This is a genomic window from Natronolimnobius sp. AArcel1 (assembly GCF_011043775.1).
Lineage (GTDB): Archaea > Halobacteriota > Halobacteria > Halobacteriales > Natrialbaceae > Natronolimnobius.
Genome location: NZ_JAAKXY010000004.1, coordinates 114,313 through 224,797 on the forward strand (window position 1 = coordinate 114,313; position 110,485 = coordinate 224,797).

The following is a 110,485-nucleotide window of genomic DNA, read 5'->3' on the forward strand; positions in this document are numbered from 1 at the left end:
CTCTTTCAGGGGCTGGGTTTCGACACGCTTTTGGACCGTGCTGGAAAGGGTCGCACAATGACCGAAACTGACGCACTGTACGCCGTGTCGCCGCTGGACGGCCGCTACAGTGGCCGGACCGCACCGCTGTCGCCCTATACGAGCGAAGCCGCCCTCATGCGCGCTCGCGTCCGCGTCGAAGTCGAGTACCTGATCGCACTCGCAGACCTCGAGGCCACGCCCCTTGAGATCGATCTCGAAGAGCGCGAACACCTCCGTGGACTGTACAAGCACTTCGCCGAAGAGGATGCCCAGTTAGTCAAGAAACTCGAGACAGAGGGTCACGCCGAGTTCGATGCGACGAACCACGACGTAAAAGCGGTGGAGTACTTCATCCGGCACAATCTCGGCGACGAAAGCGACGCGTCGGCCTGGATTCACTTCGGGTTGACCAGCGAGGACGTGAACAATCTCGCCCACCGGTTGCTCGTCCGTGACGCCGTCTCGGAAGTGCTCCTACCGGAACTGTACGAGTTGCAAGACACCCTCGCCGACATGGCCCGCGAACACCGCGACCTGCCGATGCTCGCCCGGACTCACGGACAGCCCGCGACGCCGACCACGTTCGGCAAGGAATTGGCCGTCTACGCTTCCCGTCTCGGGCGTGCAACCGGTCGCATCAAGACAGCAGCCGACGATCTGCGCGGCAAACTCGGCGGCGCATCTGGAACGTACGCCGCCCACGTCGCGGCGTATCCGGACGTCGACTGGCAGGCCTTCGCCGAGTCGTTCATCACCGAGGGACTCAGCCTCGAGTTCGAGCCACTGACGACGCAGGTCAACCCGTGTGACGACCTCGCGGCCGTCTTCGACGCCTTCCGCGGCGCGAACGACGTCCTCCTTGATCTCGATCTGGATATGTGGCTCTACGTCTCGGATCGCTACCTCGGCCAGGAAGCAGTCGAAGGCGAAACCGGCTCCTCGACGATGCCCCACAAGGTCAACCCTATCGACTTCGAAAACAGCGAAGGCAACCTCTCGAAGGCGAACTCGGATCTGACGTTCCTCGCCGACTACGTCACTACCTCGAGGCTCCAGCGCGACCTTTCGGACTCGACCGTCAAGCGCAACATCGGCTCGGCATTCGCTCACTGCCTGATCGGCTACACCAAGGCCGCGACCGGTCTCTCGAAGGTCGTCCCCAACGAACACGTCATGCGCGACGACCTCGAGTCGACCCCCGTAATCATCGGCGAGGCCGTCCAGACGATCCTCCGGCGCGAAGGCCAGGAAGACGCCTACGAGCAGGTCAAAGCCCTCACGCGCGGAAAGTCGGTTACGCTCGCGGACTTCCGAGAGCTGTTCGACGACCTCGAGGTCGACGAATCGGTTCGTGAAGAACTTCGCGAGTTGACGCCGACCGGGTATACGGGCGTCGCAGACGAACTGGTCGACGACGCGTAAGCGGTTATTCCGTCAAAAGACGGCTCTATTAGATTCCGAGCGACTCGAGCGTTGACTCGAGCGTATCTGCTGCCGTCTCAATATCCGACAGTCGAACGTACTCGCGTTCGGCGTGCGCAACCCCGCCCTCGTCGTCCGAGAGCACGCCCGGGCCGAAGACGACGGTGGGCGCGTGGGTCGCAAAGAAGCCGGCTTCGGTCGCCGCACCAAACGGACGCACCTCGCCGCCGCTTTCGTCTGCCAGCGTCTGCACCAGCGGATCGTCTGACTCCGTCACGAACGCCTTCGGGAACGGTGTGTCGGGGCGGATGAGGTCGACTGACGCCTCGAGCGCATCCGGAACGCGTTCCTCGAGATACTCCTGCAGCGCCCCCTGGAACGATTCGCTCGTCTCCGGTGGGACGCTGCGCCGGTCGAACGTGAGCGTTGTCGCGTCGGGAACGCGATTTGGCGCTTCACCGGCCTCGAGCATCGTCGCCGTCAGCTTCGGTTCGCCAAGGACGTCGTCTGCGCCTGGGCCTGCATCGTCGTCGTAGCTCCGAAGCGCCTCGAGCACGCTCGAGAGCCCGAAAACGGCGTTTCGGTCGGCGGGCACTTTTGCGGCGTGGCCGCTCTCTCCGTCGATCGTGATCGTCCCCTCGCACTGGCCTCGAGCGGCAATGCAGACGTCGAGATCGGTCGGCTCGCCGACGATGAACCTGTCTGCAGCGGGAGCCAGCGACTCCTCGAGTCCCGCCGCGCCAGTCATCAGCGTCTCCTCGTCGGTGGTGATCGCAAGCGTCAGTGTCCCGGCCTCGGGCTCGACACGCAGAAACGCGGCGAGCAGGGCCGCAAGTGGTCCCTTCGCGTCGCACGCACCGCGTCCGCGGACGATGTCGCCCTCGCGTTCGTAGGGGACGTGCGGAGCGACGGTGTCGATGTGGGTGTTCAGGACGATGTGCGGGCCGTCAGCGTTGCCGTGGCCGCGTGTTGCGAGCACGTTTCCGAGATTGTCGACTTCGGGCTCGAGGCCGGCGTCCTCGAGCGTGTCGACCAGCAGATCACGCATTTCGGTCACGTCCTCGTGTGAGGGCGTCGAGACGGCGTCGGCGTGGAACTGGGCGATATCGAACGCCATTACTGCTCGAGTCGCGTCACGTCCTCGAGTGTCTCTCGACGGCGTCCAATGCGCGCCTCGCCGTCCTCGAGGACGACCTCGGCTGGCTTTGGCTGCGAGTGGAACTGATTCGCGAGTTCGTAGCCGTAGGAGCCGGCGTTGCCGATTGCGAGGATATCGTTGCGCTCCGGTCGCGCAATCGGTCGGTCGTGGGCGAAGACGTCCGCGCTGGTACAGACCGGGCCGCCGACGGTAACCTCGAGCGGCTCGCGGCCGGGCGCGCTGACGTTCAGCATCGGGTGGTAAGACCCGAACATCGCCGGGCGGATCAGCGTCGAGAGACTGGCGTCGACGCCGACGACGGTCGTGTCGGGTGCCTCCTTGATCGTGTTGACTTCCGAGAGGATCAGCCCCGCGTCGGCGACGATGTATCGGCCGGGCTCGAGTTTGAGTTGTGCCTCGAGGTCGCCGACGGCGTCGCGGACCATGTTTGACGTTTTTGTGAGGTCGAGCGGCTGTTCGTCCTCGCGGTAGGGAACGCCGTAACCGCCGCCGATATCGACGAATTCGAGGTCGTCGTCGCCGACGCGGCGGGCCATGTCGCCGATGCGCTCGATTGCTCGGCAGTGGTCCTCGAGGTCGTCGGTCAGAACGCCGCTGCCGGCGTGGGCATGAATCCCGACGAGGTCGAAGTCCTCGCGCACGCGGTCTGCGACCTCGGGAACGCGCTCGTAGGGAATCCCGAACTTCGCGTCCGCGCCGGTTGCGACCTTCTCGTGGTGACCCGTTCCGATACCCGGATTGATTCGGATGGCGATTCGGCCGTCGTAGCCGCGTTCGTTGAGGCGCTCGAGCGTGTCGAGCGCGCCGATGGTGATCGTCAGTCCAGGGTTTTCCGCCCCTAACTCTGCGGCGTAATCGAGGTCGTGTGCGGGTGGGTTGACCGCCGTGTACTGGAGTTCGTTCGGATCCGCGCCTGCCTCAATCGAGCGCTGGAGTTCTCCCCAGGCAGCACACTCGATGGTGCCGCCGGCCTCGAGGACGGCCTCGAGCACCGCCTTTCCAGTGTGAGCCTTCGCGGCGTACATGACGTGTGCGTCCGGAAACGCGTTCGAAAAGCGGGTATAGTTCGCTTTCACGCGATCGAGATCCATCACATACAGCGGCGTGTCGTACTCGGAAGCGAGATCCTCGAGTTGCTCGAGGTCCCAGTCGTCGAGCCGGCGGACAGCCAGTGACTCGGCGTTGTCGGTCATTACCCGCTTCAAGTGACCGCGAGGATTCAAGCGTTTGGGTTCGGAGTTGTGCGTCCGCCGTCTCAGAGTGTGTGGGGATGATACCGTCACCTGTGTCCTCGAGTTTGTCACAGTCGCCCGGTTAGTGAACCAGAAACAGAATTAAGTAATTCGGAGTGGAAGTATTACCCATGTCAAGTAATACTACCGGCGAAGAGCGTATTGTCTCTGTCACCGAAAAAGGACAGGCGACGATTCCGAAGCAACTCCGGGAGAAACACGGGATTCCTGCACCAGGGCGGGTCAAATTCGTCGAGAACGAAGACGGAGAAATCGTTGTTCATCCGGTGGGTTCAATGCGCGAGTTCCGCGGCCTCGAGCGCGACGGCAGCGAGGACCAGCCTGCAACAGCAGTTCTTCGCGAGGAACGCGACCGTGACAAACAGCGAGCGGATGACCTCGTCGAGCGCTTTTCCAGCGAGTCAGAGGACGCATGACAGAGACGATTGTGTTCGATACGGAGCCGCTCATTGCCTACTTGGACGACGAGCCAGGGAGTGATACTGTCGAAACGTGGATCGACCGCGTTGCCGCCGGTGAGGTTGAGGGGTATATCAGTCCAGTAACGAAAACAGAGGTTCTCTACGTTGGTTCTCGGGTTGGGTTCCGTCCTGGGGCTGTCCGGGCAAGCCTCGAGCGTCTCGAAGAGTTGGGGGTCTCAGTCTCCGATCCGCGCGAGTGTTGGGACAGTGCAGCAGCCCTCAAAGAAGCGTACACGATGGCACTCGGCGATGCATATGCCCTTGCAACAGCTGATACTGTGGATGGGGCACTTCTCGTCGGTGCCGACGATGATTTCGATGATGTAGACGCCGACATCGTACGGTTCCGCGACGAGCCAGCGTAACGACTCGTCGAATCACCAGCGTGGAATATATTGGACCGAAACGAAACGTGGTGGTCGTTATTCGCGCAGCGCGTCTTCTCGCTCGGTCGCCTCGAGCGTCTCTTCTTCGACATCAGTCGCGACGACGGCAGGCTTGAACGCACCGCCCTCGAAGAGGTCGTGATCGCTGACGGAGGATTCGACGAAGCGCGTGAACGCACGGCGGTTTGCGGGCAGTTCGCCGTAAATGACCTCTTCCTCGACAAGGTCGTAGACCGGAATTCGCGGCGTCAGCAGCGTGTTCTCGCCGACGATGCTGTTTTCGCCGACGACGAATCCAGAGGTGACGCGACAGCCAGCGCCGAGCGAGACGTTGTCCTCGACGATGACCGGGGCGGACTCGACGGGCTCGAGGACACCGCCGATGAGCGTGTTCGCGCCGAGTTTGACGTTCTCACCGATCTGGGCGCAGGAACCGACCGTATCACAGGAGTCGACGAGCGTGCCGTCGCCGACGTACGCGCCGATGTTGACGAAGCTCGGGCTCATCATAATGCAATCAGAACCGAGGTACGCACCGCGGCGGACGGCCGTCCCATTCGGTGTGTTTCGGGTGCCACGCTCGCCCAAGTCCTCGGTCTCTCGGAGCGGGAGCACATCGTAGTGCTCGACGCCGCCGTACTCGAAGGCCTGATTCTCGCGCAGGCCGAAATTGAGCAGAATTCCTTGTTTGACCCACTCGTTGGCCCCCCACTCGCCACCGCGCTTTTCGGCTGCGCGGATGTCGCCGTCCTCGAGTGCGGACAAGAATGCCTCGAGCGTGGCGTGTTCGTCCTCGCCGGCGGACTGGGCGTCGACCTCGCCGTTCTGTTTGCGCTCCCACAGCGTCTCGATGTCGGTCTCGAGCGTACTCATGACTGTCCGAGGATGGCGGGTGCAGGGCTAAAATTCCATCCATTCGCGCCGACTCAATCGGCGAGGACGTCCGCGAAATCGTAGCTTCCGGGTTCGCGGTCGGCAAGCCAGACCGCCGCGTCGACTGCGCCAGCGGCGAAGACGCCGCGATCCTCGGCGCGATGGGTCAGTCGGACCTCCTCGTGATTGTCCGCGATGACAATTTCGTGCTCGCCGGTCACGTTCCCCGCTCGGAGAACATGGACGCCGATTTCGCCTTCCTCGCGCGGATCGAAGCCTTCGCGGCCGTGTTTCCGGCCGCTAAAGTCGCCATTCGCTTCGATCTCCTCGAGCAAGCGATTCGCCGTCCCGCTGGGTGCGTCGCGTTTCTGGTTGTGATGCGTCTCGACGAGTTCCACGTCGTAGCCCGCCAGATCCTGGACGGCGTCGCCGACGACGTTGACGAGCGCCTGGACGCCGCGGGCGAAGTTCGGCGCGTGAAGGAGCGGGGTGGCTTCGCTCGTCGCCTCGAGGTGCTCACGCTGGTCGTCGTCGAAACCCGTCGTGCCCGTAACGAACGCAACGCCCGCGTTGGCACAGGCCTGGGCGTACTCGAGGGCGGAGTCAGGACCGGTGAAATCGATCACGGCCGTCGGCTCGTACTCGTGGACGAGGTCCGCGAACTCGCGTGCGGGTTCGACAGCAATGCCATCGACCGTTGCGCCGTCGGGATCGCGATTCACCGCAAACGCGACCTCGCAGTCGTCGTGCTTGTCGACGGCGGCAATCACTTCCTGTCCCATCCGGCCCGTCGCGCCGGTGACGCCGATCCGAACCGTCATCGATCACCCTCCGCTCCGGCCGGGTCGGCGACCGCAGGCGACGAGTTCTCGAGCGCAGCGAGGACGGCCTCGAGATCGTCGCGATACTCCTCAGAGAGACGGGACAGCGGTGGGCGCATCCGAGCTGGACCGTAGCCGCGGATCTGCATGGCTTCCTTGACCGGGATCGGATTGGTCTCGACGAACAGTTCGCGGAACAGTGGTCCGAGTTCGTGGTGCAAGTTCTGTGCGCGCGCGTAGTCGCCGTCGAGTGCCGCACCGACCATCGCGCAGGTCCGTTCGGGTTCGATGTTCGCTGCAACGCTGATCGCGCCGGTCGCGCCGACCGAAATCATCGGCAGTGTGAGTGCGTCGTCGCCCGACAGCACTGCAAAGTCTTCGTCGGTCGTCCGCTCGGCGATTTCGCCGATCTGGCCGAGGTCGCCGCTTGCGGCCTTGTAGCCCGCGATGTTCTCGTGGCTGGCGAGTTCGACCGCTGTGTCCGGTTCGATATTCTGGCCCGTTCTCGAGGGCACGTTGTAGACGATCTGGGGTAGATCGACGGCGTCTGCGATTGTTTGGAAATGCTCGAGCAAGCCGCGCTGTTCGGGCTTGTTGTAGTACGGCGAGATGAGGAGCAGGCCGTCAGCGCCTGCGTCAGCCGCGCGCTCGGACAGCTCGAGCGCTTCGCGGGTGTTGTTCGAGCCGGTACCCGCGATGACGGGCACATCCTCAACGGCCTCGATGACTGCCTCGACGACACGGACGTGTTCGTCGTGAGTCAGCGTCGCCGATTCGCCGGTCGAGCCAACTGGAACAAGGCCGTCGACGCCGGCGGCCTCGAGGCGCTGGGCATCCGTCTGCAGTGTTTCGAAGTCGATCTGTTCGTCCTCGTCGAAGGGCGTACACATTGCTGGGAAGACGCCCTCGAAGTCGATTGGTGAACTCATGGTGATTGGGTGTATGTCGGTGGCCACCGACCGTTCGTGGGTGGTGTGTCGGTCAGCAGCCTGTAGTAGTTGTTGATCGGTCGTCGCGCCGAATCGCGCCCGGAACGGGGTGCCACGCCCGCACTGAGCACATCAGTTGCTGCGTTTCAGGCGTTTCGAAACGGCGGAAAAACGAGCGGCGTCGCTTACGATGGGGTCGACACGTAGGGAAGCGACGCGACGCATACTCGAGCAACGAACGGCCGGAAACTTAGCCGTTGTGACTTGGCGCAGTTGGTGCAAGCGAACGCAGGGAGATGAACTGGGCAACCAGCCTGTCAGTCGCGCCCGCCGGTTGCTCAGCAAAATCGTGAACAACCGTTATGCTCTGAGACAGCCTGTAGGATAGCGGTGAGTGAGATGTTGCAAGTAGATCCCAGAGACATTGTTCAGCACGAAATCGAGGCGGTCTGGAACGACGAGGACCTCGAGAAAATCGACGAACTCGTGGCCGAGGAGTTCGTTTACCACAACCCGATGGTCGCCGAGGAGGTGCGCGGTCCCGACGGCTATCGGCAGCTTGTCGAGGAGTTCCGCGGTGCGATGACTGATTTCCACATGGAGATTGACGCACAGATTGCAGACGATGATACTGGACTGGTCGCGACACGATTTCGCACAACTGGCACCCACGACCGAGACCTGATGGGCGTCGAGGCGACCGGCAACGAGATCGATGTGACGGGGATGCTGTTCGACCGCATCGAAGACGGCACACTCGTCGAACGATATGTCAACGACGACGCCTACGGCTTCATGCGCCAGCTCGGACTGATCGATCAGCACCCGTTCTGACCGCCGCAATCACCATTTTTCAGTAACCGATTTTGTGTGTCAGTTGGACACATACCGTGTCCGCTTCCCACGAGCTTTATACGTTTGAATACGAATTACCCACCGCACATGAATAATACCGGCCTTAAGCTTCGGATGGCAGTCGTCGGAACCATCCTCTTTGCGCTGTACTTTGGCGCAGCACTCGTCTTCGATGCGATGTTCCCTAACGTTGGCCTCCTGCCAATACTGGCGGTCAGCCTCGTTCTTCTCCCCGCCGCACAGTACAAAATCGGCAAATGGATGGCGCTTCGTGGCACCGAAGAGATGCCAGACGAAGGCCAATACCGTCAGATTCACCAGATGACCGAATCCCTCGCACGCGATATGGGCATGGACAAACCCAAACTCGTCGTGCAGGATATGGGCGTCCCGAACGCCTTCGCAACCGGCCGCCGCAGTGCCGGCGTCGTCTGCGTTTCGAACGAACTCATCCGACTGCTCGACCGTGACGAACTCGAGGGCGTCATCGCTCACGAGCTCGCCCATCTGGACAACCGCGATACGATCACGATGATCATCGGCCAGTCGATTGGAATGATCGTGAGCTACGCGGTCTTCTTCCTGCTTCGCGACGACAACAACTTCCTCGTCGCCTATGCAGGCTCCGTCGTCGCCCAGATGCTGACAATGATCTTCGTGATGGCCATCTCCCGGTACCGCGAGTACGTCGCCGACGACGACGCTCGCCAGTACATTGGCAGCGGCGAACCACTCGCCCGCGCCCTCGAGAAGATTTCCCGTGGCTCCGAAGGCCGCGAATCCCGCGTCGACGACAACGTCAGCGCGCTGTGCATCCTGAACGTCGACCGGAGCTTCCTGCAACAGATCTTCTCGACGCACCCACCGACGGAAAAGCGCATCGAGAAACTCCGCAGCTAACTCTCACGGGTCGCGTTTTTTCGTCAGCTTCGTTCGCCTTGAGGAGCGGCTGCCGTGTGACCGGAACGATGCGCATTTTTAACGCTGGCCATACCAACGTAGGCTATGACCGAGATTCACCCCGGCCAGCGCGTCGCCATGCTCGTGGATGCGCAAAATCTCTATCACACGGCACAGAGCCTCTACAGCCGAAATATCGACTATTCGTCCCTTCTCGAAAAGGGCGTCCAGAACCGAGAACTCACGCGCGCGATTGCGTACGTTATCCGCGCAGATTCGCCCGAAGAGGAGAGCTTCTTCGATGCGCTGGTCGATATCGGCTTTGAGACGAAGATCAAGGACATCAAGACGTTCGCCGATGGCTCGAAAAAGGCCGACTGGGACGTTGGGATGAGCCTGGATGCGGTGACGCTCGCGAATCACATCGATACGCTCGTGCTCTGTACGGGCGACGGCGACTTCTCTCGCTTGTGTTCACACCTGCGTCACGAAGGCGTCCGCGTCGAAGTAATGGCGTTTGAATCCTCAACTGCTGAAGAACTCATCGATGCGGCAGATTCCTTTATCGATCTAGGTGAGCGACACGAAACGTTCCTCCTATAATAGCTCGCACGTGGCGAGTACACCTACTTTTTGCGTGCGGTACACGCATCTCGAGCAGTCGCTGTCAACACGGCACCCGTCCCAACGAGCAGTGCTACCCCAGTGAGACCGGCAATGAGAGACGGATCGAGTGTTGACGAACCGAGGAACGCCAGCCCGCTGATCGCCAGGAGCCCAACCCCGAGGGCGATCTGTGTCAGATCCATTACGAACTCGAGTATACAGCCAGAGTATATAATGGCCATGATATTTGACTGAAAATGGTGCGAGTCGTCGTCCGAGCAGGTCGAAGGGCTTTCGACGCACCACACCAAAGCGAGGGCAATGACTGACGCCACCGACGGCAACGCGGGCCTGCCGGCGCTGCGGACGATTGCGGACTACCAGTTCGGCGCGGGTGCAGGGGAGGCACTCTTTCCCACGGCGGAAACCGACTCGCTCACGGTCAAACGCACCTCATCCGGCCGACCGCGACAGGTCCACGCCGATGCTGGCCGACTCGTCTCGTTCGGCACTGACGGGCGCTTTACCCTCGGTCTCGAGGGCGGCCGGCGCCTCAAAGCAGCCCTCGAGCATCCTGCGTACCGCATCGTCGTCGATGACGAGAGCGAACCGTTCGTCCGCGACGAGAAGAACGTCTTTTCGAAGTTCGTCCTCGAAGCGGGGTCCGAGATTCGGCCAGGCGATGAGGTGCTCGTCGTCCACGAACGTGGCGAGTTGATCGCAGTCGGCCGTGCGGAACTGGATGCCGCCGCAATCGGCGAGTTTGAGACCGGCGTGGCAGTCTTCGTTCGCGAAGGCGCGCCGGCGGAGTAGTGTGGTGACGGGAACTCGCAGTGTGAGCGCAGTTACGATGAGAGCGCGCCGGGAGAGTGTTTCCGTGAGACGGGATAATACCGAGCGACGAGTCCGGCGGCGACGGCAGCCCCACACAGTATGAGCGCGTCATCTGGCCGGCCAGTGAAGACACCACCAAGGGCGAGGACGCTGCCAAGGCCCAACAGCACGGGAACCGGTCTCGAAACGCGCGCTCGGATCGCAAGCGTTCCCGCGAGATAGAGCCCGCCGAGTACGATACCGGCCAGGACATCACCCGGGTAATGAACGCCAAGTGCAACTCGTGAGAGCGCAACAAGGACAATAATGGCCACGCAGACGGCGACCCGCTGTCGACGGGAGCCACGCGTGGAATCGACCGCGACGAGCCCCCAGAAGACGGTTGCAGCGATGGCGTGTCCGCTCGGGAAACTCGAGGAGGTAAAACCCAGTCCGAGGTCGTACAGTATTGAGAGCCCGGCAGGCAGGAGGTCGGGGCCAAACGGTGGATTGGTTGCAGGACGCGGGACCGAGAACAGCGGTTTGAGTGTCACGAAAATGCCGTAGCCGCCGATAACGATGCCAGACCACGTCATCGTCCGGCGGCGATCACCGAACAGCGACGCCCAGAGCAGCCCCGGGATCACGACGTAGACGCTCCCGAGAAACGAGATGATGAGCAATGCGACCGCTAGCCAGACCGGAATCGCATTCGTGAGTCCATCGACGACCGTGCCGTCGAATAGCATTATCTTCGCTAACGAGAACAACATCAAAAAAGACTGGAGTGACTTTCTCGTGTGGAAAATCCGCTTGACGATTTATACTGACAAACGTGATACCGTTGGCTATCGGTCGCTGCGAATGGTCGGCATACCGTTGTCCAGGTTGTGCCGCCGGAACCGCGCTCCAACTCCCTGATGACGCCCCCTCCACGAAGCAAGTGATGTCGACAACGACAGCCCTCCTCGAGTCCGTTCTGGCAGTTGTTCACCTCGTAGGTATGCCCGCATTGTTTGTCATCTTCGTGCTTAAGGGAGCGCTCATTGGGAAAGTGTTTCCGACAAGTGTGTTCCTCTCGGGATACGTTGCCGTGATCGGGCCGACCTACTGGGGAGCCGTCACTATCGTCGTGTTGGTAACGGTCGCTCACGTGCTCGGACAGGGAGCCATCTTCGCGGGAAGCAGACGCTACGGAAAGGATGTCCTCTCGATGCTGCCGTATCTTCCGTTCGATCCAGCGTCACAAACGTTCCAACGGGTCGAACAGTGGTTTCACCAGTATGGCGGTGTTGCCGTGTTCGTGACGAACGTTATTCCCTGGAGTCGCGGACTAATCGCAATCCCTGCGGGGGTGAGTTCGTATCCGAGCGGACGCTATCTCGTCCACGTTGGCACCTCAACACTGCTGTATCACGCCGTCTACGTTGCCGTCCCGCTCGTTGGACTCGCACTATTTGCATGACTGTCTCACTTCGGCGAATAGTCAGCGCGACAGACCGCAGGGTAAAAGGTTGCCGACCCCGACGTGTCGCGTATGTTTGGAGGAGGCGGCGGCGGACTCAATCCGCGCAAGATGGAACAGATGATGGAACAGATGGGTATCGACGTCGAGGATATCGACGCTGAAGAGGTCATTATCCGCACCGACGAGCACGACCTCGTCTTCAGCGACGCTGAAGTCACCAAGATGGACGCCCGCGGGCAGGAAACCTACCAGATCATCGGCTCGCCCGAAGAGGTTGAATCCGGTTCTGCCGGCGGCGCTGCAGGCGGCGAATCCGAAGATTCCGGCCCGTCGATCCCCGACGACGACGTCGACCTCGTCGCAACGCGTGCCGGCGTCAGCGAGGACGACGCCCGCGCCGCACTCGAGGACAACGACGGCGACCTCGCCGCGGCAGTCGAGGACCTCGAGTAATCCCGCACGTGACGGGACGCGATACTGACGACGACAGCGCCGGCGATAGCCTCGAGAGCGAGAGCGAACACGACGGTGACCGCGTTCCCGTCTTGCTCGTGCGCGGCGACCGCGAGTTTCTCGTCCAGCCCGGCGAGGAGATGGGCACCGACCTCGGCGTCCTCGAGGTTCCCGAAGATGTCCAAGCCGGCCAGACGCTCGAGACGCACCTCGATGAGGAGTTTCAGGTGCGACGACTTCGCGGCCCGGACCTCTTTCATCACTTCGAGCGCACCGGCGCGCCGATGGTCCCGCGCGATATCGGACTGGTGATCGGTGAGACCGGCATCGCCCGCGGCGACCGCGTACTCGACGCTGGCACCGGCACTGGCGTCCTCGCGGCCATGATGGCGCGTGCCGGTGCCGAGGTCGTCACCTACGAGCGAAAGGGCGACTTTGCCGATGTAGCGCGCGAAAACATGGACCTCGGCGGCGTTTCTGACACGGTGGACGTGCGAACTGGCGATCTGCTCGAGAATCTCGACGACCTCGAGTCGTCGTCGTTCGACGTGCTGACGCTTGATACGGGCGATGCCGACGATGCAATTGCCCACGCGCCAGACCTGCTGGTCGAGGGCGGTTTCGTCGCGGTCTACAGCCCGTTCATCGAGTCGACTCGCGCTGTCGTCGAGACGGCCCGCGAGGTCGGACTCGCGAATATCCGAACCCGCGAGACCATCCAGCGCGAGATGCAGTTCGACGACCGTGGCTCGAGGCCCTCGACGGCTCCCGTGGGTCATACGGGCTATCTGACGCTCGCGCGTAACGAGTAAGCGAGACCGTACCACAGGGACGACACTATTTTGACGCGGTCGCTCGAGTCAGTAGTCATACCAATGAACGCTCGAGGAACCGTCGACGGCATCTATATCGCGCCGGATTCCGGCGAACCGATGGAATCGGTCGACACCGTCGAGGCCGTCGCCGACCGTGGCCTCCGCGGGGACCGATACTTTCGAGAGCAGGGGCTGTACGACCGACGCGAGGATCTTCCGGAGGGGACTGGCGTCACGCTCATCGAAGCCGAAGCGCTCGAGGCAGCGATGCGCGACGAAGATACGGATGTAGAGCCACAGGAAACAAGGCGGAACATTCTGACGCGAGACGTGGCGCTGAATCACCTCATTGACCGCGAGTTTCGGGTCGGAGAGGCGACACTCGTCGGTGTCCGATTGTGCGAGCCCTGCAGTTACATGGAATCGCTCGCGGAGACGACGGGTGCCGTTGAGGCGCTGGTCCATCGCGGCGGGTTGAACGCCACCATCGTAGAGTCAGGCTCGATCACAGTTGACGATGAGATCGTCTTATAAGCGCCGACACGGTTGGCGTTCGTGGCAACCCGAGCGCCAGCAGAAACGGGTGTGATCGAATGGTGCGACCGCGCTACAGCAATTGGTAGCGTGGCGACCTCAATTATCGTCTTCGCGCCACTTGTGCTCGCACTCCGTACAGATGAAAAAGCGCGTCTCTGATTCGTCGGCCGAGCGAATCTGTTGCATGTACCAGTGGGCGCGGTCATTCTCACATTCCGGACAGAGCGCATCCGTTTCTGGTAGCGACGTCTCGCCAGAGGACTCGATGACCTCACTGGCTTCCTGGTCGTCCGTGACGGTGTACTGGTCTGCGTCGCCTTTCGGCTTCGTAAAGCCGCAACTGCCACACTCCCAGATGCCGCCGTCCGCTTTCATCATCGAACCGCACTCGTCGCAAAATTCCATTAGTATCCGGCCTACGTCGGCCGACGGACTTAAACGACGCGTTTGGTGACTCCCAGAGACCCTTGAGGAGCGACGAACTCACCGTTACGTACCGCCAATCGCCTCGAGAACGGCCGGGAGTTCCGTCACGAACGCCTCGACCTCGAGATAGCCGAGTCGAAGTCGCTCGAGCGCAAGCGTCCACTCCTCGTCGCTGTCCTCGTTGATATCGTCGAGTGTGCGCTCGAGACGGGTGTCAGTCCAGTCGCGGTCCTCGATGATGACGGTACAGAGGTGGTGGACGAGCAGATGGTCGCCGTCCGCCTCGAGGCGATTCTCGAGTGTCTCGTCGGCGCTCCGGGCGGCCTCGAGGACATCTTCGCCAGTAGTCTCGAACGAGGATCGGAGTGGATCGTCATTGTTGAGGGTAGCGAGCGAGGGCATGTCCGCGAATTCCTCGAGCGTGCGTACGACTGCGTCCCGTTCGGCGATGAGGCGAACTGCGAGTGCGATTCGACCGCGGCGGCGCTCGTCTGAGCCGTCTGATCTATCAAATTCAAACGGCGTCCAGATGTCGCGTGCGTAAGACGAACGCTCGTCGTCGTAGCTGAAGTCGATAGCATCGAGACGTGTCTCGAGGTCGTCTTCGAGCGATTCGTAGCGCGACTCGAGGGTGGGAGCGGCGTCGGTTGTGGTGTCGGCCTCGTCGTGGAGATGGGCCTCGAAGTGTTCGATATCCTCGAGCAGCGCCTCGACGACAAAGACAGGGATAGATGCTCGTGCCAACTCGTCTGCCCCAATCCAGTCTGTTCGATCGGGGTCCGCATCGGACCCGTGTGCGGAGTCACCACGCTCGAGTGCGCGCCGACCCGACGCGATTGTTGTCCGAACGCCCTCGAGGTAGTCGTCGAGGTCGCCGTAGGCGGCGACAGCCCACGGGAGGTCGTCTGCGTAGTACGTGATCGCTTCGCTGACGCGTTCGTACTCGTCTTCGACAGTATCGAGTTCGTCGACGACGTCATCAGTGTCTCGGTCATTGCGCTCAACCTGGGCGAACGCCAGCGCGTGACCTGCACTCCGCAACCCGTCTCGCAAGTCCTCGAGCAGCTCGAGTCGCTCGACCGGCGTGCGGTCACTGCTGTCTGCAAATCGGTCTGCAGCATCGGAGAGAGTGTCTTCAGCGGCCTCGAGTCGCGACTGTGCCCGCCGAACCTCACGCGGGAGGTCGTTCAGTTGATCCTCGAAGTCAGGCCATGCCGCTCGAGTCTCCGCGAGTAACTCCTCGAGATCGTCTCGAGCAGTCTCGAGATGCTCATCGCTAACGGTGAGCGTCGTTTCGGTCTCGAGGGTGGGCCGGTCGCGGTCGCGAGCAGTCCGAAGGGCGTCGCGGTCGTCCCAGCGTCGGAGTCGGCGACGCTGGTGGTAGCTGCCGAGACCGAGAAGACCGCCAATACTGCCGGCGGAGAGCAGGAGGGAACGTCGGTCCATTGACTCAATTGATCAGCAGGGCGTCATAAGTCTTGTTGATAGTCTGTTCTAAATCGTAACTCTTCCAAATATGAGTGTCTCGAGGCCCGAAACGAGCGTTTTCAGAAAGGATATACCGGGGTAGGCAGATGCTTCGACAGCCATCATGCACGCAAATCGTCGCACGTTCATTCGACGCTCGTCGGCCGCAACGGCCGGACTGTTCGGCGTCGCAGCCGCGACACCAACTGCGACTGCAGACGAGCCAGCCGACGACATGGCGCTCGTCGAGGGTCAACTCAGGTACGGCGAGAGTCCCGCCGGAGACGTCACCGTTGCGTTCGACGAGGACACGTCAACCGAAACGGCGAGCAACGGGCGCTACGACCAGGAACTCGAGCCCGGCACCTACACCGTCGCAGTCGACGAAGGCGGCTACGTCGCCGACACCGAGGAGATTGAACTCGAGGCCGGCGACACGACCAGCGTCACTTTCGACCTCGAGCGCGAGTGGGGACCCGAGGAGGGCGAAATCGAAGTCGCCATCGTCGAACCCGGCGGTGGCTCGACGCTCGAGTCTCGAGTGACAATTTTTGGCAACGGCGAGACACATAGCGTCGTCGCGCCGAACGGGCGACTCCCGGATGGCGAGCGTTGGACGACCGGATTGGTCGTCCCTGAGGGCTGGTGGGAGATTCACGTCGAAGGCGTCGAGGGCTACGGCGACGGCTACGAGGAGGTCTACGTCGAGGCAGGCGAGGATGTTCGCGCGCTGATCGACCTCGCAGAACAGCCACGGCCAATCTCCAAGACGGCACTCGTCTCGGGTGAGATAACTGATGAGGACGGCGACCCCGTCGACGATGCGACGGTGCGCCTGCGCGGCGAGCGCTCGACGCGCGTCGAGACGACCGACGAAGACGGCGAGTTCGACGCCAAACTCGAGCACGGTCAGTACACGCTCGATGTCTTTGCAGATGGGTACGACCGCGCCGAGACGGACGTTGTCGCCCGGTTCGGTCGCATGGTCGAACCAGAGATCACACTCGAAACAGACTAACGACGTCTCACGGCCGGTAAAAGTGTCAAGTTTCTACTACGCTATCCTTCGCCTTCCGACTGGAACGGCTCGCCGACCGCTTCGCGCGGCAAGACGTTGTGTAACTCTGTCTTGAGATCCTCAGGCGACTCGAACTGCTCGGTTTCGCTGCGTTCGACCAGCGAGCCAAGGTTTCGCTCGCCATCAGCGAGCAACAGGGTTGTCTCCGAAAACTCTTGGACAGCGTCGTCGTTCGACGCGGGATACTCGAGGTCCGTGAGGACGGTTTCGATGCGGCTCAGTTTGACATCGGTCATAGGAATCACTACGCCAGAAAGGGGCTTGTAACTCGTTGCCGATACAAGCGACAGTCCCCGTCGGAGACGTTTCTATTCGAAACTATAAACGGACGCGCCGATGCAGTAGGGATCGATGCGAAGACTGCTCGAGTGGCTTCGAACGCCGGTTAGCTGGACGAGTTGGCTGTTCGGGGTGCTCATCGCGCAGTTTGCCGTCGACCGCCGAGTACTTGCGCTGGCGTTTGCACGGATGGCCGACGGCATCGGCAACTCGTTTCTCATTATCGTTATCCCACTGTACGTGACGAGTGAGGCCGTCGGTGGACCGACGTTTGGCCTTTCGGAGGCGATGATCATCGGGATCATCCTCTCGCTGTTTGGGTTTCTCAACAGTAGCTTTCAGCCACTAACGGGGCGGCTCTCGGATCGAACGGGGCGACGAAAGCTGTTCATCCTGATTGGATTAGGTGGACTGGCAGTGACGAATCTCGCGTACGTATTAGCAGGGAGCTACATCTCGCTGGTCGTCATCCGTGGCTTGCAGGGGATCAGCGTCTCATTTATCATCCCCGCGTCGGTCGCGCTGGTGAACGAACTCGCGACGACGGGCGACCGCGGCGGCAATATGGGCGTCTACAACACGTTCCGACTGGTTGGCTTCGGCGCAGGCCCGGTCGCCGCCGGCGCGGTGGTCAATCTCGGCCCCTACACGCTCCCCGGTGGCCTGTCGATCACGGGCTTCGACGCGGCCTTCTATATCGCCGTCGTGACCGCCGCGCTCAGCTACCTGCTCGTAACCATCCTCATCACCGACCCCGACACGACGGACGCGACCGCAGGCGCAGACCTCTCGATTGACGTCTGGGACCGCTCGGGCTCGAAGGTCTTCGATCCCATCTTCACGCTCGGGCTTGCCTCGCTGTTTATGGCCGCCTCGATTGCCCTGTTTGCGACAATCCAGCCACAGGTGAACGAACGTCTCGGGCAGGGGGCGACCTGGTTTGGCCTGCAGTTTGCGGCGTTTATCGTCGCCCAGATCGTCTTGCAGACACCGATTGGTCGGGCCTGCGACCGGTTCGGACGGCGGCCGTTCATCGTCACCGGAATGGTAATTCTGGTGCCATCGACGCTGGTGCAAGGATTCATCCTGACTCCCGAGTCGATGTTTGTCGCACGGCTTGCTCAGGGTATCGCAGGCGCGATGGTGTTCGCGCCGGCACTCGCACTCGCTGGCGACCTCGCGCCCGAGGGTGAATCCGGCTCGAAACTCTCCGTGTTGACGATGGCCTTTGGCTTTGGGATCGCCATTGGGCCGTTCTCCTCGGGCGCGCTGATCGAGTACGGCTTCCACGTGCCGTTTATTTTCGGCACCGTTCTCGCAGCGATGGGGGCTGTTCTCGTGTATACGCAGGTCGAAGAGAGCCTCGAGTCAACGGAGCCGATTCCACTGCCGTTCGTCGGGAGTGACTGACCGACCGCAGGCAAGAGCGGCGAGGGACGCAACGCAAAAGTACTGTATCCACATACGATCCGACGATGACGCTTTCGGAGGAGGCCAAAGGACGCCTGGCAGACGTGGTGGAGCTACAGCCGACGAAAAATTCCGAGCTACAGGACCGGTGGGGGGTCGAAAGCGGGAGCGAGGTTCACCAGTATCTCGAGAACGAACTGAGCGATTACTACTTTCGCGACGATAACAGCCTGATCCGGGCAACCGCGGAGGCCAACGATCTCGTCGATGTCGAACCGGGTATCGAAAGCGACCCAGACGCAGATGGCGCGCCCTCGCGCATTCGCGTGCCGGAACTACAGGCCCAGATCGTCGACGTACTCGCCGGCCCCGAAGAGGAATCGGAGAGTGTCGTCTCCGTGCTCCACAGCCTCCGCGAGGCCTACGATGTCGACCCGTCGGCTGAAGATGTCCGCTCAGGCCTCCAGAGTCTCCGCCGGAAAGACGTGGTCGAAATCGAGTACCGAACCGTCCCCACGTTCCGCCTGGCTGTCGACCGCGACGACCTCGAGGTTGCCGTTTCCAACTGAGACCTCTTACCGCCAGTTCTGGTAGCCGCTACCAGTCGAGAGCTGGTTAGCGGCGGGTGTCTGGTCCTCTTATTCGTCAGGACTCGCGTCCGCACCCGCTGGGCCTGCCTCGAGAAGTTCTGCCGTTAGATATTCGACGAACCGGTCTGGGTGTTCGGCGTGTGGTAACTGCGTCGCGTAGTCGATGACGACCAGATCGAGATCCGCCGCTCGAGAGAGATCTCGTCCGTTGCGCAGTGGCACGAGTTCTGCGTCGCGTCCCCAGACGAGCGTCGTGTCGGTCTCGAGGGCGGCCAGTTCTGTCGCGAGGTCGAATTTGGGATCGAGCGTGCCGGACGCAAAGGAGGCTGGGGCGTAGCGAGCGCCCGGCTGATGGGCGCTATCCCAGGCGTAGGCGACTTCTGCGGCGTCGATTCGGTCACTGTCGTAGTAGCCATCCCGGTCGTAAAAGTACCGCAGCGAGGGTTTGCTTGCGAGCAGATTGAATAGCGTCGTGCCGAGAAGTGGCGACCGAACGAGCGTGCGCAGCCACGGGCGCTCATCGCCGGTATCGCCGGTCGGGCAGATCAAGACGAGATGGGCGAACTCGCTTTCGTCTTCACCTGCAGCGTCGACGGCGAACGCACCGGTCAGCGAGGAGGCGACGACGATTGGTGACTCGGTGACGTCGCCCGCGAAGTCACGGATGAACTCCGCATACAGCGTCGGCGAGTAGACAAGCGGCGGGCGATTCGAGCGCCCGAATCCGGGTAGGTCAACGGCGAACACGTGATAGTCTTCGGCCAATCGCTCGAATACAGGGCTGAACTCGTTGCTGCTCGCTCCCGCGTGGACGCCATGAAGCAAGAGCATATCTGGATCGCTCGGATCGCCGGCAACGGTGTATCGTGTCTCCATCCCACGCCAGCGATACGTTCGTTCGACACCCTCGAGCGGGTTCTCGAGGTCACCTGCGCGTTTCGAAAGGAGGCGATTGCCGACGACGGCCGCACCAACGCTTCCGACCGCTGCACCGAGGACTGTTCGGGCGTTCATACCACACAGTATGGCCGCGATGGCCTTAGAACTGCGGTCAGTATCCAGCGTGTGATAGTCAACGAGTCATCGTCGTGGCCGCCTCACCGCGAAGGCTCGTCACCCTCGAGTGTCGTCTCGCCGAGGTTGCCCTCGTGCTCGCTTCTGTCCTCACTGTCGAGGTCACCCTCGAGGTCGGCCTCCGCCAGACACGCCTCGAGGTCCTCGAGAACGGCATCGGCAATCGAGTAGGGATCGGTCTCGCCCGTCCGAACGGCGTCCGCGAGGGCGTCAATCCCACCCGTACGCTCGAGTTCGGCCTCGAGCAAGCTGTTGACGTCCTCCCGAAGAAGTGTCCGAATCTCCTCGGCGTGGCGCTTGCGAGCCAGTTCCGTGCGGGTGCCCGTCGACTCGAGGAACGCCCGATGGGCCGCGAGTTCCTCGAGAAACGCCTCAATGCCCTCGCCGCTCGTTGCGACGGTTTCGACAATTGGTGGCCGCCAGCCCTCCGCATCGTTTGCGTCGTCCGGAGTGCTGTCAGCAGCCACCGTCGCAACGCCGTGGTGCCCGGAGCCGACGGTGCTCGTTCCCTCGCCAAGGTGGATCATCTCCTCGAGTTCCTGGACCGTTCGGTCGGCCCCATCGCGGTCGGCCTTGTTGACCACGAACACATCTGCGATCTCGAGGATGCCGGCTTTCAGCGTCTGGATGTCGTCGCCCGAACCCGGCGGGACGAGGACGGCGACCGTCTCTGCCGTACGGACGATGTCGATTTCGTTCTGGCCAGCGCCGACGGTCTCGATGATGATCTTGTCCTTGCCGAAGGCGTCCATCGCCTTGACCGCGTCCGCGGTGGCAGTCGACAGGCCGCCAAGCGTCCCACGGGCGCTCATCGAGCGCACGAAGACGTCCATATCCCCGACTGTAGAGGCCATTCGAATCCGGTCACCGAGCACTGCACCGCCGGTAAACGGCGAGGATGGGTCAATCGCGATAATGCCGACCGTCTCGCCCCGGTCGCGATAGGTTTCCGCGAGTTTGTCCACCAGTGTCGACTTTCCCGCACCGGGGCTGCCCGTGATTCCGATCACGTCCGCCTCGCCCGTGTGGGGGTAGAGGTCAGAGACGAGGTCCCGATAGCCCGGCGCGCGATCCTCGATCTTCGAGATGACGCGGGCCAGCGCGCGATGTTCACCCGCGAGGAGCCCCTCGAGCAGTTCGGCGTGCACACTGGCGTCGTCAGCGCCGCTCATCGCTCGGGTGCGTTCTCCCGGACGAACGCGATGGTCTCTGCAATCGACGTGCCGGGGCCGAAAATCTGGGCGACGCCCGCCGACTCGAGCGCCGGACGATCTTCCTCGGGGATGACGCCGCCGACGAGGACGAGCGTATCCTCCTTTGCGCCGTACTCTGCCAGCCCGTCCATGATCTTGGGCACGAGCGTGTCGTGTGCGCCGGAGAGGATCGAAATCCCGAGCACGTCGACGTCCTCTTGGACCGCAGCCTGAACGATCTCCTCGGGCGCGTTGTGCAGCCCCGAGTAGACAACCTCGAAGCCAGCGTCTCGAAACGCTCGAGAGATGACGTGTGCGCCCCGGTCGTGGCCGTCGAGTCCGACCTTGGCGACGAGACACCGGATCGACGCCTCCTCCTGTTCGGTACTCATAGGCCCCTGTTCACCGCCCGCCCGTTTCACGTTAACGGACACCAGTACGGCTATGAAGCCGCACCCAGCATCAATGAAGGCAAGGTTACGGATTATTTCGTTGGACAAAGATATATTCCGTACGAGTCCGTACTACTGCTATGAAAGAACCGAGCCCAGAACTGACGGTTGACGCCGGCGAACGGGCGGAACCGCCGGATTTCGATGCGCTCGAGGATCCGGCCGACCTCATCCGCGGCGAGCGAACGCGCGACGATTTCTTCGATACGGTGCTCGGATTGGACAGTCCGGCGACGGTGAGCGATATCGCCGACCGTGCTGGGCACGGCGTCGATGCAGCGAGGGAGTATCTCGAGTGGTTCGCGCGGATGGGAATTGTGGCGCAGGTCACTGACTCACCGGCGACGTACGAGCGAAACGACGGCTATCTTCGCTGGCGTCGCGTCCAGCAACTCCAGAGCCAGTACACGGTCGATGAACTCCTGTCCGCACTCGAAACGGAGCGAGCAGCTGACGAAGAGTTCACCACAACGTTCGAGGTCGACTCACCGAGCGACATCTCGATTGCCGCATACGCATCAGCAACCGACCAGCCGGTTGCGGATGTCTGGGAGGAACTTTCATCGTGGCAGACGACCCGCCGCCGAATCGATCTCCTCGAGCGTGCGCTCACGACTGATTCCGGAACGGCTACCGACGAACGCACAGCCGTATGACCGAGCGCAGCGACGACACGTGGGATCGCGACGATAGCGGCGCGCCGGTCGATTTCGACCGATTAGAGACGATTGCAGATCGACTCGAGACGAGCGGGCGGTTCGAACGCGTCGACAGTCACCCCGCGTTCGCGCCGAATCGTGTGGTCTGTGTCTACGACTCGACGTTCTACCCACCCACCGTTGAGGCGGCTCGAGTCGAGTTCATCTGGTTCAAAAACGGCGATTTCACGATTCAGTATCACGAAGACCACAGTGCAGGGACGTTCGATCACCGATGGGATCGACATCCTTCCGATCACAACGCTCGAGAGCACATCCACCCGGGACCCGACGCACCGACGCCGGGAGTCGATACGTCCCATCCCGACGATTGGCGCGATGTCCTTACAGCGGTCCTGAAAGAGATCGAGGAGCGACAGCGAGCGTTCTGGACCGAGTAATCGAACCTACAACTCGACTCGAGTCCCCTCCTCTGCCGACTCGTACACCCCCTCGGCAATCTGGACATCGGTGAGCCCGTGTCGACCGTCTGGTGCAAGCTCCATCTCAGTCAGCACCGCGGTCGCGAAGTAATCGAACTCCTCGGTGACCTCGTGGGGCGCTGCAACAGTCCCCTCGAGGTGGCTCCCGTCGACGTCAATCGTCAGGTGACAGGCGTCGTCGACGCCGAAGACGGATTCGACGACGATCCGGCCCTCGGTCCCGGTGATTGCGAACCGACTCGCGCCGGCTGAATTGAAACTCGCGGTACACGAGGCTGTCACAGCATCGGGGAACTCGAGGTGGACAGCGACGTGTTCGTCGACGCCCTCGAAGGCGGGATGGGAGTTATCCGTCGTGCCGCGGACGGCGACCGGGTCGGCGTCGAGGACGTACCGGGCGGTGTTGATCGGATAGACGCCGATATCCATCAGCACAACGCCGCCAGCGAGGTCGGGATCGAGTCGCCACTGATCCGGCCCGCCGTGCTCGAGGACGTGAAAGGAGAACTCGCCATGAACCTGAACGGGGTTGCCGATGAGGCCGTCTGCGACCTTCCGGCGAATCCAGCGGATCGAACGCGCTGCCTGCATCCGGTAGGCCGTCATCAGCGGGACGCCCGCATCCTCGCAGACCTCGACCAAACGTGCGGCGCGGTCGGCATCCGCCTCGAGTGGCTTCTCACAGAGGACGGCCTTCTCGAGGTCGGCGGCGGCGGTTTCGACGTGCGGAAGGTGGAGCGCGTTCGGCGTGACGATATAGACTGCGTCGTAATCCTCGCTGCCGACGCCGTCGCCGTACTCCTCGTAGGTGAGCGCGTGTTCGGCGTCGAACTCGCGTGCGACCTCACTGGCCTTTTCAGCGGAGCCGCTGACGACCGCCGTCGTCTCGCAGTAGTCTGATTCCTCAATACACGGCAGCGCGGTGTTTCGTGCGAACCCGCCAAGACCGATGACTGCGAATCGCAGTGGTGCGTCCGCAACAGAACGGTCCCAGTCTCGCTCGAATCGCGCCGGGAGCTCGAGTGTCATAGAGACCACGTCAAGGCGTGCCATATTGTAGGCACCGAAAGCGGGTACTTACGTCCCGACGACAGGGTACAGAAATCGTGAATGTTTACTCGAATTGTACTCATGGTCGGTGGAAACCGGCAGCAGGCGTAGCCAGTAGCCGCTATTTTATACCCCGCGCGCCAGTTGCCACCGAGCACGACAATGGTAACCAGTGAACAACGAGAGAAGCTAACGAACTTCCACAGCGCCCTGCTCAACGACGTGACCGACGAGATGGGGATCAAAGACAACGTGATTCCCTGTACGCGTCTCGAGTCGCTGTGGTCGCGCGAACCCACGGTCGGCACGGCCCACCCAGCCCAGCGCGTTGAAATCGGCTACGAGAAAGAGGGCGACGACGACGAAGACGAAGGCTCTGAATTCTTCGACTATCTCGAGGCGACCGACCCCGGCGATTTCATCGTGATGGCCGCGCCCAAAGACACGGAGGTTGGCCTCTGGGGGGAACTCCTGAGTTCGATTGTGCAAGAAAACGGCGCGGAGGGTGCGCTCATCGACGGCCCAACGCGGGATTCGCGACTGATCGAAGAACACGAGTTCCCCGTCTGGGCGGAAGGCCACAGCGCCATCGAGTCGTTCGGCCGCGTCGCCTTCCAGGAGTACGGCGTCCCCGTCGAGGTCCACGACGTGACCATCAACCCCGGCGACGTCGTCTTCGCGGACTACGAATCAATCGTCGTCATCGACCCCGATGACCTCGAGCACGTCATCGACGAGGCTGAAGACGAACTCGAGACGGAGAACAAGGTTCGCTCGGACATCCGCGACGGCGATAGCGTCTACGAGGTCTGGGATCGGTACGGGACGCTCTGATCGCTTCGTTCGGGGGCGCTCGCACGACGTGCTGATGGCGAGGCCGGTGAGCCGCTGGCTTGTCCCGCACTGGAGAAAACGGCGACTGGTGCGGGTATGTGACGATTTATATGTTGGAACCCGACAGAGGGTGACATGGAACACGAGAGTGCGCCCCGCGATGTTGCGATTACAGATATCCAGACGACGACAATCGGCGAGACCTTCGAGTGGACGCTCGTCCGCATCTACACGGACGCAGGCGTCACCGGCACCGGCGAGATGGTCCTCGGCCCGAAAGCAGACGCCTACCTCCACGAGGTCAAACCGATCATCATCGGGAAGAACCCCGTCGACATCGACGCGCGCTGTACGGAACTGTTCGACTACCTCTCTTACCGCGGCGGGATCAACGGCATCGGCGTCACCGCGATTTCGGGGATCGATCTCGCGCTGCACGATCTCGCTGGGAAACTGCTCGAGGTGCCCGCTCACCAACTTCTCGGCGGGAAACACCGCGAGGACGTTCGCGTCTACTGTGACGTCCACGCGGGCGAGCACCTCCACGAGGCCGACGGCGAGCCTGACGAGGATCCCTACGATCCCGAAGCCTACGCTGGGGCGGCCGAAGCAGTCGTCGACGAAGGCTGGGACGCGATCAAGTTCGACCTCGACAGCCCCGACAAGCACGTTCAAGATCCGAAAAACAAGCACCTGAACGCTCGAGCAATCGACTTCCGCGCCTCCATCGTCGAGGCCGTCACCGAACGCGTCGGTGACCGCGCGGACATCGCCTTCGACTGCCACTGGAGCTGGACCGGCGACACCGTCCGCCGACTCGCCTCGGCTGTCGAAGACTACGACGTCTGGTGGCTCGAGGACACTGTCCCGCCGGAAAATCACGACGTACAGGAGTACGTCACCCACAACACGGACACTACCATCGCCGCGGGTGAGAACATCTACCGCGTTGAGGGCGCGCGCCAGTTAGTCGAGAATCAAGGCCTCGATATCATCCACCCTGACGTGCCCAAAAACGGCGGCATGCTCGAGACGAAAAAGATCGCGAACATCGCGAAAGCCTACTACATCCCGCTCGCGCTGCACAACGTCGCCTCGCCGGTCGGGACGATGGCCAGCGCCCACGTCGGCGCTTCAGCCTCGAACTTCCTCGCACTCGAGTACCACGCCCGCGACGTGGACTGGTGGGACGATGTGGTCGAAGAGGACATTCTCGAGCCGGGCCGGATCGAGGTGCCGGATGAGCCGGGTCTCGGCGTCGAAGTTGATCTCGACGTGGTTGCAGCGCATATGAAAGAAGGCGAGGAACTCATCGACGAAGCGTAGCCAGTCTCTGCATCGGTTTCGGTTATTACCAAAGCTTAATCCATTTGATGTTTTATCGGCGATAGTCACTATGGTCTCCCGCCGTCCCAACAGAAGTCGGCTTCAGTCGTCGGACTCGTTGACGGACTCGGTTTCGGTATCGTCCGCGTTCTCGTCTTCCGCATCGGACGAATCGTCACCCCTCGATTCCACCGCGGCGTCGTCGGGCGCGTCCTCCGTGTTTTCTTCGCCTGTAGGGCCGACGCAGCCGCCGAGTGATGCGGAAATGGCACCAGTGGCCGTAACGAGAAGTGTTCGACGGTTCATAGAACTCGAGTGATCGGTTTATTGATAAGTGCTTTCTGATTCCCAAGAGTGCGACCGCGTTGAGGGTCCATCGCCGAGTCAGGCATCGAAATTCTCGTCCCACTCGAGTCCGGTCCCCACTGCAGTCGCACCACCATCGACGAGGAGGTTCTCACCAGTAATGAACGACGCTTCGTCGGATGCAAGAAACAGGATCGCATCAGCGATTTCGCGTGGCTCGGCGGCTCGCTTCAGGATTCCCGGCCCGTCCGGGTTCGGGGTAGTCTCTTCCTCGAGCATGGCTTCAGCTTCGTCCTCGTCCTCTGGCAGGTGATAGTCGGTGACGACCCAGCCCGGCGAGACGGCGTTGACGCGGATGCCGTCGCTTGCGTGATCGCAGGCCATGTCCTTGGTCATCGCGACGACTGCGCCCTTCGTCGAGTCGTACTGTGCCCAGTCGGGTCGGGCGAGGCCCGCACCGACCGAGGCGACGTTGACGACCGCGCCGCCGTCGTCCATGAGCGGAATACAGTGTTTCGAGCAGAAGGCGACGCCCTTCTGGTTCACAGCGAGGATGCGGTCCCAACTTGCTTCGTCTGCCTCGGTGACCGGCATTGGATCGACGCGGATAGCCGCGTTGTTCACGAGGATGTCGACGCGGCCAAATCGGTCGGCGACCGTCGCCGCCATGGACTCGACTGCGGCTTCCGAACCGACGTCAGCCTCGAGACCCAGTGCTGTCTGACCCGTCGCATCGGTAACCTCCTCGGCTGTCGCCTGTGCTTCGTTGCCGTCTCGGTCGACCACGACGACCGTTGCGCCCTCCTCGGCGAGGCGATGGCAGGTCGCTTCACCGATGCCGCGTGCGCCGCCCGTGACGACCGCAACCGCGTTCGCAATACGTGCTGTCATAGCCGTCGCATCGCCCCCCGGAACCGTCATCCTTGGGGCACCGGCCGATACTGATCGGGCTTCCGAAGCGCCAATTCTTTGATAAGCGGCCACGATCCGTGAGAGAAAGTTCCCTGAACCAAAGGCTAAAGAGCGAAACGACCGAACATTCTCCCAATGACTATCGTTCGTCTATTGCGGAGGGATCTCTCGTGGGCGTTGAGATAAAAGAAACCAGGGTCACCGACGCCGAATACGAGGCAATGAAGCAGTTCGTCTTCGAGTATCTCGCGGCTAGCGTCGAGAAAGAAGAAGAAGGCGGGCGCATGCGCTGGTACCCGTGGCACTCCGCGGAGTACCGGCACAACCACATCCTCAACGTGGTCGACCTCTCCAAGGAGATCGCCCGCGAGGAAGGCGCAGACGTCGACGTCACCCGCGTCGCCGCCCTCTTTCACGACGTCGCGAAACTCGAGACCGACCAAGAGCTGCACGCCGAAGCTGGTGCTCGCGTCGCTCGTGAGTACCTCGAGTCCCGTGTCGACTACCCTGAATCGTTCATCACCCAGGTGTGTCGTGCGATTGAACAGCACTCCTATCAGGGCGACTTAAACGACGTCGCACTCGAGACGCAGTGTCTCATCGAGGCGGACATGCTCGATAAGGTCGGTGCGAACGGCACCGCGCTCATGCTGTTGCGGATGGGCTATGAAGCCCGCACGCACATGGACTCCAACGAGATGGTCGACCGCGTCCTCGAACGTGGCTACGACGCCGCCTCGCGCGTCCAGAGCGACACCGCCGAAGGAATCGCCCACCAGCGCCTCAAGCGCGTCAAGTGGTTCAGCGAGTGGCTCGAGGACGAAATCGCGGGCATGGGCTAACCGCCGAACCCGTAGTCACAACTGCCGACCAACGCATTTTGTTTTTTCACAGCAGCGAGAGGGTTCCAATACCGAGAAACAGCGCTCCGAAACCGGCGAGGACGACGCCACTGAGCGCAGCAATCACCGGCGCGAGCGCATCAACGCGGCGTCCGGCCGCAGCCAGCGCAGCCGGATACGCGATGATCCAGACCACGATGCCACCGAAAAAGCCAGTGATCAGCGCGGGCGACCCCGTCTCAACGACCAGCATGCCGCTAAGCGAGTCGCCGACGGTGGGAACGTGTGCGAAGACGTCGAGCGTCCCCGACTCGAGTAAGCCGACGCCGACGGTGAGCCAGAAGCCGATCTGGTAGGGGTTGGTCAGCGAGAGCGCGAACGTCTTGCGAAAGCCCTTGGAGGAGCCGTTGTTCTCGCCGATAAACGAGGCGGTCGACCGGGCGTCCTCGAGTGCGCCGATGGCGAAGTAGAGCATAAGCACGCCACCGATGAGATAGAGAATTGACCGGATCACCGGGATGCGGTCGATGACGGTGACGACGCCGGCAAGCACAAGGACGAAAAAGAGCACGTCTGCGAGCATCGCGCCGGCACCCGCCCAGAAGCCGGCCAGCCAGCCTCGGATGACGCTCTCTTCGGCAATAATGGCGTTCATCGGGCCCGGCGGGGCCGCAATCGCGAGTCCGAAGACGACGCCCGCAAGCGCCGTTGCAACGAGGGAAACAGACACGGTTCTCACCCTCGAGTCCGCACTCAGCGGGCAAAAGGACAGCGACCGCGCGGTCGCGCTTGCGAGTGACAGCGGTCCGTTTCAGTTTTCGACTTCGAGTTCCGGCTCGAGTTCGAGTCGCCGGCGGTGAGCGCTACGCCACTGTCTGTAGCCGTAATAGACGATTGCACAGACGATGCCGACGCCGACGGCAACCGATAGGCACAAAACGGCGATGAGCGGGTCGGAAAGCGACGCCATCGGTTCCTGTGGGAAGCGATCAGCAGCCTGTTGCTGTGCAGGCGAGAGGCCAGCGATGAACACGCGATAGGAGAGATACAGCGCGCTTGCGAGCCAGAGGAGGAAGACGCCCTGTGCGAGGAGCCAGCCCACTCGGTGGGTCGTCGGCGTCGGGTTCTCGACCTCGGTCATCTGCTCACCGTTCGGATCATGTCTCGCGGATGCTCATCCCGACCGGACCGTATGCTTTGTGGATTGCCCGGGGACTCTTTTCGCTGGACGATGTAGTGGTGGTATGACCGCTGTCACCGCGTCCCAGAATCACTGTGTACCTCGGAGGTGGCGTCGTGAATCGTCGTGAGGCCCTTGCCGGCGTCGCGAGCGTCGGCGTCCTCGGCGGAAGCGCCGTCGTGCTCTGGCGTGGACTGCCATTCGGGGAGGAGAGAGACATTCCATCCGAGTCAGCGACGGACTCCGCTGGGGACGACAGCGACGGCGACACCAGCGACTCGAGCGGCCCACTCGAACTCGAGACGCTCGAGGCACCGGGGAGCGAGTCGGGGACGCTGACGGTTCCGAACGACGGGCTGACACTCGCGATGTTCTTTTCGCCGGTCTGTTCGCGCTGTCGGTCGCTGATGCCGAACATGGCCGACGCACAGGAACGTCTCAGCGACCAGTACGGTGACGAACTCACCGTCGTCTCAGTGACGGGCCAGCAGTCGCCGGACCAGTTGCAAGAGTGGTGGGTCGACCACGACGGCGACTGGACGCTCGCCTACGATGACGGCCGTGACCTCACCAATCGCTACGATGTCGTCACCCACCCGGTCCTCATCGCCATCGACGACACCGGAGCCATCCAGTGGGAGGCAGAGGGCGTTCTCGAGGCCGACCGGATCGTCAGCAGCGTCGAGCGGGTCCTCGAGAGTGATTCAGATGCTGACACTGACGACGTTGTTTCAGATGCTGACGACGACGCCGGAGAAACTGAATCGGAAACCGATGGAAACGAGACTGATCACGAGCACTGACGGCGCCTACGGAAAATCAGCCCGTCTCAGGCTTCAGCCTGCCAGTTGCGAATCCGGTCCGCACTGACGCCGTCGACGCTCTCGGCGACGGCGTCGGGGTCGGCGTCGCTCAGATCAGACAAGCTCTCGATACCTGCCGCGACGAGCTTTTCGACGGTTTTTGCGCCGACGCCCTCGAGCGCCTCGAGATCAGAGCCGGAGTCGCTTTCGCGGGCCTGGAACTCCTGATAGTTACAGATCGGACAACCCAGTTCCCAGGGTTCGTCGCCGCTGTGGACCAGCAGTTCGGGGAGATCGTGTTCCTCGCAGCGCTCGTCGGTGACTTCGATGTCGCCGCGTCGAGGCAGCGGCAGAGAGTACTCGCAGTCGGGATAGCGCGTACAGCCGACGAGTCGAGAGCCACTCTGGAGGGTTTTGACGGCGAGTTCGCCGTCGTGTTCATCTCCGCAGTCTGGACACGCACCCAGAACAGGCCCTTCGCCCGCATCTTCGGCCTTACAGAGCGGGCAGCCGTGGACGAACGTCTGGCGACCCGCGAGCATCTTCACCTCGTTCAGGCCGTGCTCGTCGCACTCGTCCTCGAGGATGAGCGGCTTGCCAGTCGAGGGCAGCGGCAGGGTGTTCTCACAGTCGGGATAGCCGTCACAGCCGATGAAGTACGAGCCGTGGCGGCTGTTTCGCACGAGCAGGTCCTCGCCGCAGTCGGGACACGGCCCGAGTCGCTTGTCGTCTTTGAGCGACTTGCGCAGGTGATCGCCGATTTCGTCGCGCGACTCCGCGAGATTCGCGAAGATTTCTTCCAGCATCTCGCGAGATTCGTCGGTCACGTCCTCGAGTCCGGCCTCGCCGCTGGCGATGGCGTCCATGTCGGCCTCGAGTTGGGCCGTCATGCCCTCGCTGACGACGCGGTCGGCGTAGTTCTCCGCGGCGTCAACGACCGCCATCGCGAGTTTGGTGGGTCGCGGTGGATCACTCTCGATGTAGCCCCGGTCGTACAGTTTCTCGAGGGTGTTGTGCCTGGTCGAGTTATGAACGACGATACCACCTTCGATTGCAAAATTTGGTGCTGCATCGGAAACGGTAAGATCGTACACCGCTCCGTCGTAGTCACGCTCGCTTAGATCGGTGACTGTCGTCGACGACGGCAGGCCGAGGAGTGTCGCGTATATCGACGATTTGAAGCCGTCAGCGGTATATCGGAACGTCCTGTTTCCGTCGTGACTCCGATTGCTCCCCTCAATCTCGGTTTCAATATACTCGTCCTCCTTGAGTTCGGACACGGTGGTTTGTGCCAGCGGCTGTGAAATCTCGAGTTCGTCGGCAATTTCATCGGTCGTGAGCGCTCGATCGGCGAGCGTTGCAAGCAGTTCAGCTTTTCGCTCAGTAACGGGATATGCGCGCAGTGAATCGAGCCCGCGATGGAATTTCCAGTCACAAGAGATCGGAACGGTATCGAGGAACCGCTCGAGAGTGCGACGACCACGAATGTGTAGTTTGTGCTGGCCTGCGGCGAGTTTCGTTTCAATATCCAACGCCGAGAGCAGTTGTTGAACTGCGCCCAGCAAATCGTGATCGGTATTTGAGATAAACGCCTTCCGATCGGTGGAGAGGTGTCCTTCGTCGTCGAACAGCGCGCCAATAAACCACGGAGCGTATACCGTCGGAACGTTCGGTACACCGTCGGTTGATACCTCTTCGAGAACAACGTGGAGAATGCGACCGACCGCTGCGGGAACGTTCGCCTGATATCTCGTTTTATGATGGGTCTTCCGACCAGGTTGTTCGGTTATAGTGGGACGAACGCCGAACACGGACTCGATATCCGTGGCGAATCGCTCGATCAATCGACGGTCCGTGTTGTGGTACCGGATGTCGACGACGTTCTCGGTTTCGTCGACGTACACTGATCCGTCACCGAGCAGATTGCCAAGTAGTCGAGCGAGCGCGGGACTCCACTGAATCGGGAAGGGGTTCTCGAACGTAACGTCGTTGTTCAATCCGTGAAGCCCGTCGGGCTCAATGCCGAGTTCACCGAGAATCCACACGGGAACGTCCCGATGATCGTTCTCGAATTCGCTGATGTGGCTCCGATCGGCACCGACCGTTGCTGCAAGTTCACGCTGGGTCTGTCCAGTCCGTTCTCGATACGCGGCGAGCGCGTCGTTCGCACCGGTCCCATACAGTTTCGAATCGACGGTGCAGTTGGCAGCGAACGTCCCCCAACTGACGGCAACCGGCCCGTCGTCTGCTGCGTACTCCGTCGGGTCGCTGCGGACAGTAAGTAACTCCTCACCTGGTTCGATTGCTTTCGCAGGACGAACGTCGAATCCATCCTCGGTAGTGACGTACAGGGGATGATCGTCCGTCACCGAGAACGTTCCCGCTGGCGTCACGATATCGAGAACGCGTTCGTCGTCACCGAGCGGTCGCTCGCTTACGAGCGTCGTCTCTTGGTCTTCAACGAGACCGGTTTGTTCATTAAGCGACAGTGTCGTCGGTGTTTCCGATGTCGTCGCAATATTGGTATCGCCATCGGCCATGACGACCTGACCGCTCTCAAAGAGTTCCTGTACCGGTGAGCGAACGATTTCGACATCGGATCGATGGAGAACGGTCGTGTCCGCGGTGAGACATTTCGTCCCAATCCCCATGTCCTCCATGGTCTCGATGAGCCGCGACTGGCCGTATCGGCGAGGTGGCTGGGTCTCTTTGTCCTCGAGTTCGACATCGGTGAGTGCGAGTTCCTCGCCTTCGTCGACGTCAGGGACGTAGTTCTCGCTGGTGTTGAAGTACGGGTAGACGTCGTGGTAGCCGGCCTCGACGAGGCGTTTGCCGTTTGCCTTGAGCCGGCAGTCGGCGGCCTCGGAGACGACTTTGAGGTGCTCCCAAATCGCCGGATCAGCGACGGTCGCGTAGAATCGGCGAACGACCAGTTCGTACACTTCCCACTCGTCGTCGCTTACGTCGCCGCCGCGGGCAGGAATCTCGCCAGTCGGATGAATTGGCGGGTGGTCGGTCGTCTCCTCATCGCCCTCGGTTGGCTCGATTTCGTCGGCCTCGAGAAGATCCTCAGCAGATTCGCCGAGCGTCGGATGGCCGACGAAGTCATCGAGCAGTTCCTCGGGGTCGAGGTCGTCGGGGTAGACGGTGTTGTCGGTTCGCGGGTAGGTGATGTAGCCGGCGGTGTAGAGGTCCTCGGCGATGGACATCGCGCGCTGGGCGGAGTAGCCCAGTGAGCCGGCTGCGCGGATGAATTGAGTGGTGTTGAACGGCGTCGGTGGGTCGTCGGTCCGCGTACGGCGGTTGACGTCGACGACGGTCGCGGAATCGTTCTCGGAGAGTGTTTCGTAGACCTCCTTGGCAGTGGCTTCGTCCCAGACGCGCTCGGCCTCGTTGTCGTCTTCGTCGCGGTAGAAGTACTGGGATTCGAAGCTGGTCTCATCCTTATGCAGGTCGGCAAACAACTCCCAGTAGGACTCAGGATCGAACGCTTGAATCTCGCGTTCGCGGTCGACAATCAACTTGAGCGTCGGCGACTGCACCCGGCCGACGGAGATGAAGTCGTTGCCGAGTTGGCCGGCAGAGAGCGAGAGAAATCGCGTGAGTGCAGCGCCCCAGACGAGGTCGATAATCTGGCGTGCCTCGCCTGCGGCGGCGAGGTCGAAATCAAGCTCGTCAGGGTTGTTGAATGCGTCTTGGACCTCGTTTTCCGTGATCGAGGAGAACCGAACCCGTCGAATTGGGACATCTTCGTTGACCTCGCGGACGATCTCGTAGGCCTCCTTGCCGATGAGTTCGCCCTCGCGGTCGTAGTCTGTCGCAATCGTCGCCGTCGTCGCTTTGCGCGAGAGAATCCGCAACGTTGCGACGATGTTCTCTTTGGTCGCTTTCTTCTCGACGCTGGCGTCGATCAGTTCGACAGGTTCGACGTCGCGCCAGTCCGAATACTCCGATGGGAAATCGACACCGACGACGTGGCCCGACAGCCCCACGCAGCGTTTGCCACCCCACTCGTAGATGTTGACGCCGTTCTCGCGACTCGAGTCGTACGTCCCACCTGAGAGGATGTCTGCGATTCGTCGTGCAGCGTTTTCCTTCTCGGTGATGATCAGTTCCACAGCGACTCACCCCCGTGAGGGCAGGCCCCCGTCGTCGGCGCTGACACAGTCGGAAGCACTCGACGAGTCAGCGAACGCTCGATTCTCATTGTCGCCGGCTACGGCTGAAATGCTGATAATCCTTTCGCCGAGAAACCGCCCGACAGCGCGGGTGTGCGTGCGCTCGAGCGCGATTGCCCGTCGCGTGCGTCGCGCGATGGTGGCCGGGGATGGCCGAAGTCACAACCACTATACTCACCGGGTAGTGAAGTAGTGGCAATGCCGCAATCCGGCCCGACCCAGTCGCGTCTTGGCCTCCGCCAGGATGTCGACGAGGACGCCTTACTCGAGGGGATTGATCTTGACGCGGACGATATCGCGTGGCGAAAGCAGTTCATCGGCTTCGATGCAGACGACGAAGCCCGACTCGCCGCGCTGACGCCGACGTTTGACCGTCTCGCCGACGAGTTTGCTGGGGAGTTTTATAGCCATCTGACTGCACATGAGGAAACCAAAACTGTCCTCGGTCGGTCCGACCGGACGCTCGCCCAACTCGAGCGGACGCAGGCCGAGTACCTCCGAAGCCTCGGCGAATACGCCTACGACGAGGGGTCAGATCCCGGCTACGGTGCGGATTACTTCCGTCAGCGTGCAGTCATCGGCAAGCTTCACAGCATGCTCGAGATGCCGGCCAAGCAGTATATCGGCTCGTACATGCAGTATCACGAGCGATTGCTGTCGGAACTCTTTGCGCAGTTTCTCGCAGATATAGCAGACGACCTCGAGCCAGAGACGCACGACCGAATCGCAGCGCGAGCCGACGAGACGCTCGAGGATGCCCTGTCGGTGCTTCGCGTGACGAATCTCGATATGCAGGTCGCGATGGACACCTACCTCGAGAGCGAGGCCGAAGACGTCTGGACGAACGTTCTCGAAGAGATGCTCTCACCCGTGATCGCCATCGACACGGATGGCAAAATCGTCGCCTATAACGATGCGATGGCGGAGTTGACCGGCGTCACAGCATCCGAAGCGACCGAGATGGAACTGTGGGAACTGTTCCGAACCGACGAGAGCCACGACACGCGAGAAACCGCAATCGAACACGCGTTCGCAACCGAGGAACCGATCCGAGAACTCGAACTCGAGATTCTAACCCACACCGGGGAGACGCGAGAGGTCATCTGCTCGAACGCGCCGATGTACGACGAAGACGGCGACCTCATGGGGGCCGTTTCGGTCATGCGCGACGTGACCGATCTGCGCCAGACAGAACGCGAACTCGCAGCCGCCAGACAGCAGGTATCGACCGAGATCGGCACGCTCGCGACCGAACAGGAGACGACCGCGCGGGACATCGCCGAGACGATGGACGACCTCGAGTCGCGCGCAGCGACACAGGTCGAGATGGCCGAAGAGATGCAGACGGAACTGCAGGAGTACGGCGCGACGATGGAGCAAGTTGCCGCGAGCGCCGAGGAGGTCGCAAGCGCCGCCGACGAATCGAAACAGGTCGCGACGGCGGGCCTCGAGACCAGCGTTGAGGCCCAGGAAGGCATGACGGAGGTCGTCAAGACGGTCGACGAACTGATGGAGACCTCGACGACGCTTCGCAACCGGATGAAAGAAATCGACGACATCGTCGACGTGATCCGGGACGTGGCCGATCAGACGAACCTGCTTGCACTGAACGCGAACATCGAAGCTGCCCACGCCGGCGAGGCGGGCGATGGGTTCGCCGTCGTCGCGAACGAAGTCCAGTCACTCGCCGAAGAGACGAAAGAACACACGCATGAGATCACAACCCGCATCGAGACGATCCAAAATCAGACCGCCCGAACCGTTGCCGCCGCTCAGGAGACCAACGAGCGAGTCAGACGTGCAAATGCGGACATCGACGACGCCGTCGAGTCCTTCGAGGAAATCGCCGCCGTCGTCGACGAAGCCGCGACGGGCATCGAAGAAATCGCGACAGCAAACGATGAACAGGTCGACAGCGTCGACGAGATGATCGCCCTCGCCGCGGAGTACGCCGCCCACTCCGAAGCCGCCCTCGAGTCCGCAGAAGAAACCGCGGCTATCGTCGACGATCAACTCGAGACGGCAGAACAGATTCGGGACCGGATCGAGGCCTTCGAGGCAGAACGCGAGCAGTAATTGTGGGGAGTGACGACGGCTCAAGAGCCAATCGGCAACCACTTTACGAGTGTTGGACTGAACTCCGCAGCCATGCGTGCGTCGTCCTCGGTAAAGGCATCCATCGCGATCAGTGAGAGTACGTAGACGCCGATGACGACCACTGGGAGCGCGACCACAACGAGGAGATCCGACTCGAGGACATAGACGATTGGCGCGCCAGCGATGCTCGCGGGGACGCCGGAAACGACAATTTTAGCGAAATCCCTGGTGAAGGGGTGGATGCCGTCGAGATAGTAAATTTCGGTGAGCGTGAGCAGTCCAACGAGGATGAGTGCGACCGCGGAGCCGATAGCTGCACCTTCCATGCCGAAGATGGGCACGAGCGTGATCGAGACGACGAAGTTCGCACCGAAGAGGACAACGGTGTTGACGAAGACAAAGCGAGAGTAGCCCATTCCCTGCAAAAGCGAGCCGTCAGGGCCGCCAAAGGTGACGTTGAACAGGAACGCGCCACAGAGCAAGACAACAACAAGGTTGGCTGCGGCGTACTGGGGCGTGTAGAGGACAGCAAGGTAGGAACTCGCACCCAGCGAGAGGATAATCGTGATCGGTAGCGTAATGCCGGCGATCCAGCGAGCCATGATCCGGAATCGCTGTTCGACCAGGTCGATATCGTCTCGAGTTTCAGCAATCAGCGGCTTGAACACAGGCGACAGCGAGTTGAAGATGATCATCAGCCCGGAGCCGAGCATATAGCCAACGCGGTAGATCCCCACGTCGTCCGAATCGAGGAAGTAGCCAAGGACGAAGTAGTCAACGTTGCCCATCAGCACGAAGACGACGCTTGTCATCGCCAGCGGCACCGAGTAGATCACGAGCGGCTTCGGCGCGACCAACTCGAGGTCGGCTGTGAGAAGGCTCCAGGCTTTCGAGACGAAAATGGCTGCGCCGATTGTGATCGCGACGAAGAGGCCAATAACGTAGCCGCCGATAAGCCCAAGGAGACCAAAACCGGCGATCAGGAAGCCAGCGGTGACGGCGAACCGGACGATCGGCCGCACCAGATCACGCATGATGACGCGGTACTGGAGTTTCTTGATGCTGTAGTAGGAGGTGAGCAAGACGTTGTAGATCGCAAGCATCGGAATCGTCACCGACAGTAACAAGAGGGCAATCTGCATTGCCGGCTCCTGAAAGAGCGAGCCGATGAACCCGGAGCCAGCAGCGATGGCGAGTGCGACCAGCGAGGACGTGATAAGCACGGTCGCTGTCACCTGGACGATGACGCCCTTTGCCTTCCCGTGTTCGCCCTCATCGAGATACTGCGGCACGAAATAGTCGATCGCAAGCGGTAATCCAAGATTCGCAAACACCTGCATGAACAGAATAACCGAGGTTGCAAGCACGAACAGCCCGTAGACAGAGGGGCTGACGAAGCGCGTCATCAGCATGACAATCGCGAAGCCGAAGACGCCGTTAACCACGTTTCCGATAAACGTGATACTGCCCTGTCGCGCAAGCGTCGTCACACCCTCGTCGTGGTCAGTCATGGCCCGATGGTCTCATTGCTGGCGTCCCGGACACACGTTCGTCGCCCGCCTGCACTCGAGCGTGGCGCAGTTCAACGCGACAACGCCACATCAGACACCTGTTGCTGGCTCGAGTTCGTACGTCGCCACGTCGGCCGCTCGCTCACCGTAGTGTGGAAACTCCACCTCGAAGGCCCACTCCTCACCAGAGGAGACATCGTCGTCGACGTTTTCGATGACGCTCTCGAGTTCGTCCCCGTCGGCGTCGTAGAAGGTTGCCCGGACCTCGACGTAGTACAACGTTCGCTCGCCGACGTTTCTGACGACGCCCCAGACCGTCACGCGTTCGTCGTCGGTTCCGGGGTCGTCGCGAACGAGGTCGTCCCAGATGATGTCGACATCGCCGGGTTCCGTAATCTCCTCGCCGTTGTCGTTGGTGACATACTCGAGACAGCCGGCTCCAGACGCAAGGCCGACCGGCCCGAGTGCGAGGAACGCACGACGATCCATCGGGCAGATGTAGGGCGGGGTGAGTCTTGAGGGTTCGGGACGCGGCGACTCCACGAGCACCGAAAGCGGGTTTGTTTTACACGCCCGACGAAAATCCCTGGTATGAAGTGTCGCCACTGTGCATCGCCGCTCGAGAAACCCGGGGACTTCTGTCTCGTCTGCCGGGAATGCAACACCGAAGCGGTGGTGCTCGAGGCGGGACGCGACCGGGCGACGCTGACGATGCTTTCGGGCGACGCCGAAGACGGCGGAGAGGACCACACCCATGGAACCCACAACGTGGACGACCCAGTCCTCGGCGAGACGACGATCACGACGACGCCGGAAGACGGCGAAAACGAGCCAGTCGAACTGCGGAATTTCGCGGGCTTGATCGGCGACGAAATCCGGCGAAAGCGACCCGATGAGGTCTATGCGGGCGGTGACCGAACGGTGATTCGAGCCGTCCGAGACGACATTCACCACTCGTTCTATCGCGTCGACGACGACGAACCAGTACAGGCAGTGCTCGAGCGCCGGAGTACGCGCGCACTCGATGTCGTCGACACCCCGCCCGTCGAGAAAATCGGCGGGAGCCACACGACGCTGATCGGCGGGCGAACCGGCATGCGTGCCATCCGGGCCGTTGCTGGCCACCCACACGTCAAGAAGGTCATCCCCGGGCCGATTGACGCGGGCGGCAAAGGCTCACAGTCCGGGATGCGCGCAAAAGTCACCCGCGCCGACAATGGCGGCAACGTTCGCATGCTTCTGCGAGACGGCTCGAGCGTGCAGGAAAACCGAATTGTGACGACGGCTCGCGACCGCGAGATGGGCGAACGGATTCGTGATGACCTCAACGATGTGCTCACTGAGGCGGACTTTCAGTAGGCCGCTGACGTTGCCGACGCAAGAATTGTCACGAGCCGATGAAAGAGACACTGTCTGCTGGTTGTCCTGCCCTTAGGAGGCTGGCTGTAATGAGATATAATTAGCTATGCTCGAGCGAGCAGATGCCGTCCTGGCCGTAATTCCGCTGCTTGCGATCAGTGGCGTGCTCGTCCGCGCACTCATTGGAGCGACCGGAGTCGCAACGGGTCTCCTCGCCGTCCCGCTCGCCCCAGTCGGCTACATTGCTGCGCTTGCGTTCGTCTTTCGAGAGCTACTGGCGGGTCCAGTCGCCAGACAAGCAGCCTAAGTGGAAGCAAATAGCACAAGCGAGACTCAACAGGTTTAAGAATCCGCTGGCGGTAGCTAGCGCTACTATGTCCCAGAAAGGAACTGTTGGGAGCGCAGGCCGCTTTGGCGCACGCTACGGCCGCGTCGCCCGCCGCCGTGTCAGCGAGGTTGAAGCCGACATGCAGAGCGCAGAAGTCGATGGCGACAGCGTCAAACGCGTCGGCACCGGCATCTGGAAAAACGAAGAGACCGGCGAAGTGTTCACCGGCGGTGCCTACCGCCCAGAGACCCCCGCCGGCCGCACCGTCAAGCGCTCGATTCGCGCTGCACTGGGCGAAGACGACTAATCCCCTCCCCTCTCACAACGCATGAGTTACAAATGCTCTCGCTGTAAACGCGACGTTCAGCTCGATGAGTACGGCGGCGTCCGCTGTCCGTACTGCGGGAACCGCGTCCTCCTGAAAGAACGCAGCCGCGACGTCAAGGAAGTCGGCGTCCAGTAAGGTGTCTTCTCACGACGCGACGCTCGAGTTCGAGTACGAAACTCCTGCTCGCGCCCGCCTCGTCGCCGATAGCATCGCGCGCGAAATCGGCGAAATCGACGACGAGCGCTCACAAACATCTCTCGAGCGTGCCGACTCAACACTATATATCCAGATTACCGCAGGCGACGTCATCGCCTTGCGCGCCGCGATGAACACCTGGTCAACCCTACTCGAGGTTGCAGAGCAAACGGCTTCGATTGGCGAGACAATTTGAGGTGCCCCGCCGCCGCGTCGTGGCGACTCCCTCGAGTCCGGTCTCGTATTCGACCCCGGAACACACAGGCCGAATCCTTCTTTCGAGAGACGCCGGACTGGAACCCGACATGGGTCGGGACGTTACCAGACGCGAGACACTCGTCGGAATCGGCAGCGCCGTCGCCGTTGGTGCCAGCACTCGCCCGGCGCGCGCCGAAACTGTGACCGAGGCTGACGCGAGTGACATCGTCGAACACGACCTCGAGACCGAGTATCCGACCTGTGTCTACAAGCGCGACGACGACGGCGAGTGGCGCGTCTCGATGCCGATCAACGTCCGCGTTCGCGTGCCCGGGGACCAACCCGCGCTGGCCGCAGTCGAGGCCGAATTTACTGGCGTTACGAATCTCGAGTGGACGCAACTGCTCCCGGACAGTCCAACGCGAGCGTGGGACGACCGTCGCGAGGAACTGGTCAAACCAGCACTCTCGGTTCGGCGGCCTCGACTTGGCGACGGCTGGGCGCACGTCCACGTCTGGCCCGTCGATGCAGAGCGAGCAGCGATCCACGCCCACCTCGACGTCTTCGACCTCAGTTCGTCGTACTTCCACCGTGGCGACGACTACGACGAGGCCGCTCGAGCGGTGAGCAGACAGTTCACAGACGAGGGAACAGCGAGTCTGAACCCAGCGGACTGGGATCTGCAAACACCGTACAGTATCGACTACGGCGTCGAGGATGAGCGACTCGAGCGCTGGGGTGAGACGGGTGACCGAAAGCTCGAACTCGGCTAACTGTGGTTGAGAAGTTGTGTCTTCACTCAGTTTTAAAATTAGCTGTGAACAGGCAGTTTGATCACTACATATGCGAATTGAACACGAACGTTCGCGCGAACGAGCGGTCCGAAGGACCCGGTAGTGAGCGCGATTCGCCGGTCTCGCTTCGCTCGACCGGCTTTTTGGCATGAACCTCTACTGAACGTGATTTCCACACAAGATGCTAACTGAAGACATTATTTTGCTACCCGCTGCTACCCAAACGAGCCAAGCGACGACTGCAAACTGCGATCTGTCTCACCGTCTCCCAGTTCGTAGCCGACCAGATCACGCATATCCACGGCGTAGGTCGTGCCGCCGTGCTCGAGCACAAGCACTCGGCCCTTGACACCGACGACAGTGCCCGACGCGAGCGTCTCCGCGACTGGCTGTGCCTCGAGGTCGAGGCCGTAGTCGAAGGAAAAGCGCTCGAGAACGTCAGGCTCGAGTGACTCGAGTGTTCGCTCCCATGCCTCGAGATCGACTGGACTCGCGAGCGAGGCGATTTTCGGGCCCGTTCGGACGCGATCCGTGAGCCGGGTTGCGAGTTCGGCCTCGAGTTCGCGGGCGATGCGGCCGTTCGAGACGGTGTGGATATGGGCTGCGCGGTCGGCTCCCTGCTCGCGCAGGCGGGTCTCGAGTCGCCATAGTTTGGTGACGCCGACTTTGAACGTGTCGGGGCCGAACGCGGCGATATAGACCGCGTGGTCCTCGTAACAGTCCATCTCGTCTTTCAGGCAGGTCCCGGTACAGCGCGCACAGACCCAGGTACTGGTGTGGTACTCGCAGTAGGGCGCTCGCGGTCGGTCACAGGCGATGTGTTCATCACCGTCGAGCGTGCCCGCACAGCGGCGCTCTGCGAGTGTGTAGGAGAGTTCGGTTCCCGCCTCGAGTGGCTGGCGCTCGATGCGCTCGCCGTCGGCGAGCACCAATGCGGACCCGCGACCGCTCGGCTCATAGCCAACGCATTGCACAGCCGACGTTCGGCCTAGACTGGGATATCGCTACCGGATACAGTGGCGCTGCAAAAAGCGAGCCACGCAAGAATGTGCTCGGCTCCGCCCCGTAAAGATCCATCCAGCGGAGACGTGGCTCGTTCCTCGAGTGGTCGCACGCGATACACTGCCCAGCCGTTCCACCAGTCTTGCTATCGTCCGGTGACGAATTGGTCTCCGAGGCCATGATATATAAAAACCGTCCATGACATACCCATGCATGCGTTCGGCCACGAGTTGCGCCCTGAGCCACGTATAGCGGCTGGTGCACTTGGAACCAGGATCACCGCAACTGACTTACAGCGGTCTCTCGACAGGCGAGTATGACACTCGAGGGAACACTCGAGACGACCGTGACAGCACGCGAGCCAGCACGTGTTTCGTTCGTATTTACCGTCACTAACACGGGCGCTGAGCCGGTCGAGATCCAGTTTACAGACGCAGCAAAAGCCGAGTTCATCGTGTACGAAAATGGGAGCGAACGCTGGCGTTTCACCGACGGCCGGGCGTTCATGCAACTGCTCAGTTCAGATCGACTCGAGCCAAACGCGTCGACGACCTACGACGGCGAGTGGGAGGACCCAGAGCCGGGCACCTACACCGCCATTGCCCAGTTGCGTGCGCAGGACACGACCTGTGAGGCCCGAACCGAGTTCAGCCTCGAGTAGTAACACTCGATACAACCAATAGCCACACTCGAGTGTAACCCAAAACGGAAGCGTCAGATTTGGCGGCGTCAGTGGGTATAAACCGACCGCAGCCAAACGGGTTTGCATGCAGGCGCTGGTTGTCGCGGCGCACGGATCGCACCTGAATCCGGATGCTTCGGACCCGACCTATGCCCACGCAGAGACCGTCCGCGAGACGGGCGCGTTCGACGAGGTCCGCGAAACGTTCTGGAAGGAAGAACCACACTTTCGCGAGGTCATCCGAACCCTCGAGTCCGAAGAAATCTTTGTCGTTCCGCTGTTCATCAGCGAGGGCTACTTCACCGAGCAGGTGATTCCTCGAGAATTACGACTCGAGGGCTGGGACCCCGAACAGTGGGACTCAGACGGGACGAGCGCGACGGAGGTAACGCTCGAGGTCGGTGACGCCGAGAAGACGGTCCACTACTGCGGGCCGGTCGGCACGCACGATGCGATGACGGACGTGATCGTCCAGCGTGCGGAGACGGTGACGGGCGATCCCGAGGTCAGCGAGGGAGTTGGCCTCGCGGTTGTCGGTCACGGCACCGACCGGAACGAAAACTCCGCGAAGGCAATCGAGTACCACACCGAGCGCATCCGGAAGCGCGACCGCTTCGATGCGGTCCAGGCATTGTATATGGACGAAGCACCCGAGGTCGACGACGTGACAGAGTACTTCGAAACGGACGATATCGTCGTCGTGCCCCTCTTTATTGCCGACGGCTATCACACCCAGGAAGACATTCCCGAGGACATGGGCCTCACACCGGACTACCGACTCGGCTGGGACGTCCCGAGCGAGGTCGACGGCCACCGCATCTGGTACGCCGGCGCGGTCGGCACTGAAGCGCTTCTCGCGGACGTCCTCCTCGAGCGCGCCTCCGACGCGGGCGCAACGCTTGGTGACGCACTCGAGCGCGTTCGACAGGAAACAATGCAGGGGGACGCCGGACCATCCGAGTCCAACTCGAGTCACGCGCAGACAAACGGAAAACCGGTGACCGACTCATGACGGCCCTCGAAACTGCCGTCGACGCACTCCTCGAGCGCGCGGAAGACAACTCAGTCACGTTCGATGGCCTCCGCCTCGGGTCCGATGGCGACGCCTACACGCTTTCGACGCCGACTATCGAACGAGACGGACTCGAGGCTGACGCCCTTCGCGACGTACTGACTGGTCTCGACGATCTCGAGCCATACGTGCGCAACTGGTACCACTGGCAGGTGCGAGTCGGCGCCAAGGGGACTGCCCGCCGCGCATTCTTGCGCTGGTGTGAGCGTGCGCCGCTTTCGGCCGATGAGATGCAGGTTGCCGACCCGGTCGATGAGTCGCCCACCCTCCCAAAACGAAACGCCGCCCTCGAGACCGGCATCGACCGTGAGTGGGGGCAACTGGCGATCACCGCCCGCTTTCTCGATACCACCGAGCCAACCGGCGAGCGCGTCTACGACTGTTGGCACGTCGAGGATGCCGACACCGCACTCGAGGCACTCGAGGTGTACGACGAGCCATCGGACGCGCGTGAGATCGCGACCAACGACGAAGACGGCCGCTATCGCCCGCTCAAAACCGCGCCAACTCTGCGATCGGGGTGGGCCTTTACCGGCCTCTCGGGGCGCGAACTGGTCGACACCATCGGCTTCATCTATCCGGCGACGATTGCCAACTGGCACCGCGAACAGCGCGGAAATCTCGACGTCGATCACTGGGTCGACACCGCCGAGCGCCAGACCGGCATCTACGACGTGATCGACGACCTGCCACGCGAGGCCGTCGACTGGCTGGCCGAGGCCTGCTGTGTCGACTCCCAGTGTCTGCGCCGACGCGAGTGGGAGTACGAGGCAGGCGACGACCTCGAGCCTGCCGGCGGTGACGGCCCGTTCCCCTGTCGAGAGCCCTGTTCGCTCGTCGTCGCAGCCGCCCGTAAATGGGCGATCCTCGAGTCTGAAACAGAGAAAACGTACGAACTCGAGTTGACGACAAGTGAGTACAATCAGCTTGCGGACCTCATCGATGCGGTCGCTGATGGCCGGGTTGATGACATCCGCGAGGCAGACGTCAACGACGGCGCAAATCGCTATCGCGCGCGGTACTTACGGGCAAAACGATTCGACGACGAGGGTGGACTCGACGCTCGAGAACGCTCCGAGTGAGTTAGCGAACTAACAGCGCAAGCGCCGTGACGACGCCACCGGCGACGACCAGTAAGCCGATCATCGCCGCCGGGCCGCCAATCGTCGCCGCCGTCGAGACGCCGATTCCGAGCGCGAGTATCCCGAGAACACCGAGCGCAAGCGTTCCCGGTTCGAGGCCAACGGAACCAGCGCGTTCGAGTGCCTGCTCGAGGGGTGACTGCTCGGACGTTGTCTCGGCTCGTGGCTTCGAAAACGACTCGTCGATATCGACCGTAGCCGGTTTTGGTTTGACGGTTACATCGATTGTCTCCGATTCGGATCCGTAGCCTGTCAGGACCTCGAGTTCGCCCTCGAGTGGCTCGTCGATGTCCGTTGCCGCGACCGAGACCGGGACCGTAAGCGTCTCATTGGCCTGCACGTAGTAGTTCGGTCCGTCAATCGAGACGATCTGTGAAAAGCGCCTGTCGCCGTTGAGTCGACAATGAACGTGTGCAGGGGCGTCGTGGCCCTGCAAATTGAGTGCAAACGAGCCGCGGGCCTCGACGGCAGGCATGTCTGTCTCGAGCGTGTCGGTGGCCTCGCGGTTGACGTGGACGGTGACTTCGGTCCGGGAGACGGGCACAGTCGATCAGGCTGGGGTTTCCTCGCGCATGTCAGGCGGCAGCAAGTTCGGGATGCCATCCTCGATCGGGTAGCGCTCGCCGCATTCCGTACAGACGAGCGTTCCCGAGACGATTTCCTCGTCATCGTCGTCGTACTCTGCGTCTTCGAGTTCCAACTCGTGTTTGTCCAGCGGACAGCGGAGGATCTCCAGCAACGACTCCTTCATACTACGTAGGCTGGCCGCATCCAGCAAAAGGTTTCGGGAACGCGCCGCGCGAAGAGCGTGGCGGCGGCCCGCGTGCGGTACTCGTGGTCGTGGCCGTCGCGTTACTCGTAGGGGTTCTCGACGACGACGGTTTCCTCGCGGCCCGGACCAACGCCAACCGCGTAGATCGGTGCCTCGAGTTCGTCGCTGAGATACTCGAGGTAGGTGCGGGCGTTTTCGGGGATCGCGTCGTAGCCCTCGGCGGCGACGGCGGCCCAGTCGACCTCGTCCCAGCCGTCGAACGTACGGAGATTCGCCTCGCAGCGGCCCCACTCCTCGGTTGTCGGGGGCATCGCAAGCAGTTCGTCGCCGTCGAGATCGTAGCTGTGGCCGACTTTCACTTCGTCCAGACCGGCAAGCACGTCGATGTGATTGACCGCGAGCCCGGTGAAGCCGTTGACGCGCGCGGAGTGGCGAAGCATTGGCATGTCGAGCCACCCGACGCGGCGTGGGCGGCCGGTGACGGTGCCGTACTCGCCGCCTTCCTCACGAATGTACGTCGCGAGTTCTTCGTTCTCGCCGTCGCCTTGTGTGTCGTAGCCGGGCGTGTCGCCTTCGACGCCGCCGAGTTCGGTCGGCAGCGGACCGCTGCCGACGCGCGTGAGGTAGGCCTTGACAATGCCGATGATCTCGCCGTCTGCGATGACGTTCGGGCTGAGGCCCGTCCCGACGGCCGCGCCGCCCGCGGTCGGGTTCGAGGACGTGACGTAGGGGTAGTTCCCGTGGTCGATGTCGATGATCGTCCCCTGTGCACCCTCGAACATGACGGTCTCGCCGCGTTCCATCGCGTCCGTAAGGAACGCGCTGGCGTTGACGGTCATGTTCTGGTCGGCGAGGCGCTCGCCGATTTCCGAGAACTCCTCGAAGAGTGCGTCGACATCGAACGCGTCCGGATCCTCGAGGTCCGAGACGTCTGCGCCGTAGACGTCCTCGATCAGCGCGCGCTTTTGAGGCACGACGTACTCGAGGCGCTCGCGCAGGACCTCGGGATCGAGGAGGTCACCGACGCGGACGCCGCGGCGGCCAGCTTTGTCCTCGTAGGTCGGGCCGATACCGCGGCCCGTCGTGCCGACTTCCTGGTCGTCCTCGCTCTTGACGTCTTCCTCGATGCCATCGAGAACGCGGTGAAACGGCAGGATGACGTGAGCGCGTTCGGCGACGCGGACGTCCGGAGAGAGTCCCTTCTCCTCGAGCGTCGAGATTTCGTCGAACAGCGTCCGTGGGTTGATTACACAGCCGTTGCCGAGGACGCCGATTTTCCCCCGAACGGCACCCGACGGCACGAGCGATAGTTTGTACTTCTCACCGTCGTGGACGACGGTATGTCCGGCGTTGTCGCCGCCTTGATAGCGGGCAACGACATCGGCAGCGTCGCCGTAGAGATCGACGACTCCACCCTTACCTTCGTCGCCGAGTTGCGACCCGACGATTGTGACGGTCATAACAGCGGCGGATTCTTGCCGTGTCGATAAACAGATTACGGTATCCCGGCCACTGCAGGCACCAGTCACATCTGCATATTCATGGGTGATGCTATCGTCACCCACTATAGCAGACAGCCACTATCCCCACTAGATTGTCCCCTCCACCTACGCTGTGTCACCCAACCCACCAGAGACGGCTCCAAATCGCAAGCCGGCACTCGAGTCGCCGGTAATACCGACTGGAACGGAATCGTTAACTACTCGCACAAACGAGTATCGCATTGTTCGTGGACTCATCTATCCTCGAGAGTAACATTTAAAAGGTGGAAAGACAAGTTAACAAATGCCATGATAGACCGACTTGAGAAGGAAGTCGATATGCTGGAACGACATCTGCAGGTCCTGAAGATGGTTATCGAAAACGAACCGATTGGGATCGTCAAGATGTCCAACGAGACCGGCTATCCACATCACAAGGTACGCTACTCGCTTCGCGTCCTCGAAGAAGAAAACCTCATCGAGCCCTCGAGTCAGGGTGCGATCAAGACCGAGCGCACCGTTGAATTCGTTGACGAACTCGACGGCAAACTCGATGACATCGTCGACAAGCTCGACGGCATGAAGATCGAAGACGTCGCCGAGATCGAAGGCTAATCGCTCGCGGGCACGCTATCCACAGACACCGCGTCGAGGATGTATGCACCGACGCCGCACTAGCGGCGCACTGAACTCTCTTTCCGCTTTCTCGCTCTGGTACCAATAGCGATCGCCAGTTGCGTTGATCGCACAAAATCACTCCCAACCGTGTCACAGCATCCAGTCCACAGTCACGAAACCGCGCTATCGACGTCGGAGAGGCGATTACAACTCTGGGACGTTCATGTGGAAGCCTTCCGATCGAGATTCGACGAGACAGAGGTGATACCCCTGCTTTCGCGAGAGGTTGACGTAGCTCAGCTTCGAGCCACGACTGAGCAGTCCGCTGCTCGTTGCCTGCTCCGTGACCTCGAGTGCGCCCGGTTCGAAGTAACTCGAGGTGACGGCCATCGACGCGGCGAGGTCGGGATAGTTCGCCTTGACCGCAGAGGCCGCTTCCTCGAGTTCGACGAGCGTCTCCTCGGTAACCGGTTCGCGCGAGTCATTCAGCGTGGCGAGTACGAGCGGATTGCCCATCTTGTCGAAGGCAACGACGTCGAACGTGACCTCGTCCGGCACGTCGTCGGTTTCGTCGTCCTCGAGTGAGATGGTCGCGTTCAGTTCGGCGCGGTCGATGCGCGGAATTGCGTCGTACAGATCAGCGAGCCCGCCCGCGTGGCCGGTGTCGCGAATTTCGTACAAGGCCATTTCGGTGAGCCAGTCGACGAACTGGTAGGCCATCGTGGAGTCGAGATACTCCTCGTACGGCGTGCCATCGACGGCGACAGCGTCCGCTTCGAACTCAGTATGTTGCTCGAGGCGGAGATTCGTCGCGACCTCATCACGGTCGGCCTCGCCGTCGTGAGCCATCTCGAGAGTGGGCTGGCTCTTGGAGACGTAGCGCACGAAGAGATTCGTTCCGGCCAACGCGCGATCAGGAGCGAGGTCAGTTGTACTGGAACTGCTCACACTCACGTCGTTGCTTGCCTCTAACTCGTCGATGCGAGCCTCGAGTCGGTCGACGGTTTCGACGAGTTCCTGATTCTGCTTGCGGAGTCGGTCTCGCTCGGAGACGAGTTCCTTGTTCTTCGATTCAAGCGCCTCTCGTTGCTCTTCGAGACGCTCAATACGGTCGGTGAGGCGCTCGAGACGCGAGTTGCGCTCACTTCTCGAGGGTGACTGGCTCGCTCTACTGGCAACCGATGTGTTAGACGTGTCAGGCCCAGTCTCGGCGCGACTCGAGCGCTGATCCTGGCGAGTCGTGTCCGCGTTCGACGGTGATGCACTGTTCGAGCGCTTACTCGGTGGCTGTGGCTCCTGTTCGGACGTGCCAGTGTCGGCTGTCGTCTGCGAACTGGACTGTGCTGTTCTGCTTGAGGCGCGTTGTGATCGGCGCGCTCGTGTACGGGCAGACGCTGACTCCGTCGCAACCGAGTTATCCGGATCGATCGACGGGATGCTCCGCGTCTCACGCCACTGCTCTTCTTCCTCGAATCGTTCCTCGAGTTGGGAGTCCTCCGTATCGGCTGCGTCAGCGTCGTCGGTGGTTGCAGTTGCATCAGACTCACTCGAGTCACTGTCGTCTGCCGTGCCGGCTGCGGGGGCTGTGACAGCCGATGTCCCAGTCGCACCAGTGTCGGTATCGGTGCTGGTGCGTGTACTGGTGTCGGTGTCAGCCTGCGTCTCCGTCGCCGATTCGGACTGCTCACTCCCAGCAGTGTCGACAGGAGTGTCACTGTCAGCGTCGTCGTCAGCCGCCGTGTCATCCTCGGTCCAGGAGATATCGTTCTGCTCGAGTTGTTCGGCAGCGGCTTCGACATCCGCAGGGTCAGGGCCCGAACTGCCGTCATCGCTCGAGTCGGTGTCCGACTCAGGAACTGCTGAGGCGGCCGAATTCGTCTCGGCATCGTCAGATGATGTTGACGGAGTAGCGTCGGTGTCGGCACTGGCGGGAACGTCGGTATCGACAGCGGACGGAGAGTCAGCGCTGAGTTCGGTCCCAGCATCTGCGTCGGTGATCCCCGACGAGGGGTCGTCGGTTGCAACCGCCTCGTCGTAGGCCGTCGTGATCCCGTCTGAGTCGTCCGCATCGTCAGCTTCTGAGGCCGTCCCCATCGCAGTGAGGTCCTCGAGGTCGGTCGCATCCGTCTCGACGGAGACGGCGTCCTCGCCACTCGAGACATCGATCGGTTCGACGGCGCTTTCGGTAGGATCAACACTCGGCTCCGGTGTTGGCTCGACCGTCCTCGAGTCGCTTGACTCAATACCGATGTCACCATCGTCAGCCGCTCCGGACGACGCCCCTGTGTCCGCAGCGGTCGTGCTTGCATCTGTGTCTGTCCCTTCCGACACGGGTGTCTCGTCTTCACTGCCAGGAACGTCGGTGACGGAAATGTCGACATCGATCACTTCGTAGATACCGACCTCGTCGCTGGCCTTCTCGAACGCCTCGTCACCGGTCACCAACCGGTTGGCGTTTCCGATATAGGCCGCGGCCATTCGCCGACCACCGTAGTAGACTGCGTAGTAGTCCCCGCTGAGGACGTTTTCGGCCAGTTCGATATAGCCCGTAAACGAGCCGTTTTGCAACGTCTGATCGACCTCGGCAAGCGACGTTTCGTTCGTATAGTACTGTGCCCGTGTCTCGCCCCCCTGTTCGTCCATCGCACAGAGAAGCGGTAGCGATGGATGTGGCGCCTGATACGCCGTTCCAGTTGCGCTTTCGAAGGCTTCAATCTCTCCGTCGACGACCCCGACGATCCGGCCATTAAGCATAAACAGCCAGGTTCGTCCTGCCGTCACAGCCCCGGAGAAGCCACTCGTAGCGAGATCCGAAAGTCCATCGTAACCGCCACTGAACGGGCGAGAATCCCATTGTTCGACGCGCTCCTGCGTGCGCGATTCCATAGTTCAACAAGCGGTAACTGAAACAAATACGTTTCGCCTAGTGTCGACACAACGTGAACGAATCACTAATCTTGAACAAACCGCCTCGAGACGGGTGAGAAAACGCCCTCGAGACACACTCGTGCTTAAATCTTCGACTCAGCGTCGTCGGCGAGTTCTTTCATCCGCTTGCCGATCCGGCCGGCACTCGAGAACTCGTCTTCACTCATGCCCTTTGCGAGTGCGTTGCCGAGGACGAAGACGGCGTGTTTGTGTTCGCTCTTGGATTTATGGACGTGCGATGGATCAACGTCGAGCTGACGATACGGCTCGAACAACTCCGCATCCACCTCCTCGCGATCGGCGAAGTACTCCATGATAATAACGAGTTCTTCGTGGAGCTCGAGGAGTTCGTCTTTGTGCATGGGAACGTGTACGAACGGTCTCGGCTTAAGGATTGTGTGCGTAGCACTCGCAAATCCGGTGCGTATCAACGCCAGACGTATTAGCAACAGCGATTACCGTGACGAAAAGACAGTGTGGACAGCGCTACTCGGCGACGGAAACGGAGCGGTCGCGCTGGCCGGCAGGGAACCACGCAAGTTCGTGGTCGGCGGTGACGCGGACGGCGACGCGTTCGTCTAAGTCGATCTGGTCGGAGTGGTTGTGCATGCATTCGATCGTCTCGCCGGAGTCGAGTTCGACGCGATAGAGGACGGTCGGGCCGAGATACCGCCGGTAGACGACGCGCCCGTTTGATTCGACATCAGCGGCGGAGACGGCGGTCACGTCATCCGGGCGAACGAGCAAGTCGATATCAGTCCCGTCGTATTCCGTGACGAGGCCGTTGACATCATCGCGGAGGACACGGCCAACGGCAGTTTCGACGTCGTCACCGCGAACCTCGCCCGAGAGGAAACTAGCGTGGCCGAGGAAGCCGGCGACGAACCGAGATTTTGGCTGCTGGAAGACGTGCTCTGGCGTGCCAATCTGTTCAATATCGCCGTCGTTCATGACGGCAACCCGGTCAGAAATTGACAATGCTTCCTCTTGATCGTGCGTGACCGAAATCGCGGTGACACCTGCTTCCTTGATGATGCGGCGTACCTCCTCGCGCATCTCGACGCGCAAGTCCACGTCGAGATTCGAAAACGGTTCATCGAGCAACAACATCGCCGGTTCAGGCGCGAGCGAACGAGCGAGCGCAACCCGCTGTTGCTGGCCACCAGATAACTCCTCAGGATAGCTCTCGCCTTGCTTTTCGAGGCCAACGAGGTCGAGTAACTCTGTCACGCGGGCGTCTTTCTCTGCATCGGACCAGCCCTGCAATCCAAAGGCGACATTCTCACGAGCGGTTAGGTGCGGGAACAGCGCGAATTCCTGAAAGACGACGCCGACGCCACGGTTTTCCGGTGGAACAAAGTGACCATCACCAGCAACAGCGTCTCCATCGAGTCGTACACAGCCAGCGTCTGGCTCCTCGAGGCCGGCGATGAGACGGAGTGTCGTTGTCTTTCCACAGCCCGATGGGCCGAGCAACGTCAGAATCTCGCCGTCGTGAACCGACAGCGAAAGGTCGGGAATAACCTCTTCGCTCCCGTATCGTTTTGCAATAGTCTCGAGTTCGAGGACGATGTCATTTGTGGTGGCACGCTCCGGCGTCGGTTCCTCGACCGTCGTTCTGAGTAGTTGCCCATTCGACATGATCGACCGCCGGCAGCCGCCATGCCGGCTTCTATTACTTTAGGACAGCCTAAAACACTTATAGCTGCCGGTCCCTTCCCACCCGCCGGGAGCTACAGTTCGACGCCGCTCGGGATCAGACTGTGCTGGCGCAACAGACTCCCCTCGTCGTCGTAGACAAGAAACGTCCGCTTGTCATAGGTGACAAACGGCTCGGACTCGTCCTCGAGCGTGATTTCGACATCGTAGCGGCCGTCGTCTTCGGAGACGTCCTCACCGTAGCCGCGAGCGGCGCGGATGAACGTCAACACGTCGTCCGCGTCCTCATTGAGTTCGAGAATAAACTCGCCAGTAATTCGATTTGTGACGCTGACCACGCCTGCTGTCTCGTCACCAAGTGGCTCTTGGAGGCGAAGCGCAACGTCAGTCTCGCTGGCCTCGAGAACGTTTCCGTCGTGGTCTGTCAGGCGCTCGCGAAGCATCGAAGTGGGGCCAGTGAACGCAATCGATACTGCAGGTTTGCGTGGCTCACCATTCGTTTCAACCCAGTCGACGTTATCCACATCTAATGTGAAGTGCTCGCGCCTCATTCCGTACAAACAAGTTAGCGCTCACACCGTATCAACGTAACGCACAACCTGACAGATTGTGGGATAGTTATTGACTCGAGGGATGTCACTGCCGCGGCGACGAGTCGCAAGTCACGCCAGCAAACGTCTCTGACCGTCTGATTTAAGATGGTTCAGTAAGGATATGCGACGAACGTACTGTCGTCTGTTCGTCGACATTCCTCACGATGGCACCACACACAGATTCAGACGCGGACGACGCAGCCAACTCCGAGAGTGAAAGCGGAGATGACACGGGTAGTACCGCCGAAACTGCGACCCAAAACGAACAGTCGGCCGAGCCAGGGCAATCAGCATCGACGACAACGACCGCTGGCACAGAACCAGGGACACCCAAAACGGGCGACACAGCCGACGAACCGACCGCGACACCCGCTGGCGTCTCCGCTGAGGAGCAGGCACCAGATCCAGACCCGAATTCGACGTTCGATACCGCCAAACGCGTGATTCGGCGCGTCCTCGAGACGCTCCGTGGCTCCGATATCGAGGTCAAAGAGTACAACCCCGACAGCCACGAGCCACTCATCGAATTCGACGGCATCGATGGCCTCGAGGAAGTCGAGCGCTACTGGGTCGACGCCCCGTTTTCGTTCGTGACAATCGGCTACGACTCCGAGCGCAGTCACCACCGATACCACGTGGTCGAACCGCGACTAACCGAGAGCGAGCGCCTGTTGCTCGAGACGCTCTTCGAAGACATCCGCGACCCGCTGTTGTATCGCGAGCAAGACGCCGATGCCGATGTTGAGGCGATTTTACAAGACACGATTCGTGAGTACCTCGAGCGCTATGGCGCAGAGATCGAGATGGCGACGTTCTATCGCCTGTTTTACTACATTCACCGGGATTTCCGTGGCTACGGTCGGCTGGATCCGATCATGCACGATCCACACGTCGAGGATATTTCGTGCGACGGCTACGAGTTGCCAATTTTTGTCTATCACGAGGGCTATACCGACATCGAGACGAATGTCTCGTTTGGGCCAGACGAACTCGATCAGTTCGTTGTGCGTCTCGCCCAGCACTCGGGTCGACATATCTCGATCGGTGATCCAATGGTCGAGACGACACTTCCCGATGGCTCGCGTGCCGAACTGGCTCTCGGCAGAGAGGTCACCCCGCGCGGCTCTGCATTCACCATCCGAAAGTACGCTGATGAGCCGTTTACGCCGGTCGATCTCATCGAGTACGGCACCTTCAGCATCGAGCAGATGGCCTATCTCTGGTTGGCAATCGAGCACAACAAGAGTCTCCTCTTTGCAGGTGGGACAGCCTCGGGGAAAACGACGAGCATGAACGCCATCTCGATGTTTATCCCGCCGCGTTCGAAGGTGTTGACCATCGAAGACACCCGCGAACTCCAACTGTATCACGACAACTGGCTCTCTTCGGTCACGCGCGAACGAATCCACGAAGGGACCGACGTGTCGATGTACGACCTACTCCGGTCAGCACTGCGACACCGCCCCGAATACATCGTCGTCGGCGAGGTCCGTGGCGAGGAAGCAATCACGCTCTTTCAGGCGATGAACACCGGCCACACGACCTACTCGACGATGCACGCCGACTCGGTCCAGACAGTGATCAACCGACTCGAGAACGAGCCAATCAACGTCCCGCGGCCGATGGTCCAGAGCCTCGATATTCTCTCCGTGCAGACGCTTACCCGTCTCGAGGATGGTCGCGTCCGCCGAAACAAAGTCATCGCCGAAATCGAGGGCATCGACCAGCGAACCGGCGAACTCGACTACTCAACGGCGTACACCTGGGACAACGATGGCGATGAGTTCCACTCGAGTGGCAGTCATGTCCTCGAGACAATCCGCAACGAGCGTGGCTGGTCACGAACCCAGTTACTGACCGAACTCAAGGATCGCGAACGGTTCCTCCAGTACCTCTGTGCGAACGACATCTCAGACTACCGGCGCTTTACCGCGCTCGTCAACGAGTACTACGTCGACCGCGAGAGCGTCCTCGAGACGATCGAGGACGCGGATGGAGCGCCGACAGACAACACAGCCGAACCGGGCAGCGATGAGCACGGTGGCGATGCCCACGGTGAGGACGAACGGCCAGAAGATGACGGACTCGAGGCTGAACGGGACGACCGAACCGAAGCTACCGACGATGGTGTCGGTGGTGGCGAGGAGACGACACCACACTGATGACGCCCGCAAGCGCTGTTCCGCTGGTACTCGCACTGGGGTGTCTCTCGCTGGTCATCGCCGCGAGATACCACGCCGGTATCGATCGGCTGTTGACGCGGGTGTCGGTCCGACTCTTCGGGGATTCGGTCGCCGAGTTCAAACACGAACAGCCAGATCGACAAGCCGCACTCCACGGCGCACAGATCCCAACAACCTACCGAGAGTACGGCGCAACCACGATTTTGTACGCAGCACTGATTGCACTCGCCGGGTCGATTCTCGGCATTTACCTTATTTGGGGGCTGTTGCTCCTCCTCGCAATTGATCCCGAAACCATGCGCGAGTCACTCCCCAGCGCGTTTGGCTTTCTCGCAAACCTCGGTGGCATTCCCACCCTCTCACTCGGCGAGTTGACCGCCCTATTAATCGTCTCTTGTCTTACGATTGGAGCCGTCGTCGGCGCTAGCGTCTACTGGCTCCGCTGGTGGTATCTATCCTACGTTGCCGACAACCGCGCTCGCCGAATCGACACCGCACTCCCCTCAACGGTCGCATTCATGTACGCCCTCTCGAGAAGTGGCATGGAATTCCCCAAAATCGTCCGTATCGTCGCCCAACAGGAGACCACGTACGGCGAAGCCGCAGCCGAGTTCGACGTCGCCGTCCGAAATATGGATGCGTTCGGTATGGACGCCATCACCGCCCTTCAGACGATGGGGCGGCGCTCTCCCAGCCCGAAGTTCCAGGAGTTCACCGAGAATCTGGTGAGTGTTCTCCAAAGCGGCCACAGCCTCGCTGATTTTCTCGAGGGGAAGTACCACGACTTTCAAGAGGAATCTGAATCCCAACAAGAACAAACCCTCGAGATGCTCGGGACGCTCGCCGAAGCCTACGTGACCGTCCTGGTCGCTGGCCCGCTGTTTCTCATCACGATTTTGGTCGTTATCGGCATTTCAGTCGGGGACACGCTCGAGCCACTGCAGGCGCTCATCTACGTCATCTTGCCGTTTGGAAACATCGCCTTTATCGTCTATCTGAGCATGGTCACCGATTCAATCACGCCGGGGACGGCCTCACCAACCGACTCCGCCAGGTCGACTTCCGGCCTTGACTCGCCGACGGCTGGCATTACGACACAGCCTCGTCCCCGGCCCGACGGCGGCCTCGCACACACAGCCGACACCGGACAGTCAAACGTCGAGCGCGTCCGCTACTACCAGCGATTCAAATACGCACGCAAGCGCCTCACCAGTCCGATTTCGACACTGCTCGAGCGGCCCACGCTGTCACTAGTCGTCACCGTGCCTATCGCACTCGGCGTTATCGCCTGGCGACTGCCTGCGGCGTTTACCGAAAGCGGCTTCGACGTGACCGTCATCGATGATGTGACCGCCGTCAGCGCGCTATTCGTCCTGACCGTCTTCGCGATCTTTTATGAACTCCATCGGCGACGACTCGAGGCAATCGAGGCGGCAGTGCCGGATCTGCTCGACCGACTTGCGAGCGTCAACGACGCGGGGATGTCGATCGTCTCCTCGATCAATCACGTCCGGGGCTCAGATCTGGGGCCGCTGGGCGAGGAACTCGATCGCGTCTGGGCAGATATCCAGTGGGGTGCCGACCTCCAATCTGCGCTCGGGCGCTTCGAGCGACGGGTCCGAACGCGTGCCACATCACGAGTCGTCACGCTTCTGACGGAGGCGATGAACGCGAGTGGCAACCTCGCGACCGTGTTGCGAATCGCCGGCCGCCAAGCCGCAGCTGACCGCCGACTCAAACGCAAGCGCAAGCAGTCGATGGTCGAGTACATGATCGTCGTCTACATCTCGTTTCTCGTCTTCCTATTCATCATTACCGTGCTCGCAGCGTATCTGCTGCCGAACCTGCCGACCGACCTCGATATGGGTGACGCTGCTGCTGGTGTCAGCGGACTCGAGGGACTGGGTGGCGAGGGTCTCGGCACGTTCACGACCGTGTTCTATCACGCGACGCTTGTCCAGGGCTTACTCTCCGGACTGATCGCCGGCCAGTTGAGCTCTGGCGATTTGCGTGCCGGTGCGAAACACGCCGCAGCGATGATCGGACTCTCCGTACTGCTATTCGCAGTCATCGTCTAACGGCGGCCTCGAGTGCGGGACGAACGCTTTTTCCAGTCCGGCCCTCGAGTATCGGTAATGTCTGAGGGCGAGGACTCGAGTGCGAACGAGCGAGCGAGCGAATCAGACGACGCCACGACTCAGTCGCGTGACAGCGTCCGCGAGACCTACGACCGGATTGCGACTCACTTCGCATCGACGCGCGAGTACGCCTGGCCCGAGGTCGACACGTTCGTCGAGGAGTGGCAGGCACAGACAGCAGACGCAGCCAGCGTCGGCCTCGACCTCGGCTGTGGCAACTGTCGCCACGCCGAACTGCTCGCCCCCCACTGCGAGACCGTCGTCGGTCTCGACATCAGCCGTGGCCTGCTCGAGACGGGGCGCGAGCGATCCACCGAGCGCGAGTTCCCGGTTGCACTCTGTCAGGGCGACGCGGCCGCGCTCCCGCTTGCATCGAACACCGTCGACGTCGCTATCTACGTCGCGACCCTCCATCACCTCCCCACGCAGACAGCCCGCCGCGCCAGTCTCGACGAACTCGCGCGCGTGCTCGCCCCCGAGGGCCAAGCCCTCGTTAGTGCGTGGTCGACCGCCCACGACCGCTTCGACGCCGATGAGGGGTTCGACACCACCGTCGAGTGGACCCTCCCCGGCGGCGAGCCCGTCGACCGATTCTACCATATCTACGCCCCCGAGGAGTTCGAGGCCGATCTCGAGGCGAGCGACCTCGAGATCCTCGAATGGGAACTCTCAAGTGGGAACTGCTATGCGACGGTGGCTGGCGGACGGTAACGGGCGGGATTCGAAGGCGGCTGACAATCGCCACTCGAAAAAGGAAGACCCTTAAACACCGAGCGAAAACGGAAGAGTGCGCGCGGATGGTCTAGTGGTAGGACCTGAGCCTTCCAAGCTCATGGCCCGGGTTCAAATCCCGGTCCGCGCACTTGTTGATGAAGGGACGTGAGAAGAGAACACATGAGAGGGAATTTGGATCAAGCTGAAGTTCTGCGAACGCAGTGAACAGGTTCTCAGGCGTGGTTCACAATCCCGGTCCGCACACTGTTGCTGGTCGCCGAGTTACACAACAGAAGTCCACGAAGGATTTGAGCGAGAGTGAAATCCTCGAGCGGTGTTCACACCCCTAGCCCGCGGTTTTGCCACCCACACTCGAGCGACGACGAGCAACCAACACGTCGCAAACTGACCGCTCGAGCGGGCATGGAGCCATCGACAGGCAACAGTCACTGATCAGGTCCAGCAGTATCGTCTGCCGTCTCGAGCGCCACGGCTCTCGCTGCGGTCGCCTTAAATGAGGCTGTGATCTCACGCCCGACTGCGAGTCCCAAGCGGTCCACGCTTGCGTTCGTCACCAGCGCCTGTATCTCGACATCGGGAGCGAGTCGCACCGAAACGCTGGTGATCGAGTCGCCAGTCTCGAGAGAGTCGACAATGCCAGGAAACTGGTTTCGGAGGCTGGTGCCGTCGCCTCGAGGCGTGTCATCGGGGTCAGTCAGAACGACTGCGTCCGAGCGGACGCTGACCTGTGCTTCGCTCGCGCCCTCGGGGACCAGCGCGAGCACGGGACCAAGTGCCGTCTCGACGGTCGCAAGTTCGCCGTCTCGGTCGCGGACAGGGCCTGAAAAGACGGATTCGGTGACACGAGCAACGCCCTCGAGTTCGGTGGCGTGGCGTTCGAATCGCCGGCGGAGTTCGCGCGCCGTCTCGGTGAGGTTAGTCCCACCGCCGCCGCTGCCGCCGCGACGGCGTTCGGTAATCGAGCCGACGGCGGACTCGATTTCGACGACCCGATTTTGCAATCGGGCGTACGATCGCTCGAGTTCGTCGGCGGCCTTGTGCATCGAACCGAACTCGTCGATTGCGGCGAGCATGTCGATATCGCGTTGCTCGATGGTGACGCTCCCGATCACGAGTCGCGTCGCATACTCCCGTTCGACCTGCACGTTTGCGTTCATTGAAACTCCGCTCGAGTGATAATCAATATACCAGTTCGCCATCGATAAATTTCTGGGTTCGGTCATCGGCTGGGTCGTCGAACACGGTCTCTGTCGGGCCGATTTCGATGAGTTCGCTGTCGAGGAGGACGGCGACGCGGTCGGCAACTCGTTCGGCCTGATGCATGTCGTGGGTTGCGATAGCGACGCCGATACCGCGGTTTCGGGCCTGCTGGATGGCGTCTTCGATAACCGCCGTGTTTCGCGGGTCGAGGTCCGACGTGGGTTCATCGAGCAGGAGAATATCCGGCTCGTAGGCCAGCGCGCGTGCGAACGCGACACGCTGTTTCTCCCCGCCGGAGAGCGACGCGGCGTCCTGCTCTGCGTTGTCGGCCAGTCCGACCGTCCGGAGCGCCTCGAGGGCAGCACCGGTTCCGTTCGGTCGGCCGACGAGGCTTGCCAGTTCGTGGCGAAGGCGGTCACCCCACGACTGTCGAACACGGAGGCCGTAGGTGGCGTTTCGACGAACGCTCGCGTCGAAGAGGCTCGCTTCCTGAAAGACCATCCCAATCTGCCGGCGGTACTCGAGTCGGCGCTGTTTCGGCAGTTGCCAGACGGAGTCGCCACCGTACGTGATCGTTCCCTCGTCGGGGCGGTCGAATAGCGCGAGCAGTCGAAGCAGGGTTGACTTGCCGACACCGGAGGGGCCGATGAGTGCGACGACCTCGCCCGGTGAGACTGACAGTGAGACATCCTCAAAGATGGATTCACTTCCGTATCCGTGTCCAAGGGAGTGTGCCTCGAGTGTCATCAGTAGCGGCCACCTCCGTTTCCGTTGCCGAGTCGGACAACGATTGCGTTGACGATCAGAACGAGTACGAGCAGGATCGCGCCGAGGATCATCGCCGTTTCGAACCGACCCTGGCGCGCCTCGAGTTGGATCGCGGTTGTGAGTGTCCTGGTGACGGAGGTGCCATCAGAGCTTGCGATGTTGCCGCCGACGATGAGGACGCCGCCGACCTCGCTGATCGCTCGGCCGAAGCCCGCGAGAACGGCGGTTGCAATGCCGTAACGCGCCTCTTTGATCGTTACGAGTGCGACGTCCGTGCGTGTCCCGCCCATTGCGTAGGCTGCATCACGGACCGACTGCTCGACGCTGCTGACCGCCGCGAGGCTGACGCCGATAATGACCGGCGTTGCAAGGATGAACTGCGAGATGATCATCGCCTCTGTGGTGAAAACGAGATCAAAGGTCCCGAACGGCCCCTGATTCGAGACGGCAAAGAGGACGACGAGACCGACGACGACGCTCGGAAAGCCCATCCCCGTGTTGATGAGCGATGTCACCAGCGCCTTCCCGCGAAACGTCGTAAATCCGATCAGCAGCGCGATTGGCAGACTGAACACCGTACTCAACCCGACTGCAACGATGCTCACGTACAGCGAGACGACGATGATACTCCGAATGTAGTCCTCCTCGAACGGAAACTCGAGGAGCAGTGGGGCGAGGGTCGAAAGTGTCGTGGGCTCGAGTGGCATCGATTGGGTTTCGTCGGTCAGTTATCGCCACTGGAGCCATCCCACTCCTCGGGAACGTACTGCTCGAAGTTCGAGTCCTCTGAGAGTGCGTCGGCGAAAAATAGTTGCTCGCCGTCTGACGTGTATCCGTCGATGAGATCCTGTCCTTCCGGCCCCGTAATGTAGCCGATGTAGGCCATTGCGAGGTCGTACGCGACGTGATCATGGACAGCCGGATTGACGGCGACGATTCCGTAGGGATTCATCAGTTCCTCAGGACCATCCTCGACCGGCCCCTCGACGTGTATCTCGAGGTCGAGTTCGTCGCGCATATCGAGAACTGTCCCGCGGTCAGCCAGCGTGTAACCACCTTGCATACTCGTCTGATTCAGAATCTCGCCCATGCCACCGCCCCCGTCGACGTACCACTCGCCGAACTCCTCGACGGTTAGCCCTGCGGCGTCCCAGAGGTCGCGCTCTTTGGTATGGGTTCCGGACTCGTCACCGCGCGAGACAAACGGCGATTCCGTCTCGGCGATCACCGAGAACGCCGCCTCGACGTCGTCCGAACCGGAAATATCGGCTGGATCATCCGCTTCGCCGACGACGACGAAGTCGTTGAACATGAGGTCCCGACGATTGACACCGTAGCCGTCCGCCATGAACTCGTCCTCGAGTTCGCGGGCGTGGACCATCACCACGTCCGAATCGCCGTTTCGGGCGTGCTCGAGAGCGGCACCTGTTCCTTCGGAAACGGTCAGCACGCTCACGCCGTAGCGCTCCTCGAAGGCGGCGTTGAGGTCGTCGAGCAGCCCCGTATCGTAGGTGCTGGTCGTCGTCGTCAGCGTGAGTTCCTCGCCAACGATGTCCGGGCTATTCGCCCCGTTGTCCTCGCTGGCGTCGTCGCTGCTAGTACCGTCATCATCGCTAGCAAAGCATCCAGCAAGTCCAGCCGCAAGCCCGCTCCCGGCCGTCGCGAGGAGTCGACGGCGTTGTATCGACATAGATACTACGATAGCTGGCACGAGCAAATAGCTTGGGGTGCCGGATAAGGAGTTTCAGTTACGACTGCGGATTCTCGAGTGCCCCATTGGAAATAAATAATCAAATGTGGTTTCGACGCCCGGAAACGAAACCGTGCGTGGCTACACCCCTCGAGTACTGGGCTGCAATCGGTGGCACGTGGGAGGCCTGTACCGAGGACATGACAGATGAACTCGGTAAGGACCGCGCGAAAGCCCACTGCTCGGCGATGAAAGACGAAGTGGTGCGCACCCAGCGGTGGCGAACCCGAATCTGAGAGGCGCTCGCGTTAGTCGTCCGTGTCGATGGTGTCGGGATCGAGCCACTCGAGTTCGATCTCCAGTTCGAGTTCGTCACCCGCATCGGACGGTTCGCGCTCGAGTTCCACCTCGAACTCGAGTACCTCGTCCGGGAGCGAGACGGTCACTGACTCGTCGTCGTCATCGTAGACTGTTAACTCGCCGCCAGCCTCGAGCGTCTCACCGAGTTCGCGCAGCCAGCCGGCGGCCTGGGCGGGCGACCCGTCGAACTCTCGCTCGAGGAGTTCAATTTCGTCGTCTGTTTCGTCGTCGGGGTCGGAATCGTCGGACATCGCCACTGTCTACGACGAACTGGTGGAAAAAAGCCGACCCGGCACTCCACAGCCTGAAGACCGCAGCGGTGGCATCCGACCGCCGCGATTATGCGTCTCGACAGCCATCAGCGACCGTGGACTACGACGTACTCGGCTGGCCGCCCGACGGCCCGAAACTGCGACTTGATTACCGGCGCTTTAGCTACGCCGGGAAGTTCGTCATGACGAACACGGGGAAAGCCGTCGCTCGAGAGCAAGCGGTTGCGAACGAGACGGAACGTGACCAGCACGATAGCGAGGAGTACGCGGACGACGTCATTGGCGCGGTCGCGTTCAACGAGGACCGCACCGACGCGGACACCCTGTGGCTGCGCTACGTCACCGTCGCGACCGACCGGCGCGGCGAGGGAATCGGCCCCAAGCTCTGCGGACTGGTCCGTGACCGTGCCATAGAGCGCGGCTACGACCGTCTCAAAATCGCGGTCAACAACCCCTTCGCCTACGAAGCGCTGTACCGAACCGGATTTACCTACACCGGCGAGACGACCGGCATCGCAGAATTAGTGCTCGAGTACCCAAAGCCCGATGCGCTCGAAGACGGCGAGACAGACCCACAGGAACGGTATCAGGCCGGACTCGAGCAGTACCGCGAACGTGAGTTGTCGGACGAGGAAGCGGAGTTTCTCGAGTCGCGTCGTGGGAGCGACCCGCCAAAGAGCGACGTGGTGTAGTCATCCTGCTCGAGCAGGTTCGTCAGGGTCGCCGGGTCTACGGTCGACCCAGCACAGATAGGCGGCAGCCAGTATCGCGGCGTAAAGTGTCCATGCGACCGTAACGCTTGCAATGGTTCCGACGACGATGCCATCCGTCGGCCAGTGTGGAAGCTGTCCGACACCCGTCAGGACGTATCCGAGCGTACCGATTGCAAGCAGGAATCCCGCAATCCTGATCGGCCGGCTCGCGTGTACGACGCTCTCGAGGAGCGCATCAACCGGCCCCAGACCACCGAGGACGAGAAACGCGGGGAACAAAAACAGCGCAATAGCAACGGCGAGGACGATGATAACGAACGTCATTACCGCGAGTATTGACGGACGTACTGTGCTTCGACTCACGAACAACAGCGCAAACGACCCGCTCTGGACGGCAAACACGTAGCCGAACAACCAGCCAATTCTCGGCAGAGGTGGAACGACGCCCGTCGTCTCGGGACTCACAGTCCAGAGTGCAATAGCGAGGACGACCGCCGTCATGAACGCGATGACTGCCTGCCAGCCCAGCAAGACGAGAAACGACTCGAGTCGAATCCCGAGTAACAGCGCTGGACTAAACTCGACTGCAGGCTCGAGGGGTGGAACGAACGGAACCTGGACGGAGATGACACCGCGCTGTGGAAACGGCGAAAACGCGGTGGGGTAGGGCGAGTCGACGCGGGCACGAGAACTCGCCGCGCCGAGAACTCCCACGAGGAAAAATGGCACGACCAGCCATAGCTGAGCGCGAAGCAAGTCGACTGCTGTGCGGAGAACTGAGGATCGTGTCTCCGACGTCTCGGTTTCGTCTGCTGTCGCAGTGGAAACTGTGGGTGCCATGGATTACTCGAGGCCGTAGAGCATGAGTGTCGTGCCGAAGACGATTCGATCACCGGAGACAACTGCGGGCGTCAATCCGTCGCGTTCGGTATCGCTCCCACCCGACGTCCCAACCATCTCGGTGAACGTCCAGAGCCGATCACCGCTTGTTCGCTCGAGGGCGTGGAGTCCGCTTTGACCGGGAACCAACAGGAGGTCATCGGCTGCTGTCGGTGGTGGCGTGTGTGGAGACCATTTTGAACCGGGTGGGTCGTCCAGCGTTACCTCCCACTGAACGCGGCCCTCGTCGCGGTCGAGTGCAACGATTGTGAGCGGGTCCGACCCCGACGCTGGGCTCGTCCCAACGTGATAGACCGTCGTCTCGTCGACGGTGAGTCCGACGTGTGTCGAGTGCTCGAACGTTCGTCGCCATCGCCGGTCACCTGTCGCTGCATCGAGTGCGAGCACCTCGAGCTCATCGTACTCGTCAGTCAACTCGGCAATATAGACGTCGCCGTCGTGTGCGAGGATAGCATCACTGCTGGCGGTCGGTCCCTGTCTTTCCGGACGGTCGCTGGACCACACGAGCGTTCCCTCCTCGAGGTCGACGCCAGCAAGTAGCGGTGATCGGAGAACTGAGTTTGATTCCCGATAGCCGCCCACGATGACGACCGTCTCCGTAGTGGAGTCGACGACATGCCCACCGATGTCGACGTGGCCGTCGTCTACCGGAGCGGCCGTCTCGAAATCGAATCGCCACCGACGCTGACCGTCGTTCGGATCGCTGGCCGCGACCGTCGTCGATACCGGATGGAGGGTGATGATCGCGTCGTCAACGACAAGTGGTGAACCGAGCCACTGTGGCTCGCCAAAGCCTGATTGAAATGCCTCTGTGCTGACCGACTCTCCATCTGCCCACCAGCGAGCACGGGCGTGCCCGAGACCGTCGACACTGCGTGGCCAACTATCCGGACCCGCTGCATAGCCTACGACCGTTTCGCCGTAGGGAACCACAAGGACGCCATCTCGATAGATCGTCGTCGAGCCGAGTGCCATCGGCCCGATACCGCGGCCGAAACCGCCGTGTGTCGAGACGTTTGGCCCCTCACCGGTATCGCGGTCGATAACAAACAGACCGTTCGGGTGCTGACAGTAAACGGTTCCGTCCGCAACGATTGGTGGATACCACCCGGAGGCACCGACACCATGTTCCCAGATAACCTCCGGCTCGTCTCGCGGAAGTGTTGCGTCGGGCACGAATCGCGTCCGTCCGGAGTCGCAGCCGTACATACGCCAGTCATCGTCGCGATCAGATGGAAATTGCTCCTTCGATACACTGCCGGTGATGGACTCGAGGCAGCCGCTTACACCAAGCATGCCAACGCTTGCGAGGATGGCTCGACGTGGAGGGTCGATCACAGTCATCGAAGGTTTTTCTTGACCGACAGTTTCTATCGCGAACTAAAGCTCTTGTTGTTCGGTTGCCCGTCGCGGACAGGCAAAGCCAATCATAAAATCCCAGCCCTCCCAAGGAGTGTACAATGGGAAACGCTGCACTCCGTGACATCGCCGTCATCGAAGACGTCCCCTTCGCCGATATCGAGGGCGTCGTCGCTGTTGACGCGCACAACTGGCTCTATCGCTACCTGACGACCACTGTCAAGTGGACCTCGAGCGAGAAGTACACCACCGCCGACGGCACCGAGGTCGCAAACCTCATCGGCATCGTCCAGGGCCTGCCGAAGTTCTTCGAGAACGACGTCACGCCCGTCATGGTCTTCGACGGCGGCCCCTCCGACCTCAAGGAAGACGAGATTGAATCCCGCCGAGAACAGCGCCAAACGTACGAGGAACAACTCGAGGAGGCCCGTGAAGCAGGCGATCAGGTCGCCATCGCCCAACTCGAGTCCCGAACCCAGCGCCTGACGCCAACGATTCAAGAGACCAGCCGGGAACTCCTGCGATTGCTCGACGTGCCAATCGTCGAAGCGCCCGCGGAAGGAGAGGCACAGGCGGCCCACATCGTCCGCCGCGGCGACGCGGATTATGTTGGATCGGAGGACTACGACGCCCTGCTCTTTGGCGCGCCTCGCACCCTGCGCCAACTGACGAGCAAGGGCGACCCCGAACTGATGGACCTCGAGGCGACGCTCGCCCATCACGACCTCACGCTCGAGCAACTCATCGACGCCGCCATCCTGATCGGGACGGACTTCAACGAGGGCGTCAGGGGAATCGGCCCGAAAACGGCCATCTCGGAGATCACGGAACACGGCGACCTCTGGAGCGTTCTCGAGGCCCGCGGCGACAGCGTGGAGTACGGCGACCGCGTCCGCCAGCTGTTTCGCGACCCGAACGTGACCGACGACTACGAGTTCGACACGACGCTCGACCCGGATCTCGAGGCCGCCCGCGACTTTGTCACCGACGAGTGGGCCGTCGACGCCGACGAGGTCGAACGCGGCTTCGAACGGATCGACGAGAGCATCACGCAGGTTGGACTGGACCGCTGGACCTGATCGGGGTTGGACGCCAGTTTGCCTTGCACTCGAGGGGTTGCTACCCACCCCGATACGCTGTAGCCCGCCCATACCAGCCAGCGCAGGTGACTGAGGAAGGTGTGGGTCTCGAGGCCGAGTCGAACGAGCGGGCTGTAAGCGCCGGATAGCAAAACCCGCTGGTGCTGGAGTGATGGTACGGTCTGGTGTCCCGATGTGTCGGTACAACCGCCAACGGCACAGTAGACCGTTACAATCCCCTGCTGGATCACCCACGTCACCCATCGATTTCACCCTTCTTCGAACCAGATCAGCCCGCAGCGACGCCGTTAGCGCTCGCTCCAGTCTCGAACGCGATCCGCAATAAACTCGCGATAGGCCCGCCCGCTCGCGTTCTCGAGGCCGCCAATCGCGGAGAGATAGCCCAGTCCGACGGTCGTCTTCAGCGCCTTCGCGGTCCGGCCAGTCACGACCGCGGGGCCGAGTTGGGCAACCGCATCGTCGCCGACGCTGACCAGCCAGCCGGGTGAGTCAAACGAGAACGATTCGGGCGTCTCTGTCTGTTCCTCGCCGTCGTCAGCCACGTGTTCTCCACTGTCGGTCACGTGTTGCTCGCTGTCAGTCGCAGTCGCCGCCTCGAGTTCGTCCGTGACAACGCGTGCAATCGCTGTCGACGCCGTTCGCGCCTCGCGAACCGCCGCCTGCGCACTGGCAGGCACCGGCTCGCCGTCGGCATCCGTTACGGCGGCAGCGTCGCCGAGTGCGAACGTCCGCTCGTCGAGTCGAAGGTCGCTCTCGACTGCGGGTCGCTCGCCAGAAAGGGCGTCCGGGCCGCGAATACCGCCCGTCCAGACGAACTGCGCCGCTGGCAGTCGCTCGCCCGACTCGAGGACGACACGCTCCGAATCGGCTCGGAGCACGGCAGTCCCCGTCCGAACCTCGATTCCCTGCGCCTCGAGTGCGTCGCGAACGGCCTGCTGGAAGTTGTCGGGAAACGCCGGCGCGACGGACTCGAGTTGCTCGAGCAACGTGATCGTCACGTCCGCACGCTCCTCGCGGGCGAGTACGGCCAGTTCACCCGCCGTTTGGACGCCGGAGAGCCCGGCCCCGCCAATGACGATGTGGCCGTCCGGCTGGGCGAACACCTCGAGTGCGCGCTGGCGAATCGCCATCGCATCCGCGAGCGACTTCAGTGGTGTTGCGTGCTCGCGGACACCCTCGAGTCCGTAGTAGGCCGTCTGTGCGCCCAGACAGATCGCGGCCACGTCATAGGAGAGCGTGCCACTCGAGAGCGAGATGGTCCGAGACTCGCGGTCGATTTCTTCGACGTGGGCGATGCGAACCGTAGCCCGCTCGAGAACGGCAGGGAGCGAGACGGTGATTGCCGAGGCGAGTTCCGGCCGGCGAATCACGCGATGGAGTTCGTGCTGGACGAGATGGTCGGGTTCGTCGTTAATCAGCGTGAGCTCGGCCGTATCGGGGAGTCTCTCCTCGAGCAAGCGCGTCAGCGTCAGGCCCGCATAGCCCGCGCCGAGGACGACGACGTGCATGTGAGTCGATAGATGCTCGAGCGGTATAGCGGTTCATATCAGTGAAATCGATACTCACCATCGACAGCTAATCAAGTGCACTTGTTCTACTACAATTTTATTGGTAACGCTTAAGGAGTGACACCGCACAGTTGGGGGTGAACAGCATCACCCCGATATATGGGGTTGAACGCCTGCGGATACGAACAGAGACATCTATGGACTGTCCAGATTGCAGCCACGACCGGACACGCGTCGTCGATACGGGCACGACCGACTCGATGACCGTTCGACGCCGACGCGAGTGCCAACGCTGTTCGTTCAGATTCACCACCTACGAGCGACCCGAGTGGGACACCCTGCAGGTAAAGAAACGAGACGGACGCATCGAGTCGTTCGCCCGGGCAAAACTCCGGGCCGGCATCGAACGCGCAGTCGAAAAACGCCCGGTCGACGAGGACACCGTCACCGACCTCGTCGACCGCATCGAGACGCGTCTGAGAGACCGAGACACCCGAATCGTCTCGACGACCGCCATCGGCGATCTGACCTCACAGGAGCTCCGAGCAGTCGATAAAGTCGCCTACATCCGATTCGTCTCGGTCTACCGGGCCTTTTCCGACCCCGAGGAGTTCCTGCGCGAACTCGATGCCGTCCTCGAGGGCGAACACGACGATGCGTCCAACAGCACCGAGTCGGACACCACCTGACCAATACATGAGTCACACTGCACAGACAACACTCAGCAGCCGGATTCGAACCGTACTGAATCGAACGCGCGCCGAGGATGGATCGATCCTCGACGACGAGACAGTCGACGACCTCGTCACCGAAGCCGAACGCAGCCTCTACGACGGCGCTGACGACGAGGAAATCTACGAGGGCATCCTCCACGTCCTGACCGCCCGCATCGAACGCTACCCCGAATACAAACAGCTCGCAGCCGACGTCTTCCGCCAGCAGTACTACCGCGAAGTCATCGGCGAGGATCTCGAGGGCTTCGACCTCGACCGCGCCTACCGCGAGACCTTCCGCGAGAATATCGAACACGGCGTCGACTGCGACCTCCTCGACGAGCGGATGGACGACCTGTTCGATCTCGAGGAACTTGCATCCTATCTCGAGCCCAAGCGCGACGAGCACTTCGAGTACATGGCGCTGGATACGCTGTATCAGCGCTATTTCCTCAAAACGGCTGACGGCGAGCGACTGGAACTCCCACAGGCGATGTGGATGCGCGTCGCGATGGGACTCGCACTCGAGGAAGATGACCCACAGGCACGCACGAAGGAGTTCTACGACGTGCTCTCCCGCCTCGAGTTTACGCCCTCCTCGCCGACGCTGTTTCACAGCGGCACGGCCCACCCACAGCTGTCCTCGTGCTATCTGACGACCATTCCAGACGATCTCGAGGGCATTTTCGATGCCTATCAGTCTCACGCCCAGCTCTCGAAGTGGAGCGGCGGCCTCGGCAACGACTGGACGAACGTCCGCGCGTCGGGCTCGCTCATCAGTTCGACCGGCGTCGAATCGACCGGCACGGTGCCGTTCCTTCGGATTTCGAACGACGTCACCGCGGCGATCAACCGCTCGGGCAAGCGCCGCGGGGCTGCCTGTGGCTACCTCGAGTGCTGGCACCTCGATTTCCCGTCGTTCATCGACCTGAAGCGAAACACGGGCGACGAGCGCCGCCGGACGCCGGATATGAACACGGCCGCCTGGATTCCGGACCTGTTCATGAAACGCGTCCGCGAGGGCGGCGAGTGGACGCTGTTCTCGCCTGATGAAGTGCCTGAACTCCACGAAACCTACGGCTCGGAGTTCGCCGAGACCTACCGCGAGTACGAGCAACTGGCCGAGGATGGCGAGTTGCGCCAGTACGAACGCGTCGATGCCGCAGACCTCTGGCGCAAGACGCTTACCCGCCTGTTCGAAACCGGTCACCCGTGGGTCACGTTCAAAGATCCGTGTAACGTCCGCTCGCCACAGGACCACGAAGGCGTCGTCCACTCCTCGAACCTCTGTACCGAAATCACGCTCAACACGAGCCAGGACGAACACGCCGTCTGTAACTTAGGTAGCGTCAACCTCGTGACACACATCGAGGATGGCCGCCTCGAGCGCGAGTACCTCGCCGACACCATCGAGACGGCGATGCGGATGCTCGACAACGTCATCGACCTCTGTTTCTACCCGACCGAGGAAGCCGCCGCGTCGAACGAACGCCACCGCCCAATTGGACTCGGCGTGCTCGGCTTCCACGAGGCGCTCATGGCGACCGACACGCCGATGGCAAGCGACGACGCCGTCGAGCGTGCGAACCGCTGGCAGGAGTTTGTCTCCTATCACGCCCTGCTTAACTCCTCGCGACTCGCCAAAGAGCGCGGCGCGTACCCCTCCTACGAGGGCTCGAAGTGGGACCGCGGCCTGCTTCCACAGGACACTGTCGACGTCCTCGAGGAAGAGCGCGGGCTCGAGATTCCGACCGACCGGGAGGAAACCCTCGACTGGTACGTCGTTCGCGAACACATCGAGGAACACGGCATGCGTAACTCGAATACGATGGCAATCGCGCCGACGGCGACGATTTCGACGATCAACGGGACGACGCCCTCGATTGAGCCCCAGTACTCGAATCTCTACGTCAAATCGAACATGAGCGGCGACTTTACCGTGATCAACGACCGCCTCGTCGAGGACCTGCGCGACCGCGACCGCTGGGACGACGAGATGGTCGACCGCATCAAGTTCCACGACGGCTCGATTCAGGAGATTGACGCCATCCCGGACGACGTTCAGGAACTGTACCGCTCCGCGTTCGAAATCGACCCGCGCCACCAGTTGCACTTGACCGCCGTCCGCCAGACGTGGATCGACCAGTCGATCTCGCACAACGTCTTCTTCCCCAGCACCGACGGCTCGCTGCTCGACGACATCTACCAGACGGCCTGGGAACTCGGCCTCAAAACCACCTACTACCTCCGGACGCTCGGGGCCTCCCAGATCGAGAAATCCACCCTCGACCTTGACGAGTACGGGAAAACGCAGCACCGCTCGAGTGGGGACGAGACGGCCACAACGGACGACGCGGTCAAGACGGACGGCGGCGACGACAGCGAACTCTGTCGCGTCGAAGATCCGACCTGCGACGCCTGTCAGTAAGCATCGCCACCAACCAAACACGCTTCAATCACAGCTATGCCAGTCATCAATAACGACGACCAGCACGACCCGAACAAGATCCTTCCAATCGACTACGAGTGGGCACGCGAGTACTACGAAGCCGGCGTTGCGAACAACTGGGTGCCCGAAGAGATCCCGATGCAAGACGACATTCGCCAGTGGGAAGGCGACGCACTCACCGCCGACGAGCGCCGCCTCGTCGAGTGGAACCTCGGCTTTTTCTCGACAGCCGAATCCCTGACTGCGAACAACATCGTCCTCGCACTCTACGAGTACGTCACTGCGCCCGAATGTCGCCAGTACCTCCTGCGCCAGGCCTACGAGGAGGCGATTCACACGGACACGTTCATCTACTGCTGTGACTCGCTTGGCTTCGAACCCGAGTACATGTACGGCATGTACGACCGCATCCCCTCGATCCAGGCGAAAGACGAGTATGTCGTCGACCTCACCCGCGTCGTCACCGAACCGGAGTTCACCCTCGAGACCGAAGAGGACCTCCGCGAGTTCCTGCGCGACGTGATCGGCTTCTACGTCATCATGGAGGGCATCTTCTTCTATGCCGGCTTTGCCATGATGCTCGGGCTGAAACGCCAGAACAAGATGGTCGGAATCGGCCAGCAGTTCGAGTACATCCTCCGCGATGAGTCCCTGCACGTCGGCTTCGGCGTCGACCTCATTGAGCAGGTGCGTACCGAAAACCCCGGCGTCTGGACTGACGAGTTCGGCGAGACTGTCATCGACCTCATCACCGAAGCCGTCGAACTCGAGAAACGCTACGCCACTGAGGCCTGCCCGGACGAGATGCTCGGGATGGGTCCAGCGCAGTTCGCAGAGTACGTCGAACACATCGCAGATCGGCGTCTCGAGCAACTCGACTTGCCCAAACAGTACGAGACGGAGAACCCGTTCCCATGGATGTCCGAGCAGGTCGACCTGAACAAAGAGAAGAACTTCTTCGAGACGCAGGTCACAGAGTACCAGAGCGGCGGATCGCTGGACTGGTAACGAGCAAAAAACGACCTGCTGTCGATTAGAACAGGTGGTCGTCTTCGTCCTCGAGCAGACGAGCGGGGCCGCCGACGTCCCAGATCGTCGTCGAGACGCCGGTGTCGGAAATCTCTTCTTCGACGCGTTCGGCGTACTCCTCGGTCGTGTTGACGTAGACGCTCGCGCCGGTGTCAGTCGAGAAGTACACTGGAATATCCTCTTCCTCGCGCAGTTCGCGCACGCGGTTGAAGATGGCAAGCGTCGCTGGCTGCCAGTAGACCCAGCCCTCGGGGCCGGTCATCGTCGTCGCAGCGAGCGAGAGCGAGTCGTGTTCGGCGAGTTCGAACACCGAATCGAACTCGTCGTTGCGAAGCGCGTCACGCATCTCTGCGATCTGGCCGTGGATGTGGGCGTTTCGCGCCTGGAACATGTGGCTGTCTGCGGCCTCATCGTGGGCATCCTCGGTCTCTTTGTGGTACGGCACGAGTCCGACGATGATCTTCATGTCCTCGTGGAGATTACTCGGCAGTCGTCGGGAGACGCAGTCGTCGTCGTTCAGCCCCGTATGCAACTGCGAGAACGCACCCGTCACTGCGCGGGCCGCAGACGCCGAGCCGACGCGCGCAATCGTCGAAATCTCTTGCTTGGAGGCATCGAGTTCTGCAGCCTCCGCGAGCGCCATCGCCGCAGCCGCAAAGCCAGACGACGACGAGCCAAGCCCGACGTTCGTCGGGAAACTGTTCTCGCTCTCGAGGCGCACCGGATACACCGTGTGGGCAGCGTCAGATTTCGAGCGTGCTTTCTCGACGACGGCTTCGACCCGTTCGGCCGCGCGGCCCTCGAGTTCCTCGCCGTCAACGATGAAGGTGTCCTCGTCGTAGTCCATGGAGAACTCGACGGTCGTTCGTGTGTGACTCGGTGCCGTACAGACACTGATGCTGTCGTGATACGGCAGTCGTTCGATGTCATCACGCATCCCGTGGTATTTTACGAGACCCTGAATTGGGTGGGCCATCGCCGTCGCTTTCATACCGTGACACGGGTGTGATGATTGTATAAACTTCACGGCATCTCTCCAGTAACTCGAGACAGTTCACATCAGATACATATTTGTCGGACTCGGAATCCGAACGCTGAAACACCGACCATCCAATGATCAACCTATGGGAACCCCACGCGAGACACGTCAAGAGCAAGCCGAGACGGTCATCGACCGCCTCGAGGAGGCCTATCCTGACTCGACGATTTCGCTTCGGTATTCGAACCGCCTCGAGTTGCTGATCGCGGTGATTCTCTCCGCCCAGTGTACTGACGAGCGAGTCAACAAAGAGACGAAACACCTGTTCGAGAAGTACGACGGCCCCGAGGAGTACGCAAACGCGCCCCAGGAGGAACTCGCCGAGGATCTAAGTTCGATCACCTACTACAACAGCAAAGCCGAGTACATCCGCACCTCGTGTGAACTCATTCTCGAGGAGCACGACGGCGAAGTGCCTGACACGATGGACGAGCTAACGGAGCTGTCGGGAGTCGGGCGGAAAACCGCCAACGTGGTGCTTCAACACGGCCACGACGTCGTCGAAGGAATCGTTGTCGACACCCACGTCCAGCGTCTCTCGCGGCGACTCGGCCTGACCGAGGAGCAGTATCCGGAACAGATCGAACAGGATCTGATGGGAATCGTCCCCGAGGGCTACTGGCAGCAGTTTACCCACCTCTGTATCGACCACGGCCGCGCGATCTGTAGCGCACAAAATCCAGACTGTAGCGACTGCGTGCTCGCCGACCTCTGTCCTTCCGAGAAAGGTGACTCGGAGATCGACCTCGCCTCTGGCGACCCCTGGTAGAAGCGTAGACACTCTGGTGCCGACCCACGCAAGCCCAACCCCTTTTGGGCGGTCACTGATAGCCCCAGACGGGATCACTATGTCTGACAATACCGACGAGACTGGCAAGGACGAGCACGGGCGAGACGTCGAACTCGAGCACGAGAAAACCGACGAGGACGACAACGAGGAACTCACCGAGGAGGAAAAAGAGGCGCGTGAAGAACATCAAGAAGAACAGCGCCGACAGGATATCGAACACAAGTCGGACGAGCGCGAGAACGACGCCCTCGAGAACACGAACCCGGATCACCACCGGGACGAAGAGCCATACAACAGCTAATACTGCCGGACAACAGTCAGCACAGGTTTCGACCAGCCGTTCGGTCGAAACGCTGTCCTCCGGCAGTATACCGTCCCGACGTCTGTCGGTCGCGTGTGTCTCGAGGTCACGCTGACCACTCTTTTCGCGACTGCGTTCAATAGTAGTTGACTCGATTACGCGTGCGACTCGAGTGCGTCCTCGGGAACGACAAGCGTCGAGAGCGTGTCAGTCACAGAGACCGTGACGGCCCCATCGATAGATATTGTCGCACTCGCATGCTCGTCGGCGACGACCTGAATCGGCCCCTCGTCGCGTTCGACGGTGAGCCGAACGCCGTCGTCGGGCAGCACCCATCGGCTGGTTTTGGTGACGAACGGCGCAATCGGCGTCACGGCGAGGGCATCGATGGCCGCAGACAGTTGCGGGGCCTCGAGCGTGCTCGCATAGCCGTGCGTGCCGGCCGGCGTCGAGACGACGACGCCGTCAGCGCGAAACGAGGCGACAGTATCTCCTCGGCTGCGGACGGCAAACTCCGAGATTCGAGCGGGTTCGTCCGTCACGAGCGTCACGTCGAACAGCGCCCGCTCAGTGCCGACGGCGTTCCCGTCACCATCGACAATCGCTGCCGAAAGGACGGGCTGTGACTGCTCGCGTGCGTCTCCGTCAAAGATGGTCGGGAGCGCCCTCGAGACGTCCTCACGAGCGACTGTGTCGATGCCGTCGACGTCGCCAACTGGGAGTACGGGTACCTCGAGTCCGGCGCGTGCAACCGCCGAGAGCGTCGACTCGCCGTCGGCGATCACTAGATCGAGGTCGGCCGCCTGGAGGGCTTCGAGGTCGCCGTAAACACACTCGAGTGAGTGTGGACACGACTCGGTTGCACTCGAAACGGCGTCTGCAACCGCGCTTTCGTGGTCGCTCTCGCTCGTGGCGTCGCTCGCTGCGACGCCGACGGCGACCTCGTCGCGCCCACTCCAGGCGGTATCCATACCCGCTCTTTCACACGGCCCGCTCAAAAGCATACGGTTGTGCGCCGACGCCCGCTGTGTGTCTGTGCCAGCGTGGAGGCGAGCGTCGACCCATCGAAGCGACAACTCGAGCAGCAGTTGTCACCAACGCCGAACATGACAGGCCGGAATCGACACGACAAACTGAATCTTTTTTACCCCGGTCGCTCTCGGGGGATGTATGCGGGAGACGCTTGCCGAATGGCGGCCGGCCGTCGACGAGGCGATTGCAGACCTCGTCCCACGGGAGATCGACGACGAACACCTCGAGACGTTCTTCGGCGAGCCAACGTACGAGTACGACCCAGCAGGGATACAGCGGGCGCTTTCTGACCCGCTCTGGGAACTGCTTGACCGGGGCGGCAAACGCTGGCGTGCCGTGCTCTTTTTGGTCTTCGTCGAGGGCTTCGGCGAAGATCCCGAAGAGTACCTGCACTACGCCTGTATTCCCGAAATTTTGCACAACGGGACGATTATCGTCGACGACGTCGAAGACGAGGCGACGAAACGCCGGGGTGAACCAGCGCTCCATCACATCTACGATCAGGACGTCGCGTTAAACGCCGGCAACGCGATGTACTTCCTACCGCTCAAGGTGCTCACTCAGACGCAGGCAGATCTCCCCGCCGAACAACGCCTCGCCGCCTACGAGATGCTGATGGACGAACTCAATCGCACGCATCTCGGTCAGGGGATGGACATCTATTGGCACAACGAACACGAGGTCGACATTACGACCGACCAGTACCTCGAGATGTGTGCGTGCAAAACCGGCTGTCTCGGCCGGATCGTCGCCCGACTTGCAGCCATCCTCACCGATCAGCCTGCCGACGTCGAACAATCACTCGCCACCTACGCCGAACTGACCGCCGTCGCGTTCCAGATCGGTGACGACATTCTCGATGTCGAAAACTCGCTTGGCCGTGCCGGCGACTTCGGCAAGGAGTTCGGCAACGACGTCCGCGAGGGCAAAAAGACGCTGCTGGTCATCCACGCGCTCGCCGAAAGCGATCCCGAAACCGCCGAACGGCTTCGAGAGATCCTCTCTGCCGACGAGAACACCGAAGACGACATTCTCGAGGCACTGGCGATTCTCGAGGAAACAGACAGCGTCGAGTACGCCCGCGAGCGCGCGCTCGATATTGCCGCAACCGCCTGCGCGGAACTCGATGATCTCCCACTCGATGACGAAACGGATCGCAAACTTCGAGAATTCACCGAGTTCGTCATCGACCGCGACGTCTAAGATAGTCCAATGACTCCCGGACCGTCCACGACGATCGGCTCCGATCCCGCCTCGAGCGACCAGCGTCGACTGCTCGGGTATGGTCTCGCTGCAGTCATCGCTATCACTGCTCTGAGTGCGGGAACGGGATACGCGGTACAGGCGTGGACCGGACTCGAGGAAACGACCGTTCTCGCGATGCCGGTCGCGATTTCGTCGGGTGCGTTCGCGCTCTATGGCGCTGTCGTCAGCACGACGTTTTTTGTTACGCTCGTGCTCGTCTTCTACGCTGTCTCGATGCTCGAGCGTTCGGACGAGTTCGACCTCGAGTAAGCCGGCGACGCGAGGTTACTCGTCATCGACTCGGTCTGCAATCTCGTCGACGATCTCCGGGTTCCGAAGCGTCGCGGTGCTGCCGAGGTCGTTGCCGCTTGCAATATCCTCGAGCAGGCGGCGCATGATTTTGCCCGAGCGCGTTTTCGGCAGTTCTGGCGTGAAGATCACCCTCTCGGGGCGGGCAATCGGGCCGATTCCGTCTTCGACTGACTCGACGATTCGCTCGCGCATGGATTCGGTTGCCTCTTGGCTGTCCTCTAAAATGACGTAGGTGTAGACGGCTTCGCCTTTGACGTCGTGGTCGCCGCCGACGACAGCGGCTTCGGCAACGCCGGAAACGCCGACGACGGCGGATTCGATCTCCATCGTACCGAGGCGGTGCCCGGAGACGTTGATCACGTCGTCCACGCGGCCGAGAATCGTAATGTAGCCGTCGTCGTCGATCTTCGCGCCGTCCTCGGGGAAGTAGACCCACTCGTTGCTGTCAGGGTCGGAGTACTCCTGCCAGTACTCGGAGAGGAACCGCTCGTCGTTGTTGTACAGCGTTCGGAGCATGCCGGGCCACGGTTTGTCAACAGTCACGTAGCCAGCCTTTCCAGCGTCGACTTCCTCGCCTTCGGCGTCGACGACCCGTGCGTCGATGCCCGGTAGCGGCGGCCCGGCAGAGCCGGGTTTCATCGTGTTGATCGCGGGTAGCGTCGTGATCATCATGCCGCCAGTCTCGGTCTGCCACCAGGTGTCGACGATGGGGCAGTCCTCGTTGCCGATGTGTTTGTAGTACCACTTCCACGCGCGCGGGTTGATCGGTTCCCCGACCGTCCCGAGCAGCCGCAGCGAGGACAGATCGTGTTCGGCGGGGAACTGCTCGCCCCACTTCATGAACGAGCGAATTGCAGTCGGGGCGGTGTAGAAGATATCGACGCGGTTGCGCTCGATAATCTCCCAGAGGCGGTCGCGGTCGGGGTAATCTGGCGTCCCTTCGTACATCATCGTCGTCGTGCCAAGTACGAGCGGGCCGTAGACAATGTAGGAGTGGCCGGTGATCCAGCCAATATCGGCCGCACACCAGTAGGTATCCTCGGGTTTGATATCGAGGACGGCATGGCTCGTCCACGCGGCATATGAGAGATACCCTCCAGTGGTGTGTTTGACACCTTTCGGCTCGCCCGTCGTTCCCGAGGTGTACATCAGGAACAACATATCCTCGGCGTCGCGGGAGACGGGTTCGACCGACGCGCCAGCGTGCTCGTCGACCAGTTCGTCGTAGTCGTGGGCGTTACTGCCGAGGAAGTGCGTGAGTTCGTCGCCCAGTCGGTCGACGACGACACTCGTCACCTCGTGGTCGACACCGCGAAGCCCCTTGTCTGCTTTCTCCTTGTGATTCAGGGCATCGCCGCGGCGGTAGTAGCCATCACAGGTGACGAGATACTCGCTGTCGGCGGCGTTCATCCGCGTCGCGAGCGCATCTGCCGAGAAGCCCGCAAAGACCACGCTGTGTGGCGCGCCGATGCGTGCGCATGCGAGCATTGCAATCGGCAACTCGGGGATCATCGGCATGTACAGCGTCACGACATCGTCTTCTTCGACGCCGAGGTCGCGAAGGCTCGCCGCGAACGCTTCGACTTCGTTCAACAACTCGCCGTAGGTGTAGGTTCGCGTCTCGCCCAGTTCGCCCTCCCACTGAATCGCCGCACGATTCTTCGCGCCATCCTCGACGTGGCGGTCCAGACAGTTCGCGGAGGCGTTTAGCTCGCCGCCCGTGAACCACTCATAGAACGGGCCGTCCTCGTCATCAAGGACAGTGTCGTACTCACTGTCCCACGACAGCAGGTTGGCTGCCTGCTCCCAGCACTCGGGCCACTCCTCCTCGAACGTCTCCGCGAGGTCCTCGTCCGTGACGTTCGCCTGCTCGACGAAGGACTCTGGCGGATCGAACGCGTCCTGTTCCTCGAGTCGTGCCTCGAGTTCGACATCGGCGTCACTGTCGGGGTCGTCACTCATAACTAGTGAAATTATCGACCATTATCGGGATAAACGTTCCCCCGACCGAGTCGGAATCGCCTCGAGTCTGGTGATTTGTGACTGGGAACCGACTTACGCGCGTGGCTGCTCGAGGTCGACATCCACCTGGTCGAACGCCCAGTCGATATCGACGAGATTGCGCGGCGTTTCCGAGAGGCCATCACGGCTGACGGCCTCGAGCGTTCGATTTCGTGCGGCTGGTGTGAACGGGGCCGCGGCCATGAGTCGTGCAACATCGGCCCGTGGGATCGAGCCAGAAACAGAGTGGCCACCTTCGCCGACAACGAGGTCGCCCCGTGGTGGCGCGTCAGTGAGTGTGCCCGGACGGACGATCGTATAGGAAAGACCAGAGCGACGAAGTGCGCTCTCGGCATCCTGTTTCGCCTTGAGTGAGCCACGGATCAGCAATCGGGCTGGCAGCGAAAGCCCGCATTTCGAACTGCCGACGCCGATTGCACTTTCGAAGACGAAATGGGAGACATCCGATGCCAACGCGGCAGTCACGAGATTCATGACGCCGGTTCGGTCGACCAGTTTCCCACCGGTGACGTGTCGGTAACTCGGCGGCGTCCCAACCGCACAGTAGACGATATCGCAGTCTTTGACCGCGGCGACGGCATCGTGAGGTTCGAAAAAGTCAGCGACAACAACCTCGTCTGCGCCGTGGCGCTCGAGGGTGTCGACGGTGGCGTACGAACGGGTCGTCGCGCGGACAGTGAGGTCGGTCGGTCGCAAGACAGAGAGGAGTTCGGTGCCTGTTGCGCCGCTTGCACCGGCAATAAGAACGCGGTTCGGACTATCGGATCGTCCGGAGCCAATTGCAGTCATCGGATCGGCTACTTCACCGCGACGGATAACTGTGTAGCACGCATTCTCGCATGCCGGTCACTCACCCGCAGACGGCCATTCGCAGGGCTTTCACGTCGGCACAAAAAGGTCTACTCCGATGATTGCAATCGCTTCGTCGTCTGGACAAGTGGGTGGCGTGCATAATCGACGACATCGATATCCGCGATCGACTCGAGGCCTTCCTTTTTCGCCGTCCGAGCCATCCCGAGATCGATCGGCGAGTCGATCACGATGACGTAGGCATCCATCTCGTCAATCTCGAGGCGGTCAGATGCGAGCACGCGGTGGTGACCATCCGCCAGCAGCAACGAGCCGGCGTTGTCGATGACGACGAGCGGTTCGGCCAGTCCGCGCTCGAGTTCGTACTGCCTGCCTTCGAGTTCGTCGGCGTACACCCGACCCTGTGTTGGCGTCAGTTCCGCAATCGCCACCGTGCGCCGTTCCTGCTCGAGGCTGACGTCGTGAATCTGCTCGAGCGTTCGCATGAGTTTGCCCACCTTTTCGGGCGTGGCCCGCTCGATCTGGCTCCGGATGACGTCGGCGTTTGAGATGATGCCGACGAGGTTGCCCGCGTCGTCGACGACGGGGAGTTTCTGGATGCCAGAGCGGAGGATGACGCGTGCTGCCTCAGTGACTTTCATCTCCGGATGGGCAACGAGAAGATCAGTCGTCATCACCCTGAAAATCGGATCGTCGTCATCGGCCAACAACAGATCACGGGCGCTGACGAAGCCCTCGACACGTCGACGTTCACAGACGGGAAAGCCGCTGTGCTTGTCGCTTTCGGCGATTCTGGTTGCCACGTCGCCGACGGCAGCGTCGGGCGAAACCGTCACCACGTCACGCGTCATATACTCTTCAACCCGTGGTTTCCGCCCGTCTGAGACGACCTCTTCCATACATGCTGTAGCGGACCCGGGCGCAAAAGTGCTGTTGGTGTCGTCACCGCCAGCGATTACTCCTCACTCCTCGAGCGTAAACAGCCACTCGCTGGTCTGGCTGTAGGTCCCGACCGGCGTTCCCGAGCGCGTTCGGATCGCCTCAAAAAAGCGATTCGTGATCACTTCCTCGACGACGCTGACGATTGACTCGACTTCGTCCGCGTCGTCAGCACTGGCGAGAATGCCAACCTCGAGTTGTGCGCCGGCCATGTCGGCGTGGCCGCCTGCGCTGCCGATGCGGTCGAACGCGTCCCGAAGCGTCTCCCCGAGATCGATATCGGCCGCTCGCGAGCGCGCCGAGCAAAACGCCATCTCGTCGCGAAAGCCAAAGACAAGCGTTGTCTCGACGCCATCCATCGCGAGCAACTGATCGGCCGCCTGTGGGAGCGCATCCCGGTTACTGAGTTGCCCAACGCTCGCAGCCGCGACCGTCCCGCGCTGCTCGCGATTCTTGATCGCTCGAGCAATTGTCTCTAAGGTGTCGCCTTCGATCGTCGGCCGCTCGATCTGCTCGAGCAGCGAGGTGTCTGCGTGTGGCCACAGCAACGACGCCGCATGGAAATCATCGGGCGCGACCTCGCGCGTGAAATCGCTCGTATCGATCCGAATGCCATACAGCAACGCCGTTGCTGTCGCCCAATCAGCGAGCAGATCGAACTGCTCGAGATACTCCGTCAGAATCGTACTCGTCGCTCCGACCTGCTCGCGGAGTTCGACAAACGCGCCCGGGACCGGCCCCCGAGGTGGGTGGTGATCGATAACGACGTCCACCTCGAGATCAGGAGACAATCCATCGTTGATCCCTGGCCGGGAGTGATCGATCAGCGCGAACGACCCGTACGCGTCGAGCGAGTCCTCGGGCGACAGTTGGCGAAGGTCAAGGTCGAGTAAGTTGACCATCGCCCGGTTTTCCTGATGCGATATTTCGCCGAAGTAACAGGCATCAGCCTCGAGGCCGAGCGAGTCGGCGATAGCAACCAGCGCAACGGCGCTTGCGATCGCATCCGGATCCGGATTGTCGTGCATGACGACGGCAAGCGGGTCCTCGATCTCGAGCAGATGTTGGCGAAGCCCGATGGCTGCGTTCGCTTTCGGGCTCGCCGTTTCGGCAAGCACCTGTTCGACGAGTGCTCCCTCGTCGTCGATGACGGCATCGGCACACTGATCGAACACCGAGCGGTCCTGCCCTGCTGAGTTTCCACCAGCGTAGGCGACGATCCTCGCTGCCGGAAACTGCTCGCGGGCACGCTCGAGTGCGGTTCGATTCGTGTCAGTTCGATCTCCCCCGATAAAGATCACGTCCGGCGTCTCGAGCGCGTTACTCGTCGCTTCGGTCGGGTCGCCACTCCGGGCGGGAATGCTCTCATCGCGAAGCGCCTCAACGACGCTCTCGTCGGTCGTGATGACCAGCAGCCGATCACTATCGTCTGTCGCAGCATCGAGGCGCTCGACGACGTGGCGGCCGACGGCCCCGCACCCGAGCACGAGCCGGAAAACCATGTATCGCCGGTTGCAACGCCGTCGGGTAAAAACTACCGGGTTGCGCGCCCTCTGCCTCGAGAACAGAACGACTCGAGTCGTCGTCAGTCGGCCAATAAAAACAGATGACGGTCGGTCAGACTGCCTTAGATGATCGCCGCAGCCGCGTCGATTGCGACGTCAACGACCGGGCCGAAGCCGGGCAACAGAAGCACTGTCATCACAGCCGCAAAGACGATTGCGGCGTACAGCCCCGTTGGCTGGCCCAGCGCGTCACGGTCGACGACTGGGTCTTCGATCCAGACCGCCTTGACTAGCCGCGAGTAGTAATACAGCGAGAGTGCGCTGTTGACCACCAGTGCGGCGGCGACGACGAGCAATCCGGCCTCGAGGGCGCCGGTAAAGAGGAAGTACTTGCTCCAGAAGCCGCCAAACGGCGGGATGCCGGCCAGACTGAACATGAACACGGCCAGCGCCACACAGGCGATTGGGGCCTGTCGTGCGAGGCCGTTGTAGTCCTCGAAGGTGCGCCCGACGCCCCAGTACTCTGCAAGAGCGACGAACAGGAACGCACCGGTGTTCATGAAGCCATAGACCAGCAGGTGCATCATCGCCGCACCCATGACGAGTTCTCCGCCATCGGCCGTCAGTCCAGCCAGCCCGATCAGGGCGTAGCCAGCGTGGCCAATCGAGGAGTACGCGAGCATCCGCTTGACGTTCGACTGGGTAGCCGCGGCGAAGTTCCCGACCGTCATCGTGACGATTGCGAGTACGATGAACGCAAGCGTCCAGTCAACGCCGATGACTGAACCCGTGACATCGACTGGGAACGCAGTCGTGAACACACGGAATGCGATCACGAAGCCGGCGGCCTTCGACGCCGAGGAGAGAAACGCCGAAATCGGTGCCGGCGCGCCCTCGTAGGCTTCTGGTGCCCAGAAGTGGAACGGGACACTCGCGGTCTTGAACGCGAAGCCACCGATCAACATCAGGATACCAAGTCCCAGCAGACCGCCGTACGGATCGACCTCACCACTGGCAAGTTCGTCAGCGATCAGATCGAGTTGCATGACGCCAGTTGCGCCATAGACCAGCGAGATTCCATACAGGAAAATCGCTGACGACACTGCGCCGATCAGGAAGTACTTCAATCCACCTTCGACGCTGCCGCGGTTGTCCTTCAGAATCGAGACGAGCGCGTACGACGGCAGGCTCGCAAGCTCGAGTGCGATGAAGATCGTCACGAGGCTGTTTGCGGCTGCCATCAGGGACATCCCAGTCGCCGCAAGCACCAGCAGCGAGTAGTACTCAGCCTGGTGGGCGTGGCCGTCCATGTAGTCGTAGCTCGCGACGGCCACCAGTGCGGTGACGACCGCAACGATGATCATGAAGAACAGGGCGAGTTGGTCGACGACGAACAGGCCGTCGCCAACGAAGGCCTCGCCGCCGTCGAACAGCGTAATAACACCGTGTCCGTTCTCCATGCCGGGTGCGCCGACGCCAGCGACAGTAAACCAGACGGCAACGCCGAGCGAGGCAATCGCACCGGCAGTTGCTGTCCCTGCAAGTACCGCACGGTTCATCGACCGCGACGAGATACTGTCAAGGAGGAACAGCAGTATGGCGGTCCCTGCGAGGATCAGTGCCGGTGCAAGTCCGGCCCATGCGGGCAGGTCAAGCACCGCCATTACAGTTCACCTCCGTTCGCGCTCTCGAGGAGCGGATTGACTGCATCGGTAATCATCTCGAAGATCAGGTCAGGCGCGACACCCAGCGCGATGATGAGCCCGAGCAAGACGAACATCGGGGCGACATCGTGCAGTGGGGCGCGACTGACTTCGTAGTCGGTTTCTAGGTGATACGGGCCGAAGACGGCGCGCTGGAGTGCAAACAGCAGGTAGCCAGCGACGATGACGATGCCGAACATCGCCAGTGCCGTAAAGATCGGTGCGTATGCGAGCAGGTCCGATCCGAACGCGCCGAAGAAGATGAAGTATTCGGCGGCGAACCCGCTCATCAGCGGCAGCCCCATGTAGCCAAAGGCGCCAGCAATGAGGATCCCGACGGCGACCGGCATGCGGTCTGCCATCCCGGACATATCCGTGACCATCCGGGTGTGAGTGGCGTTGTAGATCACGCCGACGGCCATGAACATCAGCCCCGAGATGAGGCCGTGTGAGACCATCTGGAACGTGGCGCCACCAACCCCGAACTGCGTGAACGCGATCAGGCCGAGGATAACGTAGCCCATCGACGACACGGAGGAGTAGGCGACGATCCGTTTGAGGTCCGTCTGTGCAAGTGCGAGCATCGCGCCGTAGATGACGCTGATGACCGCGATTGCAGCAATCGGGATCACGAACGGCTCGATGATCTCCGTCGGGAACATCGTGAAGTTGAATCGGAGCAACGCGTAGGTACCCATCTTCAGCAACACACCGGCAAGCAGCACCGACGCGGGCGTCGGTGCCTCGACGTGAGCGTCGGGCAGCCAAGTGTGGAACGGAACGATTGGTACCTTCACCGCAAAGCCGAGGAACATTGCCACGAAGACGACCGACGCGAGCGTCGTGCCGCCAACACCGAGGAAGGCATCGGGGCCGCCGTTAAGCATCGCATCCGTGATCTCCGGCAGCGCAAAGCTCGAGACATCGAGTCCGAACACCAGTGCGATGAACGCACCAAACATCACAAGCGAGGCGACGTTCGTGTAGACGAAGAACTTGATCGCCGCGTACTTCCGGCGTGGGCCGCCCCAGATCCCGATCAGCAGATACATCGGGATCAGAACAGCCTCCCAGAAGATGAACCAGACGAAGAAGTCAAGCGCCGTGAAGACGCCGATCAGATTCGCCTCGATAAAGAGCACGAGTCCGTAGAACTGGGATTCGCGCTCATCAATCGGCGTCCACGAACTCATGATCGCAAGCGACGTCAGCACCGTCGTCAGCACGACCAGCGGCAGCGAAATGCCGTCCAGCCCGACGAACCACGAAATCGAGTAGTCCGCAAGCTGAATCCACTCCATCTGGGACTCGAAGGCGAGTTCGCCATCGAGCAAGGCGTTGCCGCTCCCGTCGAACGCCGTGAACATCCACAGGCTGAGTGCAGCAGGCACCAGGCTGATCGCAAACGCTAGTTTCCCCGCGATACGATTCGGCGCGAGGAACGTCACGAGCGCGCCGAGTAGTGCTACTCCAATCAGTGCTTCAATCATCATAGGAACCACCCCCCACTAATGCCGAGGAGAAGCAGTAAGCCGATAAAGCCAGCCACGAGCAGGGCTGCGTAGTTCGTCACGAGTCCGGTCTGCAACCGAGTCATCCGTTCGCTCCCCAGCAGGCTCGCCGTCGACGTCCCGTTAACGACGCCGTCGATTGCCGTCTGGTCGAACCTGTCGGCTGCTCGAGCGAGTGGTAACGTCAGGCCCTCTGCGAGCCAGACCTGGTACTCGTCCTGGTAGTAGTTCGACTCGAGCGTTTCGCGGACGCTGCCGAGTCGTTCCTTGTGGCGGACGGGTTCTGGAACGTTGTAGAGTTTCCAGGCCACGCCAGCGCCGGAGAAGGCAAGCAGCAGGGAGACACCGGCTGCGATCAGGACGGTGACCTGCTCGGAGGCGATGTAGGCGGTCTCGTAGGCCAGCATTTCACCGTATTCGCTGTAGGTCAGGCCGGCAGGCGCGCCGAACTCGCCGTCGAGCCAGAAGCGCAGGAACTCGATGTCCATCCCGGCGAGTTTGGCGACTGGTGCGAGGTTCGCGATACCTGCAACGACTGCGAGCACGCCGAGCGTGAGCAGTGGTGCTTTGATCGACCAGCCGACGGGGTGTGGGTTCTCTGCCGTCTCGGACCGGGGTTCACCGTGGAAGGTCAGGAAGACCATCCGGAAGGTGTAGAAGCCGGTGAAGAAGACGGCGGCGAGGCCCATCGCGTAGGCGGCCATGATCAGTGGCTCGTTCAGGCCGACGATCAGGGCGTCGTACAGGATTTCGTCTTTCGACCAGAAGCCCGAGAACGGGATGATGCCCGCGAGTGCGAGTGCGCCCGCGAGGAACGTGTAATAGGTGACGGGGGCCTTGTCTTTCAGGCCGCCCATCTTCCACATGTCCTGTTCGTGGTGCATGATGACGATGACGGCACCGGCACCGAGGAACAGCAGGGCCTTGAAGAAAGCGTGGTTCATGAGGTGGAAGACCCCGGCGACGTAGCCGCCGACGCCGAGTCCCAGCATCATGTAGCCGTACTGGGAAATCGTTGAGTACGCCAGTACCTGTTTGATGTCGTCTTTGACGACACCCATCGTCGCCGCAAACAGCGCAGTAAAGCCGCCGATGAACGCGATAATCGCGAGCGTCGTCGGGCTGAGCGCGTAGTAACCGAACATCCGGGCAACGAGGTAGACACCGGCTGCAACCATCGTCGCCGCGTGAATCAGTGCAGAGACTGTGGTTGGACCCTCCATTGCGTCGGGCAGCCAGGTGTGCAGTGGGAACTGGGCGGATTTACCGATCACACCACCCAGGACGAGCAATCCAGTGATCGTCACCCACGTCTGGGCGTCGAAGCCGAACAGCTGATCGCCGCCGTCGATGGCGGCCTCAGCGGCCACGACGAACGACTCGTCGCCGGCGAACTGGAGCGTGCCGAACGTCGCCGCGATGGCGACGACCCCGAGCAGGAAGAAGTAGTCACCAAAGCGGGTGACCAAAAATGCCTTCTTCGCCGCCGACGGGGCCGAGCGGGTTCGGAACCAGAAGCCGATCAGCAGGAACGAACACAGGCCCACAAGCTCGAAGAACATGAACGCCATCAGCAGGTTGTCCGCGTAGACGAACGCGAGCATGCTGAACGTAAACAGGCCAAGGCCGGCGTAGTACCGCGGGAGGCCAGTTTCGCCTTCGGCGTTCATGTAGCCGAGGCTGAACACGTGTACGAGGAACGCAACGAGCGAGACGATGACGAGCATCAACGCCGCAAGCGGGTCAATCAGGATGCCAAACGTAAACGAAATACCCTCGGCACCGACCTGACTCGTCGCCTCACCTGCGGTCCACTCATACAGCGTTTCGTGATAGTACCCTTCTTCACCAATCGCGACTGCCGCAAGCATCAACACGGACAGCACGAGCGAACCTGCCGTCGCGATGATGCCCGCCAGCGCGCCCTTCTTTGGCATATGCTTACCAAAGGCCAGCGCGACGACGAACGCCACGAGCGGGAACAGTGCAATCGCCGGAGCGAAATCGAATACACCTTCCATCTTACCACCTCATCGTCGTCGGAACCGTGACGTCGACATCACGGAAGTTGCGATACAACACCAGGATGATTCCAAGTCCAACGGCAACCTCAGCAGCAGCAAGCGCCATCGCAAACAGCGCAAACACCTGCCCCGTCAGATTGCCGTGATAGAACGCAAAGGCGATCAGATTGATGTTCGCCGCGTTCAGCATCAGCTCAACAGACATCAGGAACAACAGCGCGTTCCGACGCGTCAACACCCCAAAGAGGCCAATCGAGAACAGCGCCATCGATAGGAGCACATAGTACTCGATCCCGACCGTCATCAGTCTGCACCTCCATCCGTGGCGTCACTCTCTGTCGCCGACCCACCGTCGGTCGACGCCGAGCGCGACTGTGCATCCGCACTCGAGTCGGCGGGCGTATCGTTGGACCCGCGACTCGCGAGTGCGGCGACGGGTTCGCCCGACTCCTCGCGTTTTGCGAGGACGAGCGAGGCGTCGAGTGCCGCATCAAGCGTGAGTGCGATCAACAGGAACGCAGCGAGGAACGGCTCGGTGCCGGAGACGCCGTCTGTCTCCTGGAGCGGTCCGAGATCGAACAATGCATAGCCGATTGCGGCGGTAATCGAGTCGACGTCGAACGCCTCCTCGGGCATCGCACCGAATGGCGTGTTCAAAACGATCAGCGCCATCAGTGCGAATAGGCCAACGGCGAGGATGCCTGGTGCGAGTGATGAGCCAAGTCGAAGCTTCGGTCGCCGCGTCATGTCTGTACCACCTCATCAGAATCCACGCCGTCGTCCGTCTCATCACGCTGGGTGAGCATCACGGCGAACGTGATCAGGATGAGAACCCCACCAACGTAGACGAGGATCTGCATCATGGCGACGAACTCCGCCGCCAGCATCACGAAGTGAACCGCGATGCTCATCAGCGCAACGCCGAGCATGAGCGCCGAGTGCCACGGGTCCTGTAACAGGACCACACCCAGCCCACTGGCGAGCGTGACGGACGCGAACAGCGCGAACGCGAGTAGCTCATATGTCATTGTTGACGTGTGCAAAGATGCCCGTTTGACCGTGGGAACGAGCGTCCCATCACTGATAATCGACCTCCCCGTCACCGTCACCGATCCACGCGCCCCGGTCAGGTTCGCGTGACTCGAGTGGGTCGATATCCTTGTACCACGGAACCGACTTCAGCTGCTCTTTGTTGTACACCAGATCGTGTTTGGTGTCGCCAGTGAACTCGAAGTTCTGGGTGAGCAGGATGGCGTCGACGGGACAGACCTCCTCACAGAGTCGACAGTAGATGCACTGTCCGATGTGGAGGTTGTACTGTTCGCCGTTTCGTTTGTCGTCCATCACGATCTGGATGGTGTCGTTCGGACAGACGTTCTCACACTGACGACACCAGATACACCGCTCCTGGCTAAATTTGTGGACGCCACGGAACCGCGGTGAGACGTCCGGTGCGGTGTCTGGATACTCCACGGTGAAAGTGGAGCCATCCAGTGCGTGTTTCATCGTCGTCGCCATCGATTTGAGGAGTCCAATCATGCAATCACCCCGACGATCGCTGCCGTCAGGAACAGGTTGGCAAAGGAAAGGACGAGCAGTCCCTTCCAGCCGATTTCGATCAGGTGGTCGATACGGACACGCGGAATCGCCGAGCGCATCCACTGGGTCAGGAAGAAGACCGCCCAGATTTTGACGATGAACCAGACGATTCCAAGCGCCTCAGGACCCGGACCGGCCGGGCCGCCGAGGAAGATCGTCGCAATGATCGCCCCGCCGAGGAAGATGTGGAGGAACTCGCCGAGATACACGAGCACGAAGTACACTGAGGAGTACTCCGTCTGATACCCTGCAATGAGTTCCGCCGGTGCCTCGGGCATGTCGAACGGATTCCGGCCGACTTCCGCGAAGTTCGCGATCAGGAACAACACGAACGCGAACGGATTGACGAGGGCGAACCACGCTGGCACTGCCCACTCGAGGCCGGGAATCGTGAACAGAACCGTCTCGTTCTGGACGGCAACGATCTCGCTCATCCGCAGCGAGCCTGCAAAGAGCACGACCGAGAGACCGGTGACGACCAGCGGAATCTCGTAGGCGATGTTCTGTGCGACCGCACGCAGTCCACCGAGCATGGAGTATTTGTTCCCCGACGCGTAGCCGGCCATCGCCAGCCCGATTGAGGCGATTCCAGCGACCGCGAAGACGAACGCGAGTCCAACTTCGGGGTCCGCAAGATGCACGCCGCTTCCCATCGGAATCACAGCGAAGCCGAGCAGCGCTGATCCCGCGATGACGATTGGGGCAAGATCGTAGGCTGGTCGGTCGGCGTGTTCTGGGATAATAATCTCCTTCGAGAGGAGACGAACGGCGTCTGCAACGATGATGAAGACTCCGGCCGGACCGAGGTGGTTGACCGCGATTCGGTCCGTAAAGGCGGCCGTAATCTTTCGTTTTGCCCACGGTCCGGCGACGCCGGTCATCGCGAGCATGATGTTACCGACGATGAACGCAGCGAGAAACGCTGCGATCAGTTCGCCGGCGACGCCGAACTCCGAGAGACCAGTGAGATCGCCGATGTGTTCGGGCAGCAACACCGTGTCGTTTTGGAGTGGAACGACCGGCAGCGCTGTCGCCGCGTTCATCGATCCACCTCACCGAGCACGATATCCAGACTGCCGAGCGAGGCGATCAGGTCTGGAATGTACTCACCAGTCGACATCTCCGCTAAGGATTGCAGGTTTGAGAAGCACGGACTTCGAATCTTGAACCGGCCGGGTTTGTCCGTCCCATCCGAGCGCATGTAGATACCGAGTTCACCCTTTGCAGCCTCGACTGCACGATAGACTTCGGTATCAGCGTCCGGCTTGAGCGTCCGGGGAACGTTCGCCTGCACGTCGCGTTTGTCTTCAGGCCAGTCCTCGAGCAAGTCGAGACACTGCTCGATGATCTTGGCCGACTCTTCGACTTCTTCCATGCGACAGAGGACGCGAGCGTAGTTATCACAGCCGTCGCGCGTGATGACATCCCACTCGAGTTCCTCGTAGTAGCCGTAGGGGTCGTCCCGGCGAAGGTCGTAGTCGACGCCGGAGCCGCGGGCGACCGGGCCAGTACAGCCGTAGTCTTTGGCGACCTCGGGCTCCAGCACGCCGGTGTCGATACACCGGGTCTGGAAGATCTCGTTCGAGGTGACCATGTCGTTGTACTCGGCGATCTTCGCGGGCAGTTCGTCGAGGAAGTCACGCGTCTTCTCGAAGAACTCCTCGCGGGGCTCGGGCAAATCCCAGGCAACCCCGCCGACGCGGAAGTAGTTGAACATCATCCGCTGGCCAGTCAGATCCTCGAGAATATCCTGGACGATCTCTCGGTCGCGGAAGGTGTACATGAAAATCGCCGTGAACTCGCCGTAGACATCCAGTGCGAACGTCCCCAGGGCGAGCATGTGCGAGGCGATTCGACACAGTTCAGCACTCAACGTGCGGATGACCTGTGCGTACTCGGGGACCTCGACGTCTGCGAGATCCTCGACTGCGCGTGCGTAGGCCCACTCGTTCAGGATGCCGGCCGAGACGTAGTCCCAGCGGTCCGGATACGGCATGATCTGGTGGCGGTAGGTCCCCTGCTGGCACATCTGCTCCTCACAGCGGTGCAGATAGCCGATATCTGGTTCGATGTGGGCGATGGTCTCGCCGTCGAGGACGGTTTTGACGTGGAGCACGCCGTGTGTCGCCGGGTGGTGTGGACCGATGTTCAAGAACATCGTATCCGACTCCTGATCGTGGTGGTCAGCCGCAATCGGATTTTCGTGTTCCGACAAGGTGACGACCTGTGGCTTCGTCTGGTCGTAATCGTCAGACAGCGGATGACCCTGCCAGGTTTCGGGCAAGAGGATCCGACGCATGTCCGGATGGTCGTCGTACTCGATGCCAACCAGATCGTACGCTTCGCGTTCGTGCCAGTCAGCCGTCCGGAACACCGGTTCGGCACTTTGACTGATTGGATCCGTCTTCGTCGTTGGAACGACGATACTGACCTCATCAGTCGGATCGGCGTACTTCTTCAGATGATAGATTGACTCATACCGGTCCGTGTAGTCCTGTGCCGTGACACACGAGAGGTGATCGTAGCCAGCCTGCTCTTTGAGATCCGAGAGAACACTCTGGACCTGATCAGGATTGATGACGAACCCGGGCGCGTTCAGATGCTCTTCGCGTCCGATCGCTCGTTCGCCGATCAGGGCCTCGAGTGCATCCTCGTCGACTGGTTCGGTCTGGCGCTCGATGCCCGTGCTCATGGCGAATCAGCCCAGTTGTAGCGCATGACGAGGTCATCCTCGTCGATCTCGCTTGCGAGTTTCTGTACCAGTTCGTCCTCGGGCAGGTCGCCGAACTCCTCGAGTTCGTAGGGTTTGACGACGACGGGCGAGGTTTCGCCGTTCTGGATGCGCTCTTGAAGTTTGAGAATACCGTAGACGAGCGCCTCCGGTCGGGGCGGACAGCCCGGGACGTGGATATCGATTGGGATGATCTCCTCGGCACCCTTGACGACGTTGTAGCCTTCCTGGAAGGGGCCACCAGAGATCGTACAGGATCCCATCCCGACGACGAATTTCGGTTCGGGCATCTGGTCGTAGACGCGCTTCATGCGCGGCCCGAACTTCGAGACGATCGTGCCGGGGACGATCATGACGTCGGCCTGTCGCGGCGAGGCGCGAGGGACACCGGCCCCGTAGCGGTCGACATCGTGTTTGATCGCGTACGTGTGAATCATTTCGATGCTACAGCAGGCGATCCCGAACTGTAGCATGAACATCGAGTTCCCGCGAACCCAGTTCATGAACTCGTCGAACTTGGTGAGGATAAACGGCGACGCGCCGAATGCCTCCCGAAGCTTCGAGTTGAATCGGTCGTCGACACCCTCGCCGATCCGGGCGTCGCGGGTGTCCGTCGACGGTGCGGTGCTGCCGTGGATTGTTTGCCGTGGTTCGTCGCTATTCATGATCGATTACGTTCGGCTTCGGCGTCCACCTGCTGTCGTGTTTGTGCCCACTGTACTGCGCCGTTGCGCCACGCCCACGCGAGTCCAACGAACAAGATGGCGACGAATCCGACCATCGGCCCGAGAATCTCGAACAGCGAAATGGCATCCGATTCGACGGCATCCAGATACACGACCGCCCACGGGAACAGGAGGACGGTCTCGATATCGAAAACGAGGAACAAGAGCGCAACCATGTAGTACTGGATGTTAACTCGGACGCGGGTTCCGCCAGTCGGAACTTCGCCACTCTCGTAGGTGGCACGTTTGCTCGTTTCGGGAACACTCGGCCGCAGAAGGTACGATACCGCCATCATTCCAAGCGGTATCAGCAGTCCCACGAACGCCAGCGCCCCGATAGCTATCCAGTCGTTCATCTCCGTAACGTTCGGAGGTTCAAACCGCACGCACATAAGGGTTGATTGTTCGATTTCCGGGGTACGACGGGCCACACAGAGGATTCAGCACACACAGATTTGCGTGAATAATCATCCTAATATCATACATTGGTCTGTAAATACTGGAAAAACGGGTAATTCCATCTTACTCGAGTCGAAACAATCACATGATACAATTCGAGAGTCGCGTGTTCATCTGTGACGTGCGCAAGAACCTCTCACACGGCGATCAACACGATGTCAAAAGAACGAACGAAAGTTTCTATACTCTTCTTGACTTGTTCGTGGCGACCCACTCTCAGCTGCTGTCAAATCGTAACATAGTTTTCGAAACACAACTCGGGTGGGGCCGGTCCCGAAAGCCAACAACGAAATTCCCGTCCGACCATCCCGGATGTCTCTACTCGTCGTCGCGATACGCTGGCGTCCCCTTGTCGTGCAGTTGTTTGGAGACCGCGCCAACGTCTTCGCGGAGTCCCTCGTGGTAGTCGACCAGTCGGTCCCGAACGGGCTCGTGCTGGCGGGCCAGAATCTGGGCCGCCGATAATGCTGCATTAAACGACTTGCCGGCGTCGACCGCAACCAGTGGCGCACCCGCTGGCATCCCAATCACGCTGTCGACGGATTTCTCCTGGACTGGCACACCAATCGTCGGCAGCGGGTACGCAATTGACGCCGTCATGTTCGGCAGATCTGCGGACTTCCCGCCAGCGCCCGCGATGATCACCTCGAGACCGCGCGCTTCGGCCGTCTCCGCGTACGCGGTCATCAAATCTGGTGTGCGATGTGCAGAGGTGACGTACGTCTCGAAGGTAAAGCGCTCCTCGGGTGGGTTCTCGTAGTCGGTCTGTTCGGCAAAGCCGAGTTCATCGACGAACGCGTCGTACGCGCCACGGCGCTTGCCGCCCGTCATCATCGTCTCGAGGTCTGAGTCACTACCCATGACGATGCCGACATCGGGTGTGTCCGCATCGGAACGCTCGAGGGCTGCTTCGCGGTGCAGGCGATCGATCAGGTCGGAAATAGTGTCGCTCATACCGAACGCTGTGGGGGCGACAGACTTCAAAGGGTCGTAACGGCCCGAAAACGAAGCAGTCGATCAGGACTGGAACGTGGCGCTGTCCTCGAGGTCTCGCGCGGTCTCGAGTAGTTCCTCCGCAGTTGTGTTGTCATCGCGCGCGCATAGCGTGACGTGGCCCATCTTCCGCAACGGGCGTGCCTCACGCTTGCCGTACCAGTGCAGATGTGCCCCAGGCGTCTCGTGAATCTGTTCGACGCCGTGTAGCGCGGCGTTCTGGGACTCTTTGACATCGCCCAGCAGGTTTACCGAGACGGTTGGATTCCGCAATTCGGTCGCCGCCAGCGGCCAGCCAAGAACGGCGCGGACGTGCTGTTCGAACTGGGAGCTGTGAGCCCCTTCGATAGTCCAGTGACCCGAGTTATGCGGGCGCGGGGCGATTTCATTGAGGTGCATCTCGCCATCTGTCGTCTCGAAAAGTTCGATGCCGTACACCCCGCGACCATCCATGACTTCGAGTACGTCCGCTGCAACCTCACGGGCACGGTCGGCCGCGGCGTCGCTCGAGCGTGCGGGGACAACTGTCTCCCGCAGAATCTCGTCAACGTGGATGTTCTCCCCAATCGGGAACGACGCAATCTCGTCGTAGCCTTTCACGGCAATCACTGACACCTCGCGCTCGAACTCGACGAACGCCTCGACCATCGCGGGACCGGCAACCGACTCGAGGGCTTCCTCAGCCTCCGCCTTCGATTCGACCGGAACGTTTCCTCGCCCGTCGTAGCCACCCGTACGAGCCTTGAGCATGACCGGCGCGCCGTAGTCGTCGATGGCGTCGCGAATATCGTCAGCGTCCTCGACCGCACGGAACGGTGGGACCGGAACGCCTGCCGCCTCGAGTTCGCGTTTCTGGACGAGTTTATCGTGGATCGTCTCGAGCGTCGCGGGCTTTGGATGGACTGGTGTCCCCGACTCCTCGCTGACGCGCTCGAGAACGGTCTGATCCGCGAGTTCGATTTCGAACGTGAGGACGTCCGCTCGTTCTGCGAGTTCGCGAATCGCCTCCTCGTCGTCGAACTCGGCGACGATCTGGTCTCGAGCGACGAGCGCGGCCGGACAGTCCGGCGTCGGATCGAGTACGACTACCTCGACGCCGAGTGGCGATGCCGCCTCGGCGAGCATTCGCCCGAGTTGTCCCCCGCCAACGACGCCGAGCGTCGGTCCTGGCGTCTGCAGCGTTGTCATTGCGCGTCCGTTCTCGGCGTCCGTGTTTAAGTATTCCCAATCGTCTAGCGCGTCGTCGCGGTCGATACTGATGCCGGTCAGTCGTCTCCCTCAAGTGCGGCTTCGGCGTCCTCGCCCGCTGACTCGACATCGACAGAAACCGCTTCGCTGTCGACGCTGACGCCTTCCCAATCTTGATCGGCGTGATACCCTTCGCGCTCTTTCGCGCTCGGCGCAACGCGGATGAACTCGGCCTTCTCGCGCGCAGCTGGAATTGTGTGTCCGCCACAGTACGAAAGGCCGGACTGAATTCCAGCACAGAACTCCCCGACCACGTCAGCGACTGGCCCCTTGTACGGCGTCAACGCCTCGACGCCCTCGTCGGCGCGCACGTCTGCTTCCTTGTCGTCGCGCTTTTCAGCTGCCGTCGTCGTCGCCATCCCTCTCGAGCGCTTGTATCGCGTTCCTTCAACCTCAACGACTGCACCCGGAGCCTCCTCCGTCCCAGCGAACAGACTCCCGAGCATAACGGTATCCGCACCCGCCATCAGCGCCTTCACCGCGTCGCCAGACGTGCGGATCCCGCCGTCGGCACAGATCGTCACCTCGAGTCCTTCCGCGGCGTTCGCACAGTCGTCGACGGCGGTCAACTGCGGCACGCCCGCCCCCGCCACCTTCCGCGTTGTACAGTGGGAACCAGGGCCGATGCCGACTTTCACGCAATCTGCACCCGCTGCCGCGAGGTCTTCAACACCCGACGGCGTCGCAACGTTGCCAGCGATCAGGTCCGTCTCCGGAAACTCCTCTCTGAGCGTTTCGACCGCCTCGAGCGTCCGCTCTAAGTGCCCGTGGGCCACGTCGACGACCAGCGCGTCCACGCCAGCCTCGACGACGGCCGCGCCGCGAGCGACGTAATCCTCGTTGATCCCGACTGCAGCACCGACTCGCTCGCCCGCGGAGACGACCGTCTCAACCTGCGCGGCTTGCTCATCGGGCGTGAGAAACCGATGCAACACGCCGAACCCGCCAGCTCTCGAGAGTTCGAGTGCAAGCTCTGCTTCCGTCACCGTATCCATCGCCGCCGACACCAGCGGCGTCTCGAGCGATATCGACGGCGTCAACGGCGTCTCGAGGTCGACATCGCTCCGACTGTCGACCGGCGAGCGATTCGGAACCAGCAACACATCCCCATAACTCAATCCCGTGCGTAGATCGTTCATACCCCCTTGAACTCCGGTGGCTGGCCGGATAAGTCCCTCGCTCCCTGTAGTCGTTGCGCTTCTGTGCGCTCGAGTTCTCTCACGTGACTGACAGGGTAAGCACGCAGAAAGAGTTAACCAACGGCACTCACAATGTACACATATGAGTTCCGAAGGCAAGAAGCGGGTTCAGTTCCGCGCTCCCCAGGGGTTAGTCGACCGGGCAGATGCACTCGCAACCGTCCTCGAGACTGACCGCACGGACATCCTTACCAACGCATTGCGTGAGTACCTCCGGGATGCATCTCACGATGACGACAGTAAGCAGGAGATCGCAGAGGCATACTATGCTGACGATATCACGTTTCAAGAAGTAAAAGAACTCGTCGGACACGAAGAGGCTGCAAACTTTCGCGTCCTAAAGAACCAATTACGTGACGAGTTCGTCAACGAGACTGCAGAGGAGTTGGCGGACTCATAAATGGCGCTACTCGTCGCAGACACCTCCGCTCTTGTGAGTCTTGGAACCGTCGAAGCGCATGCACAGACACCTCTCAGTATTCTTCTTGACACCAATCAAATTTGTATCCCCGAACAGGTGGTCACAGAATTAGAAGAAACTGCAGCGTACGATGACCCATCAGGAAACGCTTCGCAGGCCGTTCTTGACCGTCTGTCGGCATTCAACGTACGAGCCGTGACACTCGATGAGGACTTTCCGCTTGACGATGGCGAGAACGCCGCGGTTTCACTGGCCAATGACCTCGAGGCGAGACAATTTCTTTGTGACGAATTCAACAAACTCGCTCTTATTCACGCCTCCTTAGCTGATACTCGACTTGTGACAACACCGACGCTCTTGACCGCGTTAGTTCGCAACGAACACCTTGCTCCAGCAGACGCAACCGCCCTGTTATCGACGATGAGCGACGCCCGGAGTTGGGAAACGAACACGTACGTCGCGCAGGCACAGAAAACTCTTAAACGGCAGTAGAGAACTCGTATTTCTTATCATCTCGGGCGGATTCGAACTTCATAGACTCGAGTTTGGGTGTGTACTGGGGCTTGTCGAGGACAGTTGTTGCTCGAAGGAGATTCACCTGGACCAATTAATGTAAAATATTTGATGTAGTCCCGGGCGGATTCGAACCGCGCAGACTCGAATCCTCTCGTCTGCTGGGCTCGAACCGCCGGGGATACTTGCGGCTCACGGGTTTGTTCGGCGCAAAAGTAGTCCCGGGCGGATTCGAACCGCCGTCCTGAGCTCACTTCCGTGACGGCCGAAACCGGACACGTCCAAAGGCTCAGATGATTGGCCACTACACCACGGGACTCCTCGTTACACTCGTCGTCCCGTGAGGCTCGTAAACCCGTCGGTTTACTCACCACCACGGGACTTCTCACTCCGTTCAAAGCCCCATGTAGTTCGTAAATCCATCGGATTTACTCACTTCCGTGAGGCATCAGCCGCCTCACGTTGTTCGCAGTTTCTTCGAAACTGCTCACCACCACGGGACTCCGTCGGGCGTCATCGCTTGATAGCGCATGCCCGCACAATAGTGTTACTTTTCGTCTCGAGGCGAAACCGCTATCGACCCCGCTTCAGCATGGCGATGGCAGGGCCGACAGAGCGTGATAACGTTATCCATCGTATGCGCATCCGCGGGTTGGTCAAACGACCGAACAGGCTCGAGATGGTGGACATCCGGATTCTTCCCCAACTCGTCCGCACCGACGCCACAGTGTTGGCACTCGTAGCCGTCGCGCTCGAGTGCCTGTCGTCGGATTCGCCACCACCGTTTCCCGTAGTTGATCACGCCGCCTTCCCACTGGTGATGGTCGGGTCCGACGACGTTCTCCGAAAGCCACTCGCCGTAGCACTCGAGCGTACAGAAACAACCGCGTTTTCGCTTGTCTGCTTTCGCTGGCCGAACCTCGAGTTTCGACCTGCAATATCCGCACTCGACGGTAACGCGCGTGCCTTTCTCCGACGGATTTTCAGGGAGCAATCCAATCGCATCCTCGACGCACCCCGGACAGTAGACGCCGTCTTTGTCGGACGGATAGTATGAAAACGTCTCACCACACGAGTCACAGGTCGCTGATTCTTTCGCATCCCGCCAGTTACCGTTGTGCTCGCCCGCGTTTGGGTTGCAGTCGTCACAGAACTCGAGGCGGGCCTTCGGATCATAAAACTCGCTTCCACACCCGCTACAGGTCCGGTTCGGAAGCGACTCGCCGTGGACTTTCGTATGGTGCTGGCGCATTCCCTGTTCGGTACTCAGTGATTTTCCACACGTCGGGCAGTCCATGTCGCGGTTGGCCGCGCTATCAGCTATAAACTCGAGGACGCACCACTGGAGTGTTCAAACGGCGATAAAAGACGTAAACGGTGGCCGGTGCGTTACAGGTAGCCTTCCGCGGCCAGTCGCTCGATGCCTTCCTCGAGTCGTTCCTCGCTTGCGGCATACGAAATTCGTGCGTAGCCGGGCGTTCCGAACGCACTACCGGGGACGGTCGCGACGTGGGCGTCTTCGATTGCGCCTTCACACCAGGCCTGATCGTCGTCATCGACAGGGAGCATCATGTAGAACGCGCCCTCTGGGACCGCGACGTCGACATCGTGTTCGGCGAGTAAGTCGACGACGAGTTCGCGTCGCTGTGCGAAGGCTTCGGTCATCTCGTCGACAGCCTCGTCGGTGTTCTCGAGTGCCTCAATCCCGGCGTGCTGGACGAAGTTCACGGCCGAGGAGACGGAGTGGCTGTGGAGTTTGCCCGCCTGGTCGATGAGGTCTTCGGGGCCGGCGAAGTAGCCAAGCCGCCAGCCAGTCATCGAGTAGGCTTTCGAGAAGCCGTTGACGGTGACCGTGCGGTCGGCCATTCCCTCGAGCGTGCCCAGACTCGTTGGCTCGACGCCGTAGGTAATCTCCTTGTAGATCTCGTCGGAAATGACGGTGATGTCGTGTTCGACGGCCAGATCGCGCACGCCCTCGAGTGCGGCGTCGGAGTAGACCGCGCCGGTTGGGTTCGATGGCGAGTTGACGATCAGCAGTTCGGTCTCGTCTGAGACGGCCTCAGCGAGGTCATCGAGTGCAGGCTCGAGTTGGAACTCGTGTGCAGAGAGGTCGACACGGGTGAGCGAGCCGCCGGCCATCTTGACCATGGCCTCGTAGGAGACCCACGCGGGATCGAGGAGGGCGACTTCGTCGCCGTCGCTGATCAGGGCTTGGATGATTTCATAGAGCGCCTGTTTCGCGCCGGGCGTAACGATGATTTCGTCGGGGCCGTGATCGAGCCCGTCGTCGGCCAGTTTCTCGGAAATCGCTTCGCGCAGGTCGATGATCCCCGCGGAGGTGGTGTAGCCGGTGTGGCCGGCGTCCATGGCGTCCTGGCCCGCGTCGATGATATTCTGTGGCGTCGGGAAGTCGGGTTCGCCGACCGAGAGGTCGACGACGTCCGCGCCGTCGTTCTCGAGTTCGGTCGCGAGCGCAGAGATTGCGAGGGTTGCAGACGGTTCAACTCGGGTCAGGCGGTCGGTAAATTCCATCGTCATTGCTGATCTGGATCTGACTCCGTTTCCGGATCGGAAGCGGGAAGGTCGGTCACAAGGTCAATCGCGCCGGAGACGGCTTTGGCCGCGTTCTCGACGCGTTCGCGCGCTTCGGCGGCGGACATACCGGGGCCCGTCACGCCGAGCGTAACGGGGGTGTCACGCTCGAGACTGACATCGGAGAGTCGCTGTGCAGCCGCGTCGGTGATCACCTGATCGTGGTCAGTGTCGCCGGTGATAACCGTCCCGATGACGACGACTGCGTCGACGACGTCGCGGCGTGCGAGTCGGTCAGCAGCCAGCGGGGCATCGTACGCGCCCGGGACGTGCACCGTCTCATACACCTCGACATCGGCGTCAGCGGCAGCCTCGAGGGCAGCCTGCTCCATTTGCTCGGTGATCGGCCGGTTGAATTCAGCGACCACCAGTCCGAGCGTGGTCATACTCTCAGCGTGGAGAGGGGCCCTAAAAGAGCTACCGTTCTGTCCGGAGTTATCGCTCCGCAGTGGGGTGGTCTCAAACATCTGCGGGACAGGTGTGTCGACACAGTTACAAGACGGAATTATAGTCGTGATAAACGTGTGAATCGTCCTAAAACGAAACAAACAGCGCTGAATGACTGTCGACTTATTTGATGTAGTGGGCACCAGTGGAGAGCGCACTATGTCTACCAATCGATTCGCGTTCCCCGACGCAATTGACCGCGATACCGTCCAATCAGTTGGAAAAGTCGTCCTCGCAACGCTGGCGCTGATCTGGCTGTTGTGGCTCATCTCGCTCCTTCCCGGAATCGGTCGGTTCATCCCTGGAACGCCCGTGACGTTCGCTGCCGTCGCTGGAGCGATTGCGACCGTGCTGGTCGTTGGGTTACTTCTGTATCTCGCGCCCGCGCTCGCAGGGCTCGTTCGCTCGACAGTCGACGGCCCCGATGCCATCGTCGACGATATTGCATCGATAATACACCTGTTTATTGTCTTGCTCGCGGTGCTCGTTGCCCATCGCGGGCTGGCACAGTTGATCGTCCCGCTCCTCGAGAATCCACTCAGCCTCGGAAACGCGGGCTGGACGTACGATATCGTGTTCCTCGCACTCGCATTGCCGCCGCTTGCAATCCTCGCAGCGCGTATCTACGTCTCGCTCGACCCGATGTCCGAACTGCTTGCGAACAAGTTGACAGGTGAGACCGCACAATCCACCACTCACGGCTCGGACACCGGACCATCGACAGTGGAGTCTGACGCCACCACCACTGAATATGCAACCGACAACGCGACTGATGTGGCGGCTGACGACACGAACATGGCTGACGACAACGCCGACACCACTCGAGACGCGCGCGACGACTAATCTCAAAACCAGTCGGCGCGTTCGAACCCAGTATCGAGACTGCGTAGCGACGTATTGTCGGAATAGAAAACAGCGTTCTATCTTGAACTCAGATCGGTTTGTATGAGTGGCTGATTCTACACACAGCAGACGATTAATCATCGACATCCTGAGCCCAGTACCAAACCTATTCAGCACTCGAGTTCCTAGACGAGACAATGACTGATTCCGACGACGACGCATCGCTGCACGAGCGCGTCGAGGCCTGGCTCACCCGCGAGATGCCGATCATTCAGATGCACGGCGGAACGAGTGCGGTTCGGGAGGCCAATCCCGACACCGGCGAGGTCATCATCGAACTCGGTGGCGGGTGCTCAGGGTGCTCAGTCGGCGACGTGACGACGGGGAACATCGAGGCCGAACTGATTCAGTGGCCCGAAATCGACGAGGTCACCGTCAGAATACCGGATGCTCGAGATAGTCTGGGCGGACCGGACCAGCCCGAATCGATCATGGGTGTCGACCGAACTGAGGGCGGCCGCGGCGACTGGGGGTCCTCAAATCCCGGAAAAGACCACCTCTGATCGGTTCAGAACAGGGTTCTGTATCGGCCAACTCGGTGTGGTTCGCCAGTCTGGAGACACTGGTGTGTTGTGAGTCACGTTGACAGGGACGGCTAGTTTTGGGAACGCCTATATGCTTTTACGCGTCAATTACGGAGTTAGTGACAATGAGGACGTGGAGACGCCTACAAGCCGGTGCTGGGGGTGACAGTCGTGGTCGATGAGCCAGTCGTCGACGGTGACGACGAAACCGACGCGGAAGGTGAAACGACAGCGGAAACAGAAACTGACGGCGGCGTTCGTACGTACACCGTTCGCCTCGAGTTAGTCGACGAACCCGGCGAGTTACTGAGCGCGCTCTCGCCGATCGCCGACAACGGGGGCAATCTGTTGAGTATTCACCACGAGCGTGGAAACATGACCCCGCGCGGGCATATCCCCGTCGAGGTCGACCTCGAGTGCCCACCGGATCGCTTCGAGGGCATCGTCGACGCACTTCGTGATGCCGGCGTCAATATTATCCAGGCCGGTGCGAACCGCTACGGTGAGGAGATCAGCGTCGTGCTGGTCGGCCACCTCATCGATACCGACCTCTCGAATACGCTCAACCGCATTCAGGAGGAAGCGAGCGCTGCCGTCCTCGATCTCTCGCTGTCCGCGCCGGAAGGCACTGAGCCAGTTTCGAGCGCCCGGCTGCGACTCGCCATCGACTCCGGCGATATTGACGATACGCTCGCGACGATTCGATCGATTGGCGACGACAAAGAGCTCACTGTCGTCGAACCGCTCCCCGGAGGTGATGCCTGATGAAACTCGCAATTCTCGGCGCTGGCGATGTCGGCCGCTCGGTCGCAGACCTCGCTGGCGAATACGGCCACGACGTCGTTGCACTGGCAGACTCGAGTAGCGCCGCTCTCGACCAATCAGGTATCGACGTCGAAGACGCACTCGAGGCAAAACTCAGTGGTGGACAGGTCGGCGAAGACGACCCGGAAACTGTCTTCGACACCGACTACGACGTGCTCGTCGAGGCAACACCAACCACGCTCGACGACGCCGAACCCGGCTTCTCGCACGTCAAACGCGCACTCGAGACCGACCACCACGTCGTGCTGGCGAACAAGGGTCCCGTCGCCGAACGCTACGAGGAACTACGCGCACTCGAGGCCGACAGCGCGGGTTCGATCCGCTTCGAGGCAACCGTTGGCGGCGCAATTCCCGTGCTCTCGACCATCGAGGACTCGACGCCACAGGCAGTCACCGCCGTTCGCGGCGTCTTGAACGGCACCGCGAACTTCATCCTCACCCGGATGGCTGCCGAGGGACTCGATTACGAACACGTCCTTGCGGAGGCACAGGATCTCGGCGTCGCGGAAGCCGATCCGACCTTCGACGTCGACGGCACCGACGCCGCACTCAAGTTCGTCATCCTCGCGAACGTCCTCTCTGAGGGCGGCTTCGCACTCGAGGACGCCACCGTCGACGGCATCCAGAACGTTCCCGGCAGCGCACTCGACCTCGCTGCCGAAGATGGCCAGACGATCCGGCTCATCGGCGAAGCAACCCGTGACGGTGTCCGTGTCGGGCCGCGTCTGGTTCCCGAAAACAGCGCTCTCGCGGTGACTGGCACGCGAAACATCGTCCAGATCGAGACGAAACACGCCGGCTCGCTGCACTCGAGTGGCCGCGGTGCGGGCGGTCCAGAGACGGCGACGGCAGTGCTGTCTGACGTCGGGCGGCTGCCCGAACTGTAAGGTCCCGATAGCCTCTTCTTTTCGTGCGTGTTCGCGCAGTGATTCTCGACAACGACTTTGGCCCTCGAGTTGCACGTTGCGATACGGTGATCCCGAGACGCCAGCAGTTGAGACGGGCGAGTCGCAACTGGACACCCGTTCGAAAACCGTGTGGATGTTACACAAACCGCAAGCAAGCGTCGGGATCATCTGAATACGCTTTCGAAATGGTTTTAACCGCAACGGGCGAACAAGACCGATATAAGCGCCTCTGCGCGTGAGCTACAACAATGAGCGAACAACACCAGAACCTGGCCGTAATCGGTCACGTTGACCACGGGAAAAGTACGCTCGTGGGCCGACTCCTCTACGAGACGGGGAGCGTTCCCGAGCACGTTATCGAACAGCACCGCGAAGAAGCAGAAGAGAAGGGCAAGGGCGGATTCGAATTCGCCTACGTGATGGACAACCTCGCCGAAGAGCGAGAGCGTGGTGTCACCATCGACATCGCCCACCAGGAGTTCACCACCGACGAGTACGACTTTACCATCGTCGACTGTCCTGGCCACCGCGACTTCGTCAAGAACATGATCACGGGCGCATCCCAGGCGGACAACGCTGTCCTCGTCGTCGCTGCTGACGACGGTGTCGCGCCTCAGACCCAGGAGCACGTGTTCCTGGCTCGGACCCTCGGTATCGACGAGCTCATCGTCGGCGTCAACAAGATGGACGTCGTCGACTACAAGGAAGACACCTACGACGACGTCGTCGAAGAGGTTACCCAGCTCCTCAACCAGGTCCAGTTCAACACCGAAGACGCCTCGTTCATCCCGATCTCGGCGTTCGAAGGCGACAACATCGCCGAATCCTCGGACGAGACATCGTGGTACGACGGCGAAACGCTGCTTGAGGCACTCAACGCCCTGCCAGCGCCACAGCCACCAACGGACGCACCACTGCGACTCCCAATTCAGGACGTCTACACGATTTCCGGAATCGGTACCGTCCCAGTCGGACGTATCGAGACCGGTGTCATGAACATCGGCGACGACGTCTCCTTCCAGCCAAGCGACGTTGGCGGCGAGGTCAAGACCATCGAGATGCACCACGAAGAGGTGCCAAAAGCAGAACCCGGTGACAACGTTGGATTCAACGTTCGTGGCATCGGTAAGGACGACATCCGCCGCGGTGACGTCTGTGGCCCAGCCGACGAGCCACCAAGCGTCGCCGAGACGTTCCAGGCACAGGTCGTCGTCATGCAGCACCCATCCGTGATCACGGCCGGCTACACCCCGGTCTTCCACGCACACACCTCGCAGGTCGCCTGTACGATCGAGTCCATCGACAAGAAAATGGACCCATCGAGCGGCGAAGTCGCCGAGGAGAACCCAGACTTCATCCAGTCGGGTGACGCTGCAGTGGTCACGATCCGACCACAAAAGCCTCTCAGCATCGAGCCATCCAGCGAAATTCCAGAACTCGGGAGCTTCGCAATCCGCGACATGGGTCAGACCATCGCGGCCGGGAAGGTCCTCGAGGTCCACGAGAAATAGATGCAGCAGGCACGCGTTCGACTCGCGGGTACGAGTCCAGACGACCTCGACGACATCTGCGACGACGTCCGCGAGATTGCGAACAACACCGGCGTCAACCTCAGCGGTCCGATTCCGCTACCGACCAAGACCCTCGAGGTGCCGACCCGGAAGTCGCCTGACGGCGAAGGCACCGCGACGTGGGAGCACTGGGAGATGCGCGTCCACAAGCGCCTGATCGATCTGGACGCCGACGAACGCGCACTCCGACAGCTCATGCGCATTCAGGTGCCAAACGACGTTTCGATCGAGATCGTCCTCGAGGACTAACGCCTCGATTCGATTTCGGTCCGTTTCGCGCGACCCCATTCGAACCCATTTTCGATCACCCGTTCCGAGCGTGAGTGGTGACACACGTGGCGTCCGGTAATACACTTTTGTAGCTCGTCAGCATAGCTAGAGGTAGCTATGTCGGAGCGTTCTGCCAGTCCCGTCTTCGAGTTGCTGATCATCTTCATCATTGTCTTCCTCAGCCAATGGGTCGCCGAAGCCGTTGACCTCATGACGACGTTGTTCGTTCTGTCACCCCCAATTGCAGATCACCCGTGGACAGTCGTGACGAGTGTTTACGCACATGGCAACGTTGGCCACCTGCTCTCGAATAGTATCGCGCTCGTGATCTTCGGGTGGCCCGTTGCTCGAGCAACGACACGTGTTCGATTCCACGTGTTTTTCCTCGTCATGGGTGCACTTGCCGGCATTTCCGAAATCGTGTTGTCGGCACTGTTGGCAGTCGTCTCGTCCGCCATGGCAGCCATTTTACCATTTTTCACCATCCCGACGTTTCCGCCGACCGGTGGCGTTCTCGGCGCGAGTGGTGCCGTGTTTGCACTCATGGGCTATCTGCTCGCCGGCAACCGGTTCTCGTCGGGCATCGCCTCCGTAATACAGATTCCACAGTGGCTCGCCTGGGTCGTCTTCCTCGGCTTCGCTACGGCCATCACCCTCGCAACCGCAGCCCCAGGTGTTGCACTGATCGCTCACTTCACCGGTTTCCTCCTTGGCCTGCTCGCTGGACGGGCTCGAGTACTCAACGTCGGACCACAGGCTGCCAGTGGTCAGCCACAGCGTGAGCAGTTCTAACGGATTCGTCCACTTCTCACACGTTGCCGAGGAAACACAAGCTACAAATAGATACCACGGGTTAGAATCAGGTGCGGGCTCGTAGATCAGTGGTAGATCGCTTCCTTCGCAAGGAAGAGGCCTCGGGTTCAAATCCCGACGAGTCCATTCAACTTTTGACACGTCTCGAAGTGTCCAGTTAGTCGCGTCTGTAGCGACTGACGCCGAATTATGCACCGAACAGATAGGCGTACAAACCCCCGCTGAAAATCGAAGGACGATCGGCTTCGAATCCGAGTGTACGCTGTCTGGCGATTTCACCGAAGGAAAACAGGGGTGGTCGGCGTGAGTACCACCTTCGGCATGTTATTCAGTCAGTCGACGTGTCAGAACTGCGGGAATCACGTCAGCGACAAATTCAGCCGTGTCTACGGTGACAACCAGAACCGGGTTCACCGCTGTTCAGACTGCGATTCGTATCGGCGACTGACTTGAGGATCTGCAGGTGGGAAAGTGCTCGAGATACCGGACCCAGAAACGGCCAACGGCCACCAAGGAGGTGAGCCCGATGTCTGAGTTCGTCCGGGCCAGCCGTCTGTATCACGTCTCGAGTCGAACGCCCATAGCCCATCCAGCCCATCAAGCGAGTGACGACGACGTTCGCCACGTGCCCGAGGATCGGAAGATTCGAACCGACGGTGGTCACTCTGATGACAGTATTGTTCAGTGATCCACGATCCATTCATGGTCGCAGCTAGTACATTTGAGCGCAACCCTACGTCCGTTTCCAAGTAGGGTGCTCCAATTCTCCTCGTCACAAAGCGGACAGAGGATACTTTCCATTGGATCTGTGCCGAAGGACTGTTCGGCTAAAGTGATTGTCCCAAAACTAGTAGGGACTGAGCAGGCCCTACGGACGAGTTGGACGACCCACACGAGGTTTGACTGTGACGATAACGACAACGAGAAGATTCGAACCGACGGTGGCTAGCCTGTAGCGGTCCAGATTATAGCTGGTGGGTCCACTCGTGGCTGCAGTTCGGACATTCAAAGTCTGCCACAACTACCCCTCCAGAGGCGTATTTAGCAATTCGTTCCCCCAGCCCGTCGTCGCATTCCGGACATTGGGCTCTCATTCCTATACTCGAGAGTAGTAACCCTCCCCTGATTAATCTGCCACCGAACTATGTGTGTAGTTCATTCCTCGAATGCAATGTGTCTCACTTCAGAGACTGTTCACTGTAGCGGAATATGATCATACAGAGTAACCGATATTGGTCACTATGAGACGTGAGTGAACGGCCGTCCGTCCGAACAGCGCAGGGACCGTCGACGCACCCTCGAGGTGAGGCTATCTGTGGACGTTCACAAGCGATGAGTGAATAAACGGAAGAGATGTTTTATAATTCCACATATAGTTCCCAGTGGGTAGTCTAGAGATGAACTTCAATATTTAGGTTAAAAGGACAGATAGGAACACAAAATAAGCACTGAAGAGATCTTTCTGAGTTGTTTTTCTTAGTAGAGGGCAAAATATATTGAATATCTCGAAAGATATTCTCGAGATCAATAATCTATGGTACTGATCTCGAGAGACTGTATACCGGGCTCTAATCGGATATATGGCTAGTTGAGGAAGATCAATGAGCGTGCTCAATGAGTATCGACAGGTACCAAACTTCCTGTTAGAGAAAACTATCAGATTGTTTTTTCTAGCTACTCGAGTCGACCAGCGACCACAAAGAAAACTGCGGGTCGCAGTTATGATTTGCCGACGCCTTCTGCCAGCCCTTTGACGATGTAGCTCTGGAGCAAGAAGAAGACGATCAGCATAGGGATCGTCGCACCGAGTGCGCCGGCCATGAGCATGTCCCAGTTGAGGGCGTACTGGCCGATCCACTCGGCCATGCCTGGCGGCAACGTCTTGCGTTCAGAGTCGTTGATCAAGACCAGTGCGAAGACGAACTCGTTCCACGCGAGCACCCACGTGAAAATCGCGGTCGTCGCAATTGCCGGTGCCGACAGCGGGAGCACGACCCGAACGACAGCGCCAAATCTGGTACTGCCGTCGATCATCGCTGCCTCCTCGAGCGATTCGGGGAGGTTTTCGTAGAATCCACGGAGCATCCAGATTGCAAACGGCAGGGTAAACGCAACGTAGGCGATCACAAGTCCCGTAAGCGTGTTGAACAGCCCGAAGTCCCGGAAGACCAGGAACAGCGGGATGGCCAGTAAGATAGCGGGGAACATCTGCGTGATCAACAGGAACGTTGCGACGGCTGTTCGGCCACGGTAGCGGAGGCGACCGATACTGTATGCGCCGAGCGTACAGACACCAACGCTCAGGATGGTTGCACCGACGCTGACGATCAGGCTGTTGCGGAACCAGTAGCGGAAGTCAGACTGGTACCACACCTGTCTGTAACCGGAGAGATCAACGCCGGCAACCCATGCGACTGGGTCGCCGATGAACGACTCAAAACCGGTTTGGTTGAACGAGACAACGGCCATCCAGAACACTGGAAACAGGATAATAGCAATGAGTGACCACAACAGTGTGTGGAAACCAATTGCTTTCACGCGTTGGGTTTGCTCATAATCCAGTGCGAGGAAGCCGTCGTTCGTTCGCTCCTCGGGAATGGAATCGGGCTGTGTATCTGTCGCCATAGTTATTTCCCTCCAATGTCTTCACGGTAGAGTCGCAGGTAGATCAGGCCGTACGTCATCATGACGATTAGCATGACAACGGCAATTGCACTGGCCAGTCCCATCTGGCTCAGGTGGAACGCCCGTTCGTAGATGTACACCGGTAACACCATCGAGGAGTTTCCGGGGCCACCGCCAGTCATCACGTAAATCAACGTGAAGTGATTGAGCGTCCAGAGACTCATCAAGAGCGTCATCACGACCGCAATTGGTTGCAAGAACGGCATTGTGATGTGTCTGAACTGATCAACTTTCGTCGATCCGTCGACACGTGACGCCTCGTAGAGGTCGCCAGGAATCCCCTTCATGCCTGCCAGGAAGGTAAGCATGAAGAAGGGGAAGTTCCGCCAGACCCAAGCGAGCATAATCGAGAACAGTGCATAGCGCGAGCTTGCGATCCACGGCAGTCCTTCAGAAATTCCGGTCAGTCTGAGGAAACCGTTGAGTGGTCCTAACTCGAAGTTATACATCAGTCGCCAGTTCAGTGCAATCGAAATGAACGGCACTGCCCACGGAAGCAACAATAGCGTCGTCGCAACTGATCGGCCCCGGAAGTCACGGTTGAGCATGATCGCAAAGCCGAGGCCAATCAGGGCCATGACGATGACGGCTGCGAACGCCCAGACCAATGTATTCCGCATCACAATCCAGAACTCGGTCCACCCGAGGATGGTGATGTAGTGCTCGAGTCCGACGAACTCTGGGTCAGCAATCCCGTCGTACTCGAAGAAGCTGAGGTAAACCCCACGAAAGAGGGGATATACACTCACGAGCCCAAGCGCCAGCAGTGATGGGAGTAAGAACAACCATCCCCAGACGCTCTCTTTCGAAAGCCAGTGATAGTACTCCCGGGGGAGTTCGAAATTTCGGAGTTTGTCTGTCGTAGTTGCCATATGTAGTGACTGTAACGATGGAGGGGGTCGCTTCGAACGGGGAAGACAGCGGGCGAGTTACTCGTACGGGTTCCAGATCTGTGGCGTGTCGCCGTTGCCTTCGATCCAGTCCGTAAGTTCGTCCGGTGCGTCCTCGAGTTCAGGCATCTCGTCGTTCTGTGGGAGGTCGTAGTCGACTTCGCCACTGATCGTATCGCGAACGTGGTTTGCCTGCTCGACGATGGCTTCCTGTGGGTCGTCGTCCGCACCGAGGATACCCGAGATCGCGACCGAGTAGGCGTCCATCTCGCCCTCGAGGTCGCCGAGGAACGGTGCACTCAGTTCGGGACCGGTAATCCCGTAACGAGCGGTGTCTTCGGCCTGGTCGAGGCGGGCGTCGATCCACTCGTCGGGGATGTCCGTGTTGTTCTCGGTGAACGGCGGAATCTCTTCTTGAGCCTCTCGAACGGGCAGGAAGTTCGGCGCAGCCTCCGGGAAGTACCCTTCCATCGTGTCCGGAAGCGTCATGTACTCAATGAACTCCATGGAGAGGTCGTCGTCGACGTTGTACTGCGTGTAGTCGGATTCGAACGCCGAGAGACAACTGCCGCCCATGAAGGCTGTGTTCGTCCCCATTGGCCCTTCTGGAATCGGCGCGAGTTCGGTCACCTCGGCGATATCCTCGCCCTCGCTGACCATCTCGTTTGCGGCGTCACCGCCGTTGAGCATCATCGCGACGTTACCCTCACGGTAGAGTTGTTCGGCGTCGGTGCCGTCCATGCCAGC

The 110,485-nt window shown here is 60.9% G+C and carries 116 protein-coding genes, 3 tRNA genes and 4 pseudogenes (1 of these 123 cut by a window edge); 57 read left to right on the plus strand and 66 right to left on the minus strand.

What is annotated here, in order from left to right; all coding sequences use genetic code 11:
- The first annotated feature begins 57 nt into the window (after positions 1-57).
- Positions 58-1,443: an adenylosuccinate lyase gene (gene purB, locus G6M89_RS12820; RefSeq protein ID WP_165162240.1), complete on the plus strand. Its 1,386-nt coding sequence runs from the start codon at positions 58-60 to the stop codon at positions 1,441-1,443.
- Positions 1,444-1,471: 28 nt separating this feature from the next.
- Here the strand turns inward: purB and G6M89_RS12825 are convergent, their stop codons facing one another.
- Positions 1,472-2,560 (minus strand): M20 family metallopeptidase, encoded by a 1,089-nt coding sequence (locus tag G6M89_RS12825; RefSeq protein ID WP_165162241.1) that lies wholly within the window; start codon positions 2,558-2,560, stop codon positions 1,472-1,474.
- Complete coding sequence (gene lysA / locus G6M89_RS12830) at positions 2,560-3,795, minus strand: diaminopimelate decarboxylase (RefSeq protein WP_165162242.1); 1,236 nt, start codon at positions 3,793-3,795, stop codon at positions 2,560-2,562. Before lysA ends, G6M89_RS12825 begins: the two co-directional genes overlap by 1 nt.
- 170 nt (positions 3,796-3,965) lie before the next feature.
- Here lysA and G6M89_RS12835 point away from each other — a divergent pair, with 170 nt between their 5' ends.
- Together G6M89_RS12835 and G6M89_RS12840 are read left to right on the plus strand one after the other, a co-directional pair.
- Positions 3,966-4,271, plus strand: a complete 306-nt coding sequence (locus G6M89_RS12835; RefSeq protein WP_165162243.1) for an AbrB/MazE/SpoVT family DNA-binding domain-containing protein — start codon at positions 3,966-3,968, stop codon at positions 4,269-4,271.
- Entirely contained in the window at positions 4,268-4,681 is a 414-nt protein-coding gene (locus G6M89_RS12840) for a PIN domain-containing protein (RefSeq protein ID WP_165162244.1), read from the plus strand. The genes G6M89_RS12835 and G6M89_RS12840 overlap by 4 nt, the downstream gene beginning before the upstream one ends.
- A 57-nt stretch (positions 4,682-4,738) precedes the next feature.
- Here the strand turns inward: G6M89_RS12840 and G6M89_RS12845 are convergent, their stop codons facing one another.
- The 3 genes from G6M89_RS12845 to dapA are packed head-to-tail and all read right to left on the minus strand — an operon-like array spanning position 4,739 to position 7,325.
- Complete coding sequence (locus G6M89_RS12845) at positions 4,739-5,575, minus strand: 2,3,4,5-tetrahydropyridine-2,6-dicarboxylate N-succinyltransferase (RefSeq protein WP_165162245.1); 837 nt, start codon at positions 5,573-5,575, stop codon at positions 4,739-4,741.
- A gap of 53 nt (positions 5,576-5,628) precedes the next feature.
- A complete protein-coding gene (dapB, locus tag G6M89_RS12850; RefSeq protein WP_165162246.1) occupies positions 5,629-6,396 on the minus strand; it encodes a 4-hydroxy-tetrahydrodipicolinate reductase in 768 nt (255 codons plus the stop codon).
- Entirely contained in the window at positions 6,393-7,325 is a 933-nt protein-coding gene (dapA, locus tag G6M89_RS12855) for a 4-hydroxy-tetrahydrodipicolinate synthase (RefSeq protein WP_165162247.1), read from the minus strand. The genes dapB and dapA overlap by 4 nt, the downstream gene beginning before the upstream one ends.
- A 399-nt stretch (positions 7,326-7,724) precedes the next feature.
- Between dapA and G6M89_RS12860 the strand changes: the two genes are divergently transcribed.
- The 3 genes from G6M89_RS12860 to G6M89_RS12870 all read left to right on the plus strand — a co-directional run bounded on the left by G6M89_RS12860 (position 7,725) and on the right by G6M89_RS12870 (position 9,683).
- Positions 7,725-8,159, plus strand: a complete 435-nt coding sequence (locus G6M89_RS12860; protein WP_165162701.1) for an ester cyclase — start codon at positions 7,725-7,727, stop codon at positions 8,157-8,159.
- Between the two features lie 108 nt (positions 8,160-8,267).
- Entirely contained in the window at positions 8,268-9,080 is an 813-nt protein-coding gene (locus tag G6M89_RS12865; protein WP_165162248.1) for a M48 family metallopeptidase, read from the plus strand.
- A gap of 105 nt (positions 9,081-9,185) precedes the next feature.
- Positions 9,186-9,683 carry an NYN domain-containing protein gene (locus G6M89_RS12870; protein ID WP_165162249.1) on the plus strand — a complete coding sequence of 166 codons (498 nt, stop codon included), beginning with the start codon at positions 9,186-9,188 and terminating at the stop codon, positions 9,681-9,683.
- Positions 9,684-9,706: 23 nt separating this feature from the next.
- Here the strand turns inward: G6M89_RS12870 and G6M89_RS12875 are convergent, their stop codons facing one another.
- Positions 9,707-9,889 carry a hypothetical protein gene (locus tag G6M89_RS12875; RefSeq protein WP_165162250.1) on the minus strand — a complete coding sequence of 61 codons (183 nt, stop codon included), beginning with the start codon at positions 9,887-9,889 and terminating at the stop codon, positions 9,707-9,709.
- A gap of 118 nt (positions 9,890-10,007) precedes the next feature.
- Here G6M89_RS12875 and G6M89_RS12880 point away from each other — a divergent pair, with 118 nt between their 5' ends.
- Positions 10,008-10,499, plus strand: a complete 492-nt coding sequence (locus G6M89_RS12880) for a PUA domain-containing protein (RefSeq protein ID WP_165162251.1) — start codon at positions 10,008-10,010, stop codon at positions 10,497-10,499.
- A 32-nt stretch (positions 10,500-10,531) separates the two neighbouring features.
- On the opposite strand, the gene G6M89_RS12885 is transcribed toward G6M89_RS12880, so the two are convergent.
- Complete coding sequence (locus G6M89_RS12885) at positions 10,532-11,248, minus strand: phosphatase PAP2 family protein (RefSeq protein WP_165162252.1); 717 nt, start codon at positions 11,246-11,248, stop codon at positions 10,532-10,534.
- Between the two features lie 197 nt (positions 11,249-11,445).
- Between G6M89_RS12885 and G6M89_RS12890 the strand changes: the two genes are divergently transcribed.
- From G6M89_RS12890 to G6M89_RS12905, 4 genes are all read left to right on the plus strand, one after another.
- On the plus strand, positions 11,446-11,964 hold the full coding sequence (locus tag G6M89_RS12890; protein ID WP_165162253.1) for a DedA family protein: 519 nt from the start codon (positions 11,446-11,448) through the stop codon (positions 11,962-11,964).
- A 72-nt stretch (positions 11,965-12,036) separates the two neighbouring features.
- Entirely contained in the window at positions 12,037-12,420 is a 384-nt protein-coding gene (locus G6M89_RS12895) for a nascent polypeptide-associated complex protein (protein WP_165162254.1), read from the plus strand.
- Positions 12,421-12,428: 8 nt separating this feature from the next.
- Positions 12,429-13,232 carry a methyltransferase domain-containing protein gene (locus G6M89_RS12900; protein ID WP_343162644.1) on the plus strand — a complete coding sequence of 268 codons (804 nt, stop codon included), beginning with the start codon at positions 12,429-12,431 and terminating at the stop codon, positions 13,230-13,232.
- Between the two features lie 63 nt (positions 13,233-13,295).
- Positions 13,296-13,769 (plus strand): MOSC domain-containing protein, encoded by a 474-nt coding sequence (locus G6M89_RS12905; protein WP_165162255.1) that lies wholly within the window; start codon positions 13,296-13,298, stop codon positions 13,767-13,769.
- Positions 13,770-13,868: 99 nt separating this feature from the next.
- Here the strand turns inward: G6M89_RS12905 and G6M89_RS12910 are convergent, their stop codons facing one another.
- Both G6M89_RS12910 and G6M89_RS12915 read right to left on the minus strand, forming a co-directional pair.
- On the minus strand, positions 13,869-14,177 hold the full coding sequence (locus tag G6M89_RS12910) for a transcription factor S (RefSeq protein WP_165162256.1): 309 nt from the start codon (positions 14,175-14,177) through the stop codon (positions 13,869-13,871).
- An 84-nt stretch (positions 14,178-14,261) separates the two neighbouring features.
- Positions 14,262-15,644 (minus strand): hypothetical protein, encoded by a 1,383-nt coding sequence (locus G6M89_RS12915; protein WP_165162257.1) that lies wholly within the window; start codon positions 15,642-15,644, stop codon positions 14,262-14,264.
- 145 nt (positions 15,645-15,789) lie between these two features.
- Between G6M89_RS12915 and G6M89_RS12920 the strand changes: the two genes are divergently transcribed.
- Positions 15,790-16,683: a carboxypeptidase-like regulatory domain-containing protein gene (locus G6M89_RS12920; RefSeq protein ID WP_165162258.1), complete on the plus strand. Its 894-nt coding sequence runs from the start codon at positions 15,790-15,792 to the stop codon at positions 16,681-16,683.
- Between the two features lie 41 nt (positions 16,684-16,724).
- Here G6M89_RS12920 and G6M89_RS12925 read toward each other — a convergent pair whose 3' ends face one another.
- Positions 16,725-16,979 carry a hypothetical protein gene (locus G6M89_RS12925; protein WP_165162259.1) on the minus strand — a complete coding sequence of 85 codons (255 nt, stop codon included), beginning with the start codon at positions 16,977-16,979 and terminating at the stop codon, positions 16,725-16,727.
- Positions 16,980-17,094: 115 nt separating this feature from the next.
- Here G6M89_RS12925 and G6M89_RS12930 point away from each other — a divergent pair, with 115 nt between their 5' ends.
- Positions 17,095-18,432 carry an MFS transporter gene (locus G6M89_RS12930; protein WP_165162260.1) on the plus strand — a complete coding sequence of 446 codons (1,338 nt, stop codon included), beginning with the start codon at positions 17,095-17,097 and terminating at the stop codon, positions 18,430-18,432.
- 65 nt (positions 18,433-18,497) lie between these two features.
- Positions 18,498-19,001, plus strand: a complete 504-nt coding sequence (locus tag G6M89_RS12935; protein WP_165162261.1) for a DUF5797 family protein — start codon at positions 18,498-18,500, stop codon at positions 18,999-19,001.
- Positions 19,002-19,070: 69 nt separating this feature from the next.
- Here the strand turns inward: G6M89_RS12935 and G6M89_RS12940 are convergent, their stop codons facing one another.
- From G6M89_RS12940 to G6M89_RS12950, 3 genes are all read right to left on the minus strand, one after another.
- On the minus strand, positions 19,071-20,036 hold the full coding sequence (locus G6M89_RS12940) for an alpha/beta fold hydrolase (protein ID WP_165162262.1): 966 nt from the start codon (positions 20,034-20,036) through the stop codon (positions 19,071-19,073).
- Between the two features lie 83 nt (positions 20,037-20,119).
- A complete protein-coding gene (gene meaB, locus G6M89_RS12945) occupies positions 20,120-21,268 on the minus strand; it encodes a methylmalonyl Co-A mutase-associated GTPase MeaB (RefSeq protein WP_165162263.1) in 1,149 nt (382 codons plus the stop codon).
- Positions 21,265-21,681 (minus strand): cobalamin B12-binding domain-containing protein, encoded by a 417-nt coding sequence (locus G6M89_RS12950; RefSeq protein WP_165162264.1) that lies wholly within the window; start codon positions 21,679-21,681, stop codon positions 21,265-21,267. Before G6M89_RS12950 ends, meaB begins: the two co-directional genes overlap by 4 nt.
- A 140-nt stretch (positions 21,682-21,821) precedes the next feature.
- Between G6M89_RS12950 and G6M89_RS12955 the strand changes: the two genes are divergently transcribed.
- Together G6M89_RS12955 and G6M89_RS12960 are read left to right on the plus strand one after the other, a co-directional pair.
- The gene (locus G6M89_RS12955) at positions 21,822-22,397 is read left to right on the plus strand and encodes a hypothetical protein (protein ID WP_165162265.1); all 576 of its coding nucleotides are present in this window, start codon (positions 21,822-21,824) and stop codon (positions 22,395-22,397) included.
- Complete coding sequence (locus tag G6M89_RS12960; protein ID WP_165162266.1) at positions 22,394-22,840, plus strand: hypothetical protein; 447 nt, start codon at positions 22,394-22,396, stop codon at positions 22,838-22,840. The genes G6M89_RS12955 and G6M89_RS12960 overlap by 4 nt, the downstream gene beginning before the upstream one ends.
- Positions 22,841-22,846: 6 nt before the next feature.
- On the opposite strand, the gene gfo6 is transcribed toward G6M89_RS12960, so the two are convergent.
- Entirely contained in the window at positions 22,847-23,911 is a 1,065-nt protein-coding gene (gene gfo6 / locus G6M89_RS12965; protein WP_165162267.1) for a D-xylose 1-dehydrogenase Gfo6, read from the minus strand.
- A 183-nt stretch (positions 23,912-24,094) separates the two neighbouring features.
- On the opposite strand from gfo6, the gene G6M89_RS12970 reads away from it, so the two are divergent.
- Together G6M89_RS12970 and G6M89_RS12975 are read left to right on the plus strand one after the other, a co-directional pair.
- Positions 24,095-24,766, plus strand: a complete 672-nt coding sequence (locus tag G6M89_RS12970; protein ID WP_165162268.1) for an RraA family protein — start codon at positions 24,095-24,097, stop codon at positions 24,764-24,766.
- A gap of 135 nt (positions 24,767-24,901) precedes the next feature.
- Positions 24,902-26,092 (plus strand): mandelate racemase/muconate lactonizing enzyme family protein, encoded by a 1,191-nt coding sequence (locus G6M89_RS12975; protein WP_165162269.1) that lies wholly within the window; start codon positions 24,902-24,904, stop codon positions 26,090-26,092.
- A 102-nt stretch (positions 26,093-26,194) separates the two neighbouring features.
- Here the strand turns inward: G6M89_RS12975 and G6M89_RS12980 are convergent, their stop codons facing one another.
- On the minus strand, positions 26,195-26,398 hold the full coding sequence (locus G6M89_RS12980; RefSeq protein WP_165162270.1) for a hypothetical protein: 204 nt from the start codon (positions 26,396-26,398) through the stop codon (positions 26,195-26,197).
- Between the two features lie 78 nt (positions 26,399-26,476).
- Positions 26,477-27,289, minus strand: coding sequence for an SDR family NAD(P)-dependent oxidoreductase (locus G6M89_RS12985; protein WP_165162271.1), 813 nt, complete (start codon positions 27,287-27,289; stop codon positions 26,477-26,479).
- A gap of 191 nt (positions 27,290-27,480) precedes the next feature.
- On the opposite strand from G6M89_RS12985, the gene G6M89_RS12990 reads away from it, so the two are divergent.
- Positions 27,481-28,152 carry an HD domain-containing protein gene (locus G6M89_RS12990; RefSeq protein WP_165162272.1) on the plus strand — a complete coding sequence of 224 codons (672 nt, stop codon included), beginning with the start codon at positions 27,481-27,483 and terminating at the stop codon, positions 28,150-28,152.
- A gap of 46 nt (positions 28,153-28,198) precedes the next feature.
- Here G6M89_RS12990 and G6M89_RS12995 read toward each other — a convergent pair whose 3' ends face one another.
- Positions 28,199-28,882, minus strand: coding sequence for a LysE family transporter (locus G6M89_RS12995; RefSeq protein WP_343162645.1), 684 nt, complete (start codon positions 28,880-28,882; stop codon positions 28,199-28,201).
- 81 nt (positions 28,883-28,963) lie between these two features.
- Positions 28,964-29,293 (minus strand): hypothetical protein, encoded by a 330-nt coding sequence (locus G6M89_RS13000; protein ID WP_165162273.1) that lies wholly within the window; start codon positions 29,291-29,293, stop codon positions 28,964-28,966.
- A 155-nt stretch (positions 29,294-29,448) separates the two neighbouring features.
- Between G6M89_RS13000 and G6M89_RS13005 the strand changes: the two genes are divergently transcribed.
- On the plus strand, positions 29,449-30,135 hold the full coding sequence (locus tag G6M89_RS13005; protein WP_165162274.1) for a redoxin domain-containing protein: 687 nt from the start codon (positions 29,449-29,451) through the stop codon (positions 30,133-30,135).
- A 26-nt stretch (positions 30,136-30,161) separates the two neighbouring features.
- Here the strand turns inward: G6M89_RS13005 and G6M89_RS22765 are convergent.
- From G6M89_RS22765 to G6M89_RS22775, 3 pseudogenes are all read right to left on the minus strand, one after another.
- Positions 30,162-31,160 (minus strand): annotated as a pseudogene (locus tag G6M89_RS22765) (topoisomerase DNA-binding C4 zinc finger domain-containing protein); the annotation flags it as partial.
- A gap of 3 nt (positions 31,161-31,163) precedes the next feature.
- Positions 31,164-32,675: pseudogene (locus tag G6M89_RS22770) on the minus strand (LAGLIDADG family homing endonuclease); the annotation flags it as partial.
- Between the two features lie 75 nt (positions 32,676-32,750).
- Positions 32,751-34,253 (minus strand): annotated as a pseudogene (locus G6M89_RS22775) (DNA topoisomerase I); the annotation flags it as partial.
- 258 nt (positions 34,254-34,511) lie between these two features.
- Here G6M89_RS22775 and G6M89_RS13015 point away from each other — a divergent pair.
- Positions 34,512-36,389 (plus strand): methyl-accepting chemotaxis protein, encoded by a 1,878-nt coding sequence (locus G6M89_RS13015; RefSeq protein ID WP_165162276.1) that lies wholly within the window; start codon positions 34,512-34,514, stop codon positions 36,387-36,389.
- A gap of 20 nt (positions 36,390-36,409) precedes the next feature.
- Here G6M89_RS13015 and G6M89_RS13020 read toward each other — a convergent pair whose 3' ends face one another.
- Entirely contained in the window at positions 36,410-37,921 is a 1,512-nt protein-coding gene (locus tag G6M89_RS13020; RefSeq protein ID WP_165162277.1) for a flippase, read from the minus strand.
- 90 nt (positions 37,922-38,011) lie between these two features.
- Complete coding sequence (locus tag G6M89_RS13025) at positions 38,012-38,410, minus strand: FxLYD domain-containing protein (protein WP_165162278.1); 399 nt, start codon at positions 38,408-38,410, stop codon at positions 38,012-38,014.
- A gap of 102 nt (positions 38,411-38,512) precedes the next feature.
- Here G6M89_RS13025 and G6M89_RS13030 point away from each other — a divergent pair, with 102 nt between their 5' ends.
- From G6M89_RS13030 to G6M89_RS13055, 6 genes are all read left to right on the plus strand, one after another.
- Positions 38,513-39,280 carry a DUF2103 domain-containing protein gene (locus tag G6M89_RS13030; RefSeq protein ID WP_165162279.1) on the plus strand — a complete coding sequence of 256 codons (768 nt, stop codon included), beginning with the start codon at positions 38,513-38,515 and terminating at the stop codon, positions 39,278-39,280.
- Positions 39,281-39,386: 106 nt separating this feature from the next.
- A complete protein-coding gene (locus tag G6M89_RS13035) occupies positions 39,387-39,587 on the plus strand; it encodes a hypothetical protein (RefSeq protein WP_165162280.1) in 201 nt (66 codons plus the stop codon).
- Between the two features lie 67 nt (positions 39,588-39,654).
- Positions 39,655-39,915, plus strand: a complete 261-nt coding sequence (locus tag G6M89_RS13040) for a 50S ribosomal protein L37ae (RefSeq protein WP_165162281.1) — start codon at positions 39,655-39,657, stop codon at positions 39,913-39,915.
- Between the two features lie 21 nt (positions 39,916-39,936).
- Positions 39,937-40,071: a DNA-directed RNA polymerase subunit P gene (locus G6M89_RS13045; RefSeq protein WP_054862961.1), complete on the plus strand. Its 135-nt coding sequence runs from the start codon at positions 39,937-39,939 to the stop codon at positions 40,069-40,071.
- Between the two features lies 1 nt (position 40,072).
- A complete protein-coding gene (locus tag G6M89_RS13050; RefSeq protein WP_165162282.1) occupies positions 40,073-40,327 on the plus strand; it encodes a KEOPS complex subunit Pcc1 in 255 nt (84 codons plus the stop codon).
- Positions 40,328-40,436: 109 nt separating this feature from the next.
- Positions 40,437-41,102 carry a hypothetical protein gene (locus tag G6M89_RS13055; RefSeq protein ID WP_165162283.1) on the plus strand — a complete coding sequence of 222 codons (666 nt, stop codon included), beginning with the start codon at positions 40,437-40,439 and terminating at the stop codon, positions 41,100-41,102.
- A gap of 236 nt (positions 41,103-41,338) precedes the next feature.
- On the opposite strand, the gene G6M89_RS13060 is transcribed toward G6M89_RS13055, so the two are convergent.
- Entirely contained in the window at positions 41,339-42,097 is a 759-nt protein-coding gene (locus tag G6M89_RS13060) for a DUF2797 domain-containing protein (protein WP_165162284.1), read from the minus strand.
- Between the two features lie 344 nt (positions 42,098-42,441).
- Between G6M89_RS13060 and G6M89_RS13065 the strand changes: the two genes are divergently transcribed.
- The 3 genes from G6M89_RS13065 (at position 42,442) to G6M89_RS13075 (ending at position 44,961) form a co-directional block, all read left to right on the plus strand.
- Positions 42,442-42,786 (plus strand): BsuPI-related putative proteinase inhibitor, encoded by a 345-nt coding sequence (locus tag G6M89_RS13065; RefSeq protein ID WP_165162285.1) that lies wholly within the window; start codon positions 42,442-42,444, stop codon positions 42,784-42,786.
- Positions 42,787-42,892: 106 nt separating this feature from the next.
- Complete coding sequence (locus G6M89_RS13070; RefSeq protein ID WP_165162286.1) at positions 42,893-43,819, plus strand: CbiX/SirB N-terminal domain-containing protein; 927 nt, start codon at positions 42,893-42,895, stop codon at positions 43,817-43,819.
- Complete coding sequence (locus G6M89_RS13075; protein ID WP_165162287.1) at positions 43,816-44,961, plus strand: DR2241 family protein; 1,146 nt, start codon at positions 43,816-43,818, stop codon at positions 44,959-44,961. The genes G6M89_RS13070 and G6M89_RS13075 overlap by 4 nt, the downstream gene beginning before the upstream one ends.
- A 1-nt stretch (position 44,962) precedes the next feature.
- On the opposite strand, the gene G6M89_RS13080 is transcribed toward G6M89_RS13075, so the two are convergent.
- The 3 genes from G6M89_RS13080 to G6M89_RS13090 form a co-directional block, all read right to left on the minus strand.
- Complete coding sequence (locus G6M89_RS13080) at positions 44,963-45,565, minus strand: hypothetical protein (protein ID WP_165162288.1); 603 nt, start codon at positions 45,563-45,565, stop codon at positions 44,963-44,965.
- Positions 45,566-45,571: 6 nt separating this feature from the next.
- On the minus strand, positions 45,572-45,772 hold the full coding sequence (locus G6M89_RS13085) for a methytransferase partner Trm112 (RefSeq protein ID WP_165162289.1): 201 nt from the start codon (positions 45,770-45,772) through the stop codon (positions 45,572-45,574).
- Positions 45,773-45,873: 101 nt separating this feature from the next.
- Positions 45,874-47,253 carry an adenylosuccinate synthase gene (locus G6M89_RS13090; protein WP_165162290.1) on the minus strand — a complete coding sequence of 460 codons (1,380 nt, stop codon included), beginning with the start codon at positions 47,251-47,253 and terminating at the stop codon, positions 45,874-45,876.
- A 330-nt stretch (positions 47,254-47,583) separates the two neighbouring features.
- On the opposite strand from G6M89_RS13090, the gene G6M89_RS13095 reads away from it, so the two are divergent.
- Entirely contained in the window at positions 47,584-47,889 is a 306-nt protein-coding gene (locus G6M89_RS13095; protein ID WP_054862955.1) for a hypothetical protein, read from the plus strand.
- A gap of 207 nt (positions 47,890-48,096) precedes the next feature.
- Here the strand turns inward: G6M89_RS13095 and G6M89_RS13100 are convergent, their stop codons facing one another.
- The 4 genes from G6M89_RS13100 to G6M89_RS13115 all read right to left on the minus strand — a co-directional run bounded on the left by G6M89_RS13100 (position 48,097) and on the right by G6M89_RS13115 (position 53,030).
- Complete coding sequence (locus tag G6M89_RS13100; protein ID WP_165162291.1) at positions 48,097-50,778, minus strand: transcriptional regulator; 2,682 nt, start codon at positions 50,776-50,778, stop codon at positions 48,097-48,099.
- A 125-nt stretch (positions 50,779-50,903) separates the two neighbouring features.
- The gene (locus G6M89_RS13105) at positions 50,904-51,182 is read right to left on the minus strand and encodes a UPF0058 family protein (protein WP_087714721.1); all 279 of its coding nucleotides are present in this window, start codon (positions 51,180-51,182) and stop codon (positions 50,904-50,906) included.
- A gap of 124 nt (positions 51,183-51,306) precedes the next feature.
- Positions 51,307-52,461: an ABC transporter ATP-binding protein gene (locus tag G6M89_RS13110; RefSeq protein WP_165162292.1), complete on the minus strand. Its 1,155-nt coding sequence runs from the start codon at positions 52,459-52,461 to the stop codon at positions 51,307-51,309.
- A 92-nt stretch (positions 52,462-52,553) separates the two neighbouring features.
- Positions 52,554-53,030 (minus strand): DUF5793 family protein, encoded by a 477-nt coding sequence (locus G6M89_RS13115; protein ID WP_165162293.1) that lies wholly within the window; start codon positions 53,028-53,030, stop codon positions 52,554-52,556.
- Between the two features lie 206 nt (positions 53,031-53,236).
- Here G6M89_RS13115 and G6M89_RS13120 point away from each other — a divergent pair, with 206 nt between their 5' ends.
- The 4 genes from G6M89_RS13120 to G6M89_RS13135 all read left to right on the plus strand — a co-directional run bounded on the left by G6M89_RS13120 (position 53,237) and on the right by G6M89_RS13135 (position 58,255).
- Positions 53,237-55,234: a type II/IV secretion system ATPase subunit gene (locus tag G6M89_RS13120; RefSeq protein WP_241175339.1), complete on the plus strand. Its 1,998-nt coding sequence runs from the start codon at positions 53,237-53,239 to the stop codon at positions 55,232-55,234.
- Positions 55,234-57,333 carry a type II secretion system F family protein gene (locus G6M89_RS13125; RefSeq protein WP_165162294.1) on the plus strand — a complete coding sequence of 700 codons (2,100 nt, stop codon included), beginning with the start codon at positions 55,234-55,236 and terminating at the stop codon, positions 57,331-57,333. Before G6M89_RS13120 ends, G6M89_RS13125 begins: the two co-directional genes overlap by 1 nt.
- A 57-nt stretch (positions 57,334-57,390) precedes the next feature.
- On the plus strand, positions 57,391-58,104 hold the full coding sequence (locus G6M89_RS13130) for a class I SAM-dependent methyltransferase (RefSeq protein ID WP_165162295.1): 714 nt from the start codon (positions 57,391-57,393) through the stop codon (positions 58,102-58,104).
- 80 nt (positions 58,105-58,184) lie between these two features.
- Positions 58,185-58,255 (plus strand) — tRNA-Gly (locus tag G6M89_RS13135).
- Between the two features lie 298 nt (positions 58,256-58,553).
- On the opposite strand, the gene G6M89_RS13140 is transcribed toward G6M89_RS13135, so the two are convergent.
- The 4 genes from G6M89_RS13140 to G6M89_RS13155 are packed head-to-tail and all read right to left on the minus strand — an operon-like array spanning position 58,554 to position 61,786.
- Entirely contained in the window at positions 58,554-59,273 is a 720-nt protein-coding gene (locus tag G6M89_RS13140; protein WP_165162707.1) for a TOBE domain-containing protein, read from the minus strand.
- 34 nt (positions 59,274-59,307) lie between these two features.
- On the minus strand, positions 59,308-60,075 hold the full coding sequence (locus G6M89_RS13145; protein WP_165162296.1) for an amino acid ABC transporter ATP-binding protein: 768 nt from the start codon (positions 60,073-60,075) through the stop codon (positions 59,308-59,310).
- The gene (locus G6M89_RS13150; protein ID WP_165162297.1) at positions 60,075-60,803 is read right to left on the minus strand and encodes an ABC transporter permease; all 729 of its coding nucleotides are present in this window, start codon (positions 60,801-60,803) and stop codon (positions 60,075-60,077) included. The genes G6M89_RS13145 and G6M89_RS13150 overlap by 1 nt, the downstream gene beginning before the upstream one ends.
- 17 nt (positions 60,804-60,820) lie before the next feature.
- Positions 60,821-61,786, minus strand: coding sequence for a substrate-binding domain-containing protein (locus tag G6M89_RS13155; RefSeq protein WP_165162298.1), 966 nt, complete (start codon positions 61,784-61,786; stop codon positions 60,821-60,823).
- A gap of 137 nt (positions 61,787-61,923) precedes the next feature.
- Here G6M89_RS13155 and G6M89_RS13160 point away from each other — a divergent pair, with 137 nt between their 5' ends.
- Positions 61,924-62,082, plus strand: a complete 159-nt coding sequence (locus G6M89_RS13160) for a hypothetical protein (RefSeq protein ID WP_165162148.1) — start codon at positions 61,924-61,926, stop codon at positions 62,080-62,082.
- Between the two features lie 12 nt (positions 62,083-62,094).
- Here the strand turns inward: G6M89_RS13160 and G6M89_RS13165 are convergent, their stop codons facing one another.
- A complete protein-coding gene (locus G6M89_RS13165) occupies positions 62,095-62,397 on the minus strand; it encodes an amphi-Trp domain-containing protein (protein ID WP_165162299.1) in 303 nt (100 codons plus the stop codon).
- 116 nt (positions 62,398-62,513) lie between these two features.
- Between G6M89_RS13165 and G6M89_RS13170 the strand changes: the two genes are divergently transcribed.
- Positions 62,514-63,110, plus strand: a complete 597-nt coding sequence (locus G6M89_RS13170; protein WP_343162646.1) for a GNAT family N-acetyltransferase — start codon at positions 62,514-62,516, stop codon at positions 63,108-63,110.
- On the opposite strand, the gene G6M89_RS13175 is transcribed toward G6M89_RS13170, so the two are convergent.
- A complete protein-coding gene (locus G6M89_RS13175; RefSeq protein WP_165162300.1) occupies positions 63,111-63,971 on the minus strand; it encodes a hypothetical protein in 861 nt (286 codons plus the stop codon). It abuts the gene before it with no gap.
- Between the two features lie 3 nt (positions 63,972-63,974).
- On the minus strand, positions 63,975-65,375 hold the full coding sequence (locus G6M89_RS13180; protein WP_165162301.1) for a PQQ-binding-like beta-propeller repeat protein: 1,401 nt from the start codon (positions 65,373-65,375) through the stop codon (positions 63,975-63,977).
- A 116-nt stretch (positions 65,376-65,491) separates the two neighbouring features.
- Between G6M89_RS13180 and fen the strand changes: the two genes are divergently transcribed.
- Complete coding sequence (gene fen, locus G6M89_RS13185) at positions 65,492-66,469, plus strand: flap endonuclease-1 (protein ID WP_165162302.1); 978 nt, start codon at positions 65,492-65,494, stop codon at positions 66,467-66,469.
- Between the two features lie 308 nt (positions 66,470-66,777).
- Here fen and G6M89_RS13190 read toward each other — a convergent pair whose 3' ends face one another.
- Positions 66,778-67,998 (minus strand): NAD(P)/FAD-dependent oxidoreductase, encoded by a 1,221-nt coding sequence (locus G6M89_RS13190; protein ID WP_165162303.1) that lies wholly within the window; start codon positions 67,996-67,998, stop codon positions 66,778-66,780.
- Positions 67,999-68,195: 197 nt separating this feature from the next.
- Here G6M89_RS13190 and nrdR point away from each other — a divergent pair, with 197 nt between their 5' ends.
- The 3 genes from nrdR to G6M89_RS13205 are packed head-to-tail and all read left to right on the plus strand — an operon-like array spanning position 68,196 to position 72,168.
- The gene (nrdR, locus tag G6M89_RS13195; protein ID WP_165162304.1) at positions 68,196-68,687 is read left to right on the plus strand and encodes a transcriptional regulator NrdR; all 492 of its coding nucleotides are present in this window, start codon (positions 68,196-68,198) and stop codon (positions 68,685-68,687) included.
- Between the two features lie 7 nt (positions 68,688-68,694).
- The gene (locus G6M89_RS13200; RefSeq protein ID WP_165162305.1) at positions 68,695-71,139 is read left to right on the plus strand and encodes a ribonucleoside-diphosphate reductase subunit alpha; all 2,445 of its coding nucleotides are present in this window, start codon (positions 68,695-68,697) and stop codon (positions 71,137-71,139) included.
- 36 nt (positions 71,140-71,175) lie between these two features.
- Positions 71,176-72,168, plus strand: a complete 993-nt coding sequence (locus tag G6M89_RS13205) for a ribonucleotide-diphosphate reductase subunit beta (protein ID WP_165162306.1) — start codon at positions 71,176-71,178, stop codon at positions 72,166-72,168.
- A gap of 25 nt (positions 72,169-72,193) precedes the next feature.
- Here G6M89_RS13205 and mvaD read toward each other — a convergent pair whose 3' ends face one another.
- The gene (mvaD, locus tag G6M89_RS13210) at positions 72,194-73,180 is read right to left on the minus strand and encodes a phosphomevalonate decarboxylase MvaD (RefSeq protein WP_165162307.1); all 987 of its coding nucleotides are present in this window, start codon (positions 73,178-73,180) and stop codon (positions 72,194-72,196) included.
- A 133-nt stretch (positions 73,181-73,313) separates the two neighbouring features.
- On the opposite strand from mvaD, the gene nth reads away from it, so the two are divergent.
- Both nth and G6M89_RS13220 read left to right on the plus strand, forming a co-directional pair.
- Entirely contained in the window at positions 73,314-73,997 is a 684-nt protein-coding gene (nth, locus tag G6M89_RS13215) for an endonuclease III (protein ID WP_165162308.1), read from the plus strand.
- Between the two features lie 79 nt (positions 73,998-74,076).
- Positions 74,077-74,319 (plus strand): hypothetical protein, encoded by a 243-nt coding sequence (locus G6M89_RS13220; RefSeq protein ID WP_165162309.1) that lies wholly within the window; start codon positions 74,077-74,079, stop codon positions 74,317-74,319.
- Positions 74,320-74,474: 155 nt separating this feature from the next.
- Here G6M89_RS13220 and G6M89_RS13225 read toward each other — a convergent pair whose 3' ends face one another.
- A complete protein-coding gene (locus tag G6M89_RS13225; protein ID WP_165162310.1) occupies positions 74,475-75,290 on the minus strand; it encodes an NAD(+)/NADH kinase in 816 nt (271 codons plus the stop codon).
- A gap of 199 nt (positions 75,291-75,489) precedes the next feature.
- On the opposite strand from G6M89_RS13225, the gene G6M89_RS13230 reads away from it, so the two are divergent.
- Complete coding sequence (locus G6M89_RS13230) at positions 75,490-76,554, plus strand: polyprenyl synthetase family protein (protein WP_165162311.1); 1,065 nt, start codon at positions 75,490-75,492, stop codon at positions 76,552-76,554.
- A 9-nt stretch (positions 76,555-76,563) separates the two neighbouring features.
- Positions 76,564-76,866 carry a hypothetical protein gene (locus tag G6M89_RS13235; protein ID WP_165162312.1) on the plus strand — a complete coding sequence of 101 codons (303 nt, stop codon included), beginning with the start codon at positions 76,564-76,566 and terminating at the stop codon, positions 76,864-76,866.
- Positions 76,867-76,881: 15 nt separating this feature from the next.
- On the opposite strand, the gene acs is transcribed toward G6M89_RS13235, so the two are convergent.
- The 18 genes from acs to G6M89_RS13325 form a co-directional block, all read right to left on the minus strand.
- Positions 76,882-78,870, minus strand: coding sequence for an acetate--CoA ligase (acs, locus tag G6M89_RS13240; RefSeq protein WP_165162313.1), 1,989 nt, complete (start codon positions 78,868-78,870; stop codon positions 76,882-76,884).
- Positions 78,871-78,963: 93 nt separating this feature from the next.
- Positions 78,964-79,719, minus strand: coding sequence for an NAD(P)-binding oxidoreductase (locus tag G6M89_RS13245; RefSeq protein ID WP_165162314.1), 756 nt, complete (start codon positions 79,717-79,719; stop codon positions 78,964-78,966).
- A gap of 110 nt (positions 79,720-79,829) precedes the next feature.
- The gene (locus tag G6M89_RS13250) at positions 79,830-80,639 is read right to left on the minus strand and encodes a CBS domain-containing protein (RefSeq protein WP_165162315.1); all 810 of its coding nucleotides are present in this window, start codon (positions 80,637-80,639) and stop codon (positions 79,830-79,832) included.
- Positions 80,640-80,702: 63 nt separating this feature from the next.
- Positions 80,703-82,181 (minus strand): DHH family phosphoesterase, encoded by a 1,479-nt coding sequence (locus tag G6M89_RS13255; RefSeq protein WP_165162316.1) that lies wholly within the window; start codon positions 82,179-82,181, stop codon positions 80,703-80,705.
- A 125-nt stretch (positions 82,182-82,306) separates the two neighbouring features.
- Positions 82,307-83,848, minus strand: a complete 1,542-nt coding sequence (locus G6M89_RS13260) for an NADH-quinone oxidoreductase subunit N (protein WP_165162317.1) — start codon at positions 83,846-83,848, stop codon at positions 82,307-82,309.
- The gene (locus G6M89_RS13265) at positions 83,848-85,380 is read right to left on the minus strand and encodes a NuoM family protein (protein ID WP_165162318.1); all 1,533 of its coding nucleotides are present in this window, start codon (positions 85,378-85,380) and stop codon (positions 83,848-83,850) included. Before G6M89_RS13265 ends, G6M89_RS13260 begins: the two co-directional genes overlap by 1 nt.
- Complete coding sequence (gene nuoL / locus G6M89_RS13270) at positions 85,377-87,419, minus strand: NADH-quinone oxidoreductase subunit L (RefSeq protein WP_165162319.1); 2,043 nt, start codon at positions 87,417-87,419, stop codon at positions 85,377-85,379. The genes G6M89_RS13265 and nuoL overlap by 4 nt, the downstream gene beginning before the upstream one ends.
- A 1-nt stretch (position 87,420) precedes the next feature.
- Positions 87,421-87,726 (minus strand): NADH-quinone oxidoreductase subunit NuoK, encoded by a 306-nt coding sequence (gene nuoK, locus G6M89_RS13275; protein WP_165162320.1) that lies wholly within the window; start codon positions 87,724-87,726, stop codon positions 87,421-87,423.
- On the minus strand, positions 87,726-88,169 hold the full coding sequence (locus G6M89_RS13280; protein WP_165162321.1) for an NADH-quinone oxidoreductase subunit J: 444 nt from the start codon (positions 88,167-88,169) through the stop codon (positions 87,726-87,728). The genes nuoK and G6M89_RS13280 overlap by 1 nt, the downstream gene beginning before the upstream one ends.
- Positions 88,166-88,450, minus strand: coding sequence for an NADH-quinone oxidoreductase subunit J (locus G6M89_RS13285; RefSeq protein ID WP_165162322.1), 285 nt, complete (start codon positions 88,448-88,450; stop codon positions 88,166-88,168). Before G6M89_RS13285 ends, G6M89_RS13280 begins: the two co-directional genes overlap by 4 nt.
- Before the next feature lie 49 nt (positions 88,451-88,499).
- A complete protein-coding gene (locus tag G6M89_RS13290) occupies positions 88,500-88,961 on the minus strand; it encodes an NADH-quinone oxidoreductase subunit I (RefSeq protein WP_165162323.1) in 462 nt (153 codons plus the stop codon).
- A complete protein-coding gene (locus G6M89_RS13295) occupies positions 88,958-90,064 on the minus strand; it encodes a complex I subunit 1 family protein (RefSeq protein ID WP_165162324.1) in 1,107 nt (368 codons plus the stop codon). Before G6M89_RS13295 ends, G6M89_RS13290 begins: the two co-directional genes overlap by 4 nt.
- The gene (locus G6M89_RS13300; RefSeq protein WP_165162325.1) at positions 90,061-91,713 is read right to left on the minus strand and encodes an NADH-quinone oxidoreductase subunit D; all 1,653 of its coding nucleotides are present in this window, start codon (positions 91,711-91,713) and stop codon (positions 90,061-90,063) included. Before G6M89_RS13300 ends, G6M89_RS13295 begins: the two co-directional genes overlap by 4 nt.
- Positions 91,710-92,417, minus strand: coding sequence for an NADH-quinone oxidoreductase subunit B (locus G6M89_RS13305; RefSeq protein ID WP_165162326.1), 708 nt, complete (start codon positions 92,415-92,417; stop codon positions 91,710-91,712). Before G6M89_RS13305 ends, G6M89_RS13300 begins: the two co-directional genes overlap by 4 nt.
- Complete coding sequence (locus tag G6M89_RS13310; protein WP_165162327.1) at positions 92,414-92,833, minus strand: NADH-quinone oxidoreductase subunit A; 420 nt, start codon at positions 92,831-92,833, stop codon at positions 92,414-92,416. Before G6M89_RS13310 ends, G6M89_RS13305 begins: the two co-directional genes overlap by 4 nt.
- A 421-nt stretch (positions 92,834-93,254) precedes the next feature.
- Positions 93,255-93,890: an AIR carboxylase family protein gene (locus G6M89_RS13315; protein ID WP_165162328.1), complete on the minus strand. Its 636-nt coding sequence runs from the start codon at positions 93,888-93,890 to the stop codon at positions 93,255-93,257.
- A gap of 63 nt (positions 93,891-93,953) precedes the next feature.
- A complete protein-coding gene (locus G6M89_RS13320; protein WP_165162329.1) occupies positions 93,954-95,117 on the minus strand; it encodes a 5-(carboxyamino)imidazole ribonucleotide synthase in 1,164 nt (387 codons plus the stop codon).
- A gap of 77 nt (positions 95,118-95,194) precedes the next feature.
- Complete coding sequence (locus G6M89_RS13325) at positions 95,195-96,316, minus strand: guanosine monophosphate reductase (protein WP_165162330.1); 1,122 nt, start codon at positions 96,314-96,316, stop codon at positions 95,195-95,197.
- 142 nt (positions 96,317-96,458) lie between these two features.
- Here G6M89_RS13325 and G6M89_RS13330 point away from each other — a divergent pair, with 142 nt between their 5' ends.
- A complete protein-coding gene (locus G6M89_RS13330) occupies positions 96,459-96,776 on the plus strand; it encodes a hypothetical protein (RefSeq protein ID WP_165162331.1) in 318 nt (105 codons plus the stop codon).
- The gene (locus tag G6M89_RS13335; protein ID WP_165162332.1) at positions 96,777-97,289 is read left to right on the plus strand and encodes a hypothetical protein; all 513 of its coding nucleotides are present in this window, start codon (positions 96,777-96,779) and stop codon (positions 97,287-97,289) included.
- Positions 97,290-97,526: 237 nt separating this feature from the next.
- Here the strand turns inward: G6M89_RS13335 and G6M89_RS13340 are convergent.
- The 4 genes from G6M89_RS13340 to ribH form a co-directional block, all read right to left on the minus strand.
- Positions 97,527-97,629, minus strand: a tRNA-Gln gene (locus G6M89_RS13340).
- 228 nt (positions 97,630-97,857) lie between these two features.
- Positions 97,858-98,607 (minus strand): HNH endonuclease, encoded by a 750-nt coding sequence (locus tag G6M89_RS13345; RefSeq protein WP_165162333.1) that lies wholly within the window; start codon positions 98,605-98,607, stop codon positions 97,858-97,860.
- A gap of 92 nt (positions 98,608-98,699) precedes the next feature.
- Positions 98,700-99,848, minus strand: a complete 1,149-nt coding sequence (locus tag G6M89_RS13350; protein WP_165162334.1) for a pyridoxal phosphate-dependent aminotransferase — start codon at positions 99,846-99,848, stop codon at positions 98,700-98,702.
- Entirely contained in the window at positions 99,845-100,288 is a 444-nt protein-coding gene (ribH, locus tag G6M89_RS13355; protein ID WP_165162335.1) for a 6,7-dimethyl-8-ribityllumazine synthase, read from the minus strand. Before ribH ends, G6M89_RS13350 begins: the two co-directional genes overlap by 4 nt.
- A 220-nt stretch (positions 100,289-100,508) precedes the next feature.
- Between ribH and G6M89_RS13360 the strand changes: the two genes are divergently transcribed.
- The 10 genes and pseudogenes from G6M89_RS13360 (at position 100,509) to G6M89_RS13405 (ending at position 106,851) form a co-directional block, all read left to right on the plus strand.
- Positions 100,509-101,192, plus strand: coding sequence for a hypothetical protein (locus tag G6M89_RS13360; protein WP_241175340.1), 684 nt, complete (start codon positions 100,509-100,511; stop codon positions 101,190-101,192).
- A gap of 197 nt (positions 101,193-101,389) precedes the next feature.
- Entirely contained in the window at positions 101,390-101,755 is a 366-nt protein-coding gene (locus tag G6M89_RS13365; RefSeq protein WP_165162336.1) for a NifU family protein, read from the plus strand.
- 192 nt (positions 101,756-101,947) lie between these two features.
- Positions 101,948-102,541: an amino acid-binding protein gene (locus G6M89_RS13370; protein ID WP_165162337.1), complete on the plus strand. Its 594-nt coding sequence runs from the start codon at positions 101,948-101,950 to the stop codon at positions 102,539-102,541.
- Positions 102,541-103,488 carry a homoserine dehydrogenase gene (locus tag G6M89_RS13375; RefSeq protein ID WP_165162338.1) on the plus strand — a complete coding sequence of 316 codons (948 nt, stop codon included), beginning with the start codon at positions 102,541-102,543 and terminating at the stop codon, positions 103,486-103,488. Before G6M89_RS13370 ends, G6M89_RS13375 begins: the two co-directional genes overlap by 1 nt.
- Positions 103,489-103,757: 269 nt before the next feature.
- Positions 103,758-105,020 (plus strand): translation elongation factor EF-1 subunit alpha, encoded by a 1,263-nt coding sequence (gene tuf, locus G6M89_RS13380; RefSeq protein ID WP_165162339.1) that lies wholly within the window; start codon positions 103,758-103,760, stop codon positions 105,018-105,020.
- Positions 105,021-105,329 (plus strand): 30S ribosomal protein S10, encoded by a 309-nt coding sequence (gene rpsJ / locus G6M89_RS13385; RefSeq protein ID WP_004215311.1) that lies wholly within the window; start codon positions 105,021-105,023, stop codon positions 105,327-105,329.
- Positions 105,330-105,467: 138 nt separating this feature from the next.
- A complete protein-coding gene (locus tag G6M89_RS13390) occupies positions 105,468-106,142 on the plus strand; it encodes a rhomboid family intramembrane serine protease (protein WP_165162340.1) in 675 nt (224 codons plus the stop codon).
- A 75-nt stretch (positions 106,143-106,217) separates the two neighbouring features.
- A tRNA-Ala gene (locus G6M89_RS13395) sits at positions 106,218-106,289 on the plus strand.
- Positions 106,290-106,484: 195 nt separating this feature from the next.
- Positions 106,485-106,697: pseudogene (locus G6M89_RS22365) on the plus strand (hypothetical protein).
- Positions 106,690-106,851, plus strand: coding sequence for a hypothetical protein (locus tag G6M89_RS13405; protein WP_165162150.1), 162 nt, complete (start codon positions 106,690-106,692; stop codon positions 106,849-106,851). Before G6M89_RS22365 ends, G6M89_RS13405 begins: the two are co-directional and overlap by 8 nt.
- A 1,031-nt stretch (positions 106,852-107,882) precedes the next feature.
- Here G6M89_RS13405 and G6M89_RS13410 read toward each other — a convergent pair.
- The 3 genes in view from G6M89_RS13410 to G6M89_RS13420 are tightly spaced (at most 57 nt apart) and all read right to left on the minus strand, a layout consistent with a single transcriptional unit that may run on beyond the window.
- Positions 107,883-108,788: a carbohydrate ABC transporter permease gene (locus G6M89_RS13410; RefSeq protein WP_165162341.1), complete on the minus strand. Its 906-nt coding sequence runs from the start codon at positions 108,786-108,788 to the stop codon at positions 107,883-107,885.
- Positions 108,789-108,790: 2 nt separating this feature from the next.
- A complete protein-coding gene (locus tag G6M89_RS13415; RefSeq protein WP_165162342.1) occupies positions 108,791-109,720 on the minus strand; it encodes a carbohydrate ABC transporter permease in 930 nt (309 codons plus the stop codon).
- A gap of 57 nt (positions 109,721-109,777) precedes the next feature.
- On the minus strand, positions 109,778-110,485 hold the end of the coding sequence (locus G6M89_RS13420) for an extracellular solute-binding protein (protein ID WP_241175341.1). The gene runs 861 nt beyond the window's last position; 708 of the gene's 1,569 nt are visible here — the last part of the coding sequence; the start codon falls outside the window, past its right edge; the stop codon is at positions 109,778-109,780.

Bases quoted from the DNA above. Each gene is read 5' to 3' on its own strand.
- purB (WP_165162240.1), top strand. From the start codon at position 58: ATGACCGAAACTGACGCACTGTACGCCGTGTCGCCGCTGGACGGCCGC.
- G6M89_RS12825 (WP_165162241.1), bottom strand. From the start codon at position 2,560: ATGGCGTTCGATATCGCCCAGTTCCACGCCGACGCCGTCTCGACGCCC.
- lysA (WP_165162242.1), bottom strand. From the start codon at position 3,795: ATGACCGACAACGCCGAGTCACTGGCTGTCCGCCGGCTCGACGACTGG.
- G6M89_RS12835 (WP_165162243.1), top strand. From the start codon at position 3,966: ATGTCAAGTAATACTACCGGCGAAGAGCGTATTGTCTCTGTCACCGAA.
- G6M89_RS12840 (WP_165162244.1), top strand. From the start codon at position 4,268: ATGACAGAGACGATTGTGTTCGATACGGAGCCGCTCATTGCCTACTTG.
- G6M89_RS12845 (WP_165162245.1), bottom strand. From the start codon at position 5,575: ATGAGTACGCTCGAGACCGACATCGAGACGCTGTGGGAGCGCAAACAG.
- dapB (WP_165162246.1), bottom strand. From the start codon at position 6,396: ATGACGGTTCGGATCGGCGTCACCGGCGCGACGGGCCGGATGGGACAG.
- dapA (WP_165162247.1), bottom strand. From the start codon at position 7,325: ATGAGTTCACCAATCGACTTCGAGGGCGTCTTCCCAGCAATGTGTACG.
- G6M89_RS12860 (WP_165162701.1), top strand. From the start codon at position 7,725: ATGTTGCAAGTAGATCCCAGAGACATTGTTCAGCACGAAATCGAGGCG.
- G6M89_RS12865 (WP_165162248.1), top strand. From the start codon at position 8,268: ATGAATAATACCGGCCTTAAGCTTCGGATGGCAGTCGTCGGAACCATC.
- G6M89_RS12870 (WP_165162249.1), top strand. From the start codon at position 9,186: ATGACCGAGATTCACCCCGGCCAGCGCGTCGCCATGCTCGTGGATGCG.
- G6M89_RS12875 (WP_165162250.1), bottom strand. From the start codon at position 9,889: ATGGATCTGACACAGATCGCCCTCGGGGTTGGGCTCCTGGCGATCAGC.
- G6M89_RS12880 (WP_165162251.1), top strand. From the start codon at position 10,008: ATGACTGACGCCACCGACGGCAACGCGGGCCTGCCGGCGCTGCGGACG.
- G6M89_RS12885 (WP_165162252.1), bottom strand. From the start codon at position 11,248: ATGCTATTCGACGGCACGGTCGTCGATGGACTCACGAATGCGATTCCG.
- G6M89_RS12890 (WP_165162253.1), top strand. From the start codon at position 11,446: ATGTCGACAACGACAGCCCTCCTCGAGTCCGTTCTGGCAGTTGTTCAC.
- G6M89_RS12895 (WP_165162254.1), top strand. From the start codon at position 12,037: ATGTTTGGAGGAGGCGGCGGCGGACTCAATCCGCGCAAGATGGAACAG.
- G6M89_RS12905 (WP_165162255.1), top strand. From the start codon at position 13,296: ATGAACGCTCGAGGAACCGTCGACGGCATCTATATCGCGCCGGATTCC.
- G6M89_RS12910 (WP_165162256.1), bottom strand. From the start codon at position 14,177: ATGGAATTTTGCGACGAGTGCGGTTCGATGATGAAAGCGGACGGCGGC.
- G6M89_RS12915 (WP_165162257.1), bottom strand. From the start codon at position 15,644: ATGGACCGACGTTCCCTCCTGCTCTCCGCCGGCAGTATTGGCGGTCTT.
- G6M89_RS12920 (WP_165162258.1), top strand. From the start codon at position 15,790: ATGCACGCAAATCGTCGCACGTTCATTCGACGCTCGTCGGCCGCAACG.
- G6M89_RS12925 (WP_165162259.1), bottom strand. From the start codon at position 16,979: ATGACCGATGTCAAACTGAGCCGCATCGAAACCGTCCTCACGGACCTC.
- G6M89_RS12930 (WP_165162260.1), top strand. From the start codon at position 17,095: ATGCGAAGACTGCTCGAGTGGCTTCGAACGCCGGTTAGCTGGACGAGT.
- G6M89_RS12935 (WP_165162261.1), top strand. From the start codon at position 18,498: ATGACGCTTTCGGAGGAGGCCAAAGGACGCCTGGCAGACGTGGTGGAG.
- G6M89_RS12940 (WP_165162262.1), bottom strand. From the start codon at position 20,036: ATGAACGCCCGAACAGTCCTCGGTGCAGCGGTCGGAAGCGTTGGTGCG.
- meaB (WP_165162263.1), bottom strand. From the start codon at position 21,268: ATGAGCGGCGCTGACGACGCCAGTGTGCACGCCGAACTGCTCGAGGGG.
- G6M89_RS12950 (WP_165162264.1), bottom strand. From the start codon at position 21,681: ATGAGTACCGAACAGGAGGAGGCGTCGATCCGGTGTCTCGTCGCCAAG.
- G6M89_RS12955 (WP_165162265.1), top strand. From the start codon at position 21,822: ATGAAAGAACCGAGCCCAGAACTGACGGTTGACGCCGGCGAACGGGCG.
- G6M89_RS12960 (WP_165162266.1), top strand. From the start codon at position 22,394: ATGACCGAGCGCAGCGACGACACGTGGGATCGCGACGATAGCGGCGCG.
- gfo6 (WP_165162267.1), bottom strand. From the start codon at position 23,911: ATGACACTCGAGCTCCCGGCGCGATTCGAGCGAGACTGGGACCGTTCT.
- G6M89_RS12970 (WP_165162268.1), top strand. From the start codon at position 24,095: ATGGTAACCAGTGAACAACGAGAGAAGCTAACGAACTTCCACAGCGCC.
- G6M89_RS12975 (WP_165162269.1), top strand. From the start codon at position 24,902: ATGGAACACGAGAGTGCGCCCCGCGATGTTGCGATTACAGATATCCAG.
- G6M89_RS12980 (WP_165162270.1), bottom strand. From the start codon at position 26,398: ATGAACCGTCGAACACTTCTCGTTACGGCCACTGGTGCCATTTCCGCA.
- G6M89_RS12985 (WP_165162271.1), bottom strand. From the start codon at position 27,289: ATGACAGCACGTATTGCGAACGCGGTTGCGGTCGTCACGGGCGGCGCA.
- G6M89_RS13000 (WP_165162273.1), bottom strand. From the start codon at position 29,293: ATGACCGAGGTCGAGAACCCGACGCCGACGACCCACCGAGTGGGCTGG.
- G6M89_RS13015 (WP_165162276.1), top strand. From the start codon at position 34,512: ATGCCGCAATCCGGCCCGACCCAGTCGCGTCTTGGCCTCCGCCAGGAT.
- G6M89_RS13020 (WP_165162277.1), bottom strand. From the start codon at position 37,921: ATGACTGACCACGACGAGGGTGTGACGACGCTTGCGCGACAGGGCAGT.
- G6M89_RS13025 (WP_165162278.1), bottom strand. From the start codon at position 38,410: ATGGATCGTCGTGCGTTCCTCGCACTCGGGCCGGTCGGCCTTGCGTCT.
- G6M89_RS13030 (WP_165162279.1), top strand. From the start codon at position 38,513: ATGAAGTGTCGCCACTGTGCATCGCCGCTCGAGAAACCCGGGGACTTC.
- G6M89_RS13035 (WP_165162280.1), top strand. From the start codon at position 39,387: ATGCTCGAGCGAGCAGATGCCGTCCTGGCCGTAATTCCGCTGCTTGCG.
- G6M89_RS13040 (WP_165162281.1), top strand. From the start codon at position 39,655: ATGTCCCAGAAAGGAACTGTTGGGAGCGCAGGCCGCTTTGGCGCACGC.
- G6M89_RS13045 (WP_054862961.1), top strand. From the start codon at position 39,937: ATGAGTTACAAATGCTCTCGCTGTAAACGCGACGTTCAGCTCGATGAG.
- G6M89_RS13055 (WP_165162283.1), top strand. From the start codon at position 40,437: ATGGGTCGGGACGTTACCAGACGCGAGACACTCGTCGGAATCGGCAGC.
- G6M89_RS13065 (WP_165162285.1), top strand. From the start codon at position 42,442: ATGACACTCGAGGGAACACTCGAGACGACCGTGACAGCACGCGAGCCA.
- G6M89_RS13070 (WP_165162286.1), top strand. From the start codon at position 42,893: ATGCAGGCGCTGGTTGTCGCGGCGCACGGATCGCACCTGAATCCGGAT.
- G6M89_RS13075 (WP_165162287.1), top strand. From the start codon at position 43,816: ATGACGGCCCTCGAAACTGCCGTCGACGCACTCCTCGAGCGCGCGGAA.
- G6M89_RS13085 (WP_165162289.1), bottom strand. From the start codon at position 45,772: ATGAAGGAGTCGTTGCTGGAGATCCTCCGCTGTCCGCTGGACAAACAC.
- G6M89_RS13090 (WP_165162290.1), bottom strand. From the start codon at position 47,253: ATGACCGTCACAATCGTCGGGTCGCAACTCGGCGACGAAGGTAAGGGT.
- G6M89_RS13095 (WP_054862955.1), top strand. From the start codon at position 47,584: ATGATAGACCGACTTGAGAAGGAAGTCGATATGCTGGAACGACATCTG.
- G6M89_RS13100 (WP_165162291.1), bottom strand. From the start codon at position 50,778: ATGGAATCGCGCACGCAGGAGCGCGTCGAACAATGGGATTCTCGCCCG.
- G6M89_RS13105 (WP_087714721.1), bottom strand. From the start codon at position 51,182: ATGCACAAAGACGAACTCCTCGAGCTCCACGAAGAACTCGTTATTATC.
- G6M89_RS13110 (WP_165162292.1), bottom strand. From the start codon at position 52,461: ATGTCGAATGGGCAACTACTCAGAACGACGGTCGAGGAACCGACGCCG.
- G6M89_RS13115 (WP_165162293.1), bottom strand. From the start codon at position 53,030: ATGAGGCGCGAGCACTTCACATTAGATGTGGATAACGTCGACTGGGTT.
- G6M89_RS13120 (WP_241175339.1), top strand. From the start codon at position 53,237: ATGGCACCACACACAGATTCAGACGCGGACGACGCAGCCAACTCCGAG.
- G6M89_RS13125 (WP_165162294.1), top strand. From the start codon at position 55,234: ATGACGCCCGCAAGCGCTGTTCCGCTGGTACTCGCACTGGGGTGTCTC.
- G6M89_RS13130 (WP_165162295.1), top strand. From the start codon at position 57,391: ATGTCTGAGGGCGAGGACTCGAGTGCGAACGAGCGAGCGAGCGAATCA.
- G6M89_RS13145 (WP_165162296.1), bottom strand. From the start codon at position 60,075: ATGACACTCGAGGCACACTCCCTTGGACACGGATACGGAAGTGAATCC.
- G6M89_RS13150 (WP_165162297.1), bottom strand. From the start codon at position 60,803: ATGCCACTCGAGCCCACGACACTTTCGACCCTCGCCCCACTGCTCCTC.
- G6M89_RS13155 (WP_165162298.1), bottom strand. From the start codon at position 61,786: ATGTCGATACAACGCCGTCGACTCCTCGCGACGGCCGGGAGCGGGCTT.
- G6M89_RS13165 (WP_165162299.1), bottom strand. From the start codon at position 62,397: ATGTCCGACGATTCCGACCCCGACGACGAAACAGACGACGAAATTGAA.
- G6M89_RS13175 (WP_165162300.1), bottom strand. From the start codon at position 63,971: ATGGCACCCACAGTTTCCACTGCGACAGCAGACGAAACCGAGACGTCG.
- G6M89_RS13180 (WP_165162301.1), bottom strand. From the start codon at position 65,375: ATGACTGTGATCGACCCTCCACGTCGAGCCATCCTCGCAAGCGTTGGC.
- fen (WP_165162302.1), top strand. From the start codon at position 65,492: ATGGGAAACGCTGCACTCCGTGACATCGCCGTCATCGAAGACGTCCCC.
- G6M89_RS13190 (WP_165162303.1), bottom strand. From the start codon at position 67,998: ATGCACGTCGTCGTCCTCGGCGCGGGCTATGCGGGCCTGACGCTGACG.
- nrdR (WP_165162304.1), top strand. From the start codon at position 68,196: ATGGACTGTCCAGATTGCAGCCACGACCGGACACGCGTCGTCGATACG.
- G6M89_RS13200 (WP_165162305.1), top strand. From the start codon at position 68,695: ATGAGTCACACTGCACAGACAACACTCAGCAGCCGGATTCGAACCGTA.
- G6M89_RS13205 (WP_165162306.1), top strand. From the start codon at position 71,176: ATGCCAGTCATCAATAACGACGACCAGCACGACCCGAACAAGATCCTT.
- mvaD (WP_165162307.1), bottom strand. From the start codon at position 73,180: ATGAAAGCGACGGCGATGGCCCACCCAATTCAGGGTCTCGTAAAATAC.
- nth (WP_165162308.1), top strand. From the start codon at position 73,314: ATGGGAACCCCACGCGAGACACGTCAAGAGCAAGCCGAGACGGTCATC.
- G6M89_RS13220 (WP_165162309.1), top strand. From the start codon at position 74,077: ATGTCTGACAATACCGACGAGACTGGCAAGGACGAGCACGGGCGAGAC.
- G6M89_RS13225 (WP_165162310.1), bottom strand. From the start codon at position 75,290: ATGGATACCGCCTGGAGTGGGCGCGACGAGGTCGCCGTCGGCGTCGCA.
- G6M89_RS13230 (WP_165162311.1), top strand. From the start codon at position 75,490: ATGCGGGAGACGCTTGCCGAATGGCGGCCGGCCGTCGACGAGGCGATT.
- G6M89_RS13235 (WP_165162312.1), top strand. From the start codon at position 76,564: ATGACTCCCGGACCGTCCACGACGATCGGCTCCGATCCCGCCTCGAGC.
- acs (WP_165162313.1), bottom strand. From the start codon at position 78,870: ATGAGTGACGACCCCGACAGTGACGCCGATGTCGAACTCGAGGCACGA.
- G6M89_RS13245 (WP_165162314.1), bottom strand. From the start codon at position 79,719: ATGACTGCAATTGGCTCCGGACGATCCGATAGTCCGAACCGCGTTCTT.
- G6M89_RS13250 (WP_165162315.1), bottom strand. From the start codon at position 80,639: ATGGAAGAGGTCGTCTCAGACGGGCGGAAACCACGGGTTGAAGAGTAT.
- G6M89_RS13255 (WP_165162316.1), bottom strand. From the start codon at position 82,181: ATGGTTTTCCGGCTCGTGCTCGGGTGCGGGGCCGTCGGCCGCCACGTC.
- G6M89_RS13260 (WP_165162317.1), bottom strand. From the start codon at position 83,848: ATGGCGGTGCTTGACCTGCCCGCATGGGCCGGACTTGCACCGGCACTG.
- G6M89_RS13265 (WP_165162318.1), bottom strand. From the start codon at position 85,380: ATGATGATTGAAGCACTGATTGGAGTAGCACTACTCGGCGCGCTCGTG.
- nuoL (WP_165162319.1), bottom strand. From the start codon at position 87,419: ATGGAAGGTGTATTCGATTTCGCTCCGGCGATTGCACTGTTCCCGCTC.
- nuoK (WP_165162320.1), bottom strand. From the start codon at position 87,726: ATGACGGTCGGGATCGAGTACTATGTGCTCCTATCGATGGCGCTGTTC.
- G6M89_RS13280 (WP_165162321.1), bottom strand. From the start codon at position 88,169: ATGACGCGGCGACCGAAGCTTCGACTTGGCTCATCACTCGCACCAGGC.
- G6M89_RS13285 (WP_165162322.1), bottom strand. From the start codon at position 88,450: ATGACATATGAGCTACTCGCGTTCGCGCTGTTCGCGTCCGTCACGCTC.
- G6M89_RS13290 (WP_165162323.1), bottom strand. From the start codon at position 88,961: ATGATTGGACTCCTCAAATCGATGGCGACGACGATGAAACACGCACTG.
- G6M89_RS13295 (WP_165162324.1), bottom strand. From the start codon at position 90,064: ATGAACGCGGCGACAGCGCTGCCGGTCGTTCCACTCCAAAACGACACG.
- G6M89_RS13300 (WP_165162325.1), bottom strand. From the start codon at position 91,713: ATGAGCACGGGCATCGAGCGCCAGACCGAACCAGTCGACGAGGATGCA.
- G6M89_RS13305 (WP_165162326.1), bottom strand. From the start codon at position 92,417: ATGAATAGCGACGAACCACGGCAAACAATCCACGGCAGCACCGCACCG.
- G6M89_RS13310 (WP_165162327.1), bottom strand. From the start codon at position 92,833: ATGAACGACTGGATAGCTATCGGGGCGCTGGCGTTCGTGGGACTGCTG.
- G6M89_RS13315 (WP_165162328.1), bottom strand. From the start codon at position 93,890: ATGAGCGACACTATTTCCGACCTGATCGATCGCCTGCACCGCGAAGCA.
- G6M89_RS13320 (WP_165162329.1), bottom strand. From the start codon at position 95,117: ATGACAACGCTGCAGACGCCAGGACCGACGCTCGGCGTCGTTGGCGGG.
- G6M89_RS13325 (WP_165162330.1), bottom strand. From the start codon at position 96,316: ATGAACGATCTACGCACGGGATTGAGTTATGGGGATGTGTTGCTGGTT.
- G6M89_RS13330 (WP_165162331.1), top strand. From the start codon at position 96,459: ATGAGTTCCGAAGGCAAGAAGCGGGTTCAGTTCCGCGCTCCCCAGGGG.
- G6M89_RS13335 (WP_165162332.1), top strand. From the start codon at position 96,777: ATGGCGCTACTCGTCGCAGACACCTCCGCTCTTGTGAGTCTTGGAACC.
- G6M89_RS13345 (WP_165162333.1), bottom strand. From the start codon at position 98,607: ATGGACTGCCCGACGTGTGGAAAATCACTGAGTACCGAACAGGGAATG.
- G6M89_RS13350 (WP_165162334.1), bottom strand. From the start codon at position 99,848: ATGACGATGGAATTTACCGACCGCCTGACCCGAGTTGAACCGTCTGCA.
- ribH (WP_165162335.1), bottom strand. From the start codon at position 100,288: ATGACCACGCTCGGACTGGTGGTCGCTGAATTCAACCGGCCGATCACC.
- G6M89_RS13360 (WP_241175340.1), top strand. From the start codon at position 100,509: ATGTCTACCAATCGATTCGCGTTCCCCGACGCAATTGACCGCGATACC.
- G6M89_RS13365 (WP_165162336.1), top strand. From the start codon at position 101,390: ATGACTGATTCCGACGACGACGCATCGCTGCACGAGCGCGTCGAGGCC.
- G6M89_RS13375 (WP_165162338.1), top strand. From the start codon at position 102,541: ATGAAACTCGCAATTCTCGGCGCTGGCGATGTCGGCCGCTCGGTCGCA.
- tuf (WP_165162339.1), top strand. From the start codon at position 103,758: ATGAGCGAACAACACCAGAACCTGGCCGTAATCGGTCACGTTGACCAC.
- rpsJ (WP_004215311.1), top strand. From the start codon at position 105,021: ATGCAGCAGGCACGCGTTCGACTCGCGGGTACGAGTCCAGACGACCTC.
- G6M89_RS13390 (WP_165162340.1), top strand. From the start codon at position 105,468: ATGTCGGAGCGTTCTGCCAGTCCCGTCTTCGAGTTGCTGATCATCTTC.
- G6M89_RS13405 (WP_165162150.1), top strand. From the start codon at position 106,690: ATGTCTGAGTTCGTCCGGGCCAGCCGTCTGTATCACGTCTCGAGTCGA.
- G6M89_RS13410 (WP_165162341.1), bottom strand. From the start codon at position 108,788: ATGGCGACAGATACACAGCCCGATTCCATTCCCGAGGAGCGAACGAAC.
- G6M89_RS13415 (WP_165162342.1), bottom strand. From the start codon at position 109,720: ATGGCAACTACGACAGACAAACTCCGAAATTTCGAACTCCCCCGGGAG.